General features: G+C 58.9%; 65 protein-coding genes. 37 read left to right on the forward strand and 28 right to left on the reverse strand.

Annotated features, from left to right (window positions below; genetic code table 11):
• Positions 1 to 226: 226 nt before the first annotated feature.
• From WCA10_RS18795 to WCA10_RS18840, 10 genes are all read right to left on the reverse strand, one after another.
• Positions 227 to 898: a response regulator transcription factor gene (locus tag WCA10_RS18795; protein WP_472824050.1), complete on the reverse strand. Its 672-nt coding sequence runs from the start codon at positions 896 to 898 to the stop codon at positions 227 to 229.
• Positions 899 to 1,003: 105 nt separating this feature from the next.
• Entirely contained in the window at positions 1,004 to 1,744 is a 741-nt protein-coding gene (locus WCA10_RS18800) for a response regulator (RefSeq protein WP_472824051.1), read from the reverse strand.
• Between the two features lie 35 nt (positions 1,745 to 1,779).
• Positions 1,780 to 4,371: a DNA translocase FtsK gene (locus WCA10_RS18805; RefSeq protein ID WP_472824052.1), complete on the reverse strand. Its 2,592-nt coding sequence runs from the start codon at positions 4,369 to 4,371 to the stop codon at positions 1,780 to 1,782.
• 411 nt (positions 4,372 to 4,782) lie between these two features.
• Positions 4,783 to 5,526 carry a Crp/Fnr family transcriptional regulator gene (locus WCA10_RS18810; RefSeq protein WP_472824053.1) on the reverse strand — a complete coding sequence of 248 codons (744 nt, stop codon included), beginning with the start codon at positions 5,524 to 5,526 and terminating at the stop codon, positions 4,783 to 4,785.
• A 460-nt stretch (positions 5,527 to 5,986) separates the two neighbouring features.
• Positions 5,987 to 6,712 carry a Crp/Fnr family transcriptional regulator gene (locus WCA10_RS18815; RefSeq protein WP_472824054.1) on the reverse strand — a complete coding sequence of 242 codons (726 nt, stop codon included), beginning with the start codon at positions 6,710 to 6,712 and terminating at the stop codon, positions 5,987 to 5,989.
• A gap of 461 nt (positions 6,713 to 7,173) precedes the next feature.
• Positions 7,174 to 8,058 carry an undecaprenyl-diphosphate phosphatase gene (locus tag WCA10_RS18820; protein WP_472824055.1) on the reverse strand — a complete coding sequence of 295 codons (885 nt, stop codon included), beginning with the start codon at positions 8,056 to 8,058 and terminating at the stop codon, positions 7,174 to 7,176.
• 54 nt (positions 8,059 to 8,112) lie between these two features.
• On the reverse strand, positions 8,113 to 9,132 hold the full coding sequence (locus WCA10_RS18825) for a tetratricopeptide repeat protein (protein WP_472824056.1): 1,020 nt from the start codon (positions 9,130 to 9,132) through the stop codon (positions 8,113 to 8,115).
• A gap of 24 nt (positions 9,133 to 9,156) precedes the next feature.
• Complete coding sequence (locus WCA10_RS18830; RefSeq protein ID WP_472824057.1) at positions 9,157 to 10,161, reverse strand: threonine ammonia-lyase; 1,005 nt, start codon at positions 10,159 to 10,161, stop codon at positions 9,157 to 9,159.
• The gene (locus tag WCA10_RS18835; RefSeq protein ID WP_472824058.1) at positions 10,158 to 10,703 is read right to left on the reverse strand and encodes a hypothetical protein; all 546 of its coding nucleotides are present in this window, start codon (positions 10,701 to 10,703) and stop codon (positions 10,158 to 10,160) included. The genes WCA10_RS18830 and WCA10_RS18835 overlap by 4 nt, the downstream gene beginning before the upstream one ends.
• A gap of 223 nt (positions 10,704 to 10,926) precedes the next feature.
• Complete coding sequence (locus WCA10_RS18840) at positions 10,927 to 12,582, reverse strand: ribonuclease J (protein WP_472824059.1); 1,656 nt, start codon at positions 12,580 to 12,582, stop codon at positions 10,927 to 10,929.
• Positions 12,583 to 12,830: 248 nt separating this feature from the next.
• Here WCA10_RS18840 and WCA10_RS18845 point away from each other — a divergent pair, with 248 nt between their 5' ends.
• Positions 12,831 to 13,253 (forward strand): VOC family protein, encoded by a 423-nt coding sequence (locus WCA10_RS18845; protein WP_472824060.1) that lies wholly within the window; start codon positions 12,831 to 12,833, stop codon positions 13,251 to 13,253.
• Positions 13,254 to 13,327: 74 nt separating this feature from the next.
• A complete protein-coding gene (locus WCA10_RS18850; protein ID WP_472824061.1) occupies positions 13,328 to 14,470 on the forward strand; it encodes a glycoside hydrolase family 18 protein in 1,143 nt (380 codons plus the stop codon).
• 123 nt (positions 14,471 to 14,593) lie between these two features.
• Here the strand turns inward: WCA10_RS18850 and WCA10_RS18855 are convergent, their stop codons facing one another.
• Positions 14,594 to 16,111: a hypothetical protein gene (locus WCA10_RS18855; RefSeq protein WP_472824062.1), complete on the reverse strand. Its 1,518-nt coding sequence runs from the start codon at positions 16,109 to 16,111 to the stop codon at positions 14,594 to 14,596.
• The gene (locus tag WCA10_RS18860) at positions 16,108 to 16,425 is read right to left on the reverse strand and encodes a PadR family transcriptional regulator (RefSeq protein WP_472824063.1); all 318 of its coding nucleotides are present in this window, start codon (positions 16,423 to 16,425) and stop codon (positions 16,108 to 16,110) included. The genes WCA10_RS18855 and WCA10_RS18860 overlap by 4 nt, the downstream gene beginning before the upstream one ends.
• Positions 16,426 to 16,515: 90 nt before the next feature.
• Between WCA10_RS18860 and WCA10_RS18865 the strand changes: the two genes are divergently transcribed.
• Positions 16,516 to 17,292 (forward strand): ABC transporter ATP-binding protein, encoded by a 777-nt coding sequence (locus WCA10_RS18865; protein WP_472824064.1) that lies wholly within the window; start codon positions 16,516 to 16,518, stop codon positions 17,290 to 17,292.
• Positions 17,282 to 19,120, forward strand: a complete 1,839-nt coding sequence (locus WCA10_RS18870; RefSeq protein WP_472824065.1) for a hypothetical protein — start codon at positions 17,282 to 17,284, stop codon at positions 19,118 to 19,120. The genes WCA10_RS18865 and WCA10_RS18870 overlap by 11 nt, the downstream gene beginning before the upstream one ends.
• Positions 19,121 to 19,144: 24 nt before the next feature.
• On the opposite strand, the gene WCA10_RS18875 is transcribed toward WCA10_RS18870, so the two are convergent.
• The 7 genes from WCA10_RS18875 to WCA10_RS18905 all read right to left on the reverse strand — a co-directional run bounded on the left by WCA10_RS18875 (position 19,145) and on the right by WCA10_RS18905 (position 27,304).
• A complete protein-coding gene (locus tag WCA10_RS18875; protein ID WP_472824066.1) occupies positions 19,145 to 20,842 on the reverse strand; it encodes a Gfo/Idh/MocA family oxidoreductase in 1,698 nt (565 codons plus the stop codon).
• Between the two features lie 4 nt (positions 20,843 to 20,846).
• Positions 20,847 to 21,707: a 2,3,4,5-tetrahydropyridine-2,6-dicarboxylate N-succinyltransferase gene (locus WCA10_RS18880; protein WP_472824067.1), complete on the reverse strand. Its 861-nt coding sequence runs from the start codon at positions 21,705 to 21,707 to the stop codon at positions 20,847 to 20,849.
• A gap of 135 nt (positions 21,708 to 21,842) precedes the next feature.
• Positions 21,843 to 22,190 (reverse strand): hypothetical protein, encoded by a 348-nt coding sequence (locus tag WCA10_RS18885; RefSeq protein WP_472824068.1) that lies wholly within the window; start codon positions 22,188 to 22,190, stop codon positions 21,843 to 21,845.
• A gap of 362 nt (positions 22,191 to 22,552) precedes the next feature.
• Entirely contained in the window at positions 22,553 to 23,698 is a 1,146-nt protein-coding gene (locus WCA10_RS18890) for a DegT/DnrJ/EryC1/StrS family aminotransferase (protein WP_472824069.1), read from the reverse strand.
• Between the two features lie 81 nt (positions 23,699 to 23,779).
• Entirely contained in the window at positions 23,780 to 24,964 is a 1,185-nt protein-coding gene (neuC, locus tag WCA10_RS18895) for a UDP-N-acetylglucosamine 2-epimerase (protein WP_472824070.1), read from the reverse strand.
• Positions 24,957 to 26,048 (reverse strand): polysaccharide biosynthesis protein, encoded by a 1,092-nt coding sequence (locus tag WCA10_RS18900; RefSeq protein WP_472824071.1) that lies wholly within the window; start codon positions 26,046 to 26,048, stop codon positions 24,957 to 24,959. Before WCA10_RS18900 ends, neuC begins: the two co-directional genes overlap by 8 nt.
• A 47-nt stretch (positions 26,049 to 26,095) precedes the next feature.
• Positions 26,096 to 27,304 (reverse strand): hypothetical protein, encoded by a 1,209-nt coding sequence (locus tag WCA10_RS18905; RefSeq protein WP_472824072.1) that lies wholly within the window; start codon positions 27,302 to 27,304, stop codon positions 26,096 to 26,098.
• A gap of 175 nt (positions 27,305 to 27,479) precedes the next feature.
• Here WCA10_RS18905 and WCA10_RS18910 point away from each other — a divergent pair, with 175 nt between their 5' ends.
• The 9 genes from WCA10_RS18910 to WCA10_RS18950 all read left to right on the forward strand — a co-directional run bounded on the left by WCA10_RS18910 (position 27,480) and on the right by WCA10_RS18950 (position 42,293).
• Positions 27,480 to 31,103 (forward strand): CRTAC1 family protein, encoded by a 3,624-nt coding sequence (locus WCA10_RS18910; protein ID WP_472824073.1) that lies wholly within the window; start codon positions 27,480 to 27,482, stop codon positions 31,101 to 31,103.
• Complete coding sequence (locus WCA10_RS18915; RefSeq protein WP_472824074.1) at positions 31,096 to 32,511, forward strand: amidase; 1,416 nt, start codon at positions 31,096 to 31,098, stop codon at positions 32,509 to 32,511. Before WCA10_RS18910 ends, WCA10_RS18915 begins: the two co-directional genes overlap by 8 nt.
• A 309-nt stretch (positions 32,512 to 32,820) precedes the next feature.
• On the forward strand, positions 32,821 to 33,690 hold the full coding sequence (gene aroF, locus WCA10_RS18920) for a 3-deoxy-7-phosphoheptulonate synthase (protein ID WP_472824075.1): 870 nt from the start codon (positions 32,821 to 32,823) through the stop codon (positions 33,688 to 33,690).
• Complete coding sequence (locus WCA10_RS18925; RefSeq protein ID WP_472824076.1) at positions 33,687 to 35,096, forward strand: HzsA-related protein; 1,410 nt, start codon at positions 33,687 to 33,689, stop codon at positions 35,094 to 35,096. The genes aroF and WCA10_RS18925 overlap by 4 nt, the downstream gene beginning before the upstream one ends.
• A gap of 1 nt (position 35,097) precedes the next feature.
• On the forward strand, positions 35,098 to 36,774 hold the full coding sequence (locus tag WCA10_RS18930) for a CRTAC1 family protein (RefSeq protein WP_472824077.1): 1,677 nt from the start codon (positions 35,098 to 35,100) through the stop codon (positions 36,772 to 36,774).
• Entirely contained in the window at positions 36,771 to 38,672 is a 1,902-nt protein-coding gene (locus tag WCA10_RS18935) for a beta-propeller fold lactonase family protein (RefSeq protein ID WP_472824078.1), read from the forward strand. Before WCA10_RS18930 ends, WCA10_RS18935 begins: the two co-directional genes overlap by 4 nt.
• Positions 38,669 to 39,796: a ligand-binding sensor domain-containing protein gene (locus WCA10_RS18940; protein ID WP_472824079.1), complete on the forward strand. Its 1,128-nt coding sequence runs from the start codon at positions 38,669 to 38,671 to the stop codon at positions 39,794 to 39,796. Before WCA10_RS18935 ends, WCA10_RS18940 begins: the two co-directional genes overlap by 4 nt.
• 14 nt (positions 39,797 to 39,810) lie before the next feature.
• Positions 39,811 to 40,302 (forward strand): Rid family hydrolase, encoded by a 492-nt coding sequence (locus tag WCA10_RS18945; RefSeq protein WP_472824080.1) that lies wholly within the window; start codon positions 39,811 to 39,813, stop codon positions 40,300 to 40,302.
• 11 nt (positions 40,303 to 40,313) lie between these two features.
• Positions 40,314 to 42,293, forward strand: a complete 1,980-nt coding sequence (locus WCA10_RS18950) for an ABC transporter substrate-binding protein (RefSeq protein ID WP_472824081.1) — start codon at positions 40,314 to 40,316, stop codon at positions 42,291 to 42,293.
• 86 nt (positions 42,294 to 42,379) lie between these two features.
• On the opposite strand, the gene WCA10_RS18955 is transcribed toward WCA10_RS18950, so the two are convergent.
• Together WCA10_RS18955 and WCA10_RS18960 are read right to left on the reverse strand one after the other, a co-directional pair.
• Positions 42,380 to 44,158 (reverse strand): hypothetical protein, encoded by a 1,779-nt coding sequence (locus tag WCA10_RS18955; RefSeq protein ID WP_472824082.1) that lies wholly within the window; start codon positions 44,156 to 44,158, stop codon positions 42,380 to 42,382.
• 400 nt (positions 44,159 to 44,558) lie between these two features.
• Complete coding sequence (locus WCA10_RS18960) at positions 44,559 to 47,441, reverse strand: PIG-L family deacetylase (protein WP_472824083.1); 2,883 nt, start codon at positions 47,439 to 47,441, stop codon at positions 44,559 to 44,561.
• A gap of 52 nt (positions 47,442 to 47,493) precedes the next feature.
• Between WCA10_RS18960 and WCA10_RS18965 the strand changes: the two genes are divergently transcribed.
• On the forward strand, positions 47,494 to 48,918 hold the full coding sequence (locus WCA10_RS18965) for an APC family permease (RefSeq protein WP_472824084.1): 1,425 nt from the start codon (positions 47,494 to 47,496) through the stop codon (positions 48,916 to 48,918).
• 140 nt (positions 48,919 to 49,058) lie between these two features.
• On the opposite strand, the gene WCA10_RS18970 is transcribed toward WCA10_RS18965, so the two are convergent.
• On the reverse strand, positions 49,059 to 51,749 hold the full coding sequence (locus tag WCA10_RS18970) for a tetratricopeptide repeat protein (protein WP_472824085.1): 2,691 nt from the start codon (positions 51,747 to 51,749) through the stop codon (positions 49,059 to 49,061).
• A gap of 372 nt (positions 51,750 to 52,121) precedes the next feature.
• Between WCA10_RS18970 and WCA10_RS18975 the strand changes: the two genes are divergently transcribed.
• The 11 genes from WCA10_RS18975 (at position 52,122) to WCA10_RS19025 (ending at position 63,239) form a co-directional block, all read left to right on the forward strand.
• Entirely contained in the window at positions 52,122 to 52,607 is a 486-nt protein-coding gene (locus WCA10_RS18975) for a hypothetical protein (RefSeq protein WP_472824086.1), read from the forward strand.
• 256 nt (positions 52,608 to 52,863) lie between these two features.
• Positions 52,864 to 53,865, forward strand: coding sequence for a zinc-ribbon domain-containing protein (locus tag WCA10_RS18980; RefSeq protein WP_472824087.1), 1,002 nt, complete (start codon positions 52,864 to 52,866; stop codon positions 53,863 to 53,865).
• A gap of 169 nt (positions 53,866 to 54,034) precedes the next feature.
• A complete protein-coding gene (locus tag WCA10_RS18985; RefSeq protein ID WP_472824088.1) occupies positions 54,035 to 54,370 on the forward strand; it encodes a DUF4870 domain-containing protein in 336 nt (111 codons plus the stop codon).
• A complete protein-coding gene (locus tag WCA10_RS18990; protein WP_472824089.1) occupies positions 54,370 to 56,196 on the forward strand; it encodes a hypothetical protein in 1,827 nt (608 codons plus the stop codon). The genes WCA10_RS18985 and WCA10_RS18990 overlap by 1 nt, the downstream gene beginning before the upstream one ends.
• Before the next feature lie 5 nt (positions 56,197 to 56,201).
• Entirely contained in the window at positions 56,202 to 57,788 is a 1,587-nt protein-coding gene (locus WCA10_RS18995; RefSeq protein ID WP_472824090.1) for an OmpA family protein, read from the forward strand.
• A 42-nt stretch (positions 57,789 to 57,830) separates the two neighbouring features.
• The gene (locus tag WCA10_RS19000; protein WP_472824091.1) at positions 57,831 to 58,964 is read left to right on the forward strand and encodes a hypothetical protein; all 1,134 of its coding nucleotides are present in this window, start codon (positions 57,831 to 57,833) and stop codon (positions 58,962 to 58,964) included.
• A 71-nt stretch (positions 58,965 to 59,035) separates the two neighbouring features.
• Positions 59,036 to 59,479, forward strand: a complete 444-nt coding sequence (locus tag WCA10_RS19005; RefSeq protein ID WP_472824092.1) for a DUF3617 domain-containing protein — start codon at positions 59,036 to 59,038, stop codon at positions 59,477 to 59,479.
• A 161-nt stretch (positions 59,480 to 59,640) separates the two neighbouring features.
• Positions 59,641 to 60,429 carry a hypothetical protein gene (locus WCA10_RS19010; RefSeq protein WP_472824093.1) on the forward strand — a complete coding sequence of 263 codons (789 nt, stop codon included), beginning with the start codon at positions 59,641 to 59,643 and terminating at the stop codon, positions 60,427 to 60,429.
• A gap of 91 nt (positions 60,430 to 60,520) precedes the next feature.
• Entirely contained in the window at positions 60,521 to 61,006 is a 486-nt protein-coding gene (locus WCA10_RS19015; RefSeq protein WP_472824094.1) for a hypothetical protein, read from the forward strand.
• 254 nt (positions 61,007 to 61,260) lie between these two features.
• Positions 61,261 to 62,319 carry a fascin domain-containing protein gene (locus tag WCA10_RS19020; protein ID WP_472824095.1) on the forward strand — a complete coding sequence of 353 codons (1,059 nt, stop codon included), beginning with the start codon at positions 61,261 to 61,263 and terminating at the stop codon, positions 62,317 to 62,319.
• A gap of 71 nt (positions 62,320 to 62,390) precedes the next feature.
• The gene (locus WCA10_RS19025; protein WP_472824096.1) at positions 62,391 to 63,239 is read left to right on the forward strand and encodes an IPT/TIG domain-containing protein; all 849 of its coding nucleotides are present in this window, start codon (positions 62,391 to 62,393) and stop codon (positions 63,237 to 63,239) included.
• A gap of 500 nt (positions 63,240 to 63,739) precedes the next feature.
• Here WCA10_RS19025 and WCA10_RS19030 read toward each other — a convergent pair whose 3' ends face one another.
• Positions 63,740 to 63,913, reverse strand: a complete 174-nt coding sequence (locus WCA10_RS19030; protein ID WP_472824097.1) for a NifB/NifX family molybdenum-iron cluster-binding protein — start codon at positions 63,911 to 63,913, stop codon at positions 63,740 to 63,742.
• 159 nt (positions 63,914 to 64,072) lie between these two features.
• On the opposite strand from WCA10_RS19030, the gene WCA10_RS19035 reads away from it, so the two are divergent.
• The 10 genes from WCA10_RS19035 (at position 64,073) to WCA10_RS19080 (ending at position 76,941) form a co-directional block, all read left to right on the forward strand.
• Positions 64,073 to 64,492, forward strand: coding sequence for a helix-turn-helix transcriptional regulator (locus WCA10_RS19035; RefSeq protein ID WP_472824098.1), 420 nt, complete (start codon positions 64,073 to 64,075; stop codon positions 64,490 to 64,492).
• A 710-nt stretch (positions 64,493 to 65,202) separates the two neighbouring features.
• The gene (locus WCA10_RS19040) at positions 65,203 to 66,273 is read left to right on the forward strand and encodes a sigma-54 interaction domain-containing protein (protein ID WP_472824099.1); all 1,071 of its coding nucleotides are present in this window, start codon (positions 65,203 to 65,205) and stop codon (positions 66,271 to 66,273) included.
• A 322-nt stretch (positions 66,274 to 66,595) separates the two neighbouring features.
• Positions 66,596 to 67,810 (forward strand): OmpP1/FadL family transporter, encoded by a 1,215-nt coding sequence (locus WCA10_RS19045; protein WP_472824100.1) that lies wholly within the window; start codon positions 66,596 to 66,598, stop codon positions 67,808 to 67,810.
• 305 nt (positions 67,811 to 68,115) lie between these two features.
• Positions 68,116 to 68,481 (forward strand): Rieske (2Fe-2S) protein, encoded by a 366-nt coding sequence (locus WCA10_RS19050; protein ID WP_472824101.1) that lies wholly within the window; start codon positions 68,116 to 68,118, stop codon positions 68,479 to 68,481.
• A gap of 3 nt (positions 68,482 to 68,484) precedes the next feature.
• Positions 68,485 to 71,247: a hypothetical protein gene (locus tag WCA10_RS19055; protein WP_472824102.1), complete on the forward strand. Its 2,763-nt coding sequence runs from the start codon at positions 68,485 to 68,487 to the stop codon at positions 71,245 to 71,247.
• A gap of 97 nt (positions 71,248 to 71,344) precedes the next feature.
• Positions 71,345 to 73,531, forward strand: coding sequence for a molybdopterin-containing oxidoreductase family protein (locus WCA10_RS19060; protein WP_472824103.1), 2,187 nt, complete (start codon positions 71,345 to 71,347; stop codon positions 73,529 to 73,531).
• Between the two features lie 2 nt (positions 73,532 to 73,533).
• A complete protein-coding gene (locus tag WCA10_RS19065) occupies positions 73,534 to 74,073 on the forward strand; it encodes a 4Fe-4S dicluster domain-containing protein (RefSeq protein WP_472824104.1) in 540 nt (179 codons plus the stop codon).
• A gap of 6 nt (positions 74,074 to 74,079) precedes the next feature.
• Positions 74,080 to 75,132: an NrfD/PsrC family molybdoenzyme membrane anchor subunit gene (gene nrfD, locus WCA10_RS19070; protein ID WP_472824105.1), complete on the forward strand. Its 1,053-nt coding sequence runs from the start codon at positions 74,080 to 74,082 to the stop codon at positions 75,130 to 75,132.
• 11 nt (positions 75,133 to 75,143) lie between these two features.
• Positions 75,144 to 75,674, forward strand: coding sequence for a YeeE/YedE thiosulfate transporter family protein (locus WCA10_RS19075; protein WP_472824106.1), 531 nt, complete (start codon positions 75,144 to 75,146; stop codon positions 75,672 to 75,674).
• 1 nt (position 75,675) lies between these two features.
• On the forward strand, positions 75,676 to 76,941 hold the full coding sequence (locus WCA10_RS19080; protein WP_472824107.1) for a DUF6691 family protein: 1,266 nt from the start codon (positions 75,676 to 75,678) through the stop codon (positions 76,939 to 76,941).
• 411 nt (positions 76,942 to 77,352) lie between these two features.
• Here WCA10_RS19080 and WCA10_RS19085 read toward each other — a convergent pair whose 3' ends face one another.
• Complete coding sequence (locus tag WCA10_RS19085; protein ID WP_472824108.1) at positions 77,353 to 78,957, reverse strand: FtsX-like permease family protein; 1,605 nt, start codon at positions 78,955 to 78,957, stop codon at positions 77,353 to 77,355.
• Between the two features lie 143 nt (positions 78,958 to 79,100).
• A complete protein-coding gene (locus WCA10_RS19090) occupies positions 79,101 to 81,338 on the reverse strand; it encodes a transferrin receptor-like dimerization domain-containing protein (protein WP_472824109.1) in 2,238 nt (745 codons plus the stop codon).
• Positions 81,339 to 81,545: 207 nt separating this feature from the next.
• On the opposite strand from WCA10_RS19090, the gene WCA10_RS19095 reads away from it, so the two are divergent.
• Together WCA10_RS19095 and WCA10_RS19100 are read left to right on the forward strand one after the other, a co-directional pair.
• Positions 81,546 to 81,932, forward strand: a complete 387-nt coding sequence (locus WCA10_RS19095) for a BlaI/MecI/CopY family transcriptional regulator (protein ID WP_472824110.1) — start codon at positions 81,546 to 81,548, stop codon at positions 81,930 to 81,932.
• Complete coding sequence (locus WCA10_RS19100; protein WP_472824111.1) at positions 81,929 to 83,275, forward strand: TonB family protein; 1,347 nt, start codon at positions 81,929 to 81,931, stop codon at positions 83,273 to 83,275. The genes WCA10_RS19095 and WCA10_RS19100 overlap by 4 nt, the downstream gene beginning before the upstream one ends.
• Positions 83,276 to 83,474: 199 nt before the next feature.
• Here the strand turns inward: WCA10_RS19100 and WCA10_RS19105 are convergent, their stop codons facing one another.
• The 3 genes from WCA10_RS19105 to WCA10_RS19115 all read right to left on the reverse strand — a co-directional run bounded on the left by WCA10_RS19105 (position 83,475) and on the right by WCA10_RS19115 (position 86,775).
• Positions 83,475 to 84,233: a molybdopterin-dependent oxidoreductase gene (locus tag WCA10_RS19105; RefSeq protein WP_472824112.1), complete on the reverse strand. Its 759-nt coding sequence runs from the start codon at positions 84,231 to 84,233 to the stop codon at positions 83,475 to 83,477.
• Positions 84,230 to 84,970, reverse strand: a complete 741-nt coding sequence (locus tag WCA10_RS19110) for a cytochrome b/b6 domain-containing protein (RefSeq protein ID WP_472824113.1) — start codon at positions 84,968 to 84,970, stop codon at positions 84,230 to 84,232. Before WCA10_RS19110 ends, WCA10_RS19105 begins: the two co-directional genes overlap by 4 nt.
• Before the next feature lie 758 nt (positions 84,971 to 85,728).
• Complete coding sequence (locus WCA10_RS19115; protein WP_472824114.1) at positions 85,729 to 86,775, reverse strand: DUF3800 domain-containing protein; 1,047 nt, start codon at positions 86,773 to 86,775, stop codon at positions 85,729 to 85,731.
• Between the last annotated feature and the right edge of the window lie 362 nt (positions 86,776 to 87,137).

Raw genomic sequence — 87,137 nt, forward strand, 5'->3', positions numbered from 1 at the left:
CGGCTACAAAGTGAAACACTGTCTTCCCTAAATCAATACCGATCGTACGAATCTCCATGGAACACCTCCTTTGCTTACCTCTACACCCTCCGGGAGGGCTTAGGCGGCGGACCATGCCAGTAGTAACGCGTTTTTCGGGCGCAGTTCGGGTGTCACAGACGAAATGCCACACGCAGCTCCTTCGACGGCGCTCCGCTCGGGACCTGCTGAATGCGAAAGATCGCACCTACTGCTGCTGCGGGGCTACCAGTTGGTGGGCGATGGCGAAGAGGGCCAGTTCGAGGCGGGTGGAGACGCCGGTTTTGTCGAAGATGTTGGACAAGTGGCGCTTCACGGTTTCTTCGCTGAGGGTGAACTGCTTGGCGATGTCCCGGTTGCTGCAACCTTCAACGATGCATCCGACCACGTCGAGTTCACGCGGAGTGAGGCCGTAGGTTTTGCGCTGCGGGGGCTGGGCCTGGCGCATGAGGTCGTGCAGGGCGGAGACGAGATTCACGACGCGCTTGCCGCCGATCCAATAGTCGCCGGCGAAGACGGTGCGAATCGCCGTATGGAGACCACCGGCAAGGGCGTCTTTCAGGACGATGCCGCGGGCGCCGATGTGGAGCGCCTCAATGATCTGCTGGGTGGTGATGGTGGAGGTGAGAAGGATGATCTTGACGGTAGGCGAGCCATTCATGATGGCGCGCATGGCTTCGAGGCCGGGAAGGCGCGGCATCTGGACATCGAGCAGGAGGATGTCGGGAGTCTGCTCCAGGGTCTGGGTGATGGCCTCATCGCCATCGTCGGCTTCTCCTACGACTTCGAAGCCGTCGCGCTCGGTGAGCATGTTGCGCACACCGATACGGACTACCGGATGATCATCGGCGAGAACGATGCGGATGGGTTGTTGTTCCACGAGAGCCCTATACCTCCGAAAAATCTGGACTAACTTGCAGGCGGTTTAAGTGGCCCGCATTCATGGTTTCGACCCTGCTGCAGCAAAACGACGGGCAGGGCTGTATTAAGCCGGAAATTCCTTTTCAAGCATACGCTCCAGCCTTTCCGTGGCCGAATACAACTCTTGTAGTGCAGTGGCACAGTTATCCAATTGGTCACTGCTGGACTCGAAGAACGCGCCGAGCCGGGCTGCCTGCATGGCCCCGGCCATGCCGCATCCGCCCTTGATGGCATGTCCGATGCGGCGCACTTCGTCCTTGTTACCTTCCGCGATAGCCTTCTCGAGAGCGGCCAATCGTTTATGCAGGTCGGTGACCACTGCCGTGTAGATCTCGCGCACCGTCGACTCGGTCATGAGCTGGCGAAACTGGGCGAGGGTGGTGGGATTAATGACCAGTTCTTCAGCGGCCTCGTCCTGGGGCTGGTCGATCTTGGGATTGTGCTGGCTGAGGAGTTTCTGGAGATCCTCCGGACCGAAGGGCTTGAGCAGAAAGCCGTCCGCGGCGGCAATAAGTTCGTCTGACGGGGTAGAGCCGCTGATGAGGATGATCTCGTCCTGGCCGAGCTGGCGAAGCTTCGTGATCAATTCCGGCCCGCTCAAGCCGGGTAGCTGCGTATCCAACAACACGACGCCGGGCCGGACGGCGCCGGTATCGAGCATCTGCAGAGCCTGGTTTCCGTCCTCGGCGCTGTGCACCATGTGACCGTGAAGAGTGAGGACAGTGGCGATCACTTCGCGGCTGACGAGGTCGTCGTCAATCAAGAGGATCGTCGGAAGTTCGTGCTTTTCACCGATTCCGAGCATGCGTGCGCCTCAGTTGGCTGGTTCTGCGATAGATGCTATTCATCTGCAACGCCAATCTCGTGGAGCCAGCCCGGAGCTTTGAGCAACTCGCGGGGGCGGGAGCCATCGGCTTGGCCGACCAGGCCATCCCGCTCCATCAGGTCGATGAGGTGGGCGGCGCGGCCATAGCCAATTCTAAGGCGACGCTGCAGCAGGGATGTAGAAGCCTTGCCGAATTCGAACACCAAACGTACTGCGTCGTCGAACATCGGGTCGTTGTCGTCCGCATTGTCGCTGGAGCCTTCCATGCTCTGCTTTTCTTCGCGCGGGGACTCGAGGAAGCCTTCGACGTATTCTGCCTGTCCCTGGTCTTTCCAGAAAGCGACGACCGCGGCGGTTTCCTTTTCGCTGACATAGGGAGCGTGAAGGCGCATGAGGCGGCTGGTTCCGGGGGGAAGGAAGAGCATGTCGCCACGGCCCAGGAGCGCTTCAGCCCCGTTGGTGTCGAGGATGGTGCGCGAGTCGACCTTGGTGGCGAGGCGGAAGCTGATACGGGTAGGAATGTTGGCCTTGATGAGGCCGGTGATGACGTCGACCGAGGGGCGCTGGGTGGCGAGCACAAGGTGAATGCCGACGGCGCGCGCCATCTGGGCAAGGCGGGTGATCGACTCTTCGACGTTGGAGCGGTCGAGCATCATCAGGTCGGCGAGCTCGTCGATGATGATGACGATGTAGGGCAGAGGGTGCTCTTCCGGGTCGTCGTCGAAGAGCGAAGGCATGGCCCCTTCAAAGAGCTTGTTGTACTGGTCGATGTTGCGGACGCTGCGGCTGGCGAGCAGCTTGAGGCGGCGCTCCATTTCGCGGACGGCGTTGCGGAGGGCGTTGGCGGCCAGCTTGGGCTCCGTGATGATGGGCGTGAAGAGATGCGGAATGCCCTCGTACATGCCGAGTTCCACGCGCTTGGGATCGACGAGGATCAGGCGGACCTGAGCTGGCGTGGTGCGATAGAGCAGGCTCATGATCATGGCGTTGATGGCGACGGATTTGCCCGATCCGGTTGAACCAGCAATGAGCACGTGGGGCATGGAGGCCAGGTCGGCGGTGACGATGCGGCCGTTGATGTCCTTGCCCATGGCGAGGGTGAGGCGCGACTTGGCCTTGGCGAAGGTTTCAGACTCGATCACGTCGCGGAGGTGGATGGTTTCGCGATCGTGGTTCGGGACCTGGATGCCAACGGTGCTTTTGCCGGCCATGCGCTCGATGAGAATGCTTTCGGCGCGCATCGCAAGGCAGAGGTCTTCAGCGAGACCGGTGACGCGGCTGTACTTGACGCCGGCTTCGGGCTTGAATTCGTAGGTCGTGACCATGGGCCCGGGATTGATGCGCTCCACTGCGCCGCGAACGTCGAATTCGGCGCACTTCTCGACCAGTACGCGGGCTTCGTCGCGAAGTTCGTCTTCGCGGACAACCTGAGGGCCGGAGCCGGAGTTAAGCAACGTACTGGGCGGGAGCTTGAATCCGCTGACGTGTTTGGGAGCGACGGTAACGGTGCGTTCGTCGGCATCGGCGCGTTCGTGAATGGCGATGCTTTGGGGAGCGGGGCCGTGGGCGACTGGGGCGGGAGCGGGGGCTGGAACTGGGCGCATTTCGACGACGCTCCTCACCGGGGCCTGGGGCGCGGCGGCTGGAGCGGTCGGGACGGCGTGCGTGGGCTGCGGGGCGACCGGCACGGAGGCGACAGGCGCAGCGGAGTCGGCGACAGTGCGTTCCCAGATGCTGGAGCGGCGGGGAGGAATAGGTTCGTCGCCAGATTTTGCGGCGCGCTGGAAGGCGGGGACTTCGTCGACTGGATCGGGCTCGGGCGTGCGTTTCTTCATGCCGAAGAGGGCGGCGAGGCGGCCCTGGCGAGGGGGTGGCATTTCGGCGGGCGGCGGTTCGTGAGTATTGCCGATGGCTCCGGAGAACAGGCGCTGGGCGGGACCGGGCTGGGTCTGCTCGATCAAACGCTCTTCAAGTTCACGTTTGCGCTCGGCGCGTTCTTCGCTCCAGTTGCGATAGCGATCGTGCCAGGAAACGAGAGTGAGCCAGCGATCTTCAATCTGCGTTTTGAGTTTCCAGAAATTGATGTCGGAGGCGAAATAGACGCCGACAGCGGCGAAGGCCGCGGACACGAGCCATGCACCCTGAATATTGAGGTAAACAACAAGCACACCGGAGACCACGCGGCCCATGATGCCTTCGACGGGGACGGCGTGCATCCAGTGCCAATGCCATGGAAAGAGGCCGAGAACCGAAGGCAGGAAGAGGATGGTCAGCGCGGTGCCCATCCAGCGCAGAATGGCCGAACCGCCGGAGCGGGAACGAACCCAATTCCAGCCCAGACCGCCGAGCCAGAGCGGAAAGAGAAAGACGGTGATGCCGAAGGCCTGGAGCAGGATATCGCTGACGTACGCGCCGAAGAGGCCGATCCAGTTGTGAATGGCGTGTGCAGGATCCGCGCCGGAGGCAGTGTTCATAGAGGAGTCGGCGGGGTGATAGGTGGCGAGCGCGAGAAAGAGCAGTACAGAGGCGAGAGACAACACCAGGCCGAGGAACATGTTGAGTGCCCGGTTGCGCGTCGGCGACAGGATGATAGGAATCGGCTTCATTGAGGGACGCCTCCGCACGGGTGGCTCGGCCGCAATCGACACGATCGTCGGAAGGACTGCGATCAGGCCGCCAAGGCGGACGAGAAATCCCAGAGCAGCCTATATTATCCCCGGCGGCAAGAGGGGTTTGCGGGCAAAACGGGGGTGGGGGAACCACGGAATCCACCCCCTGCGGGATGAAGCGGATTTGCGATGTCTCGCCAGCGGACACGGAATTCTCCCGTACGAATTCTCCCCGCACGTCGATGGGCGTATTCGCGATATATCAGCACTTTGGGAGACTATTCCTGCACCGGGATTGCGAAACCGGATGCGTAAATTCCGAACGACATGAAACCTCCATATCGAGTCAGTCGTGGCGGTTTGCGCCTTGGACCGCCAAGATGCTATCCGATGCGAGTATTCCGCTGCTCACACGAGCTTGGCTTGTTTGGCGGTCCGTGCAGGACGGGGCGCAGGGTCGAGGAGTTTGGGCCGTGATGCATTTTCCTCTGGTAACTTGTCGTGCAAAACGGCGTTGAGCAGCGACTTGTGAACCCGAATACCGCCGTTGTAATCAATGTAGCCGAGCTTCCTGAAGCGATTCATGAAGAAGCTGACACGTGATCGAGTTGTACCGATCATCTCCGCAAGAGTCCCCTGCGTTACCGGTGGGATCAGTGTCTCCGGCGCACCCGGTTCACCGTATTCCGCCATCAACAAGAGCGTCCGCGCCAACCGCTTCTCGCTGGAGTTGAATAGCTGATCGATGAGATCCGCCTGAGTTCTCATGCCTCGAATTACGATGAACTTCACGAAAAAGGTGGAGAACTTATGTTCCGTCTCGAGGACGCGGAGTATTTCCGCCGTCCCGATCTTGAGTACCGTACAGGCGGTTATGGCTGAGGCTGTGACCGTTCGCAGCGTTCCGGGTCCGGCCATCGACTCCTCTCCAAAAAAATCCCCGCGGGCGAGCAGCGTAACCGTCGCTTCCTTGCCGTTCTTGGCAATGACGGTGAGTTTCGCTCGGCCAGTCTGAAGGTAGAACACAGAGTCGGCTGGGCCTCCCTGGGAAAAGAAAACCTGCTTTGCCGTGTAATTGCCGATCCTTCGTCCTGGTCCTTCGGCCGCGAGAAAAGCAGCGATATCAAAGGGCTTCCTGGTTACTCTGCCCATCTAGTCGGCCTCTTCCTGGGTGTGGTCTGGTTGCGGAACATCTTCATCGGCGCTTCGCGGGCGCGGCGACGGGGCCGTCGCTCCGTTCCAGAGCACACAACCCTGCGCCAGCAAACAATAGCATCGTAACCGGTAATTGTCTGTTCAATTTAGCTCACCTGTTGCATTGATCGGACAGGTGCCCGGAATCGGACTCTCAAGGGTTGATCGAAGAGGCGGATCGCCATCTGGCCGGGCTGCAAGGTTTACCGGAACGAGATCGATGAGCGGGCCAAGACCGCTGAAGAAGTGGGTGCAGCGCAAAAGTGGAAGCCTGCAACTGGTGTGCCCGGGTTACGGACAAAGGGGCGGCAACCGGACACGTCCAATGGGCGCAAATCCGGACCCAGCGGCGTCGATGCTGGAGACGGCTACGGGCCGCCTGGCAACGACGACTGAGGCCAATTTGGGACTGCGGTCACTACACACTCACGCCCTGCTTGGCCGCCTTTGATCGAACACGTGGAGTGGCCGAACCAGGGGGTCTCTCAGGGTTACGCTCTGTGAATTGATCGTGCAGAACCACGTTGAGCAGCGACCGATGGACCCGGATGCGACCTTTGTAATCGATGAGACCGAGCTTGCGAAAGCGATTCATGAAAAAGCTGACGCGGGACCGGGTGGTCCCGATCATCTCTGCCAGAGTCTCTTGCGTGATCTTGGGAAGATATTGCTCCGGTTTGCCCGGCTTGCCGAACTCAGCCATCAGGAGGAGAATCCGCGCCAGCCGCTTTTCGCTGGAGTCGAAAAGCTGAGCGACAAGATCGGCTTGGGCTCGCATGCCCCGGATCAGCAGGAATTTTAAGTACATTTCAGAGAAGGCGTCCTCCTCGTGCATCAGGCGGATCATTTCCTCCCGCTCTATCCTGAGCGCCGTACAGAGGTCGATGGCGCTGGCAGTGGCCAGGTGCAGCCCACCCACGCTCGCCAGCGACTGCTCTCCAATGAATTCCCCGGCGGCGAGAAGCGCGATGGTGGCCTCCTTCCCGTCTTGCGAAACGACGGTGAGTTTTGCGCGGCCCGTCTGAAGATAGAAGATGGAGTCAGCCGAACTTCCCTGCGAAAAGAAGGCTTGCTTGGGCTTCAATTGGACGATTCTTCGTCCTACTCCTGCCGTAGCCAGAAATGCGCCAAGGTCAAAAGTCATGCTTCTCACCCCAGTCTCTTGAATGGCCCATCCCGGATGCGGTCTTCACGGGAGCGGTTCGGAAGGGTACGCGGCCGCTTCGGATTTGAGGTAGCCGGGATTGCAAAGTCGCCTTCCCGGGTGTGCAAAATTATACATCCTGCCGTCTTCGTTGGAGCGGATAGCTTTGCGTTCGAGTGCGCCCTGATAGTGCATTGCTGAGGAGACAGACGGCGGAATGGTCAGAATTGGTGATTCTTATTGGCAAAATCGCGTTGAAAGGGGGAAATGGGTGAAAATGAGGCATTCCGCCGGCGCCCAAGGGCGCGACGATCTCGTACGAGTCCAGCCGAGAGCCGGGAACAAGTGGCATTCGTGGGTTCAATTAGAACCCAGGTAACGTATCGGACAGCGGCGGTTGGCGAGTCGCCAACGCACTTGAGTTCGACGTGCGCACGGCCCGGTCGCCCGTATTCCGGGGCTTAGCTGCCCAGGAGCCTATTGCCGAGGATGAGCAGGAGAATTCCCAGGATGATGCGGTAAATGGCGAAGACGATGAAGCCGTGGTGACGGACCCAGGCGAGAAACCATTCGACCACACCAAGAGCCACGATGAACGAGACAACGAATCCGATCGCGAGAACGATCCAGAGCTGGCTGGTCATGTGCACTTCAGCGATCGGCATCGCTCCGGCGGCCAACGCCGACTTGCTGGGGTGAATGGACTTGAGCAGGTCCCAGGCGGTGGCTGCGAGCATGGTGGGGATGGAGAGCAGGAAGCTGAACTCGAGCGCGGAAGGACGGTCAAGGCCGACCATCTGGGCGGCAGCGATGGTAGACATGGAACGCGACGTGCCCGGGAAGATGGCCGAGAGCGACTGGCAGATGCCGATCCAAATGGACTGGCCCAGGGTCATCTCCTCGACATGCATGGTATTGGGTTCGTAGCGGGATGCGCGCACATCAACGACCCACATGATGACGCCGCCGATGAGAAGCGCCCAGGCCATGACGGCGACGCTGCCCAGATGTTTCTCGCTTAGTTTGTGAAGAGGCAAGGCAATGATGGAAGTGAAGAAGAAGGCAATCAATGTGAGGGAGATGGGGTGATTTTTCCAGGTGCGGTCTCCGCTTTCGCCGCTCGGAAAGCTCTTGATGAAGCCGACAATGCGTTCGAGATAGAGAAGAAGAAGGGCGAGGATGGCGCCGGCCTGAATGACGATGGTGTACATGATCCAATACGCATCGTCGAGCGGGATGCGCATGGCTGCTTCGGCGATGCGCAGGTGCGCGGTGGAACTGACGGGAAGAAACTCGGTCAGGCCCTCGATGATGCCCAAAAGAACTGACTGGATATAGACGTTCAAAAAGCCTCCGGTATGAAAGGGCGTGGATGGGAAGAATGCGGGGTATGCGGCGAACTATTCTTTCTCGATGCCGTAAACCGGAATTCCCTGATCCAATTTGAACACGAGCATGGCGGCGCGCGCGGTGTAGTCCGATTGCGGAAATTTGTCTTTGAGTTTTGCGGCGAGTTCGCGCGCGTGGTTATGGGCTGCGTCGCTCTTCTTGTCGTTCTTGTCGTCCGCGTACATGTTGGTGAGAACGGCCTGCCGGTAGACGGTCTGGTAGAGGGCCTGGGCGGTGCGTGGTCCGTCGGGGTGTTCTGCCGCGTACTTGTCGTAGAGTTCAGACTCTTTTTCGGGGCACTTTTCCTGGCCTTGCCAGTCGCCGCAGAGCTTGTTGTCAATGAGTTCGTAGGCGGCCAGGTCAGCTTGGCGAGTATGGGGGTAGTCGCGGATGACGTGCTTCAGGGGGTCTTCGTCGACCTGTTCGCGCAAATACGGGGCCTGTTCTTTTGCGGAGGGGCGGCTGGCTGCATCGGCCTTCTGGATTTGCCAGAGAATGTCGGCGGCCCGCCATGCGGCTTCAGCATCGAGCGGGGAGTTGGGGAACATTTCGACCAGGCGGCGGTAAAGCAGGTGTGCGGTGCGGGCGGCGTTGACCGGGCCGCGGGGATCGGAGGCCAGCGCTTCCTGGTCGGCCCCGGCACCCATGAGAATCTCATCGCCGTCGGGGGTATTTTCAATGACGACGCCCTTGGCCTGCATCCAGCCGGAGATGGGCGGGGGAGTTTCGGCAGTGTCGAAGATGGGCGCGTCGCTTGAGTGTTCCTCCTCGATGTCGGTATTGGCGTAGACGCGGAGCCACGGACCGCTTTTTTCGGCAACGACCATTTCTCGACCGATCTGCACGCGGCCGACCTTTTGTGAGTCGAGATCGGCAGAGACGTAGAGCCAGGAAACGCGCAGGGCGGCGGCGCGAGGACCGGCCAAAGGCTTCTGCATCTGGTCTTTCTTTTTCTGGGCGGCCATGGGAAGCGCACCAAGGATGAGGCAGAGCACAAGCGCACCGAAGGCGCGGAATCTGGAATTCGTCACAGAAAAGATCATAGTCGAACGACGTTACACATCCGTTTCGGTAAGCACCTGGGCGAGCAGGGCTGGGTCGACGTTGCCACCGCTGACGACGGCCACGGCATTATTGCTGGAGGGCAGTTCGGCGGAGTGGAAGAGCAATGCGGCGGCGGAGACGGCTCCGCTGGGCTCGGGGACGATGCGCGCGCAGGCGATGATGGCGCGCATGGCGGCGCGGATTTCAGCTTCAGTGACGGTAATGATGCCATCGACGAAGGCCTGGATGTGGGCGAAGTTGCGCTCGCCGACGCTTTGGGTGCGAAGGCCGTCGGCGATGGTGCGGCTGGTGAGTTCAGCGGGCCAGGTAACGACTTTGCCGGCGCGGAAGCTTTCGGCGGTGTCGCCGGCGAGTTCAGGCTCGACGCCGAAGACTTTCACATTGGGGCGAAGACGTTTGACGGCGGTGGCAACGCCGCTGAGCAGTCCTCCGCCGGAGACGGGCGCGAGGACGAGGTCGACGTCGGGGAGTTGCTCGACGATTTCGAGGCCGCAGGTGGCCTGTCCGGTGATGATCTGCTCGTCGTCATAAGGAGGGATGACGATGTAGCCGTGTTCGCGTACGAGTTCTTCAGCCTTGGCGAGACGCTCGCTGGAGGCGACACCGACGTCGACGACTTCTGCTCCGTAGGCGAGGGTGGCGGCGCGCTTGATGGCGGGGGCGTTCGACGGCATCACGATGACTGCTTTCGCGCCGACTTCGCGGGCTGCATAGGCGACACCCTGGGCATGATTGCCGCTGGAGTAGGTGATGACACCGCGGGATATTTCTTCGGGCGTGAGCTGGAGGATTTTGTTAGCTGCGCCGCGCAGTTTGAAACTGCCGATGGGCTGGAGGCTTTCGCACTTGAGCCAGATTTGTTTTGAAGTGCCGGGGCCGGCGACGCTGGGGAAGTACGCGCGGGTGAGCGGGGTTTTGACGGCAATGCCGGAGATGCGATCGGCGGCGGCGCGGATGGCGTCAAGAGAGACGAGGGAGTCAGTGGCGACGGTCATGGGAGGTATTTCTCCGGGACAGGATTGGCAGGAGTCTGCGCCTGCCAGACGATCTGGATGATGTGCCATTGCTTACCGTCGGAGATGGCTTGGATCGAGTTGATGCCGCGATCGATGACTTTGCCCTCCGGAGGTTTGCCGTCAGGAGTGGTGCGGGTTTCGTAGGTGCTCCAGAGATGGGCCATGTGGTCCCAGCTTTCGGCGCTGACTTTGACCTGGCGCTCGTAGAAGACGGCGCTGCCGCGCTTGGCGACGGCGTCTATCCAATCCTGGACGGTGAGGATGTGGGGCGTGGCAGTGCCGTCGGCGGCGATGCGGATGGGGATGAGACGGGCGTCGGGCGTGAAGAGGCCGCGGAAGCAGGTACGGTCCTGGTTGCCGGGGCCGCTGACGGCGGCGTCGATGGCTTCGATCAACTCGTCAAGGGTGGCGGCAGAAGGGCAGACTGTGATTTTCGGCGGTTGCGCGCCAGGGGCTTGGGCGTGGAGCGCGGGGGCTAGAAGGGCGGCGGCGAGAGCGAGGGAAAAGCGGAAGCGGCGCATGTAGGAAATTCTACAGAAGACGGTGGTTCATTATGGTGAGTCATGCTACCCCACCGATCCCGCAATGAAGCTGCATGGGGCACTCAGGTTTGGAGGATGGGAAGGAAAGGCCACTGCAGGTTCCTCGGCTCCCTGCGGTCGCTCGGAATGACAACATTAGTTTTTTAGATCAGCCTTAGTTTTTAGATCAGCCCTGGTTTTTAGATCAGTGCTCGTTTTTAGATTAGATTTCGAGGATTACGGGGATGATCATGGGGCGGCGGCCGGTGGTTTTCTGGATAAGGCGCTTCAGCTCTACGCGGACTTTTTCTTTCACCATGCCGTAGTCGGTTTTCTGCTCGCCGCTGAGGCTGTCGAGAGTCTTGAGGACTACCTCGCGCGCTTCTTCAGTGATGTCGGCGCCGCCGAAACCGCGCATGACGATTTCGGGCTCGCGCTCCACTTTTCCCATGCGCTTGTTGATAGCCAGGATTGCGAGGACGATGCCGTCTTCGCTCAGAATACGGCGATCGCGGACGACGAGGTCTTCAACGACATCGACGGTGGAACCGGAGTCGATAAGGATGCGGCCTGCGGTGACCTTGTCTTTTTTACGCGCGTCGGCCGCGTCGAGTTCGAGAACGTCGCCATCTTCGATGATGAGCGCGTGTTCGACGGCGCCGGTTTCCATGGCGAGTTGCGCGTGGCGGCGGAGGTTGCGGTAGTCCCCGTGAATGGGGATGAAGAACTTGGGGCGGACGAGATTGATGAGGAGACGAAGCTCCTCCTGGCAGCCGTGACCGCTGACGTGGATGAGTCCGTGGGAACCGTCGTCGAAGATGACATTGGCTTCGCGACGGCTGAGGTGGTCGATGACGCGGAAGATGCTTTTCTCATTGCCGGGAATGATGCGCGAACTGAGGATAACGGTGTCGCCGGCATCGATATGGGCGTGCTTGTGGTTGTCAACGGCGGCGCGGCTGAGGGCGCTCATGGGCTCGCCCTGCGTGCCGCTGATGAGGATCATCAATTCATCGGGCGGACAGTCACGCATCTGGCCGGGATTGATGACGAGGCCGGGCGGCACTTCGATGTAGCCGAGGTCCTGCGCGATTTCGGTGCTCTCCATCATGGAGCGGCCCAGAACAACGGCCTTGCGTCCGTGCTTGCGCGCCAGCTCGAGAGCGATGCGAATGCGGTAGATCGACGACGAGAAGCAGCTGAAGAAGAGCTTCTTTTTAGTCTGCGAAAAGATTTCGTGCAGGCGGGGGATGACGGCGCGTTCGCTGGGGGTGTAGCCGGAGCGCTCCACATTGGTCGAGTCCTGCAGAAGAGCCAGTACGCCGCGTTTTCCGTATTCGGCAAAGGTGTGCAGGTCAAAGGCCTTGTCGTCGAGGGGTGCGAGATCGATTTTGAAATCGCCGGTGTGAATGACGACGCCGACGGGGGTGTCGATGGCGAGGGCTACACAGTCGACCAGCGAGTGGGTGACGCGGATGGGCTCAATGGTGAAGGGGCCGAGAGTGAACTTTTCTTTGGGCGTGATCTCAATGAGGGTGATTTCGTCGAGGAGTTCGTGCTCTTCGAGTTTGCCTTCGACGTAAGCGAGCGTGAACTCGGTGGCATAGACGGGGACCTTGAGCTCACTGAGTATCCAGGGCAGTCCGCCGATGTGATCCTCGTGGCCATGAGTGAGGATGATGGCGCGGACGTGCTCCCGGTTCTCGGTGAGGTAGGTGATGTCGGGCACGACGATGTCGACGCCCAACAACTCCGTTTCAGGGAACATGAGGCCGGCATCGATGACGATGATGTCGTCTTCCCAGCGGAGGGCGAGGCAGTTCATCCCGAATTCGCCGAGGCCGCCGAGGGGGATGATTTTCAGTTTATTTGTTTGCATCTGTCAGGTTCGATGCTAACACCTGCACGTGTATTTCGATGCGCCGGCGCCGATAGCAAAGCTGTTTAAAAACATGCGGTAATTCCCTTGATCGTATGGCAAAGAAGGCGGCCGAATCCCGGCGGTAGGTGCGGCTCCCGAAACAGGCGAGTAAGCGCGTATTCTGTTGTGGCATGGTTGAGCGGATGTGCCGAGGTTGCGGAACTCCTTTCGATCGAGGCGCGAGATTTTTGCGGAGTGTCATTGGCATGAGACTGAATACGTATTTGAACTACGGCGGAAATTGTGCCGAGGCGTTCAAGTTTTACGAGGAGCACCTGGGCGGCAAGATCGGGATGATGATGAAGCACGGCGATATGCCGGACCCGAGCAAGGTGATCCCTGGCATGGAGAATGCCGTGCTGCACGCTACCATCACCATCGGCGAAACGTTGATCATGGCCAGCGATGTGCCGCCGGACCGGTGGAAGCCGATGCGGAGCGCTTATCTCGCGCTGAACCTGGCAAGCGATGCAGATGCGGAGCGCGTGTTTGCGCTGTTCGCCCATGGCGGCGAGGTCTTCATGCCGATGCAGGAGACGTTCTTTGCGTCGCGGTTTGCGCAACTTCGTGACCGGTTCGGTACGTCGTGGATGATTATCCACGAGAGGCCGATGGGCGCAAGGCCTTAGCGCCAGCCTCCCTAATGGCGGCGGCTCGCAATCGGATAACGAGCACTCTGATAGCTTCAATATGGGCTAACCCAATGTTCCGATATCTCAGCATTCTCATCGGCATCGCTGTTGCGCTTCCCTCCCCGGGCTTTGGCGCGGCGAGAAACCCTGGAAAACCGGAAGTGACGGGGTATGTGTTTGCGCGCGGCAATGCGCTTACGCCGGGACAGGTCGATGCAAAGTATCTGACCCGGATCAACTATGCATTCGCCAACATCAAAGACGGACGCATAGTGTTGGACGCGCCTGCAGATGCGCAGAACCTTGCGCAGTTGACGGCGCTGCGAAATACGAATCCACGGCTGACGGTACTGGTATCGGTGGGCGGATGGTTGTGGTCGAAGAATTTTTCAGACATAGCGGTGACGTCAGCGAGCAGGCGCTTGTTCGATGACAGTGTGATGGGGTTTCTGGCGCAATACGACCTTGACGGTCTCGATATTGATTGGGAGTATCCGGGACTGCCGGGAGCGGGGCATCCCTATCGCGCGGAGGACAAGCAGAACTTCACAGCACTGCTGAAGGAGTTGCGCAGCCGGTTTGATGCCGAGACGAGAAGAACAGGACGACAGCTATACCTGACCGTTGCGATGGGCGCGGGCGATGACGTGGTCGCGCATACCGAGATGCGGAAGGTCGCGCGGTACGTGGACACGGTGAACTTGATGACCTACGACTACTACGAGGCAGGTTCAGACCCAACGACGGGACACCACGCGCCATTGTTTGCGAATCCGGCAGATCCCAAGAAGGCTTCGTCGGATGAGACAGTGCGGGATTACGAAAAGGCGGGAGTGCCGGCGGAGAAGATTCTGCTGGGAGTGCCGTTTTACGGACGCGCATGGGGGGAAGTGGCGAACCAGAATCATGGATTGTTTCAGCAGGGGAAGACCGTAGCAGGGTTCAATGGGCAGTACAGCGCGATCGCGGCGAACTTGCTGGGGCAGGGATTTACGCGGTATTGGGATGATGCGGCGCAGGCTCCATATTTGTACAACGCGGAGAAGCATATTTTTGTGTCGTACGAGGATCCGGAGTCGCTTGCAGCGAAGTGCAAGTATGTTCGGGTGCACAAGCTGGGCGGAGTGATGTTCTGGGAATATTTCGGCGATCCCGAGCAGAAGTTGCTCGAGACGATCGATGAGGGGCTGGGGGGAGAGGGCGCTAAGTTTTGAGTTTGTAGTTCTGAGTATGCGGATTGTCGGCGAGCGCGGGTTAAGAAAGCAACCGCAGATCCTTCGACTCCCCTTCACTCGTTTCAGGGTCGCTCAGGATGCCGGGCTGATTTAATTGCGCCTTCAATATACGTGGGAATCGGCGAATAAGAAATCCCAGGAGCTGTCGAGGTAGAGCCAGCGATCTCCGCTGAACCAGCTGGTGGGCAGCGATGGAACGTGGAGCAGGGCGTGACCACCGACGCACATCATCTCTGTGCCGTTCCAGCCGAGGAAAGTCCGAGAGGCCAAGCCCACGCTGGCGGGATTGGTGACGCGGCGAAGGCAGACCGGGCATCGTTTGCGCTGATCGGCGATGGCCCAGCGGAACCCAAAGAGACAGAAGGCGAAACACCAGAGAGGCTGGGAGCACTCGGCGAACGGCGAGTAGCCGATGGTGTTGACGTAGGCAAGATCGAGCGAAGCGAAGAAACCAATGGCTGCGATGAGCGCGAGTTTTGCAGCGAGGAACAGGATGCGATTGATGCGCTGACGCAACGACGGACGATGTGAGGTGATGTCGGAATCTCCGAGGGATACGGAGATCACGGCGGGCAGGGCTACGAGCGCGAGGAATAGAGCGAATTCAAAAATGCCCCAGGCACCTTCGATGGGAGCGACGATGGGAGCGCCAAAGAGATCGATTTCAACGCCATCCTGATTGAGAGCACTGATAGAGATGGTTGGGTCTGATATGTGCGCCTTGCCGCGCGGGGAGAGCAGGGCGAGGAGATAGCCGTCTGACCTGGACGAAGAATTGGATGCGATCTGCGCGTTCGACTCGAGGATCCAGGCGTCGGGTTTGCCGGGAAGCTGCCAGCTGCCAGCAGGCGCGACGCCGGCGATTCTGACACTGGCGGAGCCTACGCGAATGATGCGGCCGGCAATGTGCGGATCGCCGGTAAAGGAGCGCATCCAAAGATCGTGGCTGAGGACGAGAGCGGGCAAGTTGCGGTCGTGATCGGGTCCAGAGATAGCGAGTTGATCCGCATAGAGGATGGGCAGGCCGAGCAGGGAAAAGAGATTGGCGGAGGAATGCGCAATGTTCCAGAGATCCGATGCGGAGGCGTCTGCCTTCTCGGAGGAGACGCGGTAGAAGGCGAGATCCTCAAAAAAGCGCTGAGGGGAAGTCTTCCAATTTCGATAGAGGGCGGTCGAAATGCTGGGGCTGTTGTCATCGGCGGCGGCTTCGTTGACCAGCAACACGCCGGGTTTGATCTGGTAGTGCCCGGCTTCGTTCTCTGCCTCTACGCCGGGGAGCAGCCGGGAGATGACGAAGCAGAGCGCCAACGCAGCAGATAGACACAACAGCGTCTGGCTGGCGGATGTGTGAACGTGCACATGCGCGGAGGCTGATTTGGTGGGTTGGTTGCGGAGACAGAGTGCATCGGGAAATGCGCCGAGACAGAAGCGGGCAATTTCGCGGTGAGCGCACCACGAAAGTGTGTCGTCGATGCCGATGTAGGAGCGGCGGACGTGCCAGAGTTCGGCGAACCATTCGCGACGCCAGTCTTCGCGCTGGAAAGAGGGCACCAGGAGCGATGCGGTGCGCAGGAGCACGGCGTCGAAGAGGGAGATGAGCCGATCGCCTCGAGGATTCATCGGGTGCTGGCCTCCTCAGTAGAGATGAGGCGATCGAGGAGCGGATAGCGTTTACGGGAAGCCTCGAGCGTCGCCTTTCCTGACGTGGTGATCTTGTAGTACTTGCGCGGAGGGCGCTGCTCGGCGTCGGCGATGGCCTGACGTTCCCACTGGGAGCGAATCAGTTCATCGCGCTCGAGGCGGCGCATGGCGGGGTAGACGGTTCCACTGGGCAGGCCGGTCATCTCCATGATGCTGAATCCGTAGACGTAGCCGGCGGAGATGGCCTGAAGGATCATCGCGGCGGTATGGGAGAGTTTTACGTCGGCGGCCATGGCCAGCATTTTACCTATGTAGCAATCTACTTGACAACAGAATTTATTTGGTTATGCTGAATGCTACATAGGGTATGACGGGAGGTCGGCTTGCTCGAGGTTCAGCATTTGTACCGCAGCTATCGAACGATTCCGGCAGTCGAGGATGTGAGCTTCAAGGTTGAGCGGGGAGAGATTGTAGGGTTTCTGGGACCGAATGGGGCGGGCAAGTCGACGACGGTAAAGATCATTACGGGAATGCTTCGGCCGGATGACGGAAAGGTTCTGTTCGAAGGGAAGAATATCCGCGACGACATGGTCGGGTATCGGGCCTCGCTCGGGTATGTGCCGGAGGAGGCGCAGCTTTATGCATATCTTTCTGGCCTCGAATACCTGCAGCTGGTGGGCCGGTTGCGGGGAATGAACGAGGCGCTGATTGAGGTGAAAGCGACTGGGCTGCTGAAGCTGCTGCATCTGGAGTCGTGGCAGTATTCGCCGATTTCGTCGTACTCGAAGGGTATGCGGCAGAGAGTGCTGATCGCGGCGGCGCTGCTGCACGATCCGAAGCTGCTGATTTTTGATGAACCGCTTTCAGGGTTGGATGTGGCGTCGGCGCGGCTGTTCAAGGATCTGCTGGAGATGCTGGCGAGGGATGGCAAGGCTGTCCTCTACATTTCGCATGTTCTGGAGACGGTGGAACAGGTTTGCGACCGGGTGATCGTGATTGCGAAGGGGCACGTGCTGGCCGATGCTGCGCCTTCGGAGTTGAAGACGCTGATGAGCCTTCCGAACCTGGAGAGTGTGTTTGCGCAACTAGTGGAACAGCAGGATACGAGAGTTGTTGCGGAGAAGATCGTGGAGGTAATGCAGATCGCCCATGCGAGGTGAATTTCAAAAGCTGCTTGTGTCCCAAGTTGGTGCGCCGGCCGTTTTGTCTCTGAACATGCAGGCGGCGATGGGGCCGGTGCGGGAGCCGCAGCGGAGCCAGTTTGTGTTGCTGATGCGGCATTTTCTGGAGCGTTTTTTCAATCACGAAACGGCATCGCCGTATGGGGACGGGAAGACGCGGCTGGTGTTACTGGCGTTCGCAGCCGGTGTGCCGGGATTCATGGTCGCGGTGTGGCTGTGGCCCGTGTACCACCGGTTTCGGGGTTGGCCGCCCGGGAGCACGCAGGTGGGTCCGCCGCCCTATTGGGTGCAGGTGAACCATCACTTCTTTTTCGTGTTGTACTCGTTTGTCGTAATGGGTTTGATCACGGTGTTTGAGTGGGACCTGTTTTTTCCGGATCTGCTGGACGTGGTGGTGCTGGGGACGCTTCCGCTGGTGCAGAGAAGGGTGTTTTTCGGGCGTGCCGCCGCGATTGCGATTTTCATTGGGGGATTTCTCTTCGACGCCAATTTTCTTGCTCCGGGGATTTTGCCGGCGGCGACCGATCCGCCACATATTGTTGGTTTTCTTGCAGGACATGTGGCGGCGGTTGTGGCGGGCGGGTCGTTCGGGGCGGGAGCTGTGATTGCGCTGCAGAGCGTGCTGCTTGCGGTGATGGGCGAAAGATTGTTTCGCAGGATTTCCTTGGTCCTGCAGGGGGCGGCGGTCACGGTGCTCGTGATGCTTCTGCTGTTGTTTCCGGTTCTTTCAGGCGTCACGCCGCGATTGTTGCAGTCGCACAACGGGGCCGTGCTGTTGTTTCCGCCGTACTGGTTTCTTGGGATGTACCAGACGCTGGTGGATGGTTCGTCGGCGTTGCCGATCTTTCGCGAACTCTCCAGAATCGGGCTTACGGCATCGCTGTCCACGGCAGCAATCGGAGTTGTTTCTTATCCGGTGGCCTATCTTCGACGGGTGAAGGATCTGCTGGAGGGAGCGCCGCCGCGGACGGGGCGGAACGGGCTACTGGCGCCATTTAACCGATTGCTGCACTTGAGCGCAGTGCGAAAGCCGATCGGGCGCGCGGTGTTTCACTTCATCAACCAGACACTGTTTCGAGTTCCGCGCTACCGCATCTACCTGGTGCTGTACGGAGGGGTGGGGCTATCGGTGCTGATAGCGACGGTGCTGCGTCTGACGGTGGTCAACGGGCAGTTACATGCGGAAGCTTCAGCGGACGGAATCCGCGTGGCGGTGGGGATTGTGGCGTTCTGGATAACGACGGGGTTGCGGACAGCGTTTGTTTCGTCAGGGAACCAGCAAGGGAATTGGATCTATCGCTTTACGCACGGCAGGCCGGCCGACTTCGATGCGGCAATAGGGGAACTGGAGTCCGCAGAACTCTGGGTGCTGCTGTGCGCCGTGGCGATTACGGAATTAATGGTTGGCCTGCTGTGGCTGGTGACGCCTGTGGGGCTGTTCAGCTTGCAGGGAACGGCAGCGCAAATCCTTGTAGGAGCAGGGATGTGCGTGGTGCTTACCGATGCATTTTTTGCGAACGTGATGATTGTTCCCTTCACGGGTGAGCCTTCGCGGGAGAAACCGAATCTGGCGTTCACGCTGTTGTTGTACTTCACGTTCTTTCCCGCGGTGACGGCGGTGGCCATGATTTCCGATCGATGGATCGAACAGGGCTGGCAGAACTTTGGGGTGGTGGCGATTGCGATTGTCGTGATTCATCTGTGGTTTCGTTACAAGCATCGCGAGGTGGTGCGGATACACAGTGCGCAGGCCGAGCTGGAAGAGGGCGAAGAGGATTTTCCGATGCGATTGGGGCTTCGGTACTGAGACGCACTTCTGGTGGATGGATCTTCAGGACATTCCGGTGAAACGCCAGGCTGCGCAGGGATCCTGCGCCTCTTCGGCATAAGGTCTGCGGCCCGAGGTATCGACCTGATGAAGCAAATCGGCGGCCGCATCTTCCGCGGACATGCTGACGGGGATCTGCCAGAGCGGAGTGAAGCCGGGGTGCTGGTCAAGGATGTCCCTGAATTCCGCATTCACGTACAGGATGTCGAGTTGACCGGGGCGTTCGGCGAAGGCTTGGGCGATGCGGTCGATTAGCTGAGGAATCACGTGGGGAGGGAAGGGATTGAAGAGATAGATCAGGCAGGGGCCCGGCGGGAATTCGAAGGTGAGGGCGTCCTGGCAGATGGCTTCGAGGGGACTGCGCGCATTGCCGGATTGTTGCCAGCGGGCGAAGTTATCGACGGCGATCGCATGGAGATCAGGGTTCAGCTCAACGCCGATGCACTTGCGGAAGGGAAGCTTCGAGGCGATGAGGACGACGCGACCTTTGCCGGAGCCGAAGTCGATGAAGGTGTAGTTTTCGACGAAGAGGCGATCGGGCGTTTCGAGCCAGCGATCCAGCATGGCTTGGGCGAGCGATGGGGCAGTTCCGTAGTAGGACCCGACATAGGTATCGTTCGGTTGGCCTGAGTTGAGTTGGTTGCCGGGGATAAATCCGCTGGTGTCGAGGCCCGTGGCCTGGTCGAAGGGATGGCGGTCCTGAATTGTGAGTGGGCTATCTTCGATTGGGAAATGAACGCCGAGGGCAACGCGGGCTTCTTCGAGCATTCGCGCCATGCCGAGGGAGAGTGCGTGGGGGATGATGGGGCTCTCGCGGAGGCCCTCGCGGATGAGATCGCAGAAGTGAGTGGTCTCGTAGTTGAAGCCGCTGCCGGTGTGCGGCTCGTCAATCTCGACGATACGGCCATCGAGGTAACGAACAGTAGCGTGGGTGGGGTTCCACCAGTTGGCACGGAGGAGCACGTAACCGCGAGGTCCGCATAGCAAGGCATCGCCGAGGCTAAGCAGGTCGATGCCAGTATGAAGCTGGGCCATGCCGCGCTCGTGTTCTGTTTGGAAGATTGCAAAGTTGTCGACGCCGGCGGAACTGAGGCGGCCCATGGTCTGCACGCGCTTGAGGGGGCCGAGCCAGTCGAGCGCGAGGAAGGCTTCGTAGGGACCGATGCCCATGATGCCACCGCCGCCGAGTTCGGCGAAGTGAAGCGGGTAGTTGGGACAAATGGAAGAGTCGCAATGGCCAGCGCGGACGAAGACGATGGGGCCGATGGGATCGGATTGCAGATGCTGGCGGAGGCGCTGATAAAGCGGGAAGAATGGCGGCTTCATGGCTTCCATGAAGAGGCGGTCGTGATGGCGGGCGGCGGCGAGGACTTGGGCTAGTTGGTGTTGATTGAGGCAGGCGGGTTTTTCGCAGAGAACGTGCTTGCCGGCGGCGAGGGCCTGGAGGCAAAGGTTGGCGTGAGAGTCGGGGTGGGTGGCGATGTAGACGGCGTCAATGTCGGCGGAGAGCAGGGATTCGAGGGTAGGAGCGATGGTGGGGACGGAGAATTTAGTGGCGTAGGCCTGTGTGCGGTCTGAGTTGCGGCCCCAGACGGCGGTGAGGGTTGCGTGTTCGACGGCCTGCAGACCATGGGCGAAGCGCGTGGCCGCGCGGCCGGGGCCGATGACGCCCCAACGAATTGAGTTAACGCTTTCAATCACGGCGTCAGCGTATCAGGTCTTCAAGGGCAGTGCTGAAGTCGGTTTTCTCGTCGCGGTATTTGACGATGACGGGGGCGTAGAGTGAGAGGCCCCAGGCTTCGGAGTTCACGTGGCCTTTGCCTTTTGTTACGGCACGCGAGCCGGGCACAACGACGGCGTTGGGCGGAATGATGAGTGGGGACTCGGTGGCGGCTTTGATGGTGGTGCCGTTGATGAGATCGAAGACGGGCGTGCCGCGCGTGAGGATGGTGCCGGGGGCGAGGACGGCGCCAGCGCGGACGATGGTGCCTTCGTAGACGCCGCAGTTTCCGCCGACGAGGACGTCGTCTTCAATGATGACGGGGCTGGCGTTGATGGGCTCGAGTACGCCGCCGATCTGAGCGGCGGCGCTAAGGTGTACTCGCTTGCCGATCTGGGCACAGGAACCGACGAGGGCATGAGAGTCGACCAAAGTGCCTTCGTCGACCCAGGTGCCGGTGTTGATGTAGCAGGGGGGAACGCAGATAACACCGCGAGCGATGTATGCGCCTGCACGAATCGATGAGCCACCCATCACGATCCGAATTCCATCGTTCGCGCTGAAATGTCGGACGGGGTAGGTGTGTTTGTCGACGAAAGAAAGCGCGCCGGCAGGGAAATCCTGGAGGACGCCGATGCGAAAGCCGAGGAGGATGCCTTTTTTGACCCAGGCATTGACGCGCCAGCCGGTTGGAGCGGCCGGGTCGGGGGATGCGGAGCGAAGTTCCCCGCGCTCAAGCGCATCGCGCAGGGCGAGGAAGGCTTCCATGGCGGCGGGGTCGCTGATGGCGGAAGCGCCGGCGGCGAAGTGACGCTCAATTGACTGTTCAAGGGAATTGGGATTCATTCGTTTTGAGTTTAGCAAGCGAACCACAACGAAGATGGAAGCAGGGTGGAGACGCCGGGATTTTGGGAAAAAGAAGAACGGCGCCGAAGAGGTTGGTTCGGCGCCGTTTGCGAGGAGAACGGCAGTGGTTCCGCTTTAAGCAGCGGAGACGGGAATGACCTTGGCACGAGAGCGAGGGGCGAGGGAGAGGACAGGCTTCGGCTGCAACTCGAAGGAATTATTCCCGGAGGGAATCAGCGCCAGCGGTACGGTGCGATTGGCAGTTCCGTGGAGATTCTTGGATTCAAGCCATGCGCAGAGCCTGGGATCGTAGATTTCCGGTTGACCCTGCCAGAAGTCAGGTTTGAGGCCGCATTGAATGCGCAGATGGCCGAGTTGGAGTTCGATGTTGTGCGTGTCTTTTGGAAAATAGCGGCGAACATTCGCGGTTCCAACGTGCAATCCGGTGACGCCGTGACCTTTGCTTTGAGTTTTAACGACCATCGGGTACCTGTTCTGTGATTTCCGGTTAAAGTACACGGATGAAAAGCGAATCGAAATGAGTTGACTTGAACGGCTTTCGCGACATTTCCTGTTCGGGAATCAACCCCTGACGCAAATCAGCTATGGTGAAGGAGAGTTCGGAATTCCCGCCTGTAGGTAAACTTCTGGTTAATCGAAAGTGAATCCAAGGACATGCCTGAGGAATGCGGCGCAACAACGAGATGCGACCGTACACAAACTCTCGAAGACCATTGATGCACGGTTCAGATAATTGGGTTGGGTAAGGAGGAAGAATTTTTCGCTAAAAGATGTGGGGTGGGATTCGAAGGAAGAATCGCTGCGAGGCGCGATAAGTTAAGTCCTTAATTTTGCGTGGCCAGCGCCTGGCGGAGTGCGGAGGCGACCTGTTCCTGTTGAGACAGAGCGATGCGGGTAAAGAAAGGAAGGGCGAGGGTGCGGGAGCCGAGGGTTTCAGTGGTGGGAAGGTGCGGCTGGAACTGCACGATGAGGTCGCGCCAGGCGGGCTGCTGGTGGATCGGCGCGAAATAGGAGGCGGTGGCGATCGCCCGGTCGGAAAGCAACGCCTGAATGCTGGCACGATGGGCGGTTTGAGGCAAACGAACGACGAAGACAAACCAGCTGATAGTGCAGCCGGGCAACGTGAGCGGGGGCATTTGGAGGCCGGGAATGTCTGCGAGGAGTGCGTAATAACGCTCGGCTGCGGCGCGACGGAGGGAGAGGATTTCGCCGATGCGGCTAAGTTGGACGCGGCCGAGAGCGCAGGCAATGTCGGAGAGGCGGTAGTTGAAGCCGATCTCGGGATGATGAAGCCAGTCGACGGCTTTCTGAGATTGGACGATGTCTGCGGCATATGCTATTCGGCCCTGATTGCGGAGGCTGCGAAGACGGTCAGCGTGGGCCTGGGTGTGGGCCAGGACAGCGCCGCCTTCGCCGGTGGTGATCTGTTTGTTGGGGTAGAAGCCGAAGACAGAGAGATCGCCGAAGCCGCCGACGCGGCGCTGATGCAGCTCGGCGCCGATGGCTTCGCAGGCGTCCTCGATGATGACCAGACTGTGACGCGTAGCGAGAGCGCGCAGAGCGTGCATGTCGGCGGGGATTCCGAAGGTGTGGACGACCAGGATAGCGCGCGTGCGAGGCGTGATGAGGGGCTCGACGGTGGAGGGTGTCAAGTTCAGGGTGACAGGATCGATATCCGCAAAGACAGGCGTGGCGCGGATATGGAGGACAGCATTGGCGACGGCGATGAACGCGAATGAAGGAACGATGACTTCGTCGCCTTCTCCGATGTTGAGGGTGAGGAGCGCCATGTGAAGGCCGGCGGTGCCGCTGCTGACAGCTACGGCATGGGCGAGCCTGTGGTATTTGGCGAAAGCGGCTTCGAAGGCGGCGAGTTCAGGCCCGAGGCTGAGGTGCGGGGTGCGCAGAACGGCGGTGACTGCTGCGATTTCAGCTTCGGTGATGTCGGGAGCGCTGAGCGGGATAGGCATGGTTGAAGTTCAAAGCGGAGTTAGTGTGGTTTGCGGTATAGCACGTAAGCGAGTTAGTGGTGCTCCGTACCTGTCAGCAAGTTAGCGAGAGTGCCGGTCGATTATAGGTGCGGGTTGTTTGATCAGCAGGTTCTCAAGAGGAACAGTGGTGAGGACATTGGCGATAATAGTGGCGGCTGTGCCGTTGCCGTAGGGATTGGCCATGCCGCGAAGTTTCTTGCGCGTTGCGGGAACGAGAGCGCGTTTGAGTGCGGCGGTGATGGCGGCGCTATCGGCGGGAACGTCGAGGATGTTGCGCGCGCGTTCGCGGCCCTGCTGACGCATGCCGACGTTAACGACGGGGAGCGCGAACGAGGCTGCTTCCATGATGCCGCTGGAGGAGTTGCCGATCATCGCATCGACCTGGCCGAGAAGACTCCAGTAGGTAACGGCGTCGAGGTTGACGAAGATGTGGGTGTCGGGGCGTGCTGCGGCGAGGGCGCGGGTACGCTCGATCAGCGCGTGACTGCCGGCGTCGGCATTGGGATAGACGAAGATGAGTTGACCCGGGACATGCGCGAGCGCGGTGAAGAGAGCGTCGGCCTCGGCATTTGTATCTCGGAGGATGGTGACAGGATGCCAGGCGGCGAGAATCGACGGTGACGCGATCTTCGTGTCTAGGCGTTTCTCGAGGGCAATCCGCGAGAGCAGTTTGGAGCGGCTCAGATGATCGAGCGAAGGTGCGCCTGCGTGGTGAACACGCCAGGGTTCTTCGCCCATGGCGATGACGCGGCGGCGGGCAGTTTCAGTCGAGGTAAAGTGAATGTGGGCGAGCTTGGTGAGGGCGTTGCGAACGTGGTCGTCGATGGCGCCCTGGCTGACTTCGCCGCCTTCGATATGAGCGACGGGAATGCGCAGTGCGAGCGCGGCACAGGCAGGGGCCATCATTTCATAGCGGTCGGCGATGAGCAGCATGAGGTCGGGACGCCATGCAGAGAGAGTGTCGGCGAGCGAGAGGATGGCGATGCCGATGGTTTTCGCCATGCCGGTATCGGTGTCGGAACTGAGAAGGCACTCAATGCGCGCCTTGATGGGGAAGCCTTCGCGCTCGATTTCAGAGATGGTGTTGCCGAATTCCGGCGAGAGGTGGGGTCCGAGCGCGATCACGCCGAGTTCAACATCGGGACGGTCGGCGAGTTCGCGGAGAGGCCAATAGAGGTGGCTGTAGTCGGCGCGTGAGGTTGTGACAACGGCAATTTTCCGTTTCGCTTTACTCGATTTACTCATTGGAGACCTTCGACACGACGGAGCAGCACTGCGCAAGAACGGTTTGGCCAGGGGTGTAGTCAGGAACGAGGACGCGAAGAGCGGCGAGCGCTGTGGAGAGATCGCGGGATCGGAGAGCGTGGTGCAGAGTGGCCAGCAGGGATTGAAACTGGCTGCGTGGGGGCAATGACGAGCGAAGGCTGACGAGGCCATTTGCCGTTGCCGGATGCGGGGTTTCGCTGTTGGACCAGAGCTGTTCGGATTCCTTGTCGCCGGGGCGGAGGTGCGTGAATTCGATGACAGGGATGCGGTCTGGAGAAAGAGCGCGGGCCATGAAGCGCGCAAGATCTGCGATGAAGTGCGGTTGCGGAAGCAGGGGGGCCAGAAGGGCCGGCGCTTGCGTCACACTGGCTGCGGCGAGGAGCAGTTCGACGGCTTCGGCGATTGTGACAAAGTAGCGCCGCGCCGCGGGATCGGTCACGGTAAGAGAAAGACCGGCTGCGATCTGGCGGGCGAAGAGTTCTGTGACGCTTCCGCGAGAGGCGAGGACGTTGCCGAGGCGGAGGACAGTTCCCCCTGACGTGAGAACAATCTGTTCGGCAAGGCGTTTGGTTGCACCCATCATGGAGGCGGGTGTCACGGCCTTGTCGGTGGAGACGAGAATGACGCGGGCATTTTGAACGGATGCGACGAGCGTCTCGGTTGCGAGCACGTTGTTGGCGATTGCGGCAAGGGGTTGTTCTTCGATGAGGGGGACGTGCTTATCGGCGGCGGCGTGGAAGACAAGGCTCGGACGATGGAGAAAGAAGATTTCATCGAGAAGAGTGCGATCGCAGACACTGCCAAGATAGAAATCAGGCGTCGAGGAGATGGCGGCGAGATTTTGCTGTAGGTCGTAGAGGCTGTTTTCAGAGGATTCGAGGAGGATGATGTGGGCACCCGCAGAGGCCAGTCGGAGTGCGAGTGCGGAGCCGATGGAGCCTCCGGCGCCGGTGATGAGAATCGGGCCCTGAACGAAGGGCGAGACGGCTGCAGGCAGTGCTGACGGAAGTGGTGCGCGACCGAGGAAGGCGTGCCACTGCAGGGTCTCGAGGGAGGGAATCACAGATCGAAGTATAAATGTGCCATCCTTGTTCCGCTGATCTGCGGGCCTCAGGGTGCGGTGTCGAGTGATTCATTGGTACAGGAGATCTGGGTGTACCAGGCAGCATTGAGGCGTCCGGGGTGGAGGTCGAGGCAGACCTGGTCGCCGGGGGATGACTTGTCGTAGATGGTTTTGGAGACACCGAGGCTGTTCGGTTGCCGCATGGGACCCCACGGTTCGAGTTCGAGGTAATAAGAACGCGAGCGGCCCGATCTGTAGTGTTTACCGACGACAGAAACGACGTATCGGGTGGTTGCCGATTGGTCTCCAAGCGCGTCTGCTACGGCGACTGTGCTGTAACTATAGAGGATGCCGAACAGAAGGAGAGCGAAGAAGGTGCGCGTGGGGTAGGGACTCTCGAAGAATGAGTGGTAGAACGCCGCGAGATAGGCGAGGGTGAGCAGGGCAATCACCAAGCCGATCGATTGGACCGAGACGAAGTGAATGCCGCGGGCACGGATGAGCAATCCGAAGCTGCTGGCAATGAGCGCATAGAGAAGTTCAGCGCGCGGATCGTCTTTTCGCTTGAAGACCGTGTAGAGCAGGGGCGACCGGTGGAGCAGGATGGCGAGTGTGATGGGCACGAGTGCGAGCGCGATGGAGAAGGGAAGAAAGAGCGCCGGGATGCCATAGTTGGCTGCGATGCCGGCGGCAAATGCGATGACCAGTGCAAAGATGCTGTACGTTTTTGCCTGGGCGAGAGCGGCGAGGCGTTCTTGAGGAGTGGAGCCGAGTGCCTGCTGCTGAGATATCTGCTCAAGAAGTCTGTCGCGATCCCGCTTGTCGAGATCAGGGACTTTTCGAATCCAGGAATCGAATGCAGCGTCGTGATCAAAATGATTGGCCAGCGTGAGAGTGCGGCGACCGTTATTCAAATAGAACTGCGTGTACTTGCCATTACGAGAGCTGATGGTGCGATAGCCTTCGATCTCGTTGATGTCGGCGAATCGGTCGGTGAAGGCACCGCGGATCTCGATGCGATTGCCATTGAGGATGACGCGGGAACTCATAGCGAGTGCAATGAGGTAAATGCCGGAGAAGAGAAAAGCCCCGGTCATGACGAGCGGCAATGCGGTATTCGCGCCTTTTAGCGCCAGTGCGCACATGATGATCCCGCCTGCAATGGCGGGCGCACCGAGAATAAGGAACAGCGAACGGTACCAGGCCTTCAGGCGGTATTCGTGGCGGGTGGTGGATATCTGCTCGGAGGTACTCATGGTGGGTTCCTCAAATGACGGCTTCGGTGCTGCTGGGAAAAAGCCGTCTGAACCGTCCGTGCGATCGAATGGCCCGCGAAGGGCGTTCTAAATATGCCCGGTGCTCGCATACACTGAAGTGTTCCGCTGCATCACAATGTGCGATATACCGATCGATCTGGAGACGGACTTGGGAATGAAGTTTAAGCGAGTTTACGGCCAAAAGGCCATGGTTATTCTGGCAATGGCCATTACTGCTGGAGCGCAGGCGCGCTTCAATGCCGATGCGGTGCGGCTGAACAATCGCGGCGTGGCGCTGATGGGGCAGCAGTTTACCGAGAAGGCGGAGCAGAGCTTCGCGGAATCGTTCAAGCAGGATCCGAAGCTGGCGCAGGCTGCGATCAACGATGGCATCGCATTGCTGACGCTGCAGAAGATCGATGATGCGAAGAAGGCCCTCCGGGCCGCTCTCGTTTTGGATCCGAATAGTGCCCAGGGTTGGTACAACCTCGGCCTGGCGCAGCATGCCGATAATGAGCTGGATGACGCGCTGAAGAGTTTTCAGCAGGCGGTGAAGCTCGATCCGCGGGATGTGGATTCGTATTACTTCGAGGGTGTTTGCTACCGGGAGATGAAGCAGTTTGATAAGGCTGTGGAAGTGCTGAAGCAGGGACTCGCCATTCAGCCCCTGCATGCGTCGTCGGAGTTTGCGTTGGCGCGGGCGCTGCAGGCACTGGGCGACAAGGATGCAGCGAAGGAACATTTCAAGCTGTTCCAGCACATGACAAGCACGAAGATATCGGCGGCGATCGGGCTGGCGTATGGGGAGCAGGGACATTACTCGACAGTGACGCCGGTGGAGGAACCGCAGGCACGGCAGAGGGCGATGATTCCGGTGAAGCTGGTGGCGGAGACGATGGATCGTCCTATCCCACCCATGCCCCACCACCCCACCAACAAGGACCTGTCCCTGGGAGCCTCGGGAAAGCGCGTCATACATGGGGCACCCGGGTCTTCCGGGAACGAGACCGGCGGGGCTTGCATGTTGGATGTGACCGGGTCGGGACAAATGGACCTGGTGTTGATGGAGGCCGGATCGCAAGCGATTCGGGTTTTGCATCGGAAGAGCGATGGCAGCTTTGAGAGTGTGGATGCAGCGGCTGCAGGGCTAAAGGCTTCGGGGCGAGCGGTGGCATGCGCGGTGGGTGATTACGATGGGGACAACCTGAACGACCTGGCGGTGGCGTTGGACGATGGCGTGCGGTTGTTCCGGAACCTGGGCAAGGGCAAGTTTGTGGATGTGACGGCGGAGGCGGGTCTTGCGCCGCGGAACAGGCCGACGGGGATCACGTTTGTGGACTACGACCACGACGGAGACCTGGATTTGTTTTTGACCGGTGCGCCATTGAAGGATGGCGATGCGCCGAATGTCCTGTGGCGGAATAACGGGAACAAGACGTTTACAGAGTGGACGGCAGATACGGGATTAGGTGGCTCGGGAAAGACATCGAGCGCGATTCTGACGGATTTCAATAACGATCGCGCAGTGGACCTGGCGGTGACGGGAAATGGGCCTGCGCCCGTGCTGTTTGTGAACCCGCGGGAAGGGAAATATCCGGAGCAAGCACTGTATGAAGATGCCGGTGGGGTGAACGCGAATATTGAGAGTGAGCAAAGCAGCAAGTCAGCGAGGGAGCGAGTTAGCAAGTTAGCGGGCGGGTTGCCGGCGACGGAAGGGATCGCTGTCCTTGATTATGACAAGGACGGTTGGATGGATATCGCGGTGACGCACGCAGGAGCGCCGGGCTTGACGCTGTGGAAGAACGTGGCGGGACCACAGGGTGTGGGGCGGCGGTTTGAGCGCGTGGCGCTGCCGCTTGCGGGCGCAACGCGCGGGTGGGGTGTGACGGCCGTCGATATCGATAACGACGGATGGGTGGACCTGGCGGCGGTTGTGGAGACGAGTGCCGGACCGCGGGTGAGGGTGCTTCGCAACAAGGGCGACGGAACGTTCGAAGATGTGAGCCACACGCTGGGGCTCGAAAGCGTGCAGTTGAGCGCTCCGCGCGGTCTGCTTGCAGCGGAAGTGGACGGCGATGGCGCTCCGGATCTGATCGTGACGCAGGAGAATGCGCCACCCGTTTTGCTGCGGAACGTGGGCGCGAACAAAAATCATTTTGTGCGGCTCGACCTGAGCGGCTACGCGGACAACAAGACGGCAATCGGTTCGAAGGTGGAGATCTTTGCAGACGGGCAATGGCAGAAGTGGGAACTGGCGGGCGCTTCGGGACTGGCGACGCAGGCTCCGCCGCAGTTGCTGATCGGACTGGGCGCGGCAGACCACATTGACTTGCTGCGCATATTGTGGCCGACAGGAATTCTGCAGGACGAGATCGATTTGCCGCACACGCGGGCAGTCGCAATGAAAGAGGCTGACCGGCGCGGGAGTTCGTGCCCGGTGCTGTTTGCGTGGGATGGGCAGAAATACAAACTCGTTACGGACGTGATTGGCGCGGGGGTGGTGGGGCACTGGTTCACGCCGACGCGGCGGAATATTCCGAACTCCGGCGAGTGGATCAAGGTGGATGGCGATCGACTGGCGAGCGTGGATGGAAAGCTGAGTTTGCGCTTTATTGAGCCGATGGAAGAAGTGAATTACCTCGACCGGTTGCGGCTGGTGGCGGTGGATCATCCGGGGGATGTGGAGGTGAATCCGGACGAACGGTTCCTCGACGATCCGCCGTTTGCTTCGGGGCGTGTCGTGGCATCGAAGGGCGTGCGGCTGCCCGTTGGCGCGTCGGACGGCGAGGGGCGCAATGTATTGGACGTGCTGAGCCGGCGCGATCATAAGTTTGCCAGCGGGTTCACGGCGACCCCGTATGACGGTTTCGCGAATGTGCACACGCTAACGCTGGATCTGGGCGATGTGAACACGGAGTCTCCGCTGCGCCTTTTGATGACGGGCTATGTAAATTACTTCAGTGCGACATCGCTGTATGCGGCATGGCAGGCAGGGATCAAGCCTATTTCGCCGTATGTGGAGGCGCAAAAGCCGGATGGAACGTGGGTGACGATTCCGGGTGAGGCGGGGTTCCCGGCAGGGCTGGAGCGAACGATTGTGGTGGACCTGACCGGCAAGCTTCCGGCAGGAACGCGCAAGATTCGGCTGGTGAGCAATCTCGAGATTTATTGGGACCAGGTGCTGATTGATAACCATGCCGAGGCGCAGGCGCGCACAACGGAGGTGCCGCTGGCGCTGGCGACGGAGCGATTCCGTGGATATCCGACGCAGATTGATCTGAAGAGCCCCGGCGATCTCGATTATGACTACGATCGCGTGAGTTTGACGGGACCGTTCCAGCACCAACGCGGAAACTACACGCACCTGGGAGATGTGACGGAGCTGGTGAAGGGCGTGGATGACCGCTATGCGATTTTCGGCAGCGGCGAGGAGATTGCGACGGAGTTTGACGCGGCCGAGTTGCCAGTGCTGCCAGCGGGATGGAAGCGCGATTACTTCTTCTACGCGAATGGATATGTGAAGGATATGGATTGGTGGGATGCGATGCCGTTCACGGTGGCGCAACTGCCATTCCACAAGATGAGCAAGTATCCGTATCCGGCGAGCGAGAAGTTTCCAGACGATGCCCAAGCGATCGACTATCAGCTGAAGTGGAATGACCGGTTTGATTCGGGCGAGCCGGTAAGGTCGTATCGATTCGATTACAAGCTGATGCCGTCAACGCCAGCGGACGACTCAACCTGCGGTCCGGCCAGTCCAGCGTGTCCCGCGACGTCGGCGCAGGCCGTGCATGAGTGAGACGGTGCTGCTGCCGGCGGTGCGGCAGTTGGAGATGCTCCGGGCGCGCGAGATCTCAGTCGCAGAACTAGCCGAGGCGCATATTCAGCAGATCGAGAGGCTTAATCCGCAACTGAATGCATTTGCGGACTTCGATGCGGAGAGGGTGCGCACGCAGGCGCGCGTGATGGATAAGATGCCTGTCGATGCACGCGGGGCGTTGCACGGTCTGCCAGTGACCGTGAAGGCCTCGATTGCGACGGCCGGATACAAATGCGAGATCGGGAGCCTGAACCATCAGGGAGAGATTCCCCGCGAGGATGCGGTGGTAGTGGAGAGACTTCGGGCGGCGGGTGCGCTGATCCTGGGGACGACGAACTGTCCGGAATTCTTGATGGCGTATGAAACGGACAACCTGCTCCATGGGCGGACGCGGAATGCCTGGGACCTGGAGCGGACGCCAGGTGGATCTAGCGGTGGAGAGTCGGCGGCGATAGCGGCCGGGATGTCGGCGGCCGGGCTGGGTTCGGACAGCGGCGGATCGGTTCGAGTGCCGGCGCATTTCACGGGGATCTGTTCGCTGAAGCCTACGCCGGGACGGATTCCGGGACGAGGACATCTGCCGCCATGTGTGGGACCGTTTTCGACTTTGGGTGCGATTGGGCCAATGGCGCGGACGATGGCGGATGTGGAACTGATGTTTCGCACCCTGAGCGGACAGGATGATGCCGACCCGGCGAGCCCGCGGGTGGCGCTGTGCGAATGGAGCGCGGCAGAGCTGCGGACGAATCGGATCGGCTTCTTTGAAGATGATGGGCTGACGCCGGTGACTGCGGAGACGCGCACTGCCGTACGTGCGGCAGCGGCGGTGTTGCGCGATGCAGGGTTTTGCGTGGAACCATTCCGCCCGCAAACATTGGAGCAATTGCGTAAGTTGTGGTGGACACTTTTTGTGCAGTGCGGGGCGATGTTCTTTGAGCCGGAGGTGCGCGGCGGACGTGAGAATCTGAGTCCGATCTTCCGGGAGTTCCTGGCGATTGCGAACAAGTCGGGTCTGCTGACGGCTACCGAACTTCTGAATGCGTGGGCGGAGATGGATTTGCTGCGCGTGAAGACACTGGATGAGATGCGCGAGTTTCCCGTACTGCTATGCCCGGTGGCGAGTGTGCCGGCGTGGCGGCATGGCGAACGGGAGTGGACGATCGACGGGCAGACGGTGAAGTATCTCGATGCAGTGCGGTATACACAGTGGTTCAACACGCTGGGCGCGCCCGCTGCGGTGGTGCCGGTGGGGCATTCGCCGGAGGGATTGCCGATTGGGGTGCAGGTCGCGGCGCGGCCATTTGAGGATGAGGTAGTGCTGGGGGTAGCGGGGATTGTCAATCGAGCGTTCGGCTTTGTGGCTCCGACAATGGCTGCCGGTAGTTAGCTTCGCCTGTTCGGGTCACCATTTCGCTATCTATATCCTGAATTCGGACTTTTCTTCATCAAATGCCGCCGTGATGGAGTTGGTTGCTGATCACACTGACCTGAAGCATCTTTGTGATCCGGTCAAGTAATCAGGTGCTGATCGTGCAACACAGTCAAGTTTATCCGTCACAGACAAGTGATCCTACTCACATATAGAAACAGAGGGGTGGGTGCGGTAAGTTGCTGATTCTGCACCTCAACCTTTGGATGGAGGCGAGAGCGTACCGCGGGCGGTACTCTGACGCTTCCCCGGATCGGAGCGCCGCGGGTGCGCCCAAGTTGGCAGGAACGTTTTGCCGAGGCTAGTGATGTTCTGAAGAGTGAAAAACACCAGCAGACTGTTGTGCGGGTGTTGGATCTCGAAATTGGTGGCCGCGACTTCATCACGATGGCCGGGCCATGCTCGGTTGAAACCGAGCACCAGCTTCTCTCCACAGCTCATCATGTGCGCGAACATGGCGCGCAGATCCTTCGCGGCGGCGCATTCAAGCCGCGCAGTTCTCCCTATGCCTTTCAGGGTCACGGTCTCGCCGGGCTGAAGATGCTGGCGCAGGCGCGCGCGGAAACAGGTCTTGCAATTGTCACCGAGGTGATGAGCGAAGACGATGTGCCACTGGTGGCCGAATATGCCGACATCCTGCAGATCGGCTCGCGCAGTATGGAAAACTTTACGCTGCTGGAAGTCGCGGCGCGCTCCGGAAGGCCGATTCTGCTGAAGCGCGGGATGATGGCCACGATCGGCGACCTGTTGAAGTCGGCGCAGGTCGTGCAGGCAAACGGGAATCCTAATGTGATTTTGTGCGAGCGGGGAATTCGCACGTTCGATGCAACGCTGCGCAATACGTTCGATGTGGCGGCGATTGCGCTTTTGAAGCAGATTTCGCACCTGCCGGTCATCGCCGATCCGAGCCACGCATGTGGACGTCGTGAACTGGTGCCGGCGCTGGCGCGGACTGGTGTGGCGGCAGGTGCAGACGGGCTGCTTGTCGAGGTTCACCCGGATCCCGATAAGGCGTGGAGCGACGGGGAACAGTCACTGAATTTTGCCGAGTTTGACGCGATGATGGCGTCGCTTACGCCATACATCGCATTGCGCGAAGAGGCATTGGCTGCCCAGACTCTGGAGACGGTTGGATGAGCGTTGGTTTGAGAGTGGCCGGGGTCTTGGGCTTCTGCATGTTGCTGATGGCTACGTGCGGGTTTGCGCCTTCTATCTCACAATCCATTGGGTCAGACGCGATCGTTACAGGGACGCCGGTGTATGAGCCGACGGCGGCGCTTCGTGGTGGAGAACGCTTCCCCATGGGCGCCCAGTTGCTGTTGATTCGTGAGGGCAATGCTGAGCCGCTTGTGCCGGAGTTTGCGGCTAGCGCGGACGCGAGTGTCTCTTTCGACGGAGGGGCGGTACTTTTTGCGGGGAAGAAGAGGGCGGGCGACAAGTGGCAGATATGGGAACTGACGCTGTCGGATCGCAAGGTGCGCCAGGTTGTTACTTCGGGAGATGACGCGATCAGGCCGCTGTACCTGCCGGGTTGGCGCCTGGTATACGCGCAGCGCACTGCTAAGGGGTTCGAGCTTGAGTCGGCCCGGCTGATGGAGTCGGCGGCGTTGACAGAGATCGAGGGCGCTGGCGCGAAACCGGTTGTTCCGCTGACATACATGCGTGCGAGCGCGGTGCCGGCGGATGTGCTGGCGGACGGGCGGATTTTGTTTGAGGCGGGGTTTCCGCTAGGCGAGGGTGCTACGCCGGAGATGTTTCTCGTCTACGCGGATGGATCCGGCGTGGAGTCGTACCGCTGCGATCATCCAACGAACGCAGCAGGAGCACGCTGGGGCGGAAGACAGTTGAGTTCAGGCGACGTGGTGTTTACACATGGCGGATCGATGGCACGGTTTACCTCGCCGCTGGCGCATGAGGAGCGCGTTGTTGCGCCGCACGGCGAGTTTGCAGGAGCGGTCGCGGAGACGGCGTCTGGCTCATGGCTGGTGAGCGCGCGTGACTCGGCGTCTGCGAAGTTTGCACTGAAGTTATGGAAGCCGGGTGCCGTGACGATGCAGACGGTGCTGGCGCGTGCCGGCGAAAGCCTGGTCGAGCCGGTGGTGGTAGCTGAGCACGAGCGGCCGAGGCGTCATCCTTCGGCCCTGCATGACTGGGATTACGGCAATTTGCTGGCGCTGGATGCGCGTATTTCGCGCGATGGTGCGCTGAAGGGCGTGCCTGCAACGGTGCGGCTGGAGACGCAGGATGCAACTGGGCATGCCGTGACTGTGGGTACGGCGCCGGTGGAGCAGGATGGGTCGTTTTTTGTGAAGGCGCCAGCGGATCGTGCGATACGGTTTGTGCTGCTGAATGCGAAGGGTTCTGCTCTACGGCAGGAGCACGGATGGCTCTGGATCAGGCGCGGTGAGCAGAGGATTTGTGTTGGATGCCATGCGGGGCCGGAACATGCCGCGGAAAATCGGGTACCTGAGGTTTTGCTGCGCACCACGACGCCTGTGGATCTGACTGGTTTGGCCGGACCGCTGCAGCGGGGAGGTAATTGAGTTGTTCTACCGCACTGTTCTTTTTTTGTTGAGTACGGTTTCTCTTGTTGCGGCACAGACGAGCAGTGCTCCACCTGCGGCCCCTGCCTCCGGGACGCAATCGAGTTCCGGTGAGAAATCGTCCATTCGTTTTGAAGATGCAACTGCAAAAGCTGGAATCAACTTCACGCACAGCTTTGGTTCGGCCAAGCTGGGTTCGCTGCTGGAGGGCACCGGTGCAGGGTGCGCGTGGATCGACTACAACAACTCGGGGCGGCCTTCGCTGTACGTGGTGAATGGAAGGCCGCTGGATGATTCGATGCATCCGTATCCGCTGAAGGACAAGCCGGTGCCGCCGCCGCACAACCATCTTTATCGCAATGATGGCAATGGACACTTTACGGATGTGACGGAGCAGTCGGGGCTCGATCCGGACATGTACGCGATCGCGGTGACCGCGGCGGACTATGACAACGATGGATTCGTCGATCTGCTGGTGGCGGGATATGGAAAAACGATTCTCTATCACAACGATGGCAACGGGCACTTTACCGATGTAACGGCGAAGGCCGGCATCAAGGTAGACGGGTGGGCGATCAGTTCGACCTGGCTGGACTATGACAAGGATGGATGCACAGATTTGTTTATCGGTCGGTATGTGAAGTTCGATCCGAAGTATCGCGCTTTTTACGCGGCAGACAACTATCCGGGGCCGCTAGATTACGAAGGCGAGACGAACAAGGTGTTCCACAACAACTGCGATGGGACGTTTACAGATGTTTCGGAGAAGTCGGGGATCGCGGCGTTTGTGGGGCGGACGATGGGCGTTACTGCGGCTGATTTTGACAACGACGGATGGGACGACATCTACGTCGCGAATGACCGCACCGAGAACTTCATGTTCCGCAACAAGCACGATGGGACGTTTGAAGAAGTCGCGAACGATATGGGGACCGCATTCGGGCAGAATGGCGAGTCGACTTCGTCGATGGGGCCGGTATTTACGGATCTCGAAGGGCGCGGGGCGCTGGACCTTTGGGTAACGGATGGGCATTACAACCGCCTACTGCGCAACAACGGCAAGCAGGGATTTGAAGACATCGGTGCGTCGAATGGGGTGTCGCAGACGAATGCGCAGTATGTGAGTTGGGGAACTGGGGTCTACGACTTTGACAACGATGGCTATCCCGACATTTTGATTTTTCATGGCGGCCTGATTCATTTGATTCCGCAGGAGCACACGCTGTTTCGCGGACTGGGCGGGAAGCGGTTTGCGGATATTTCAGAGAGCGCGGGATCGGTGTTGAATGAGCGCACGGTAGCGCGTGGAGCATGCTTTGCAGATTACGACAATGATGGCAAGGTGGATGCGTTCCTGGTGAATCTGGGCGCGAAGGGGACGCTGGTGCACAACGTGTCGACGAGCACTCGGCATTGGGTTGCGATCAAACTCGTCGGGACGAAGAGCAATCGCGATGGTATTGGTGCGCGGGTTGAAGTGGTTGCAGGGGACCGGCGCTGGACGGCGGAGCGCGTGGCTGGGTCGGGTTACCTTTCGCAGAATGATGCGCGATTGCACTTCGGGCTGGGTGAGGCGAGCGCGATCGACAAGATTGTTGTGAAGTGGCCGAGCGGGCGCGAGCAGACGCTGGAGAAGCAGGGCGTGGATCGTGTGCTGACAATCGAGGAGCCGAAATGAAAGGGCGCGCTCGCAAAACGTTGGGTGCCGTGAGCGCGCTTGTGGGTGTGTGCGCCGTGGCTCTTGGTGTTTGCGTGTGGAGCGGCCGGACCGCGCGGGCATCTGTCGCGACGGGCCGTACCGGTGAACGGCTTGAGTATGCTTCGCCGCTGGAGATGCTGTTTTCGCCGGATGGAACGCGGCTCTACGTACTGTGCCAGGAGAGCGCGCAGGTTCGCGTGCTGGACGCAAAGAGCTATGCGCTGGTGAAGTCGGTCGGGGTAGGCGCGGTGGCGCGCGGATTTTCGCTTTCGCCGAAGGGTGATCGATTGTTTGTGGCGAATTCGTGGGACGACACGATTTCGGTGATCGACACGAAGACGCTGGAAGTGGCGGCGACATGGCCGGTGGGCGCGGAGCCATCGAGCGTGGTAGAGGATCGTGGCGGCAAGCACCTGTTTGTTGCGAATCGCATCTCGAACGATGTAGCGGTGCTGGATGCGCAGACGGGCGTGGAAGAAAAGCGGCTAGCGGCGGAGCGCGGGGCAAGCTACATCACGGCTTCGCCGGATGGGAGCAAGCTCTATGTGACGCACGTGTATCCGAATGCGACGCCGCATCGCACGCCGCCGGCTTCGGAGATCACGGTGATTGATGCAACGCGTGCGGTGGTAGTCGATCGCATTGCGCTGCCTTATATCGCGCATGGTTTTCACGTGGCGTTTTCGGCGGATGGGAGGCTTGGCGTTGCGGCGAATATGCATCCGAAAAATCTGGTACCGCTGGCGCATCTGGAGCACGGCGGAGCATTCGCGGACACGCTGACGTTGTTTGGTGCGGATGTTGGCAAGCCGGTGGAAGTACCGCTGGACGAGTTGGATCGCTATGCGGTGAGGCCCTTCGGGATTGCGATTACGCAGGACAAGTCGCGGATATTCATCACGTGCGGGGGATCGGAGATGGTTACGGTCGTGGATGTTTCACGGCTGATCAGGTTTGCGCGCATGCATCCAGGATCGAGCGCGCAGGATTTGTCGGCGAGTGCGAAGTACGTGATCGGGCACATTGCGGTGGGGCATGATCCGCGTGGAGTGGTGCTGACGCGTGATGGAACGAAGCTTCTGGTTGCGAATCGGCTGGAAGATACGATCAGCGTGATCGATACGAAGACCTACCGTGTGGACTCGACGATCGCGCTAAGCGGGCCGAAGCAGCTGTCGGTGCTGCGACATGGTGAACAGACGTTCTACACGGCGCGGTATTCGTTTCAAGCGCAGATCGGGTGCGCGAATTGCCATATCGATTCGACATTTGATGGATTGCAATGGGATCTCGAACCGGACGGATTTGGCCGCGATATTGTCGACAATCGTCCGATTGAAGCAGTGAAGGATACGGAGCCCTTCAAGTGGAATGGCGGCAATCCCAACCTGCCTACGGAGTGTGGACCGCGTACCGAGAAGTATTTCTGGCGCGCGGAGAACTACGACGATCTGACGCTGACGGACCTGGTGGTGTATGTGCGGAGTTTGCCGCCGCGGCCGAATCGCTGGCGATTGCCTGGTAGGGAGTTGACGGCTGGACAGGAGCGAGGTCGGGCGTTGTTTGTGCGCGAAACGGACAAGTTTGGGAAGGCGATTCCGGAAGCGAACCGGTGCGTGTTCTGCCATAGCGGATCGAAGGGAACGGATCAGAAGTCGTTCGACGTTGGAACGAAAAAGGTGACGGATAATTCGGGGATGCTAGATACGCCGCAGTTGACCAATATTGCTATTACTGCGCCATACCTGCATGACGGTTCCGCCGCAACGCTGGAAGAGATTTGGACGGTCTTCAATCCACAAGACAAACACGGCCGAACAAACGACCTGACCAAAGACGAACTCAACGATTTGATTGAGTACCTGAGGACGCGATGAAGAATTTTCTTACGGTCGCAATGATAGTGATCCTAGTGGGCGCAGCGCATGGGGCTGCGGGCCAATCGAAGGGAGTTGGACGCGGAGCGCGCAAGGATGCGATTGGGATTGCGAAGCCGGTGATTCCGGCGATGCCGCGCTTCAAGTTTGAGAACTTCACCACGGCGAACGGGTTGCCGGACGATCACGTGTTCAGCGTGCTGGTGGACGGGGATCGCATCTGGGCCGGGACGCAGAACGGGCTGGGGCTTTACGAAAACGGCAAGTGGAAAACCTATACGGCCAAAGATGGTCTGGCGCATCGCGCAGTGACGTCTCTCGCGCTGGATAAGCGCACCGGCGATGTGTGGGCGGGGACGATGGGTGGGTTGAGCCGCATTTCGGGTGGACGGATCGACACGTTCACGCAATTGAATTCGGGGCTGAGCAATGACGTGGTGTATGGAGTGTCGGTGGAGAGTGAGAACGTGTGGGTTGCGACGGCCGCGGGCGCGTGCAAACTCGATCTGCACACAGGGCAATGGTCGCTCTTCAACGAACGCAACACTCCGATGATCGAAATCTGGGTGTACGGAGTTTCCGCGACCCCGACCAAGGTGTACTACGCGATCTGGGGCAGCGGCATTCTTGAGTACGACCAGCAGAAGAAGCTTTGGGACAAATACGAAGACCCCGACGGCGAGACGGAGATGGTGCTGTTCAAGGACCAGGGGTTGATTCATGAGATCACAACGTCAGTGAGTTATGTGGATAACATCCTCTGGGCCGCCACCTATTTCGGAGACAGCCGGTATGACGGCCGCTACTGGCACAACTTTCTAACGAAAGACAGCGGACTTCCTTCGAACTTTACCAATGTCGTAAAGGGTGTGGACGCGAAACGGGCATGGTTCGGGACCGACAAAGGGCTTGCCTACTACGACGGATCGAACTGGGCCGTCTATCGGCCGTCGATGACAACCGGGAAGCCGGAGATGACGGTGCGGGACGCGAAGGGCAACGTTTCGCCGGTCGCGGTGAGCACGGCGCCGGCGCACAACTATGTTCTGGGAATTGATTTTCAGGGCGACGACATCTGGGTCGCCACAGCCAAAGGTTTAAGTCACGGGATTCATCAACCATAAGGAGCTATAAAGACATGATCGCTTTATCAGAGATTCTGGAGACCATCGCACACGCACCAATCGAAAAGCGGGCCATGACGAATCATGGCGTGCTGAACGAAGCCTATGCCTATGCCAAGCCGAGTTCGTTTTCGCGGGGCATGCGCATCGATTTGAATGGACTGACGATCCTGCTGATTTCGGGGACGGCATCGATCGATGAGAACGGCGTCAGCGTACACATCGGCGATTTTCGCGCGCAGATGAAGCGGACGCTGGACAATATCACCGGCCTGTTGGAGAGCGAAGGCTGCACATGGCACGACATTGTGCGCACTTCGTGCTATCTGCGCGATATCGATCGCGACTATGACGCGTTCAACGAAGAACGCACCGCGTTTTTCAAGGCACAGGGGCTGGATCCGCTGCCCGCGTCGACGGGCATTCAGGCGCATCTTTGCCGTCCGGAACTTCTGATTGAGATTGAAGCAATTGCGATGTTCCGTACGGAGAAGACAGCAAAGTAAGGAGCAGTGCGATGCGGAAGGCATGGTTGGTGGTGGCGGCCGGCGTTTTGGCTGCCAGCACGATGTTGAGTCTGTATGCGCAGGGTCCCGCGAAGAGCCCCGCATGTGAGTGCGGCAAGCATCCTCCGGGTCCGCCGAAGGATCGTGTCGTAGAGCCGTATGCCGGCGAACCGGAGGACCTTAGTCCATACGCGAAGTTCACCGCGCCGTACGATTTGAACTATGTCCATCCAAACATCTATACGGGTGCAGAACGGGACATTGCGGAGCCCAAGAATCTGACCGAGATTCGCATCGGCTTCTTTGGACCGATCGAGCATAGTCCGGAGAAGGCATTCGGACTTCGCATGCTTCACGGCGCACAACTCGCGGTGGAGGAAGCGAACGCACGCGGGGGATACGGCGGCATTCCATTCAAGCTGATGCTGCATAACGACTACGACAACTGGCAGGCCAAGACCGTGTATGGCGACGACCGCCCGACCGACTCCAGCATCTGGGGTTCGCCATCCGACGAAACGGTAAAGATGGTGTACGACGACCTGGATTGGGCCATCTTCGGTTCAATCAGTTCCGAGTCGACGCACATCGCGTTACGCGTCGCTTTGAAAGCCGAGATTCCGATCGTCAATTCAGCGTCTACGGACCCAACGATTCCGGAGACATATATTCCGTGGTATTTCACGGATCTGCAGGACGATCGCGTTCAGGGCCTGACGCTGGCGCGGCGGATCTTTTCGGAACTGGGGTTGAAGCGGGTTGCGTTGCTGCGCGTCAACAGCCGCTACGGACGCTTCGGCGTGATCAAGTTTCGCGATGCTTCACGGCGTCTCGGCCACCCGGTTGTGATCGAGCAGAAGTTTATGCCGGGAGATACGGATTATACGCGTGCACTGAAGATCATCCAGTCTTCGCGGGCAGATGCCATCGTGTTGTGGACGGACGAAATTCCGGCGGCAAACATTCTGAGGCAGATGAAAGCGATGGGCATGAAGCAGCGGGTGTTTGGCTCTTATCGCACAATCGGGCCAGAGCTACTAGCCGAAGCTGGCACCGCGGCGGAGGGGTTTGAGGCGGTTTTCCCGTATGACCCAACGCGCAATGATCCAAAGTGGTTGGATTTCAACGCGCGCTTTGAGACACGGTATAAAGAAAAGCCGGAGCAGTTTGCTTCGCTCGCGTATGACGCGATGAACGCGTTGCTGGATTCGATCTGCAAGGCCGGACTGAATCGCGCGCGGATTCATGATGCGCTGGCGGATATTCAGGAATACGCCGGCGTGACCGGGCACATGATCTTCGATCCGAATCAGAAGAACGTCGCGCCCATGTTCCTGGGCACGGTCCACAACGGATCGGTTTCGTACCGTCTGGCGCCAATGGACAAACCGACGGCGAAGCCCACGCAGAAGTCGGCAGAAGGTGTAAAGCCCGCAACGGTTCCAGTGCCGTACGCGCGGGTTGGTGAAGAGGGCGTGACATATGCCGGGCCGCATTTGCAGAACTTGCCGGATGGTGTGAGGAAGGTGGTGCTCTTCGGACCGCACGCCGAGGTGGTAGTGCGATCGGCAGAGATGCAGGCGCTGCTTCGTGAGGATTCCGGACGGGGTGTGGAGTGGAGGTTACTGCCCGTTGCGAGCGATCAGAACTGGGGGGCCGCTTCGACGCAACTTGTTCATGCGCTGATGGATGAACATGCGCTGGCAATCCTGGCACTGGACCGCGATGCGGCCCACCTCTCGGAGCAACTGGCGTTGAAGGCGTTTGTGCCGGTCGTAGCGCTGAGCGAGGATCGCAAACTGACTTCGACCAATATTCCCTGGATTTTTCGATTGCCTGCTGCGACGAAGCCTGCGGCTGCGATGAAGCTGATTGAAGATGCGGAGGAAAAGAGCGGGCCGAATGCAGAGAAGCTTCGTGACGTGCTGGCTTCGGGAGAGCCGATTGATGGAGTCGCGTTTCTTTCGACCGGGGAACCGAGGGTCAAATAGCGACGATGAAGTAGTCAGGACTGGCGGAAAAAGGTGGGGCAGTCCGATTTGGACTGCCCCATTTGTTCTGCGGAGAAGCCGCGGATCTAGGGGAGGTAGTAGCGGAAGGAGGTCCACCACATGTTGTCGGTTCCGGAGGCGCCGCCGTTGGGGTTGAGCGGGCCGCCCGTGCCCGACCAGAGGTTGCGTTCGAACAGGGCGTACTGGAAGCCCTGGCGGAGACGGCCTTTAGGACCGGCGTAGATGTTGTACCACCAGCCAGCCGAGAACTCCTGCACGTCCTTGGTATTCGCTCCGCAATTGCTAGGGGCTCCGGGGTTGCCGCTTGCATTCGCTGCGCTCGATGCATTCTCGGTGTTGCAGCCTGACATGTTCGCGGTATATGTGCCGTAGCCGACTTCCTTGCCCGAGACCGGATCGATGGTGTAATCCCGTCCAATATAGTCGCCACCGTAGTTGAAGTAGAGATTCAGACGGGAAGTGGGGTTCATCTCCAGTGTGCTGATGGCGGAGAAACCGTGCAGTGGTGAGATGGTTGCGTCGGGACGGAGGGTGATGTCGGCGATGGTCGAGGAACCGTAGCGGCCGACGCCCTCGCCGTACAGGCCCTTCAGGCCGATGGTGACCTTTTTCCCGGCCAGTGGACCGCGGAAGCCGCCACCAATCCCTCCACCCCAGGTCGTGTTGTTAAACGGCGTGCCGCCCGTGGGATAGATGCGGTCGCGGAAAGACCGGCCGATTCCGAAGAGTTCCCAGTGACCCCAACCCGGCTCAATCGCGATCTTGGCGACGAAGTCCGGTGTCAGGTTATAGGAGTAGTTGCTCTGGTTGTCATACAGGCCGCCGGTGCTTCCGACCGTGGTGAGAAGCAGATTCGTGGGCAGATTCTGTCCGCCCGGATTAAGCGTTTCAGCATTCTCAGCCGAGATGCCCGTGAAGAACTTCTTACCGAAGTCCTTGCTCACGCGGAAGCTGTACTGGCGAGTCCATACAAATCCGGCCATGTACTGAGGATCGATGCTAGAGGGTAGAATCTCTGTGCCGCGCGTCAGACCCTTCGTGGTTTCGGCTGCCAGTGACCAGCCTTGACCACCGGAGAAGTCCCATCCGTCCGTCAACTTTGCGTCAGCCCACAACTGCCGTTGGCGCAGGGTATAGCTGTTGGACTGGTTGTTATTTGAGGTAACCCCAGAACTCAGCCAGTCCATTTCGTAGTAGCCCGAAAGCGTCATGCTGTCGAGTTTGCCGGTGGCTTTGATCGCTAAACGGGACTGGCGACCCGACCCTTGAAACTCGCTTAACTGCGCAGCCTCTGAGTGGTCCAGCGGAACACCGGTGAATGGCGTGTTGAGTCCACCGCCGGTGCCGCCCTGACGCCACACAGTTTCGGCCGCTATGAAGCTGCCTGCCGGCGAAAGAGTTATTCCCTTGTAGTGAAGGGCCTCAGGGCTTGCAATTGCCTTCTTGATCGAAGCTGCTTCGTCAGAAAACGATGAGACCGCTGAAGCGTTAGCGGCTTTCATGTCTGTGACCGTGCTCTGGAGAGTGGAGACGGCGGCGGAGTTTTCGGTGAGTGCCGATTGCTGCGCGGTCGCATCTGCTTCGGCCTTCTGTGCCGCGGCCTGGGCATCAGCAGCTGCCTGCTGTGCCTGTTTCAATTGCGCGTCCTTGGTCGCCAGATCGGATTTCAAGCCGTCGATCTGGCCCTGGAATTCCTGCCGCAGAGCGTTGATCTGTTCTTCGACAGTGGGTTTGGGAGGCTGTTTTTTGGCGGCGTGCTTTTTGGCGGGTGCGGGGGGATCACCGGCGTATGCATTCGTACCAACGAGACTGGCAGCCAGGATTGCAGCGGCAACCATTTTCATTTGGAATTTCATTGGGCGTCTTTTTCCTCTCAGATCAGGTTGTTTCGTGCGGACGCCCGTGTACGCCTGGCGCCCGTAGATGGATCACCGCACTGGTACTGAAGATGAAGCCATGTGGAGATCAAACTGAATTGCGCGCGAGCGAAGAAGGGCATGAAAAGAGCGGGAACTGAGATGTGGCTTTTCTTCGTTGCGTCTGACTCCCACACTCGCAGATTTTGATGAATATTTGACTAATTCACATACTTTTAACAGGTTACGTGCGCGACTATCGCCGATGTTAAAGAAAGGTAAATTTATCGATTATTCATAATTAGATGAAGCAAACGAACAAGTGAATGCGACCTCGCAGATGCGGGGGAATTGCTTGTCTTTCGGAGGTTTCGGGTGCGTTGCGGTATTAGTGGTTTGTGTGTGCATCTTTGCCGGCACTTACCAGGTTGGCAAGGATGCGATAGGCGCCGGGCACTAACTCAGGTAACTGGCGATAGAGGGCATAGGCGACGTAGATGTAGGTTCCTTTGCCGGGATGGGTGACAATCAATCCGCCGCGCTGCGGATCCTGTCCCGGATCGGCAGTCTCGGTGAGCGCCGTATATCCCGGATCCCATGAATCAAGGAAAGAGTGACCGCGCTCTTCGACCCAGCCGTCGAAGTCGGCGGGGGTGATCTTGTTGGGGAAGTTGAGGAGCGGGTTGTTAGGGGCGAGCAATTTCACGGGAGCCTGTTCGTCGACTACGCGTTCTGGCAGTCGGCCGCCGAGCGAGATAGGCAGCGGTGCAGGGAACGCGCTGCTCTGATACTGGACGACGAGTGTGCCGCCGTTGCGAACCCACTCTTCAAGGCGCGGCTGGACTTTGGGCAACTCGGGACGGACGGAGTATGCACGGATGCCCATGACGAGAACGTTGTAAGTACTGAGGTCTCCGGAGATGAGATCGGAAGCGGAGAGCAGTTGCGGCGTGATGCCCATGCCTTCCAATGCTTCGGGGACCAGGTCGCCGGGACCCATGACGTATCCGATGCGAAGTCCCGGAGCGAGCTTGACATCGATCTTGCGGGTCTGGAGAATGGCGGGCGCGTACTGGTTGTAAGGGCGAAGGCCGGGATAGCCGACGCTGTGCCAGCCGGAGAGATAATCGCGACCGGCGGATTGCGCGACGGCCTGGATGGAATAGGCTCCAGTCTGCGCGCTCGCGGGAGTTACAGAGAAGAGGATCGGATCAGTGTCTCCGGCGGTCTTCCGATGGAACTCAGCCTGGGCCGGTTCGCAGCGCCAACCATCGGGGAGCTTAAGGGTAACGGTGCCATCCGCAGCGGCCTGGGTGTGAACGGTGACGCGGACAGGGAGCGCGCTGCCATCGAGTGGGAGGATGCTGGCTTGCGGAGCGACGCTGACGCCGATGGCTGGGGTGACTACCAATGGTTCGTAGAAGCCGCCGGGGCCAGTGACGCGCCTAAGGGTTTGCACGACTGTGCCGAGTCGGATGGGCAGGCCATCGAAGGTGAACTCGGCCCAGGCGTCGAGCGGGTAGGGAGCGAATGAGCGCTCGCGCCATTGAGGATTGGCGATGTCGTAGTAGGGCTGTTCGGTGTTGGGACGCGTGAAGAAGGGCGCAGTGGGAGCGGCGTTTGCGGCGGCGTGGACTGTAAAGACGGGATCGGCGACTGGCGCGGTGGGGTTGATAGCGCCGCCGGTGATCGTGCTCTTCCAGTTTTCGCCGGTGCGGCTCTGGAGCCAGACTTTTTCGAGGCGCGTGGCGTTGGTGGCCTGGGAAGCGTGGACGTGAACGCGGAACTCTTCGCTGGGTGAGACGCCGGTGGGGGCTTCGTCCGCGGAGGCGCCGCGGAATCCGGCGGACTGGGCGTGGGCTTCGTTGGTGCGGAAGGCGACGAGGTCGAGGCCAAGGATGTCGGCGAGTGCGGACTGGAATTGATTGATTTTGGCGTCGAGTTCGAAGAGAAGCGTGGCGCTGGCTTCGCGAGGTAGTGTGGCGTCGGCATCCACGCGTTTGCGGAGATCGAGAGTTTGCCGGTACAACGGCGAAAGGAGGTGCGCAACCTCAAGCGGCGATTTGCCGGAGCATTGCACTTTAAAACCCTGCAATCCCGCCTCGATTGCGCGCAGATCGCCGTTGAGCCACGGGGCTGCCGCAGCGCCGGCATGATGCCCAAGCCTCGTCCAACTGGTATCGATATAGACCTTGCTGTTTTGGAAGAGGCTATCGGTCGCCGCATTTAAGCCTGGTTCCGGTCCAGCTTCAGGCGAGACGGCCCAGAGGTGATAGCTGGCCGTTGCGGGGCCGCTGAGGGATGGATTGGCTCCGCCGTTTTGCGACTTCTGCTCGCCCCAGCCTTCGCGGGCGATCTGTGTGTAACTACGACCGAGGGTAGTGTCACGGGTTCCGACGGGGATACGGACGTCAGTGGACGGGACCGTCTTAAGGATTTCGCCGGTGACGTAGTTCTTGAACTTCGCGGGCGCCCACTTTCCGGTGGCGTAATCGTACATGCCTTTATCCGTGACGGGCGCGAAGGGCGTCATGGAGTAAACGGCGAGGGGCTGCCAGGGTTGGAGGCCGAGGCCGCCTTCGGAGATGGGCTTGAGCTGATCGGGGAAGACCTTTGGATCGGCGGCGGCCTTGAAGACTTCCTGAGCGATTTCGCCGGAGACCTGGTGCTGGCCATGGCCGTCGGTGATGCCGCCGACAAAGGTGGAGACGATGACCTGGGGGCGCTCGCTGCGGACGGCGAGGACAGCGTCATAGAGGACGCGCTCGTGGGTCCACTTCTGGAAGGATTCTTCCTGCGTCTTGGAGAAGCCGAAGTCGGCTTCGCTGCCCCAGAGCTGTTTGGCTCCGTAGTATTGGCCGGCTTTGAGGAGTTCGTTGGTGCGGATGATGCCGAGGGCATCGTAGAGTTCGCCGGACATGGCGTTCTGTCCGCCTTCGCCGCGGGTGAGGGTGAAGAGCGTGCAGCGCACGCCGAGGCCGCGCGAAAGGTAGGTGAGCAGCGCGCCATCTTCGTCGTCGGGATGGGCGACGATCATCATGAGACCGGCGGTGGTGTTGAGTTGCTTTAGAGTCTGCTCGAGCCTGGCTTCGCCGCGGTCTTCAGGGAGCGGAAGCGAGATGAGGTGCGGCTCGGATGGCGGCAACTGTGCGACTGATGCGGCCTGCGCGGGCATTTGCGGTGCCGCGGCGAATGCGATGAGGACCGCTGTAATCGACGCTGCGAGGGCAGCGTTGGCGGATGCGTGAGGTGCTCCCTGAGAAAAGAACATGGTTGTGGTCAGTGTACAATCCGTGAAGCACTGCGGCTGGAAGATCCCTTTCGTGACCACGTCTCGCAAATCAGCAGAAACAGAATCGGGCCATCTCGAGCGGCGGATCGGGCTGCGGTCGGCGGTGCTGTTCAACATGCTGGAGATGATCGGCGTAGGGCCGTTCATCACGCTGCCGCTGGTGATTGCGGCGGCGGGCTACAAGCTTTCAGTTTGGGCATGGCTGCTGGGCGCGGCGATCGCGGTGATGGATGGGCTGGTCTGGGCAGAGCTGGGCGCGGCGTTTCCGCAAGCCGGCGGTTCCTACGCTTTTCTCCGAGAGATCTACGGGCCGAAGGGCGCTGGAAACTGGCTGAGTTTTTTGTATGTGTGGCAGCTGAGTTTTTCTGCGCCGCTTTCGATCGCCTCGGGATGCATCGGGCTGTCGAGTTTTCTGGCGTGGTTCTGGCCGGGGCTTGAGTCGGCTCCGATTGCGGCGCTGCCGGCGCTGCACTGTGCAAATTTTGCGGCGGCTGCGGCTTGTCTGCTGGTGACGGCGCTGCTCTATCGAAATCTGAGCTCGGTGACGCGGCTCGCGTGGGTGCTGTTTGCAGGGGTGATGGCCGCGATGGCGGGCGTGATTGCGTCAGGGTTTGCGCATGCAGCGGCAATGGGCGGATGGCATATGCCGCCGAGTCCGGCGCAGTCGGCGGCGTTTGCGATTGGCGGGTTGGCGCAGGCGACGCTGATTGCGACGTATGACTATTGGGGCTACTACAACATCACGTTTCTGGGCAGCGAGGTGCGGCAGCCGGAGAAGACGATTCCGCGGGCGATCTTGCTGTCGGTGCTGTTTGTGACGACGTTGTATGTGGTCATGAATTTCTCGGCGCTGCCCTCGATGCGCGATGCAGCGAGACATGCGGGCGAGGGTGCGATTGCGCGGGTTCAACTGGTGGCGGAGATTGCTCGATCGGCGTTCGGACAGTGGGCGGGATACACGATAGCGGCGCTAGTGATGTGGACGGCGTTCGCATCGGTGTTCTCGTTGCTGCTGGGATATTCGCGCGTGCCGTTTGCAGCGGCGCAGAACGGGAACTATTTTCGGTTTCTGGCGGCGGTTCATCCGAAGCACGGGATTCCCCACCGGTCGCTGGTGGCGCTGGGGTTGGTGGCCACGGTGTTTTGCTTTTTCTCCCTTCAGCAGGTGATCACGATGCTGGTGGTGACGCGCATCCTGCTGCAATTCTTCTTGCAGCACGTGGGCGTGATGCTGCTGCGGGTGCAGCGGCCGGAACTGGAGCGGCCGTTCAAGATTCCGCTGTATCCGTTGCCGCCGGTGCTGGCGATGGCGGGATTTGTGTTCATCCTGGTGAACCGCAGCAAGGCGATGGGCGGGCTGGCAATGGCGGGGGGGATTGCGTTGAGCGGTACATTGATCTACCTGTGGCGCGCGAAGCGGCTGGGGCAGTGGCCGTTTACGGTACGACCGTGGTGATTTCCCCAAGGGGGGTGCCCCACATACTCTGTGAACAAAGTTGATGTGGCAACCACGCCAGCAGAAGAATGCCGAAGCTGAGCCGATCGCGCGGCGATGGTGTCCATCGCTCTCATCGTCGCGGGAGCAGTCCTGTACGATCAGAGATTTGGTACGCTTCGTGAAGCTTGCCGATCGGACGTGGCTCTTCGCGAAATCAAGCCAAACCCTTTGCCGCCGGCACTATTCTCGACCGCCGTCAGTTGCTCTTGTGCCAGAGCGTAGCGCCCCATCTTGTTCGCCAGTTCCGCCTGCAAGAGCCGATCTTCCAATTCGATGCCTTTAAAGTCTCGTCTCCGTGCTCCCTCATCTATTTGTATTAGCAGAGGCCGTGATTCGGCTGGGTGATCCGAGTTGAGCTTGACTCGTGCCCCTGCTAGTGCACATTGCAGGCGCACATATGGGTTCTGGCTCTTCTTAGCCAGATTCTGCGCTTGTTCATATTCATGCTGTGCATCAATCTGTTTCGACTCGGTAAGCAAGGCCTTGATAAGCACGACGGCGGCTATCAGTTCGTCATCGGACGATCCTTCCTGACGAAATTCTTGTTGGAGTTTGCGAACTGCTGCTTCAGCCTCTGCGGCGTGGCCTTCCTCAATCGACACAAGGGCTAATGCAGTCTCGGTTTCCGCAGCCATTTGCTTTTCTCCTGCTTGTTTTCGCAACGCCAGAGATTCTTCGTACGATTTCCGAGCAGCTGCAAGATCACCTCTATCCAGCCATACGTCACCTTCCCCACTGAGGACGTAGGCGATGGCATTCTTGTCGTCGATTTCCTTTGCCGTAGCTTTGGCCTGAGCATAAAAGACATCGGCGGTTTTCAAGTTTCCGTTTTGCCGCGACAGGTCGCCAAGGTTATTCAAGTTCAGGGCCACGCCCTCCTTGTCCTCGGTAGCCTGGTAGTCGGGGATCGATTCTTCCAGTAGTCTCTTCGCATCAGGCAAATCTCCAAGCGAAACACGGACGGCTGCGATGTTACTCAAAGCCGTAGCGGCTCCCGAGAGGTTTCCGACCTCGCGAAACCCCGCAAGTGCCTGCCGAGAGATTTTCTCGGCCTCTTTCAGATCGCCTCGCTGATAGTAGATCGCTGCAAGATCAGTGCGCATCATTGATTCCCCGTTCACGTCATGTGTCTCAATGGAACTGTCGAGAGCATTCTCGCAATCGCTCAAAGCCTGTTCCAGGTTGCCGGCCGAGGGACCTTGTTGACACAGAATTCCGAGGGTCCTTGAGACCAGAACGTGCGACCCCTGTGCACTCGCTTTCGCGATCGCACGCCTGGCAGCTTCCTGCGCGCGATTGAAGTCGGTATTGATCCAGGTTGAAGCCTCAGCTACGTCGATCCGGGCATCGTCGCGCATGGGAGGCGGAAGGCGTCGAAGCGTGGCCAGCGTTTGCAATGCGTCGGAATGCTTCAAATAATTCTGAGCAGACGCCAGAAGCAGCCCGTAGTCCAGATTGTCCGGGAAAATATGAAAAAGCGTCTGATAGGCTTCGACGGCTTTGGGGTAGTCTGCAATCGCCTTTCGGTACGTCCCTTCCACCAGGAGGCGCTGCTCTTGAGATAGATGATCCGAGAGGTCGACAGCAAGTTGCGCCTCCTTGCGGGCCTTAACTTCGTAGCCTGAATGCCACAAGGCATCCGCGAGCGCCGAATGGGACAGCGGATATTTGGGATCTGCCGCGATTGCCTCGGTGAGCAAACTTCGGGCTGAAGCCAAATCGAAAGCCCAAAGCTTTTCGCGTCCGGCAGCAAAGAGTCTGGCAGCTCTTTCGTTTGATGGCATTGCGGCCCGGATAGCGGTCGAGTTCTCAGACGAGATGGGATGCAAGCCAAGCTTCTGGCGCAGATCTTGTCCTGCGCGGTCAGCGAGTTGGAATAGATCATTCTCGTCACCGGAAAGTGCTTCCTCCGCGATTGTCTCGCCGGCCGCGGTGTCCTGAATGCGGAGGTCGAGACGAATTTGTCTTCCTCCTGGAAGCAGCGTGTACGATCCTAGCACTACCACATCGGCACCCGGATCAGTCCGGAGTCGCTGCAAAGTTGATGGAGCCAGCGTATCTTCATCTGCCAAGAGCAAGTCACTTTTCGCCCGCGCTACATCTTCGCCCGAAACCATTCGTACTTCGCCGTCTGCTCCAAGCTCGGTGTTGAGCATTTCAGAGAAAGCAGCCGAGAGCCACTTGTCTTCGGCACGCCCAGGCAGATTCCGAAAACCCAACACAGCGACCGATCTCCTGATATTGATCGGCGACAGAGCACTGTGAGCCTCCGCGCTGTGGAGAGTGGGGCGCAGTGGGGAACGCAGCGAATAGAGCCCGAGGCCAACGACGACAGCGGCTGCGATGCCGGCGATCATCGGGTTGCGATTGAGACCACGCTGGGGCGCGGCTGGTATTGCGATTGAGGCGGGGCTTTTAGCCACTCGTTCCGCCTGTGCGGGCACCGCAGCATGTATGGTTACCGGCGCCACAAATCTGTAACCGCGTCTCGGAACCGTTTCAATAAACCTCGGGTTGGCGGCAGAATCGCCAAGTGCCTCACGCAGTTTTCCCACTGCCACGCTCACGCAAGCGTCGAAATCCACAAACGTATTCCCCGGCCACAGCCGCTGGCAGATGGTCTCGCGGCCCACAAGCTCGCCGGCATTTTCGAGCAGAAGGATCAGCAATTGGAATGGCTGTTCCTGCAGCTTGAGCCGCGCCCCTTTTCTTTGCAACTCACCAGTCTGGGGGTTGGCTTCGAACAGACCAAAGCGATAAACCGAAGCGGCTTTTGTATTCTCGATCATTCGGATCACTTGAACATTGGTGGGAAGAAGTCCGAAAACGTATCTGGAGTTTTACCACAGATTGGTAGCGGAGCGAATCGGTCCGTTTAGAGTCGACGGTAATCGATTGATAAATAGCCATTTATCTGTTTAGAAGGATTTTGGCCACTGTTTCTTTGACTCCGAGAGGTTTCTCGCGGAAGGTGTGGGTGTTCGAGAACAGATCCCTGCACATCCCCGAGGTCCATATGTCTCTGTCGAAGGAAACCCGAAAAGATCAAACAGCCAATTGAAAAACAATTCAACCCTCGACCCACCCGGCGCAAAGGCGCGACGCGGACCATTACCGCGCCATTGGTTTACTGCGTACCCGCAACTTCAAGGAGAAATGTCATGCCAACTCAAAACGTGCCCCGCTTGCCGGCCGTGGCCTTTGCCTTCGTCCTGGCAACGCTCGCTTTCACCGCGCCCGCGCTCGCCGCACCGGGTAGCAGCGGCAGCGCCTGGACCGCCAATGGCGCCACCGCTTGCGAGAAATATCTGACACCTGATGTGGTGGCCGCAATTTTGCGCAATCCTGCCGGCAAGCCGCGGCGGCTCGACGCGAACTCCTGCAATGTCGGCCCGATTTACATAAGCCTGAAAGTTGCGGACATTGACGTGTTCCGGCAGGAAATCCCGAGAATTGTCGGCACGCACCCGATCAGCGGCTTCGGCGATGGCGCGTACTGGAACGAGGCAGGCGCCTTCTCTGCCGTCAAGGGCCATGATCGCGGCTGCGAAATCAGTGTTATCGACCCCGGAGCACCGAAGATTCACAACGCGGAGCTTGGGCAAAAGTTCGGTGAGATTTGTAACAAGTTATTCGCCATACCGTGATTTACGTGGCGCAGCCTGAGCTATTTTCGCGCGTGGCCTAAGTTTGACCAATAGAAGAACTGGGAATCTCATCTCTCAATTCTTAGACATCGGATGACGGCCTCGAGGGCAATGTCAGGAAGATTGCGCTCAGCTTGTCCGGGACGCCGTGAAAGCCTCGGCTCCTGGATGCCCCAGTTCCCGCCTTTGAAGCTTGGGGCGCTTGCGATCCTCATTGCCGAGGCTATAGATCAAATCGCAACTAGGAGTTGGCACAATGAGCAAATTTTGCGGTACATGTGGATCGCCCTTAAACGATGGGCAAAAATTCTGCGGCAAATGTGGATCGATCAATTCACCTGCTCAGCAAGCGCCTGCAGCGGCCCCGCAACCCAGCACTCTTCCTCCGCCGCCCGCCTACACCCCAGTCGCGCAGCCGCAGCCGATCGCGGCAGCTTCGCAGGCCCCCACTCAATCCAACGCGCTGCTCAAAGCAGGCATTGCTGCGGTCCTCATCATCTTCGTCGGTGGCGCTGCCGCGCTCGGCGCCGTGTACTACGTGGTTCACAAGGTCAAAGAAAAAGTCCAGGCGGTTAGGCACCAAGTGGAGGGAGATAACCCCAACCCAGCGCCAGGTGGACTTGCCTCCATGATCCAGAAGGCGGCGTCCTCGGCCGCTTCGAGTGACGATCCCAGCAGCGGTTTCAAAGGTGATCCATGCCGCTTTCTCAGCAAAGAAGATGTATCGAAAGCAGTGGGCATCGAGATTATCCGTGCACAAGCACAAGACACGGCCTGCAGCTACATCGCCAAGGGCGATCCGGCAGACATGGTTTCAAAACACATGACGTCGATGGTTACAAGTCAGGCCAAGAGCAACGGTTCGCACCCCACTGCGGACCAGACAAGAATGATGCAGCAAATCACGGGCGCTTTCTTCAAACAGCAGGAAGCCTCTGACAAGAGCCTGTCGAAGGAAGCAGCAACCGGGGAGGTCCTCATCCTTGCAGTCAGCTTCAGCGCCGGCAACGCCGAACTCGAAATGAAGATGAATCGCATGGCCTTCAACCACATTTCGGGCACCAACGCTCGTGGCACAACTACGGATCAGGTAGCAACAGGCGATGTCGACGGCATTGGCGACGATGCGTACGAGATGGGCGGAACCGGCCTCATCTTTCGCAAAGGCCAGACCGTCGTGCACATGATGTTCCCCGAATGCCCATGCGATGCCAACGCAATCAAACCGCTCGCCGCGAACATCGCCAAGCAGCTGTAGAAACCAAAACCCGGGTAGAGAAAGGAATCTTCTTATGAGCTTCTGTCAGAACTGCGGACATCGCCTCCCTGAAAACTCATCTTCCTGTCCATTCTGCGCCTCGGGCGCACGTTCCGCGGTGGCTGTCGCCGCGCCGGCACCAGCCGCTTCGGGGCTTCAGCCAAACGTCGTGGCTGCGCTTGCCTATCTTGCTGGATTTATCACCGGCATCATCTTTCTGCTGATTGATCCATTCAAGGCAGACCGCTTTGTTCGCTTCCATGCTTTCCAGTCGATTTTCTTCAATGTTGCCTGGGTTGGTTTTTGGATTGTCTGGGCGATCGCCGGAATGATTTTGGGGGCCGTTACCAAGGGTCTGTTCTTCATCATCGAATTGCCGGTGAATTTACTGCTGATGGTCGGCGGCTTCTGTCTTTGGGCGTTTCTTATGTACAGCGCTTCCCAGGGAAGAACCTTCAAGCTCCCCATTGTCGGCGCACTCGCTGCAAAGCAGGCTGGTCTCTGATGAACACCGCAAGGAAGCATTCTTCACGCTTGTTGACGGCGCGCACATTTTGCAGCCCGGCCTTCCGAGGCTTACTGGCAATTCTGCTGCTGCTCGGCGCGTGCAAGCAGGCTTCCTCGCCTTCCAGTCAGCAACCGCAGCCAGCCGCCACCTCCAACTCAAATGCAGAAGCCGGCGATGTGAAGGATATCTTCGATCCCAAGCTTCATCCCGGGGCAACTGTCGTTCATCCCGTGGATCCGCACAGTCTTACGGAGTCTCAGCTTAAGTTTGGAGTCGCACCTCGCCGCGATCCCTCCGTCGAGTACCAGCCCGGCATCATCCTCATGGAAAACGGCGATAAGGCCATCAAGTCCGTCGCCACGGACGGTATGACCTGGACATTCGACGCGAATGCGCCCCAGGTCAGTGATTTTCAGGAAGGCAAGGTCGTCTTCGCGACCGGCCGCGCCGTGGGTCGCGTGTTGAGCCTCAAGCGGCAAGGTGACGCGGTGAGCGTGATTCTGGGCCCTGTTCAACTCACCGATGTGATACGCAACGGACACTTCGAGATGAACGAGGCCGTCGACCTGAACAACATGATCTCGTATGTGGCACCGGACTACCCTCAGCCACCCGACCCCGATCAGCAGAAAACAAGTTTCAACAGGCAGATATCGCCGAAACATGTTGACGAGCGCATGGTTCTTTCCAGAGTTTCGCACGCAGGAAAATGGACGCCAGCAACCATGGTCAGTTCGTTTGCCGACGGTCATCGCGAATCTTATTACAGAACCGGTCGCCGCTGGTCGCCGACAAGGGTGCATGCGCAACGGCTCGCCAATGGCCCCGGCATTGGATTTGGCGGAGCCCGGCAGGAGCGCACAAGCGGGCAACTGCAAATGCCCGGGGTGCCCGGAGTCAGCGGAATCCAGCCCCTGCAGGTTCCTTTGCAGCCTTTCGACCCGCCCAAGCTTCTGGGTCAGTTGCCGCTTGTGAATCTCTCCGGTGGTAAAGCCATCCCCATGGCAGGCAGCGATGGCGGCGTCGGCGTGGAGTACGACTACGACCAGGGTGGTCTTAAACTCCGCGCCTCCGGCTATATGAAGATGCGCGACTCCGGGGTCAAGTTCTTTTTAGACATCAAGGACGGCCTGCAGGATTGCGGCATCCGCCTGAACGGCAGTGTCGGCATCAAGCTTCATCTCAATGCATCCGCCGCGAAGGACTTCCAAGCCAATTTCCATAAAAAGCTCTGGCTGCCCATCGACCTCTCGATTCCTCTGGGCGGACCAGTTCCCTTGTCCCTCACCTTCAATTCTTCGTTCATTGTCGAAACCGCTTTCAGCGCCAAAACCTCCGTGCTGAATGCGGAGGGTGAATACTCATTCGGTGCGGGCATGGACGCCGGATACTGGGCGAAAGCGTGGCGGCTCAATACCGGCGCATCCGTGAAGACAGTGACCGATGTTGGAGATTCCGTAGAAGGAATCTCGGTCGGAATCAATTCGGTTGTGATGGGATTCAACATCCGAACCATGGTTGGCATTGGCGCGTTCGGATTCAACGCTGGCGTCTACATACAATTCCGGTTTTCCGGCACTGCGCTCAAGGCGCCCAACAATGCTTTTGCGTGCAAGCAGGGAACGATCGACATCAACCTCGACACCGGGGTCGGCTACGCTATCCCGCAATGGGTCACAACCGCGATCAATGTCTTCCTGACGCCATTTACCTCGAAGCGGGTTGACCCTACGGGAACTTTTCTTCGAGGTCCTTCCCAACCGCTCTATCAACACGTGACCCAACATCCAGAAGGATGCGCCTCCCAGAAGGGCGGAGGTTGAACTCAATGAAGTTCTGCACAAAATGCGGAAGCCCCATCGAGCCGGGAGTTAAGTTCTGCACGAAATGCGGCGCGTCCATCGGTGTTGACGCACAACCGGGCACGCTGAGTGTGCCGGCGCAGTCCGTAGCCCCCGTCGTCGCACAGCAGCCAGCGTCAGCGGCTCCCTGGCAAAGCACTCCCGTTGTTCCGGCGCAACCGCTCGCGGCAACCACGAAGAGTGGCTGCATGCCCGCCGTGCTGGTCGCGCTGGGAGTGCTCGTGCTGATTGCGGTTCTCGGCATCGGCGGGCTGGTGTATGCCGGCTACAAAGTCAAGCAGAAGGCAAGCAGCATTGCCGCGAAACTGAACTCTCCCCCATCCGCACCTTCTCGAAACACCGACTCCGGCAAAGGGAAAGATGACGGCCAGAACTCGGGTGAGCAAATACTCAACGGTCTCGCAAACCTGCTCCAAAGCAAACAAGACACGGACAGGGGCGATGACGTGCCAACGGTTTCCAAAAGAGACGCCGTCGTGCCCTGTACCGCGGGTGAGATGCCCTCACAAGATGGCGCTCGCATTCCTCTTCGCAAGGGCACGGTCGTCACCACGGCGTGGGGGATCAAGAAGGGCGACGTAGAGCTGCGAAACGCTGTTATCAGCGTGGATAGCGCAGGTTTTACAGACACAACTTCCTCTGACGAATACATCAATGACAATGGAGATCGTGCCATTGCCGCAGCGGATACCAATACCGTCTGCAGCGAAGATTTGCGCAAGGCCACTGCCTTTACCACCACGACTTGGCATCGCCTTCCACAAATCCTGCACGGCCTGAGCCGTCTACGACTTTCCGACAAAACATTTGAGGAAATTCATACAACCGGGCATGCGCACCTGGCGTATGAGGGATTCAGGCCCATCGATGAGGAACGGCTCGCGCCGGAGTTTGACGATGGCGATCTTGTGTGGATGGAAAAACAGGACGTCGCCTATCCGCTCATCGTGAACGACCAACGAGTCACCGTGCCAGCCATTCATCTCACCGGCACCTTCGATATTCATGGGAAGGATCCAAGACCGATACGCGAGCGCCCCGTTCACGTTCCGACGGAACTCTATGTGCTCGACGATCCTCTCGATCCGCTTGTGCTCCTGTTGAAAATGACGGCTCCCCTATATCACGACGGGAAGTACAGGATTGAGGTAACTAAGATCACTTTTGAAGTCCCTCATCCCGTGAACCTCGTTGAGAAACAGCTTGCCGAGGAGAAGCGCGCCATAACCTACGGCATCTACTTCGACTTCGACAAGGACACCATCAAGCCGGAATCCGACGCCGTGCTGAAACAGATCGTTCAGGCATTGACGGATCACCCGGACTGGAAGCTGACAGTCAATGGCCATACCGACAACATAGGTGGAGACGCATACAACCTGGACCTTTCAAAACGCCGCGCTGCTGCGGTCAAGCAGAGTCTCGTTAGTCGTTTTCACACCGCTCCCGATCGTCTTTCTACAAATGGATACGGCGAATCGGGACCTATCGATACCAATGACACGCTCGAAGGACGCGCGCGTAACCGGCGTGTCGAACTTACGCGCGAATAGAACGGATCTTTCGAAAGCGATTCTTCCCAAAGGAGAATGGAAATGACAGCAAAATGGTTCCCCACCTTGGCTGCAGCGGCCGTTCTGATGCCGCTCGCACATGCCGACGTCACTTATCGGGAGACAACTAAAATTACTGGCGGCTCCCTGACGAAGATGCTCAAACTAGCCGGCACATTCAGTTCCCAGGTCCGTCAGTCAAACGCTCCCACTGTCACCAATGTCGTTCTCCATGGCAATCGCATGGTTCGGTCGAACCCGCACACCACCGAGATCATCGATCTCGATCAGCAAACCTTCACGATCATCGATCACGACAAACGCAGTTACTCCGTCATGACTTTTCAGCAGATGAAGCAGGCGATGGCAAACGCCATGGCTAAGGCTAAGGAGCAAGGTGCATCCTCCAGCAACCAGCAGCCAGCAGCCAGCGGCGCGCAAATGAACTTCGACGCGCATGTCAATTCCAACGGGGCTATCCGCACCATCGACGGCCTCCAGGCGAAGGAAGCTCTCGTCACCGTTACCATGCTTGCGAATGCGAATGATGGCAGCAATGTTAAAGCAGGGATGGCTGCGACGAGTGAGATGTGGCTCGTTCCTGAGCCTCCCGGCATGGAAGAGCTTCGTGCGTTCGATCTGCGCATGGAGCAGGAACTCTCTGTTGACGCCACCGCTAACCAGATGTCCGGATTGCTCTCCGCAGAGCCAGGTGGCGCAGAAGCGCTGGCTGACCTAAAGAAGGAAGCTTCGAAGATGCGGGGTTTCCCCGTTCTGCAAGTCACGCGCGTTGGTATATCAACGGACGGACAGCCTCTTGCCGCTCCCTCCGTAGCGCCTCTTCCTGCCGACAAAGGCAGTGGTTCGTCAGATGGAAGCGTGACTCGCGAAGTAGCCGCCGATGCAGGAACGCAGACAGCCGGCAGCGAGATCGGAAAGCTCGGATCATTCGGTCGCGCACTCGGAAGCTCGAGCCTCGGCGCATTCATGCGCCACAAACCACAACCCAAAGCAGAAGTTGCGGCATCTCCCGGCAGCTCTGCCGCTGCAAACGTCTTGCTGGAAAGCCAGACCAGCATCGATCACTTCTCCACGTCGCCGGCCGAATTGGGCGCCTTTGACGTACCTGCGGGGTACAGACAGGTCACCTCGCCGATGCTCAAAAATACGCAGTAACCACGCATCGTTCTCTCAAGTTGCACTGCCATGCACTTTCAACCTGAATCGAAAAGGAGGTTCACCTCGCAATGCGAATCTTGATCGGCATCCTCTTGCTCTGTGCCGCTGCGTGTGCATTCGGCCAGAATCTGCCCATCAGAGAAGGTCTTTGGGAGAACACTGTTCTTGATGACGACGGCTCTGTCGCCATGCGATCTCTCAACTGCATCACGCAGAAGAGCATCGCCGACATGATTGTCAAGGCCAACAATCATCCCGGCTGCACTGTCTCCGGTCAGAACGTAACCAGCCACAGCATTACAGTCGACATCTCCTGCAGTCGGCCCAGGGCTCAGACGAGCGCACACAGTTTGATGGAGCTTCTCGATTCCGAGCACTGCCGTGCCACGACCACCATGAGGATGACGATCAATGGAAAATCATCGGAATTTACCAGCAAATCGATCTGCCACTTCGTCAAGTCCGACTGCGGCAGGATCAAGCCAGGCAGCCCTGAGACCACGTCGCAATAAAACTGGTCTAGGAGGGCAAGCTCAGAATATTCGATCGCGCGCTCGGAAGCTCCAACCCCGGCGCATTCATCCGGGCAAGTTGCGTCCCCACATCTTGCCCTCGAACCCAGGCAGCAGCTTCGGCTTGCCTGCCTTGCCCATCAAGAGAGAGAGGGGTCTTTATGAGGAATTTACGCATCGCTTTGGGTCTCGTAGTTTGTGTGCTCGGTTTTGGCTCAGCATTCCCCACCCCAGCGCAGCAGGCACAACAAAAGCCTGGGAGCCTGATGATTGCTCAAGAAGACACTGTCAAAGTTGGCGCACGCGAACAGTATGAGGGAGGGCGCAAACAGTTGGCCGCATGGCACGCCAGTATCAAGGATTCTCACGCGCTAGTCGTCTTTGAAGTACGCACTGGCGAGAAAAAGGGGGACTTTGTTCTCGTGCACCGCGGATTGCATTGGGCCGATTTGGATAAGGAACCGGTCCCCGAAACACAGCACCAGGCCGAGATCGACAAAGCAATAGGAGATTCACGGATCAAGTCGGTTACGAAGATGTACGAGGAGGTTCCTGAACTGGGCCACGAGACTGGCGCAACGTCGGACCGCCCGGCAAAATACTACGAAATCGATACATTTCACGTCCCGCTCGGCAAGAACCGACTCTTTGTTGCCGCTGTGGCCAGGTTTCGCGAAGCGCTCGAAAAGACGAAGACGCCGATGGATGCCAGCTGGTATTCGCTGGAGGAAGGCGGCGAGTCCGGAACTTGGATTCTGGTTATCTCCCACGCCACGTGGGCAAGCTTCGATGACCCGGCCGTGAAATCGCCGCCGGAGATTGTGCGGGACGCATTCGGTCCCAACGAAGGACAAGCCGTGATAGAGCAAATTGAAAACTCTATGGGAGGCTTTTTTACATCGGAAGTGGTCGAGTTTCGGCCGGACCTGAGTTATTTCCCAACGAATTGAAAAGAGAAAATTGTCAATGTTATTCATGCAGAAAACTGAACATGTCGCATCTGCTTCGGACTGCGTACACACCAAAAAGGAGAATGAGACTATGAAGCGACTTAGAAAGATCAACTCGGCAGGGCTGGGGATTTTCCTCGGGGCAGCGATGGCCGTCCAAGTTGCTGCGCAGCAATGCAAACCACTCGTAGGCAGTTTCGAAGCTGAAGTTCAACCAGCCAATACATGTCCTGGCGTGCTCTGTACGGCGGGTCATGTTTGGGGAGGCATTCAAGGCAAATATCGCTTCACCATGGACAAGATCATTCCAAACGGCGAATCCGAAGTGCCAACGATCTCTTTCTTCACCGGGCACAGCATCATCACTCTAAAGAGCGGCGATGAACTCTTTGGCACGGACACCGGAACGATCGATCTGCCACCCGGACACGGAGGTTTCGCTTCGTTGATCACCTTTACCGGCGGCACTGGCGCCATGGCAAACGCAACCGGACAAATCCGGCTGCGTGGAGAGTTCGACCCGGTGGCAGGTACTACGAGCGGTGATTACATCGGTACGGTCTGCAAACCCCAGTGAGCGAGGGGCAAGCCTGTTTGGAACTTTGATCAGTGATCGACAGGCGAAAGCCTGATCGGAAATCAAGCGAGGATTATTTGGAGTTTGATCCTTTGACGTTCTTAGTTGGATTGGTCGAAGGCCCTTTGGCGCTTCGCAACCCATCGACACTAATGACACGCTCGAAGGAAGAGCCCGCAATCGACGCTTGGAGCTAACGCGCGAGCGACGTGAATAACTCAACGCAAAGCAAACACATCGAGAAGGAGGTTCCCATGGGGAACACAAGGAATCTATCGAAGACACCGGTGACATCCGCCAAAACGGCAACCCAGGTGGCACCCAAACAGAACGTAATGCAAGGAAATCCAACATCGAAGCGAGTGCTGGATGAACAATCGCTAATTGACAACGCTTCGGACTTTGTAAAACCGGCGCCTCCGCCCAGCAATTCTGAGGGTGAGTTCAAACATACCGGCCCTGTCTGGTGGATCGGCCTGAATAACGATCAGACGCACGCTCTTGAAACGGTCCTGGCCACAACCGGCAATGCACTCTCCACGCTTGCCGGAACGATGTGGCCGGTGGTGGCAGCCGCCCTCAACGGATCGATTGGCTACATCGAACTTGTGAACAAACTGGGCGGGAACAACGGCGTGGATATTAATGGCGTTGCCGGGTTCGAAGGATTGATCGTGACCCCTCGCGTGGGGAAGTTTTACGACGAATTGATCCAGGCGGCACGCTTGGTTATATCTGGCCGAACGATCGTGGATTTCGTCATCATCGCATCCGGATCTGTGCCCGCCCTGGGCGCAACATTGGGCATTCCCGTTGTCGCTTCCGTTCTAACAGCATTGGAATCGGGAACACCGCTGGGCTGGGCTCTCGCCGGCGCGCTTGGACTCGCAGTGGACCTGTTAGGATCGGCGCCCGATCCCAATGAACACGGGCACATCTGGGCGAACCGGGATACGGCAGGGCCATGGGAGAGCTTTATCATGGCGCAGGTTGGCGATGGCAGCAAGGTTTCATTGCTCTCGTGGCAGGGTCTTTTCTCGGCGCAGATGGGCGGTGGAAACGACGTCTACGCCAATCGGCCTCAAGTTGGCGATTGGGAAACCTGGACGATCATCGATAACAACGATGGGACCGTCAGCTTCAAATCGTTCAATGGAAATTATCTGAGCGCGGAGCAAGGCGGTGGGGTTGCGTTGTATGCAAACCGCACCGCGATCGGAGACTGGGAGAAGTTCTATCTCATAAATCTTCCCGACGGCAAGGTGGCGCTTAAAACACACGACAAAAGCAAATTCGTGAGCGTACAGCAGTGACGCGAGCATTGCCGGGCTAACTCGACTTGATTGAACCCCAGTTTCAGAGAACTCCCAAGGAAGAATTCAGCGTGCGTAAACTCATTCTGACGGCTGCGCTTCTGCTCACTCCGCGCATCTTCGCATTCGCGGCCGCAATACCCGTCCTCACCATCGACAGGGCTACGATCAACTACGGCAACAATCAGGTGAGGTTCAACGGCTCGGGTTTTGAACCTTCCAAGAAGTCACCTACAGTCCTGTTCGCCGGTAGTCCGCTCACGGTCGTTTCGTTTACAGATAACCAGATTGTTGCTGCCCTTCCCGTGAATACCGTAGCAGGCGATTTCGCCGTCCTGATCGTGAACAGCTTCGGCGAATTCCGGTCATTTGAACTGACATACGGATCGACCGGCCCGGAGGGTCCCGTCGGGTCCCCGGGTCCGCAAGGACAGGCCGGTGCAGTCGGGCCGGCTGGGCCGACGGGACCGGCGGGGCCGCAAGGGCTGCAAGGACCACAGGGACCCGCCGGTGTCGGGTTGACGATCATGGCGGATTACCTTTCGACTGTGGGGAATGGGGTGACTGTTACTGGTCCGTTCGTAAACAGCAACGTACCACAAGCTATGGAGTTCGACCTCGCCGTAGCGGCGGGAACACCATCGATTTGCAGTGCGGTCGGAGTGCTTGCCTACACCCGAACCGACGACACGGGAAACACCACCTCGGTGAACGAAGTGGTGGATTTGCTGGTGAATCAGCCTCTTGCAGAAACTGGGAAAACTACTCCCGCTCTCGCCGAGTATTTTGGCCCCGAAGATAAATGGCAGAACGCATCGTTTACTCCTACCAGATTCATTCCCTGCAGCTCGTCATTGACGGGAGGTTCCACTACGCCCGTATCAGGTGGCTGGGACGTTTCCGCGAACAGGCCCAGCTGACGATCAAAGTTACTTGCCTTCCTGGAACCGGCACGCAGATTCAAGTGCCGGTTTCTCACCTGAGCGAAAGCCGTTGTTCGGGTTCGTCGACATGTCGGCCAGCATCCAACGTTCCGTACGTTCAACCCTCCACCGTTGCGAACAGGGTAAAGCTCTCATCGAGAATGGATTTCACCTTGAATTCGAGATAGGGATCGGGAAACTGGGATGTGGCCCGGAAAGCTCTCGGTTGATGCCAACATGCGCTCACCGGCAGTGGTGACCGAAAAAAACGACTCGATACTCGATCGAGCATCAAAGGACGACTCGAAGGTCGAGTTAGAAACGACTGGAGCGATCAGTGGTGCTCACACCCATGTGCGGGAGTTTCGAGAGTTCCTTCCAGGTAACGCAACGCCAGAATCCAGGCTCGTCTGACGGCACGCCGGCGATAACTTCAATCGAAAGTTCGTTGCATAATGAGCGTGCACGGGTGCCGATGCCGCCCGCTATGACGTGAGTCACATCGAGCTCCTTGAGCCACGGGGGCAGAAGGCCAGGTGTTCTGGAGCCTCTATCTCGGTCGTGGAGACGATCTTTCGTCTCTCGGGATCGATATCGACAAAAGCAAATCTCTGGCAGTGTCCGAAGTGCTGGCCCAGGCAGTCCCCAGTGATTGGAATTGCAATTCCCATTGGCGACCTCTCTTTGGTTGGTGTAATCTACATCTATAGCACAATCGCATTTACTGGAGCAGTCGAATTTGTCTGCAATGTAGGTAACATCTATTCGTGCTTGTGATAGATTGAATCCTTTGATTTGGCGTTTTGGCGCAGGAGTAGGAATCACAGAACATGAAACAAAAAGTATGTTCGCGTCATGGTGTCGATTACGCGTGTTCCTGTGGTATGGGCAACCTTTACCGCTTTGTCGAACCGGTTGTTCTGCTCCTTTTGCGGAAGAAGGGGCGCTCGTGCGGCTATGATCTCTGCGCCGACTTGCAGGATTATGCGCTTACCGATGCCGAAATCGATAAGGCGGCGCTCTATCGGACGCTCCGTCAGCTGGAAAAGAACGGCAACGTCAAATCCACCTGGGAAACCGGGGAGGGTGGTCCGGCGCGTCGCGTCTACAGGCTCACGAGTAACGGTGAGAAACATCTTCAGGAATGGGCCACTGTGCTTGAACACGTGTCAGAGTCGATGACGCGCTTCGTAGCTACAGCACGAAGGGGCGCACGACGGGTTTCCCGGCAGAATGCCAGGAGCGCTTGAGGTGTGAGTGGAGCTGAGTTTCTCGCGGTCGTTGCTCGATTTGACAGACAGGCAAATGTTCTAGAGACTACTCGGCAATGGGATTTCCAGGCGGACGCGAGAGCGTCGCAGTCGCTTCGGGTCCTTCCCCTACCGCAGTGCCACTCGCGCGCAACGCCAGATGAGGCGATGAGCATGTTGCGAGTTATCGTTCAAAACACAGGTGTTTCGGTTCACAAATCTGATTGCGATTCGCGCATCTGTCCGCTCGAAGAAGACGAGACATTGGAAGTCTCGCCCGAGGAAAGAAGATGATCGTGCGCGATAAAAGTTTAGTCACTATGCCTCTTCTGAAACAGGAAGACTCGAACACCTCACACGGTGCCACGGCCGAACCGCCCATCCCATGCGAGCCGTTGCTCAACCCGCTTACTGAGGCTGCATTACACGGAATCACTCGTGCACTTGCTTCCGTGGGTCGAGCCTTTATCTGTCTCGATCCATCGTTTCGAATCGTTCATGTCTCCAATCTCCTGAATGACATTCTGGGCGACGGCGTAGCAGGAAAGCTGCGAGGAAGACCTGTAGAGGAACTGTTAGGCCAGGATCTCTTTGGCCAGGGAGGACAACTGAGGCAGGCTTTGCTCGGTGGGCAGATGCGTGAAGGTTGGCGGGCCACACTAAAGTTCGGTGATTCGAACCCACGTTTGGTGTCAATAACGACAGCCCCGATGATCACCGACCACTCTGAAATATGCGACCCCCTGGTTCGCTACCTGATACTGCTCCGGCCGGCAGAGGACGAAGAGAGCTGTCCAGCCGCTCCTGCTTTCTGTGCAGGCGCGGTCGGCTGCTCCGCGGCCATGCAGCGGATTTTTCGTCTTGTGGAAGCCCTGCAGTACAGTGAAGCCTCTGTATTGATCAGCGGCGAAAGCGGAACAGGAAAAGAAGTCGTGGCACGAGCGATTCACCAGAACTCTCCACGCAGCGGCGGCCCATTTGTCGCGGTCAACTGCGGCGCTCTACCCGCAGACCTGCTCGAATCCGAATTGTTCGGGCACGTGAGGGGAGCGTTCACCGGAGCTGTGCGCGATCGCATAGGGCGTTTTGAACTCGCATCGCAGGGAACCCTATTCCTGGATGAGATCGGCGATGTTCCGCCTCAGTTGCAGGTCAAGCTTTTGCGTGTTTTGCAAGAGCGCCAATATGAGCGAGTGGGTGAAAGCGCGACCCGCACTACGCATGCTCGCATAATCGCTGCTACCAATGTCGATCTTCGAGGAGCATTGCGCCAGGGACGAATTCGCGAAGACCTCTACTACCGTTTGTGCGTTGTACCGATCGAAGTCCCTCCGCTACGCGCGCGACGCGAAGACATTACGCCCCTTGTCCATCACCTGCTGAGCCGTGTCAGCACTCAACGCGGTCTCGTGCGCCGTATTTCTCCGCAAGCCTTGCGCATGCTCCTGGATTACTCCTGGCCGGGGAACGTCCGGGAGCTATCCAACGTGCTCGAGTACGCTGTCGTTGTGGCGCGGGGAGAAACAATTCTGCCGGACGATCTACCGCAGGAAGTCCTGCATACTCCCACGGAACACTTGCCGCTCGCCGCAGCGACACCCGACACGGCGGCCGGCCTTACATTACCCGCATCCGTTCATTTGGAGCATCAGAGTCCAGAATCGATGCATATCATTTCAGTTCTCGAAAAGCATCATTGGAAGAAGGCCGATGCGGCGAAGGAACTTGGTTTGAGCCGTTCTACTCTATGGCGCAAAATGCGTGAGCTCAAGCTCGAGTAGCACGTCTCGGATACGACGAAGCGTTGCAGCCTGCAACGAATATGTGCAACGAAACATCTTATCCGCTCCGCGGCTTTCTCTTAATGTATTCATTCTAAAATGCGAACGATTTGGCCTCGAACGTGCACAGTGTCCATCGGGATGCCGATGTTGTTCTACGACGTGATACTCGGCGCGCTCCCACAAGGAAGGCCGAAAGATGAGAACGTGTGGTCGTTGGGGCGGTTCGATTTCAATCCTGCTGTTTGCATTTCTTCTAACGTTATTTTATCCAATTACGGTTTCTGCCACAGACGGGCATTTCCTGCACGGAGCAGGCCCCGTGAACGAAGCGATGGGGGGAGCCGGCACCGGCATCTGCCTGGACGCGACGGGATCGATAGCATGGAACCCAGCCTGTACCGCCCGGTTTTACGGCCGCAGGTTTGAATTCCATGGAACACTTTTTGTTCCGTGGCGTTCTCTCTCCAGCACGGTGGACGCGAATGCCTTCGGACCGGGGATGCCCGGCGCCACTTTGAGCGGGACAACCGTCAGCAAACGGGACATGTCCGTCATGCCCGGTTTCGCTTTCATCTATCACCCGGCAGGAAGTGCCAATGCGTACCACATCGGCATGCTTGCGGTTAGCGGATTTGGCGTGGACTATGCAGAGAACACCGATTTCTCAAACCCGATCCTGACGCCGCAGGCACCCAACGGATTCGGGTTCGGACGCATCCGGTCGAATTACATGCTCGTGACCGTACCGATCGGAATGGCACGTCAGGTAACCGAGCGCCTTTCGGTCGGCTTCTCAGCCGTTCCGTCCCTTTCGATGTTGCAGGTGATTCCGGCGCCGTTTTCAGCGCCCGTCTCCGCGGGCAGTTCCATGCCCTACTACCTGTCAGCCGGTAACAATGCACCCGCCCCAGGAGCCGGCTTCAATGCCGGGGTCCAATACGCATTCGAGAAAGCAAGTGTCGGGATCTCTTACCGCTCTCCGATCTGGTTCAGAAATTTCAGCTGGAATCGCAAGGACCTGGGCGGCAACTCGCATGGCCTGAACTTCCAGATGAATCTGCCCCAGGTCGTCTCGATTGGTACGGGAATCTCTCCCACAAAGAGTACCCGCATCGGCGTTGACCTCCGCTGGATCAACTACGCAAACACGGCAGGATTCGATGAAGTCGGCTACAACGACGATGACGCGGTCTCCGGCTTTGGGTGGAACAATATCTGGGCCATTGGCGGCGGCATTCAGCAAAAGGTCTCCAAGTCGCTGAAGCTAATGGCAGGTTACAACTTCTCCGGGAATCCGATTCCAGACAAGTACACCTTTTTCAACACTCCAGCGCCCGCGATTGTGCAGCATCACCTCTCCGGCGGCGCCACCTGGTCCATGGGTAAGGTCGACCTGACCGCAACGTACTATCACGCGCTCCAGAATTCGATCAGCGGACCCTGGATCTCAGGGCAAGGTGCGATACCTGGCACGAGCGTTACCAGCAAAATGTCTGAAAACTCTGTAACGATCGGCTTCGGTAAGAGCTTTTAATGAACAGGGCGAATATCAGGATCTTCCGAAATTCGCCCGCTTGGCTCGGTGCCTATTTGCGACTTGGCGAATCCAGTGCTTAATCACTCGGGAGCGGCGTCGCGACGGACCGCAGAACTCGCAATCTCGTTGCCCGGACCGTCGTGATGAATATGCGGAGAGCTCAAATCCTGAACCGGACAGACAAGGCGGATGTTTCCATCCCAGCTGGCGTTGCGCATGTCAACCAAACCAGGATGCCGAGTTCTGTAGTGCCAATACACTCTTACCGCCGGCCTTCCCGGCGTCTCTTTCTGAAAACGGCCATGGCGTCCCTTGGCGCCGTGGCGATCTCGCTCATGAACAAGGTCGCGAAGCAGGCCGAGATCATTCCCGAAAACTCAGAGACCTTGCTCACCGTACCGTGGAACCCGGGACACGGGGTTCACTTTTATGACCGACTGATCGTGATCAACAACTCCGCAGGAATTGCCGTCTTCTCCTCACTCTGCCCTCATCTTGGTTGCCGAATCAACAAGATCGAAGGAGCAGAGTTTGTGTGTCCCTGCCACGGTTCGCGTTTTAACCTGTTGGGCGAGCTTGTGCACGGACCAGCCATGCGTGGGCTGCGCCGACTCCCCTTTGCACTGGACCGGTCAAATGCCGTCCTGCGCGCGACTCTGGAGAACTAGGCAATGAACCGCGCGAATGGGCAGCCTCGAAGACGCATTCCACCAATGGGGATGCTGTCACTTGGAGCCTTTGGCCTCTGCGCAGCGAGCGGCATCATGCTTGTGCCTGTGTATGCCTCCGCTTCTCCGCTCGACTCACTCGCTCTCCTGTCGTTGAAGAATCCCGCGGGCATCTTTGTACGTAGCCTGCATTATTGGTCGGCGCAGGCATTCCTCGTGTTGACGTTCGCACACATTGTCGACCATCTGCTGCGCCGTAGCGAAAAGGTGATTCGGTTTGGAGCGTGGCTGCGCCTTTCGCTAACAATTCCAGTGATCATCGCCGCCATGCTCTCCGGGTTTCTCCTGCGAGGGGACGCGGCTGCTATTCAGGCCCTCCCAGTATTACGTAGCTTGCTCGGCTTCATTCCGCTCATCGGCACAGGGCTTCGCCGGCTGCTGACGGGTACTGGGGCAGATCTCTCCACTATCTATCTCCATCACGCCTGCACGGCGACCTTGATCATGTGGCTCATCACTGCCGAGCATTCACGGCGGATCTTGCCCACCGTTCGATCGCTCGGGTGGATAACTCCGGCAGTCCTGTTTTTTTCCCTATTCCTTGTGCCGGGCCTCCAATGGCGCACCTCCTCCGTCGAAAAAGGGCCCTGGTATTTGGTTGGCCTGCAAGAACTCCTGCATTGGCTTAGTCGGCCGCAGATTGTTGTCTGGCTGGGAAGTGCCTTTCTTGGCTTGTTGATTCTATTGCCGAGGCTTCCCTCGCACATGCACACCGCGGCGCGATGGACGTTGGCAGTCTCAACCCTGCTCTACGTCGGCCTGACCATTGTTGGACTCGGATTCCGCGGAGGTGGATGGCAATGGATGAGTCCCCGCACTGTGCTGGCTGGCGAGGCCGATTTTCTCTCCTATCGCGCCTACACCGCGCCTGGCGACAAACTCATTGCGCGCGAAGTTCCGATCGTGGAGGGCCGGCGTGAAGGCTGCCTTTCGTGCCACAAGGGGATGATGGGCTTTGTTGCAGCGCATGATCCCGCGACGATCGGTTGTGCCTGCTGCCACCTCGGCAACCCATGGACTCTCGATAAGACGCTCGCGCACTCCGGCATGACGCTCACGCCGGGCAATCTTTCCCTTGTGAATCAGACATGCGGCGCCTCGAACTGCCACACCGATCAGGCCGATCGGGTGCGCTTGTCTCTGATGAATACGATGAGTGGCGTCGTGGCGGTGGATAAGTATGCATTCGGGGAGAACAACGATCTCAACGCGCACTACAGTGTGGCTGCACTGGGGCATTCGCCAGCCGATACACACCTCCGAAACCTCTGCGCCTCCTGCCATCTCGGGCAGGACAAGCTTCACCCCGGTCCCCTCAATCAAACCGACCGCGGAGGCGGCTGCTCTGCCTGCCACCTCAGCTACGATGCCGCTGCCGCCGAGGAGTTGGCGAAACGGCCGACCTCCTCTGAACCTCTGCATCATCCCGATATCTCGATTCACATTCCGAACGATGCGTGCTTTGGCTGCCACAGCCGTTCCGGCCGTATTTCAACAAGCTACGAAGGCTGGCACGAGACACTGCCCGATGAGAAGGCTGCGACAACATCGCCCGGATGGCCTGCCAAGTACCGTACTCTGGCGGAGGGACGCATATTTGAGAAACACGGTGCCGACATCCACGCTGAAAAGGGTATGACCTGTGTGGATTGCCACCTTGGATCCGAAGTTATGGGCGACGGATTCTCACGAACACATGAGAGCGACGCCATCCGGATTTCCTGCGTTGACTGCCACTCGAACGGCAGGACACCGGCAAAAGAGTTCGCGCAGCTCGATCCCGAGACGCAGCAGATCATCGCCATGCGTAAGCTAAATGATGCTGGACGCATGTTTGTCACAGCAGGGTCGACAACGCTTGCCTATCCAAATGCGTTTCTCGATGCCGCCGCACGCCCAATTCTCTCGTTGACGAATTCCACGAAGCTCCTGCGGCCCAAACCGCTGGCTCGGGCATGCGCCGGGAAGATCCACGAGCGGCTGACCTGCACTGCCTGCCACACGGCCTGGGCACCGCAATGCATCTCCTGTCACACATCATTTGCCCGCGGAACGCAAGGATGGGACCACCTTGCCGGGAAGTCTGTTGATGGCAGCTGGAACGAGGAACCGAATGGATATCTCAGCGACGCGCCGCCACTGGGCATTCAAGGCGCAGCAAGTTTCAGCGGGCAGCCGCAAGAGCGAATCACAACGTTCATTCCGGGGATGATTCTCAATCTGAAGATCCCCAAAAACGCGGCAAGAGTGCAGACTACGTTTCATCGCCTCTTCGCTCCCGCATCCGCACATACGATTGCGAGTCGCGCGCGCGATTGCCGATCGTGCCACACAAATCCTGCAGCCCTCGGCTACGGGCGAGGACAACTCAAGTACGTTGTCTCCGGCCATACTGCGGAATGGCAATTCAAGCCGGCCTATACTCTCAGTCCTGAGGATGGGTTGCCCGCAGACGCCTGGACAGAGTTCCTCGAGGAGCCGCGCCCGAATAGGACAACGCGTAAAGATGCTCGCCCCTTCACGCTGGAGGAGCAGCGCAGGATTCTGCTGGTTGGCGCATGCCTTACGTGCCACAACGAGAAAGATCGCCGCATTGCCGCGGTATTCGCAGACTTCAAGAATTATGGCTCCGCTCTCAGCTCGAAATGCGTGTTGCCTGACTGGCAATCAGCGCCACTCAAGTCGGGAGGATCATTCGCGCGATGAGACCCGCATCCATTCAACCGAACGGTGAAAGTGATGAGGGTCACTGTATGCATGTTACATCTAAATGCATCGTGTCAATAGGAGGTTAAAGCAGATCATGAATCTCTCCCGCCGTCGCTTTCTGAAGATCAGTGCCGGAACCATTGCCGCGGCCGGTGCGCTCGATGGCTCTATTCGCGTCATTGCCGGATCAGACAAGCCTGCCGAAAAAGGGATTCGATCTGTGCCAACCTTCTGTAATCTCTGCTTCTGGGAGTGCGGCGCAATCGCTACGGTACGCGACGGAAAACTCTGGAAGATCGAAGGCAACCCTCTCGATCCCCTGTCGCGCGGACGCCTCTGCCCGCGGGGTACGGGAGGTATTGGGGCACATTCCGATTCCGATCGCCTGCGATCCCCACTTCTTCGCGTCAGCGAACGTGGTGAGGACAAGTGGAAAGCGGTGACCTGGGATGAGGCGCTGAACTTCATCGCTGACAGGATGCAGAAAATCAAGGCCGAGTATGGACCGGAATCGATGGGCGCATTCATCCACGGACTCGGCGGATCTTTTTTCAAACACACACTGCGCGCTTTCGGCACCAACAACATCGTTGCACCGTCTGGGGCGCAGTGCCGTGGACCGCGCGATACGGGCTTTACACTTACGTACGGCGATGATCCCAGTTCGCCGGAACGCACCGACATTGAGAACGCACAATGCATCGTGCTTATCGGCTCGCATATTGGCGAGAACATGCACAACACCCAGGTGCAGGAATTTGCGAATGCGGTCGGGCGTGGCGCAAGCATCATCGTTGTCGACCCGCGCTTTTCGGTCGCCGCCGGCAAGGCAAAATTCTACTTGCCGATCAAGCCCGGCACCGACCTCGCTCTGCTTCTTGCGTGGATGAACGTCATCGTCGCTGAAAGACTCTACGACAAAGAATATGTCGACAAGTATGCCTTTGGTTTCGAAGAGTTCGTCGACGAGATCCAGCCGTACACGCCCGAGTGGGCCTATCCGGAAACAAGCATCGATCCCGATACGATTCGCGCCACCGCGCGCGAGATGGCGCGATACCGGCCCGCAACGCTCATTCATCCAGGACGCCACTCGAGCTGGTATGGCGATGATGCGCAGCGCGCTCGCGCCATGGCTCTCTTGAACGCGTTGATGGGAAGTTGGGGGCGCAAGGGCGGACTCTGGGTTCCGGTCAAGATGCAGGTTCCACCCTATCCGCATCCGGCGTATCCCGAGTCCAAGCGCGAGCCGGCAGATAATCCGGGCAATCGGTATCCATTTTCCACGGAGAGTGTCAGCACCGGGCTTCGTGAGGCCACGATCACGGGCAAGCCATACCCCATCAAGGGATGGTTTGTTTATGCCACCAATCTGATGTACTCGCTGCCAAACGCGGAAGAGACAATCCGGGCAATTCAGAATCTCGACCTGATGGTGGTCTGCGATGTTGTTCCCAGTGAGATCGCCGGATGGGCTGACGTGGTGCTGCCGGAATCTGTTTATCTGGAGCGTCATGATGATCTGCACGTGGAGGCGTTCAAGCAGATGTTTGTCGGCCTTCGCCTACCGGTCGTTGACCCGCCGGCCGATCAGAGGCCGAACTGGTGGATCGCCAAAACGCTGGCCGAAAAGCTCGGCCTGAACGCCTACTATCCGTGGAAGGACATCGAAGAGTATTTAGCCACGCGCGTGAAGCTCGCCGGCCTGGACTGGGAACAGTTAAAGCGCGACGGAGTGATTCTCGGTCCGAAGTCGCCCATCTACTTTGAAGAAGGTGCGCCGGCCGTTTTCGACACGCCGTCGAAGAAGATTGAATTCTACTCGGCACAATTGAAGCAGGCGGGCTTCGATCCGGTGCCGCGCTACACCCGGCCTGAGGAGCCGCCGCAGGGCTCGTATCGTCTGCTGTTTGGCCGGGCACCGATGCATACCTTCAGCCGCACGCAAACGAATGCATTGCTGATGGATCTGATGAATGAGAATGCGGTGTGGCTGAACGCAGCGGAAGCGTCCAGACTGGGCATCAAGAGCGGCGACTATGTGCGCCTTCGCAATCAGGATGGAAAGCTGAGCGAGAAGGTTCGCATCAAGGCGACGGAGCGCATCCGGCCAGACTGCGTGTACATGGTGCATGGTTTCGGTCACACCTCCCGCGGCATGCACCGTGCATTAGGTCGCGGCGCAAGCGATTCGCAACTAACTACGCGTTATAAGACCGATCCATTGATGGGCGGAACCGGAATGAATGTGAATTTTGTGACTCTTGAGACGGAGGTCTGACGATGTCGCGCTACGGGATGGTCATCGATACACGCAGATGTGTCGGCTGCCACGATTGTGTGGTGGCCTGCAAGACCGAGAACGGGGTCCCCGAGGGCTACAGTCGCGATTGGATCACGGAAGAGGCGCACGGCATCTTCCCAACCGTTCAGCTCGAGATTCGCTCCGAACGGTGCAACCACTGCGCCAATCCTCCGTGCGTCTCGTGTTGTCCAACCGGGGCAAGTCACGTGCATGAACGCGGCGGAGTAGTTTTGGTGACACATGACAAATGCATCGGCTGCAAAGCCTGCATGGCAGCCTGCCCCTATGACGCACGTTTTATTCATCCGGACGGGTATGCGGACAAGTGCACGTTCTGCATTCATCGGGTGGAGCGGGGTCTCGATCCTGCGTGCGTCTCTGTCTGCCCAACGCACTGTATGCATTTCGGCGATCTGGACGATCCTCAATCTGAAGTCAGCCGGCTCCTCAACTCCCGACCGCATCACGCCCTGATGCCCGAAGCGGGAACCAAACCATGCATCTTCTATTTGACGTGAGCGAACATGAACGCATTCACTGAACTAACCATCTCTCGACACAATCCGCTGGTTGATCCGTCACTTCACGTCTGGGAATGGCAGATCCCCATCTATCTTTTTCTGGGGGGTATCGTTGCCGGGCTCATGATCATCGCCGGAGTGCGTCTGATTGCAGTCCGGCCAAAGCAGCGGGAGGCTCTCGTCTGTTGCACCATCGGACCTCTGGTCGGGCTGGCCTTTCTGAGCCTGGGCATGTTCGTACTCTTCCTCGATCTTTCGCACAAGTTCTACGTCTGGCGGCTCTACACCACGTTTCAGGTCACTTCGCCCATGTCGTGGGGCTCGTGGATTCTGCTTCTCGTCTATCCAGCTTTGACAGCCAACGCGCTCACACACCTGCCGGAGGCAATTCCGGCGTTGGCCAGGCGGTTCCCAGTCCTAGTCACTTGGAGCGATTTCATTCTTTTGCGCACTCGCCTGGTTATCACCATTGGCATTGGGAACGTTCTAGTCGGAACCGCCCTGGGCATCTATACCGGTATCCTGCTGGGCACTCTCGGCGCGCGTCCGCTTTGGAACAGCGCTTTACTTGGGCCACTCTTCCTGTTCTCCGGCCTGTCCACTGCTGCCGCTCTACTGCATGGCATCCTTGTGCTCACCGCTTCCGATGGCGAGTTGCCGGATTTCGCAGATTTCCTTCTCTCATCCCTGTCACGCCTCGCACAGGCACGGCCTCTCGACCAGAAGGTGGCTCCAGTCCTGGCCGGAGCTGATAACAGCTTTCTTTCAATCGAATTTGGGTTGCTCGGATTGCTCCTGATCGGCCATCTTACATCCACTGCAGTCCACCAGAATGGAGCTTCTCTCCTTCTCAGCGGACCCTACGCTGCGGTCTTCTGGATATTTGTGGTTTCCCTTGGGATCGTTCTGCCGCTCGTGCTTCAGACTCTCGAATTACGAAGCCGCATTCGTCACACATTGGCGCCGGCCGCCCTTGTGATCTTCGGTGGAATTGCACTCCGTTTCATCCTTGTATACGCCGGCCAGCAAAGCCATTGGTTTCAAGCAATGAATTGACAGGTGAATCTATGAACCAGGAAACATCCTCTCCACAGCCTTACTGGAACTCGTACTGGGCCGGATTCGGCCTCGGCCTCATACTGCTCGCGTCCTTCGTCATCATGGGACGGGGACTGGGCGCATCTGGAGCCTTTACGACAGCAGTGGCAACCGCGGTGCACGCAGTAGCTCCGGCACATGCGGAAAACAACGCCTTCTATGCCGAGTACCTCGGCGATGGCTCTCGCAGCCCTCTCAAAGACTGGCTCGTCTTTGAGGTTCTCGGAGTGTTCGTCGGCGGTTTCCTTTCCGGCGTGCTCGCCAACCGGCTGAAGTTCACGGTGGAGAAAGGGCCGCACATCAACACCATGAGCCGTCTGATCCTTGCGTTCATCGGCGGGGGACTCATGGGCATCGGCGCAAAGATTGCCCTGGGCTGTACAAGTGGTCAGGCGCTGACTGGCGGAGCGCTTCTCAACGTTGGCAGCTGGGCTTTCATGTGGTGTGTCTTTGGCGGCGCTTATGCAGTGGCCTATTTCTTTAGAAAGCAGTGGATCTAATATGAACGCTCCCTTCTACAAATTCGGACTCTTCGGGGACGAGGCCAGCTTCATTATTGCCTTTCTTGTCGGCATCGGCTTCGGCTTCTTTCTGGAACGCGCCGGTTTCGGCAGTTCGCGCAAACTCGCCGCACAGTTTTATTTTCGCGACCTCAGCGTTCTGAAGGTCATGTTCACCGCCATCATCACTGCCATGACCGGTCTGTATTTGCTCTCGCGGGCGGGGTTCGTGGATCTGTCGCTGGTCTATCTTGTTCCGACATTCCTGGTGCCGCAAATCGTCGGCGGGCTTCTGCTGGGTGTCGGATTCGTGATCGGCGGTTATTGCCCCGGGACTTCGTGCGTATCTGCTGCCACCGGTCGCATCGACGGAATGGTCTACGTCCTCGGCATGATTGCAGGACTTCTCGGTTTCGCAGAGGTCTATCCCTTCATCACTAATTTCACCCACTCGACCTCGCTGGGGCAGATCACTCTCCCGAAGCTCTTCGACCTTCCTTATGGACTTCTGGTTTTCGCGGTTGTGTTGATGGCCCTCGGCGCGTTCGCTGCCGCAGAGTGGGCAGAGAAGAAATTCGCCGGCAAGGAACCAGATGCCGATGGGTCTCTGATCGGCGCTTCTCGGAAGTTCACACCCGTGCGTGGGCTGGCTCTCGGTCTCGCAGCGGTTGGCCTGTTTGCCGCCTTTGCCGGTGATCCATATCGCGGCAGCCGAACAACCATCGACACCAAAGACCTTGCCGTTCGCGTCGACAGAGGCGCTGATCTGATCGAGCCTGTGCAACTGGCAGACTGGATCATCCAGGACCGGAATGACTTCCGCCTCATCGATCTTCGCGCAGAGAAAGACTATTCCGTTTACCATATTCCGACTGCGCAAGATGCGCCCCTTGCATCTCTGAATCAGAACTTCGCCGCACACAACGAGAAGCTTGTTCTCTACTCGAATGACAGTCTGGAAGCAGCGAAAGCGTGGTTTTTGCTCGAATCTCAGGGATACAAATCGGTGTATGTCTTGAGCGGCGGCTTGCAGGGTTGGAAGGATTTTGTGCTCTTTCCCATCAGGCCACAAGGAGGCAACGATACTGCTTTTGAGAGACAGGCTCAGGTCGCGAGGTTCTTCGGCGGAGCGCCACAGGTGGAAGGTACAAGCGCTCCTGCTACAACCGCGCCGGCGATGCCGAAGGTAGCGGCGCCGGTGCTCCCGCCCGCAACTGAAACACACACTTCGACAACGCAACCCAGAAAGAAGAAAGAGGGTTGCTAAGAACCCGTTCACAGCTTGTTTTCTGATTCAAGCGCAATCGTGCTGTGAAACATAAGGGCAATGAAGATTCGTCATCTCTCTATTTCTCCCGGACACAACAAATCGTGTCTTGGCGATGATTGCCGCTTCCCCTTTCGGGATTCAAGCTAACTTCATTCTGCGCCAGTCATGCGAAATTACCTGCAAAGTGGTCGGGATTTTTATTTGATTTAGTTTGTTCAGCTTGCCCTGGATTTCGGCCGGATGGGGGTTGACAACCAGAAAGCCTCAAGGCCCGATCCGGGTTTGGGGTGTGAGTAACCGACCTGAGTTTAGCTCGATGAGTGCTTGGGCGATGTTGCCGCTAATGTTCCTGAAGCATGGAGAATCCGATCGCCATCAGCAAGTTCGCTATAAGTGGGACACTGTCCCTCACTCCGCGCGCAGAATTTCGGTCGGATCTGTTCGCAGCGCGCGAAGCACGGCGGGCAGCGTGGCAACGAGCGCGGTGAGCAGAATGGCAAATGCCGGCAGGGCGATCATATCCGCGTCGGTTGCTTTGACTTGGTAGAAAAGCGACGCGACATAGCGCGCCGCGCCGAATCCGAGTGCGACGCCCGCGCAGCCTCCGAGCGCGATCATGAAGAATACATCGAGAGTCACAACGCGCACGATGCCGGCGCGAGTCGAGCCAATCGCCATGCGGATACCGATCTCGCGGCGGCGCTGAAGCACGGAGTAGTTGAGGACCGCGTAGAGTCCGATGCCGGCGAGAAGCAGCGCGACGGCGGCAAAGAAGGCGGCGAGCATGGCAATCAGGCGCTCGCGAACGGTCTGGTCGCGGACCAGGTCGAGCTGCGTGGTGACGTTCGAAACGCGAAGGCCGTTGTGGCGTTCGGCAATGAGAGCGCGGAGAGAACCGGCGAGGGCGAGCGGGTTCTTGGCGTCGGTGTGAATGACGAAGGTGGCGAAGCTTACGGCCGTGGGAGCGGATTTGTCGTCGATTCCGGACAAGGGGACGTAGAACATTGCGCCGTTGGGCTCGCGCAGGTCGTGGTCGGGGACGTCGGCGGTGACGCCGACGATCTTGTTGGAGGGTTGATTGGCGCCGCGTTGAAACGTGCGGCCGATGGGGTCCTGACCGGGGAAGAAGGTCTTGACGAAGGTTTCGTTGACGATGGCGGCTCCCGGCGAGGTGTCTTCCGGGCGGAATTCGCGGCCGGAAACGAGGGGAATCTTCATCGTCGAGAAAAAGCCCGGGGAAACGCTCCGGAAGAAGGCGGGAGTGGAACCGGGAGGCGCGCCGTTGATGGAGATTTCACTGTTGATTCGAATGTGGCCAAGAACGGGCCAACTGGAGATGGCTACCGAGTCGACGCCCGGAGCGGCACGGAGCGCCTCGGCGGTTTGATTCCAGACGACGGGGAGCTGGCCTTTGCCGGCGACGGTTTCGATCAGGAGCAGACGGTCGGTGGAGAAACCGAGGGGGCGGTTCTCGAGGCGCTGGAAGGAAGTGACAAAGAGCGAAGACAGAAAGAGGACCAGGAAACAGAAAGCGACCTGAAGACCGATGGCTCCACGCATGAGACGGCGTGGCGAGTGCGGATCTTCACCACCTTTGAGGGCGGCGACCGGCCTGACGGCCGAGGCACGGAGAGCCGGAAGCAAGCCAAGTAATAGGGCGACGAGGATCATGAGCCCGAAGGCGAAGAGAAACACACGCCAGTCGGCGGGAAGGGCGAGGCGCGCAGGGTTGTCGGGCGGGTTGACGAGACTGAGCACAAAGGGCGCCGCCCACGCCGCAAAGAGTACACCAAGGACGGACGCCAGGATGGCGAGCAGCGCGCTCTGGCACAGGATGAGCTGGACGAGGCGACGACGGCCGGCGCCGATCGAGATGCGCAGAGCCATCTCATGGGCGCGGGCGGCGGCCTGGGCGGTCATCATGTTGGCGACGTTGACGCAGGCGATGAGCAGGACGAGAGCGACCAGGAGACCTAGGATGCCGAGGAATCGGCGATAGGCCATTGCGCTCATCGAGCTTGCTTGCGAATGGAGATTCTGGGATGTGGACGGATTTCGGTTCGGGGGGATATTGCTTTGTCGTCGGCGGGTTTGTCGCGGGAGTGCGGGAGAGCCTGCACTTTGGGTGAAGGCTCTCCAGGATGGGCGGGATTTGGTTATTCGCCGTTGAGGGCTTTGGTGGCTTCTTTGAGTTTGTCGGTTTCGCGTTCGATGGCGGCGGCGGTTCTGGCGATCTGAGGATCGACGGCAGACCACTGCTTTTGCTCGATGGCTTCGCGGACGGCGGGGAGCGTTTTGACGCCGTAGCCGGTGAAGAATCCAGGGGCGTAGATCATGTTTTCGAACCACGGACGATTAGGGAGACCGGCGGGATCGGTGAGGGCGTGTTCGGTTGCGAGGAGGAGCGCATTCACCTTGGGATCCGCGGTGGCGGCATGCGCGGTGAAGGCTTTCTCGTAGTCGGCGGCTGCGGCGGTGAGATCGTCGGAGGCCTGGTCGAGCGGCGCGAAGTTGAAGTAGGGCGGCACGGAGTCGACCGGAGGCGGAACGCTCGTTTTCTTAGGATCGGCGGCAGCTTTGTAGACGCCGTCGGCTAGGTCGGCGTTGCGGTCCTTGATCTGGGTGCGCATGGTGTCGGCTAGTTTTTTGACTTCGGTGACGTAGGTGTGGATGGTGTCTGCCTGATCAGTGAACTGGTAGGGCAGGACGTCGGCGTCGGCCATGCGCATCACCATGGAGCCAGCGGTTTGCGCGAGGGCTTTTTCGTAGACGAACGTGGTGTCCTGGAAATGGGTGTAGTAGTAGAAGTCGTCGTAGACGGAGTGGTACTGGCCGCCGCCGGGATCTTCTCCGCCATAGCCGAGGTCGGCGCTGGGAACGCCGAGGTGGTCGATGAAGACGGTGTAGTCGGAGCCCGAGCCGAGAGCGCCGATGCGGCTGTCGGGGCGCGATTTGGCCTCGGTGCGTGATTCGGGTGTGCCGCGGAGACGGGCAGCGAGGCGGGCGCGCTTCCAGACGGACATATTGGTTTCGGGGTCGTCGATGTCTTTGGCGACGCTGTTGATGAAGTTTTCAAGCGAGTGGGAACCGCCGGCGTGGAAGAAGCCGCGGACGTTGCCGTCGGAGTTGAAGTAGGCGACGGCGTGCTGCTTCAATTCGTCGGCGTGGAATTCAGCCCACTCGGTTGAGCCGAGGAGCGCGGGCTCTTCGCCATCCCAGAAGCAATAGATGATGGTGCGGGCGGGCTTCCAGCCTTGCTTGAGGAGTTTGCCGAGTGCGCGTGCTTCTTCGAGTTCAGGGCTGGCGCCGCTGAGGGGATCTTCGGCGCCATTGACCCAGGCGTCGTGATGGTTGCCGCGAATGACCCACTCATCGGGGAAGGTTGCGCCGGGGATGGTGGCGATGACGTCGTAGAGAGGCTTGCGATCCCAGTTGAAGGCGACGGCAAGATGGGCCTGCACTTTGCTGGGGCCGGTTTTGTAGGTGAAGGGAAGAGCGCCGCGCCAGTTCTCAGGTACGGTTTCTCCTTGCAGGGATTCGAGGAAAGGCTTGGCGTCGGCGTAGGAGATGGGGAGCACGGGAATCTTGGTGATGGTCTGAACCTGGTCAAGGGGGATGAGTTTTGCGCCGGGCTTGGCGCCGATGCCGGGAGTCTGCGGATCGCCGGGGTAGACGGGCATGTCCATCACGCTGCCGCGCTGCGCACCTTCGGCGGGACGCATGGGGCCTTCAGGATAGGACTCGCCGCGGGTGTAGCCGTCGTCTTTGGGATCGGAGTAGATGATGCAGCCGACGGCGCCGTGCTCGGCAGCGACCTTGGGCTTGATGCCGCGCCAGGTTTGGCCATAGCGAGCGATGACGATGGCTCCTTTGACGGAAACACCCATGGCATCGAGTTGCTCGTAGTCGGCGGGCGCGCCGTAGTTGACGTAGACGAGGGGAGCGGTGACGTCGCCGTCTTTGGAGTAGGCGTTGTAGGTGGGGAGCTGCTCATCTTTCTGGTTGGAGGTGGGATCGATGGCGAGGGCGGGCTCTTCGAGCTTGGCGGTGAATTTGGTGGGGCCGAGGAGTTCGAGCTTGCGGAACTTTGGCGTGGGGAAGAGTGCTTCCATCTGTTCGATCTTGGCGTCGAGGCCGTAGGACTTGAGCTGGGCGAGGAGCCACTCGGCGTTGTCCTTGTCATAGGGCGAGCCGACGTGGTGGGGGCGCGCGGAGAGGCGGCGCATATTTTCGCGAATGCGATCAGGCTCGGGAATGGCGCGGAATTTCTGCTCCCACTGCACTTCGGCGGTGGAGTGAGCGGCAGTGTAGCCGCGGAGGGATTCGGTGTGGGATGGGTCCACGGCCCAGGCGTTCATGGACAGGATGAGAAGACAGGCAAAGAATTTACGCATGCGGCGGCACCTCATTGGGAGTGAGAATTCTGCAACAATGCTGCGGGTCTTGCGGCTTGCATGGGGGAATACAGCGGGGTAAAGCGACTGTAATACCCGCAGGTTCGAGGGGTCAACCGGAATACGCGTGACGTGTCTGCGTGTCCTAAGACTTTAGTTGACATCGGGAAGGGATGGGAGTAGGGTCCTAAAAATATAGGAGGCCGCGTGGGCGCGAGTTCGGCAAAGAGCGGATTGACCAAGCTGGAGTTGAGGATCATGCAGGTGATCTGGAGGCGGGGAAGCAGCACGGTGGCCGAGGTGCAAGCGGAGATTCGGCCGCCGCTGGCGTACACGACGGTGCAGACGGTGCTCAACATTCTGGAGCGCAAGGGGAAGCTCAATCGCGAACTGGATGGCCGGGCATTTGTATATTCGGCGAAGGTGAGCGAGGAGAAGGCTTACGGGCAGAGTCTTCGCGACATGATCGACCGGATGTTTGGCGGGTCGAGCGAAGAGCTGGTAATGAGCCTGCTGAAGAGCCGGCAGATCGACGCCAAGCGGCTGGCGAAGCTGACCGAGCAATTCAGCAAGGAGAAGGGAGGCGCGGCATGAGCGGCTTTGAGTCCTTGCTGGTGTCGTATGTTTTGAATTCGCTTTGGCAGGCGCCGCTGGTGTTTGCGGCAGCATGGATTGCGGCGCGCGGGTTGAGAGCGGCGGGTCCGGCGGCGGAGCATCAGGTGTGGGTGAGCGCGCTGGTGCTGGAGGGCGCGCTGCCGGCGTTGTCGCTGCTGCCGTGGGAGAGCCTGCATTTTGCGTGGCCGTGGTTTGCGCAGGGAGGCGCGGCGACGGGCGGGCAGGTTGCAGTGCAGATGGGCGCGGGCGCCGGGGCTGGATTTGCCGCCCTGCGGTTGCCGCCGGGAGTGATGGGGACTGTGGCGATCGTGTATGCGGCGGTGACGGGCTATTTTATTGCGCGGTTTGTGTGGCGATGCGTGCGGCTGTCGTTGCTGCGTCGAGGCGCGGAGCCGTTGCGGTTGAGCGGCGAAGCTGCGCTCTCGTATGAGCGATGGTTGAAACGCATGGGCATTGCGGGGCCGGTTGCGGTTGTGCGTTCAAAGGAAGTTTTTGCGCCCGTGACGATGGGCGTTGTGCGGAAGCGCGTGATGCTGCCGGCGGGGATGATGATGCGCATGCCGCAGGCGGATCTGGATACGGCGATTGCGCATGAATTTGCACACATCCGCCGCAACGATTTTTCGAAGAACCTGGCGTATGAGATCGCAGCGCTGCCGTTGAGCTACCACCCGTGTCTCTGGCTTACGCGGCAACGCATCGCGGAGACGCGGGAGATGGTGTGCGACGAGATGGCTGCGGGGATTTCAGGGAGTGAAGAATACGCGCAATCACTGTTGCGGCTGGCGGGTTTGTTGTTGCAGGGCAGGCCGGTGAGGGTTCCACATGCGATCGGAGTTTTTGATGCCAACACACTGGAGAGGAGACTTATGAAACTTACGGAGAAGAAAACGCAGATGGGCAGGGTGCGCGCGTGGGTTTCGGTGACCGCGTGCGTGGTGCTGGGAGTTGCGACGGCGGCGTCGGCGGTGGCGCTGCGGGTGGGTGCCGATGCGCAGGCGAGCGCGGATAAGCAGGATTCGAAGAAGGGCGCGCCGCACTCCGTTTCGGCTGCAACGATGCAGGGAAACGTGATCAGCAAGGTGACTCCGAAGTATCCGCCGAAGGCGAAGACGGCGCGGATTCAGGGGACGGTGGTGCTGGATGCGGTGATCACCAAGAACGGGCACGTGGACAGCTTAAAGATTGTGTCGGGGCCGAGCGAGTTGCAGCAGTCTGCTCTGGACGCGGTGCGGCAGTGGCGGTACAAGCCGTTCTTGCTGAATGGAGAGCCGATGGAAGTGGAGACGACGATTAACGTGGTGTATTCGCTGGAGAAGTAGGTGAGAACCCGGAAGATTGAGGTTCGTGCTCTCCCACTCATGCCGCGATGAAACCGCGGCATGAATGGGGCAGCCAAATTCGTGCGGATTGATGCGGAGTGAAAAGCAGGTCCTTCGACTTCGCTCAGGATGACGGAGCGATAGAGCATTGCTCAGGATGACGAGGCGACATGGATTTGCGGCAACCGGGTCCGATGGTTCAGATGCCGGCGTACCAGGCGTAGCCGGCTTCGGGGGATGCGGAGCCGAGGCCTTTGCCGAAGTGCTTGAGCGAATCGGTTGCGGTGATGCGGGTGATGTATTTGACGCTCTTGTAGCCGAGCTGACGCGGGAGGCGGAGGCGGAGCGGTCCGCCGAAGCCTACGGGAAGATCGCCGTCGTTCATGCCCATGGTGAGGAAGGTCTGGGGATGCGTGGAGTCGGCCATGTCGATGCTTTCCCACCAGTCTTTCTCAATGGAGAAGTAGACGATGTAGCGTGCCTGCGGCAGGACGCCGACGGCGTCGAGCACATTGTGCAGCGGTGTACCGATCCACTCGGCTACGTAGGACCAGCCTTCTTCGCAAACCACTTCGGTGATCTGGCTGTGCGTGGGAAGGCTCTTGAGGTCGGCGAGAGAGAAGGATGCGGGGTGCGCGACCATGCCATCTACCGCGAGTTTCCAATCTGAAAAGCCGGCGGCCTGATGGCGCTTGAATTCTTCGCTGGAGGGTGCGGTTTCGTTGCGGAAGGGGACCTTGGAAATCATGCTGCGCGGGAACTCGCGGGCGAGCGAGTGGCGGGTGAGCAGGCGCTGTGCGGCGTAGGTGAGGGTTTCACCGGGGCCGTAGAAGCCGCTGCTGTCGGGCGGGACGAGCCCGTAGCGACGGGCGATGCGGTTGGCGGCGGCGAGGCCCGCGACGCCGGTTGCGGCGACGACGCCGGTGGTGATGAGTTTGCGGCGGGAGATGTTGCTCATGGGCGGCGCTCCGATGGGGATGCAGTGCGGCCTGTGATCATGGCGCGCGTGCGGCTCCAGAATCCGGCGAGGGCGATCATTGCGACGTGGACGATGAGGAAGAGAACGAGCAGATCGGTGACGAAGAAGTGCAGCGTGCGCGCGGACTGGCGGCCGCCGAGCAGATTGACGGTTGCGGGAAATGCGGAATCGAAGGCTGGGGAAAGCGCGAGGCCGGTCCAGATGACGAGAGGGAAGAGGATGAAGATGACGAGGAGATAGGCGGTGCGCTGGACGACGTTGTACGCGTGGCTTTCCGCGGGGTCGGGCGGACCGCGGCGGAGGTACCTTGCGAAGACATTACGGAAGGAGCGCCAGTTGCGATCTGCGGGCGCGGGAAAAAGGTCGCGTGCAAAGTGGCGGTTGAGGAGGCTTGCTACCCCGTAGACGAGGGCGGTGACGACCAGCACCCATGCGGCTTCAAAATGAAGGTAGCGGGACCAGCCGTTCTGATCGGGCATGACGTAGTTGTAGCCGGAGGGGACAGTATCGCGTGAAGCAGGGATGGGGATTTTGAAGAGCGGAGTGGTGCCGGAGTTGCCGGTTTCGCCCCAGTAGAAACGCGGGTGGGAGATGATGATTTCCCCGCCGGTGATGAGCAGTGCGAGGAAAGAGACGACGGTAAGCCAGTGGGTTATGCGGACGAGCGCAGTGTGCCGCTGCGTGGCTTGCAATTGAGGCGAGGAAGTGACGGACACGCGGGGAGGATAGCACACGCGCGCTTTGGGGCGGAATCTATATCGGAAGACGGCATGTGCGGGGCTGCTTTCCGAGTCTCCGGCTGACAAGGCGGAGGGTGAAATCATGCAACCGAATGGTTGCGTGTCGAAAAAAAGTGCCATTTTCGATCAAAGTCCTGATTCCATGGAAGTTAACGCCTTAAGGGGTCCTTGTAAGTTGTTGTAAGCAAACAACTTAAGATCTAAAGTCTTCATAGATTTAAACTTACGGGCAATTGCATCGTTTTGGGGCAGGTTCGTACCGAATTGCGGTGCGCCGATGTAAGCGGCGGCGGTTCGCTCGTTCTTCCATGCCCAGGAATGGCGTCGATGCAGGTGCGTCGGACATGGTGATTTCCTCTGGAAATGAGAAAGGCATCGCGAGACGGCGAGCCGCCCTCAGATGCCTGCACTTCCAGTGTGCGACTTTTACGTTTAATTACCTGCAAAATCTGCGGAATTATTTTGTGCGTGGAATGAGGGGGTTGTGGGGAGTTCGAGAGAAGTGGGGGTTGACAGGATTTTGAGTTACGTCCGGTTGGGCGGTCAACCGACCGGAGCGACACATTGCTCGAAGAATCCTTGCTACAAGCCGACATATGAGGAGTGAATCGGCCTCGATGAGTGCATCAGCGATGATGCGCTCGTTGACAACCTCGCTTGCGCGATCCCCTCCTTAGCGAGCAATAGCCTCTGGATGGGCGCCAATACCCACTGGATCCCGTGTAGTGAGCTGGTTAGCGCCGATTGCGCTCCGCAATCATCGACTTTGCTTTTTTCTCGAGGATCAGGCACACCTTTTCCGCGTGGCTGGGCATCCGCTTATCATCTTCCGGTAGAAGTCCGAGTTGAACAATCCCATTCCCGGGATTTCGGTGCCGAATGAGCAAGCCCCCAAAATCTTTCCAGCCGGGAAGCTGCAACCGATCGTTGAGGGCACGACGGAGAATTGCCGCGAGCATGTCACATAGTTGGAGCCCCAACGAGTCGCGCGAATCCTCGAACGTTCTCTGTTCGGTCAGAAGCAGCTCCGCATCGATCGCAACAGAATCCATCGGCTTCTCGGAAACCGAACTTAACCACTCCCTGTGCCGCAGCATCTCGGGGTCCGCCATGCCGTCCGTGGGACCATACCTCGATTCGAAATGCGAATAGTCTTCTCCCTCAATGCAAAGTAAAGGTTTTTTGATGAAAGCAGTCTCACTCAGGGGAAGAATTAGCGTGCTCCACGTTTCCTCCATCTCAGTGATCTTCCGATCCTTGCGATCTATTACCCAACTGATGTCGCCCAACTCCAGAGGTTGGCGCTGGACGTAGTAAAGCGTTGCTTCGCGAACCGTTCTGATGATTAGCTCCCATGTGGCCATGGCTTGCAGAAACAGTTGGTTCGGCATCACTCGAACGCGTTCACCAAGTTGATAAAAATGCGGAATGGGCCCTGGGTCGTGCTCACGCGTAATACTCGCGGTCACCGCGTCAGCTTGGCGGTTTTTGTAATCCTCAACTACGGAGTCAGGGTGTGTATTCGCATCCAGTGCGATGAATTCGACAATTACGTCGTATCTCAGTACGAGATTGATCAATTGCGCAGCCTGCGATTCATCGAGACTGCTGCCCTTAATCTCGACGTTCCGATTCGGCCATGTATCCCTGAGACGCAAGAATTCGTACAGCAACTCCCGTTCAACTGCGCTTGGGATGATCAGAGCGTGGACGAGGGAAAACAGCGACCGTGGGGGATTCGGTGGCAGGAAGGGCCCGGCTTCATCGATATAAATTCGCATGAGTCATCTCGGGTGAGTGGCGCATGCTGCGCATCACAGAGAGTCGTTTCAATCATAGAGCGGCGTACAGGCTGTTGTTTCCGGCAGACCGCCAGACCAGAAATCGCCGATCTCCGCCTACCAGCTTCCGATTAGCCGACTGCCTCCATTATTGGAGCCATACTCGGCTGAGGAGAACGGGCCAAGCCACTCATCGACAGCCGCTTACGCGCGATTTGTCAGGATTGCTCCCCGAAAACGTTAGGTCCCTATCGGGACTGCCCCAACGCAACGATGGTGGATTGCCCCAGGAGTTTTTGGGGCAGTTTCGATAGGGTCGTTTGAAGTAAGTCGCTGGTGGGACGGGCGCGGTGATCTACCTA

Origin of the sequence: Occallatibacter sp., from assembly GCF_049582745.1 — a bacterium.
Classification (GTDB): Bacteria; Acidobacteriota; Terriglobia; order Terriglobales; family Acidobacteriaceae; genus Telmatobacter.

Excerpts from the sequence above, each read along its gene's own strand:
- WCA10_RS18800 (WP_472824051.1), bottom strand. The coding sequence starts at position 1,744 with ATGCTCGGAATCGGTGAAAAGCACGAACTTCCGACGATCCTCTTGATT.
- WCA10_RS18805 (WP_472824052.1), bottom strand. The coding sequence starts at position 4,371 with ATGAAGCCGATTCCTATCATCCTGTCGCCGACGCGCAACCGGGCACTC.
- WCA10_RS18810 (WP_472824053.1), bottom strand. The coding sequence starts at position 5,526 with ATGGGCAGAGTAACCAGGAAGCCCTTTGATATCGCTGCTTTTCTCGCG.
- WCA10_RS18815 (WP_472824054.1), bottom strand. The coding sequence starts at position 6,712 with ATGACTTTTGACCTTGGCGCATTTCTGGCTACGGCAGGAGTAGGACGA.
- WCA10_RS18830 (WP_472824057.1), bottom strand. The coding sequence starts at position 10,161 with ATGACCGTCGCCACTGACTCCCTCGTCTCTCTTGACGCCATCCGCGCC.
- WCA10_RS18835 (WP_472824058.1), bottom strand. The coding sequence starts at position 10,703 with ATGCGCCGCTTCCGCTTTTCCCTCGCTCTCGCCGCCGCCCTTCTAGCC.
- WCA10_RS18840 (WP_472824059.1), bottom strand. The coding sequence starts at position 12,582 with ATGCAAACAAATAAACTGAAAATCATCCCCCTCGGCGGCCTCGGCGAA.
- WCA10_RS18845 (WP_472824060.1), top strand. The coding sequence starts at position 12,831 with ATGAGACTGAATACGTATTTGAACTACGGCGGAAATTGTGCCGAGGCG.
- WCA10_RS18850 (WP_472824061.1), top strand. The coding sequence starts at position 13,328 with ATGTTCCGATATCTCAGCATTCTCATCGGCATCGCTGTTGCGCTTCCC.
- WCA10_RS18855 (WP_472824062.1), bottom strand. The coding sequence starts at position 16,111 with ATGAATCCTCGAGGCGATCGGCTCATCTCCCTCTTCGACGCCGTGCTC.
- WCA10_RS18860 (WP_472824063.1), bottom strand. The coding sequence starts at position 16,425 with ATGGCCGCCGACGTAAAACTCTCCCATACCGCCGCGATGATCCTTCAG.
- WCA10_RS18870 (WP_472824065.1), top strand. The coding sequence starts at position 17,282 with ATGCGAGGTGAATTTCAAAAGCTGCTTGTGTCCCAAGTTGGTGCGCCG.
- WCA10_RS18880 (WP_472824067.1), bottom strand. The coding sequence starts at position 21,707 with ATGAATCCCAATTCCCTTGAACAGTCAATTGAGCGTCACTTCGCCGCC.
- WCA10_RS18885 (WP_472824068.1), bottom strand. The coding sequence starts at position 22,190 with ATGGTCGTTAAAACTCAAAGCAAAGGTCACGGCGTCACCGGATTGCAC.
- WCA10_RS18890 (WP_472824069.1), bottom strand. The coding sequence starts at position 23,698 with ATGCCTATCCCGCTCAGCGCTCCCGACATCACCGAAGCTGAAATCGCA.
- neuC (WP_472824070.1), bottom strand. The coding sequence starts at position 24,964 with ATGAGTAAATCGAGTAAAGCGAAACGGAAAATTGCCGTTGTCACAACC.
- WCA10_RS18905 (WP_472824072.1), bottom strand. The coding sequence starts at position 27,304 with ATGAGTACCTCCGAGCAGATATCCACCACCCGCCACGAATACCGCCTG.
- WCA10_RS18910 (WP_472824073.1), top strand. The coding sequence starts at position 27,480 with ATGAAGTTTAAGCGAGTTTACGGCCAAAAGGCCATGGTTATTCTGGCA.
- WCA10_RS18915 (WP_472824074.1), top strand. The coding sequence starts at position 31,096 with ATGAGTGAGACGGTGCTGCTGCCGGCGGTGCGGCAGTTGGAGATGCTC.
- WCA10_RS18925 (WP_472824076.1), top strand. The coding sequence starts at position 33,687 with ATGAGCGTTGGTTTGAGAGTGGCCGGGGTCTTGGGCTTCTGCATGTTG.
- WCA10_RS18935 (WP_472824078.1), top strand. The coding sequence starts at position 36,771 with ATGAAAGGGCGCGCTCGCAAAACGTTGGGTGCCGTGAGCGCGCTTGTG.
- WCA10_RS18940 (WP_472824079.1), top strand. The coding sequence starts at position 38,669 with ATGAAGAATTTTCTTACGGTCGCAATGATAGTGATCCTAGTGGGCGCA.
- WCA10_RS18945 (WP_472824080.1), top strand. The coding sequence starts at position 39,811 with ATGATCGCTTTATCAGAGATTCTGGAGACCATCGCACACGCACCAATC.
- WCA10_RS18950 (WP_472824081.1), top strand. The coding sequence starts at position 40,314 with ATGCGGAAGGCATGGTTGGTGGTGGCGGCCGGCGTTTTGGCTGCCAGC.
- WCA10_RS18955 (WP_472824082.1), bottom strand. The coding sequence starts at position 44,158 with ATGAAAATGGTTGCCGCTGCAATCCTGGCTGCCAGTCTCGTTGGTACG.
- WCA10_RS18960 (WP_472824083.1), bottom strand. The coding sequence starts at position 47,441 with ATGTTCTTTTCTCAGGGAGCACCTCACGCATCCGCCAACGCTGCCCTC.
- WCA10_RS18970 (WP_472824085.1), bottom strand. The coding sequence starts at position 51,749 with ATGATCGAGAATACAAAAGCCGCTTCGGTTTATCGCTTTGGTCTGTTC.
- WCA10_RS18975 (WP_472824086.1), top strand. The coding sequence starts at position 52,122 with ATGCCAACTCAAAACGTGCCCCGCTTGCCGGCCGTGGCCTTTGCCTTC.
- WCA10_RS18980 (WP_472824087.1), top strand. The coding sequence starts at position 52,864 with ATGAGCAAATTTTGCGGTACATGTGGATCGCCCTTAAACGATGGGCAA.
- WCA10_RS18990 (WP_472824089.1), top strand. The coding sequence starts at position 54,370 with ATGAACACCGCAAGGAAGCATTCTTCACGCTTGTTGACGGCGCGCACA.
- WCA10_RS18995 (WP_472824090.1), top strand. The coding sequence starts at position 56,202 with ATGAAGTTCTGCACAAAATGCGGAAGCCCCATCGAGCCGGGAGTTAAG.
- WCA10_RS19000 (WP_472824091.1), top strand. The coding sequence starts at position 57,831 with ATGACAGCAAAATGGTTCCCCACCTTGGCTGCAGCGGCCGTTCTGATG.
- WCA10_RS19005 (WP_472824092.1), top strand. The coding sequence starts at position 59,036 with ATGCGAATCTTGATCGGCATCCTCTTGCTCTGTGCCGCTGCGTGTGCA.
- WCA10_RS19010 (WP_472824093.1), top strand. The coding sequence starts at position 59,641 with ATGAGGAATTTACGCATCGCTTTGGGTCTCGTAGTTTGTGTGCTCGGT.
- WCA10_RS19015 (WP_472824094.1), top strand. The coding sequence starts at position 60,521 with ATGAAGCGACTTAGAAAGATCAACTCGGCAGGGCTGGGGATTTTCCTC.
- WCA10_RS19020 (WP_472824095.1), top strand. The coding sequence starts at position 61,261 with ATGGGGAACACAAGGAATCTATCGAAGACACCGGTGACATCCGCCAAA.
- WCA10_RS19030 (WP_472824097.1), bottom strand. The coding sequence starts at position 63,913 with ATGGGAATTGCAATTCCAATCACTGGGGACTGCCTGGGCCAGCACTTC.
- WCA10_RS19035 (WP_472824098.1), top strand. The coding sequence starts at position 64,073 with ATGAAACAAAAAGTATGTTCGCGTCATGGTGTCGATTACGCGTGTTCC.
- WCA10_RS19040 (WP_472824099.1), top strand. The coding sequence starts at position 65,203 with ATGATCACCGACCACTCTGAAATATGCGACCCCCTGGTTCGCTACCTG.
- WCA10_RS19050 (WP_472824101.1), top strand. The coding sequence starts at position 68,116 with ATGGCGTCCCTTGGCGCCGTGGCGATCTCGCTCATGAACAAGGTCGCG.
- WCA10_RS19055 (WP_472824102.1), top strand. The coding sequence starts at position 68,485 with ATGAACCGCGCGAATGGGCAGCCTCGAAGACGCATTCCACCAATGGGG.
- WCA10_RS19060 (WP_472824103.1), top strand. The coding sequence starts at position 71,345 with ATGAATCTCTCCCGCCGTCGCTTTCTGAAGATCAGTGCCGGAACCATT.
- WCA10_RS19065 (WP_472824104.1), top strand. The coding sequence starts at position 73,534 with ATGTCGCGCTACGGGATGGTCATCGATACACGCAGATGTGTCGGCTGC.
- nrfD (WP_472824105.1), top strand. The coding sequence starts at position 74,080 with ATGAACGCATTCACTGAACTAACCATCTCTCGACACAATCCGCTGGTT.
- WCA10_RS19075 (WP_472824106.1), top strand. The coding sequence starts at position 75,144 with ATGAACCAGGAAACATCCTCTCCACAGCCTTACTGGAACTCGTACTGG.
- WCA10_RS19080 (WP_472824107.1), top strand. The coding sequence starts at position 75,676 with ATGAACGCTCCCTTCTACAAATTCGGACTCTTCGGGGACGAGGCCAGC.
- WCA10_RS19085 (WP_472824108.1), bottom strand. The coding sequence starts at position 78,957 with ATGAGCGCAATGGCCTATCGCCGATTCCTCGGCATCCTAGGTCTCCTG.
- WCA10_RS19090 (WP_472824109.1), bottom strand. The coding sequence starts at position 81,338 with ATGCGTAAATTCTTTGCCTGTCTTCTCATCCTGTCCATGAACGCCTGG.
- WCA10_RS19100 (WP_472824111.1), top strand. The coding sequence starts at position 81,929 with ATGAGCGGCTTTGAGTCCTTGCTGGTGTCGTATGTTTTGAATTCGCTT.
- WCA10_RS19105 (WP_472824112.1), bottom strand. The coding sequence starts at position 84,233 with ATGAGCAACATCTCCCGCCGCAAACTCATCACCACCGGCGTCGTCGCC.
- WCA10_RS19115 (WP_472824114.1), bottom strand. The coding sequence starts at position 86,775 with ATGCGAATTTATATCGATGAAGCCGGGCCCTTCCTGCCACCGAATCCC.